The sequence below is a fragment of the Shinella sp. OV683 genome (genome assembly GCF_057787725.1).
On the sequence record NZ_JBYMED010000002.1, the window covers coordinates 57,672 to 171,446 of the forward strand.

Annotated in this window: 109 protein-coding genes and 7 pseudogenes (1 of these 116 cut by a window edge); 46 read left to right on the plus strand and 70 right to left on the minus strand. The window is 58.3% G+C overall.

The window, feature by feature from the left end; genetic code table 11:
* Positions 1-47: 47 nt before the first annotated feature.
* Positions 48-185: a hypothetical protein gene (locus tag ACXHRN_RS27190; RefSeq protein WP_488642216.1), complete on the plus strand. Its 138-nt coding sequence runs from the start codon at positions 48-50 to the stop codon at positions 183-185.
* Between the two features lie 88 nt (positions 186-273).
* Here ACXHRN_RS27190 and ACXHRN_RS27195 read toward each other — a convergent pair whose 3' ends face one another.
* Positions 274-516 (minus strand): hypothetical protein, encoded by a 243-nt coding sequence (locus ACXHRN_RS27195; RefSeq protein ID WP_488642217.1) that lies wholly within the window; start codon positions 514-516, stop codon positions 274-276.
* Positions 517-1,383: 867 nt separating this feature from the next.
* Here ACXHRN_RS27195 and ACXHRN_RS27200 point away from each other — a divergent pair.
* The 3 genes from ACXHRN_RS27200 (at position 1,384) to ACXHRN_RS27210 (ending at position 2,840) form a co-directional block, all read left to right on the plus strand.
* A complete protein-coding gene (locus tag ACXHRN_RS27200; protein WP_488642218.1) occupies positions 1,384-1,623 on the plus strand; it encodes a hypothetical protein in 240 nt (79 codons plus the stop codon).
* A gap of 66 nt (positions 1,624-1,689) precedes the next feature.
* Positions 1,690-1,884 (plus strand): hypothetical protein, encoded by a 195-nt coding sequence (locus tag ACXHRN_RS27205; RefSeq protein WP_488642219.1) that lies wholly within the window; start codon positions 1,690-1,692, stop codon positions 1,882-1,884.
* Positions 1,885-2,591: 707 nt separating this feature from the next.
* Positions 2,592-2,840, plus strand: coding sequence for a hypothetical protein (locus tag ACXHRN_RS27210; RefSeq protein ID WP_488642220.1), 249 nt, complete (start codon positions 2,592-2,594; stop codon positions 2,838-2,840).
* A 60-nt stretch (positions 2,841-2,900) separates the two neighbouring features.
* On the opposite strand, the gene ACXHRN_RS27215 is transcribed toward ACXHRN_RS27210, so the two are convergent.
* The 3 genes and pseudogenes from ACXHRN_RS27215 to ACXHRN_RS27225 all read right to left on the minus strand — a co-directional run bounded on the left by ACXHRN_RS27215 (position 2,901) and on the right by ACXHRN_RS27225 (position 5,305).
* Positions 2,901-3,131: a DUF982 domain-containing protein gene (locus ACXHRN_RS27215; RefSeq protein WP_488642221.1), complete on the minus strand. Its 231-nt coding sequence runs from the start codon at positions 3,129-3,131 to the stop codon at positions 2,901-2,903.
* A 454-nt stretch (positions 3,132-3,585) separates the two neighbouring features.
* Complete coding sequence (locus ACXHRN_RS27220; protein ID WP_488642222.1) at positions 3,586-4,020, minus strand: NUDIX hydrolase; 435 nt, start codon at positions 4,018-4,020, stop codon at positions 3,586-3,588.
* 383 nt (positions 4,021-4,403) lie between these two features.
* A pseudogene (locus ACXHRN_RS27225) lies at positions 4,404-5,305 on the minus strand (3'-5' exonuclease).
* A gap of 231 nt (positions 5,306-5,536) precedes the next feature.
* Here ACXHRN_RS27225 and ACXHRN_RS27230 point away from each other — a divergent pair.
* Entirely contained in the window at positions 5,537-5,674 is a 138-nt protein-coding gene (locus ACXHRN_RS27230) for a hypothetical protein (protein WP_488642223.1), read from the plus strand.
* Positions 5,675-6,067: 393 nt separating this feature from the next.
* Here the strand turns inward: ACXHRN_RS27230 and ACXHRN_RS27235 are convergent, their stop codons facing one another.
* Both ACXHRN_RS27235 and ACXHRN_RS27240 read right to left on the minus strand, forming a co-directional pair.
* The gene (locus ACXHRN_RS27235; protein WP_488642224.1) at positions 6,068-6,478 is read right to left on the minus strand and encodes a hypothetical protein; all 411 of its coding nucleotides are present in this window, start codon (positions 6,476-6,478) and stop codon (positions 6,068-6,070) included.
* 11 nt (positions 6,479-6,489) lie between these two features.
* Complete coding sequence (locus ACXHRN_RS27240) at positions 6,490-9,033, minus strand: alpha/beta hydrolase (RefSeq protein ID WP_488642225.1); 2,544 nt, start codon at positions 9,031-9,033, stop codon at positions 6,490-6,492.
* Between the two features lie 275 nt (positions 9,034-9,308).
* Between ACXHRN_RS27240 and ACXHRN_RS27245 the strand changes: the two genes are divergently transcribed.
* Entirely contained in the window at positions 9,309-9,752 is a 444-nt protein-coding gene (locus tag ACXHRN_RS27245) for a hypothetical protein (RefSeq protein ID WP_488642226.1), read from the plus strand.
* On the opposite strand, the gene ACXHRN_RS27250 is transcribed toward ACXHRN_RS27245, so the two are convergent.
* The gene (locus ACXHRN_RS27250) at positions 9,749-10,732 is read right to left on the minus strand and encodes an IS1595 family transposase (protein WP_488642227.1); all 984 of its coding nucleotides are present in this window, start codon (positions 10,730-10,732) and stop codon (positions 9,749-9,751) included. The two genes, ACXHRN_RS27245 and ACXHRN_RS27250, sit on opposite strands and share 4 nt — an antisense overlap.
* Positions 10,733-12,366: 1,634 nt before the next feature.
* Complete coding sequence (locus ACXHRN_RS27255) at positions 12,367-13,566, minus strand: IS256 family transposase (RefSeq protein ID WP_488638174.1); 1,200 nt, start codon at positions 13,564-13,566, stop codon at positions 12,367-12,369.
* Between the two features lie 54 nt (positions 13,567-13,620).
* Between ACXHRN_RS27255 and ACXHRN_RS27260 the strand changes: the two genes are divergently transcribed.
* From ACXHRN_RS27260 to ACXHRN_RS27285, 6 genes are all read left to right on the plus strand, one after another.
* Positions 13,621-14,574, plus strand: a complete 954-nt coding sequence (locus ACXHRN_RS27260; protein ID WP_488642228.1) for a helix-turn-helix transcriptional regulator — start codon at positions 13,621-13,623, stop codon at positions 14,572-14,574.
* A 341-nt stretch (positions 14,575-14,915) separates the two neighbouring features.
* Positions 14,916-15,944 carry a helix-turn-helix domain-containing protein gene (locus tag ACXHRN_RS27265; RefSeq protein ID WP_488642229.1) on the plus strand — a complete coding sequence of 343 codons (1,029 nt, stop codon included), beginning with the start codon at positions 14,916-14,918 and terminating at the stop codon, positions 15,942-15,944.
* Between the two features lie 57 nt (positions 15,945-16,001).
* Complete coding sequence (locus ACXHRN_RS27270; protein WP_488642230.1) at positions 16,002-17,141, plus strand: efflux RND transporter periplasmic adaptor subunit; 1,140 nt, start codon at positions 16,002-16,004, stop codon at positions 17,139-17,141.
* The gene (locus ACXHRN_RS27275; RefSeq protein WP_488642231.1) at positions 17,138-17,839 is read left to right on the plus strand and encodes an ABC transporter ATP-binding protein; all 702 of its coding nucleotides are present in this window, start codon (positions 17,138-17,140) and stop codon (positions 17,837-17,839) included. The genes ACXHRN_RS27270 and ACXHRN_RS27275 overlap by 4 nt, the downstream gene beginning before the upstream one ends.
* Positions 17,839-18,981, plus strand: coding sequence for an ABC transporter permease (locus tag ACXHRN_RS27280; protein WP_488642232.1), 1,143 nt, complete (start codon positions 17,839-17,841; stop codon positions 18,979-18,981). The genes ACXHRN_RS27275 and ACXHRN_RS27280 overlap by 1 nt, the downstream gene beginning before the upstream one ends.
* 5 nt (positions 18,982-18,986) lie before the next feature.
* Complete coding sequence (locus tag ACXHRN_RS27285) at positions 18,987-20,186, plus strand: ABC transporter permease (RefSeq protein WP_488642233.1); 1,200 nt, start codon at positions 18,987-18,989, stop codon at positions 20,184-20,186.
* Positions 20,187-20,198: 12 nt separating this feature from the next.
* On the opposite strand, the pseudogene ACXHRN_RS27290 reads toward ACXHRN_RS27285, so the two are convergent.
* A pseudogene (locus tag ACXHRN_RS27290) lies at positions 20,199-20,389 on the minus strand (recombinase family protein); the annotation flags it as partial.
* On the opposite strand from ACXHRN_RS27290, the gene ACXHRN_RS27295 reads away from it, so the two are divergent.
* Both ACXHRN_RS27295 and fic read left to right on the plus strand, forming a co-directional pair.
* Positions 20,342-20,506, plus strand: a complete 165-nt coding sequence (locus ACXHRN_RS27295) for an integrase (protein WP_488642234.1) — start codon at positions 20,342-20,344, stop codon at positions 20,504-20,506. The pseudogene ACXHRN_RS27290 and the gene ACXHRN_RS27295 sit on opposite strands and share 48 nt — an antisense overlap.
* A 691-nt stretch (positions 20,507-21,197) precedes the next feature.
* The gene (gene fic / locus ACXHRN_RS27300; RefSeq protein ID WP_488642301.1) at positions 21,198-22,283 is read left to right on the plus strand and encodes a protein adenylyltransferase Fic; all 1,086 of its coding nucleotides are present in this window, start codon (positions 21,198-21,200) and stop codon (positions 22,281-22,283) included.
* A gap of 407 nt (positions 22,284-22,690) precedes the next feature.
* Here fic and ACXHRN_RS27305 read toward each other — a convergent pair whose 3' ends face one another.
* Entirely contained in the window at positions 22,691-22,897 is a 207-nt protein-coding gene (locus ACXHRN_RS27305; RefSeq protein ID WP_488642235.1) for a cold-shock protein, read from the minus strand.
* Between the two features lie 283 nt (positions 22,898-23,180).
* Between ACXHRN_RS27305 and ACXHRN_RS27310 the strand changes: the two are divergent.
* Positions 23,181-23,645, plus strand: a pseudogene (locus ACXHRN_RS27310) (recombinase family protein); the annotation flags it as partial.
* Positions 23,646-23,801: 156 nt separating this feature from the next.
* Here the strand turns inward: ACXHRN_RS27310 and ACXHRN_RS27315 are convergent.
* From ACXHRN_RS27315 to ACXHRN_RS27380, 14 genes and pseudogenes are all read right to left on the minus strand, one after another.
* A complete protein-coding gene (locus ACXHRN_RS27315; RefSeq protein WP_488642236.1) occupies positions 23,802-24,479 on the minus strand; it encodes an HAD hydrolase-like protein in 678 nt (225 codons plus the stop codon).
* A gap of 318 nt (positions 24,480-24,797) precedes the next feature.
* Positions 24,798-25,787, minus strand: a complete 990-nt coding sequence (gene virB11 / locus ACXHRN_RS27320) for a P-type DNA transfer ATPase VirB11 (RefSeq protein ID WP_488642237.1) — start codon at positions 25,785-25,787, stop codon at positions 24,798-24,800.
* Positions 25,788-25,796: 9 nt separating this feature from the next.
* Positions 25,797-26,963 (minus strand): type IV secretion system protein VirB10, encoded by a 1,167-nt coding sequence (gene virB10 / locus ACXHRN_RS27325; RefSeq protein ID WP_488642238.1) that lies wholly within the window; start codon positions 26,961-26,963, stop codon positions 25,797-25,799.
* 10 nt (positions 26,964-26,973) lie between these two features.
* Complete coding sequence (gene virB9 / locus ACXHRN_RS27330; protein WP_488642239.1) at positions 26,974-27,822, minus strand: P-type conjugative transfer protein VirB9; 849 nt, start codon at positions 27,820-27,822, stop codon at positions 26,974-26,976.
* Positions 27,822-28,493 carry a VirB8 family type IV secretion system protein gene (locus tag ACXHRN_RS27335; RefSeq protein WP_488642240.1) on the minus strand — a complete coding sequence of 224 codons (672 nt, stop codon included), beginning with the start codon at positions 28,491-28,493 and terminating at the stop codon, positions 27,822-27,824. The genes virB9 and ACXHRN_RS27335 overlap by 1 nt, the downstream gene beginning before the upstream one ends.
* Before the next feature lie 4 nt (positions 28,494-28,497).
* Positions 28,498-28,773: a hypothetical protein gene (locus tag ACXHRN_RS27340; protein WP_488642241.1), complete on the minus strand. Its 276-nt coding sequence runs from the start codon at positions 28,771-28,773 to the stop codon at positions 28,498-28,500.
* A gap of 37 nt (positions 28,774-28,810) precedes the next feature.
* A complete protein-coding gene (locus tag ACXHRN_RS27345) occupies positions 28,811-29,746 on the minus strand; it encodes a TrbL/VirB6 family protein (RefSeq protein ID WP_488642242.1) in 936 nt (311 codons plus the stop codon).
* A 3-nt stretch (positions 29,747-29,749) separates the two neighbouring features.
* On the minus strand, positions 29,750-29,983 hold the full coding sequence (locus ACXHRN_RS27350; RefSeq protein ID WP_488642243.1) for an EexN family lipoprotein: 234 nt from the start codon (positions 29,981-29,983) through the stop codon (positions 29,750-29,752).
* Positions 29,980-30,678: a P-type DNA transfer protein VirB5 gene (gene virB5, locus ACXHRN_RS27355; protein WP_488642244.1), complete on the minus strand. Its 699-nt coding sequence runs from the start codon at positions 30,676-30,678 to the stop codon at positions 29,980-29,982. Before virB5 ends, ACXHRN_RS27350 begins: the two co-directional genes overlap by 4 nt.
* Positions 30,678-33,062: a VirB4 family type IV secretion/conjugal transfer ATPase gene (locus ACXHRN_RS27360; protein ID WP_488642245.1), complete on the minus strand. Its 2,385-nt coding sequence runs from the start codon at positions 33,060-33,062 to the stop codon at positions 30,678-30,680. Before ACXHRN_RS27360 ends, virB5 begins: the two co-directional genes overlap by 1 nt.
* Entirely contained in the window at positions 33,055-33,333 is a 279-nt protein-coding gene (locus ACXHRN_RS27365; RefSeq protein ID WP_488642302.1) for a VirB3 family type IV secretion system protein, read from the minus strand. The genes ACXHRN_RS27360 and ACXHRN_RS27365 overlap by 8 nt, the downstream gene beginning before the upstream one ends.
* Before the next feature lie 40 nt (positions 33,334-33,373).
* A pseudogene (locus ACXHRN_RS27370) lies at positions 33,374-33,658 on the minus strand (TrbC/VirB2 family protein); the annotation flags it as partial.
* Positions 33,655-34,314: a lysozyme family protein gene (locus tag ACXHRN_RS27375; RefSeq protein ID WP_488642246.1), complete on the minus strand. Its 660-nt coding sequence runs from the start codon at positions 34,312-34,314 to the stop codon at positions 33,655-33,657. The pseudogene ACXHRN_RS27370 and the gene ACXHRN_RS27375, both read right to left, overlap by 4 nt.
* Before the next feature lie 2 nt (positions 34,315-34,316).
* A complete protein-coding gene (locus ACXHRN_RS27380; protein WP_488642247.1) occupies positions 34,317-34,838 on the minus strand; it encodes a hypothetical protein in 522 nt (173 codons plus the stop codon).
* 94 nt (positions 34,839-34,932) lie between these two features.
* Here ACXHRN_RS27380 and ACXHRN_RS27385 point away from each other — a divergent pair, with 94 nt between their 5' ends.
* The 4 genes from ACXHRN_RS27385 (at position 34,933) to repC (ending at position 39,326) form a co-directional block, all read left to right on the plus strand.
* A complete protein-coding gene (locus tag ACXHRN_RS27385) occupies positions 34,933-35,277 on the plus strand; it encodes a MarR family transcriptional regulator (RefSeq protein WP_488642248.1) in 345 nt (114 codons plus the stop codon).
* A gap of 446 nt (positions 35,278-35,723) precedes the next feature.
* Positions 35,724-36,938: a plasmid partitioning protein RepA gene (repA, locus tag ACXHRN_RS27390; protein ID WP_488642303.1), complete on the plus strand. Its 1,215-nt coding sequence runs from the start codon at positions 35,724-35,726 to the stop codon at positions 36,936-36,938.
* Positions 36,935-37,957 carry a plasmid partitioning protein RepB gene (gene repB / locus ACXHRN_RS27395; RefSeq protein WP_488642249.1) on the plus strand — a complete coding sequence of 341 codons (1,023 nt, stop codon included), beginning with the start codon at positions 36,935-36,937 and terminating at the stop codon, positions 37,955-37,957. Before repA ends, repB begins: the two co-directional genes overlap by 4 nt.
* Before the next feature lie 154 nt (positions 37,958-38,111).
* On the plus strand, positions 38,112-39,326 hold the full coding sequence (gene repC, locus ACXHRN_RS27400; RefSeq protein ID WP_488642250.1) for a plasmid replication protein RepC: 1,215 nt from the start codon (positions 38,112-38,114) through the stop codon (positions 39,324-39,326).
* A 411-nt stretch (positions 39,327-39,737) separates the two neighbouring features.
* On the opposite strand, the pseudogene ACXHRN_RS27405 reads toward repC, so the two are convergent.
* A pseudogene (locus tag ACXHRN_RS27405) lies at positions 39,738-40,174 on the minus strand (VOC family protein).
* Between the two features lie 709 nt (positions 40,175-40,883).
* Between ACXHRN_RS27405 and ACXHRN_RS27410 the strand changes: the two are divergent.
* The 3 genes and pseudogenes from ACXHRN_RS27410 (at position 40,884) to ACXHRN_RS27420 (ending at position 42,233) form a co-directional block, all read left to right on the plus strand.
* Complete coding sequence (locus ACXHRN_RS27410) at positions 40,884-41,120, plus strand: hypothetical protein (protein WP_488642304.1); 237 nt, start codon at positions 40,884-40,886, stop codon at positions 41,118-41,120.
* A 251-nt stretch (positions 41,121-41,371) separates the two neighbouring features.
* Positions 41,372-41,683 (plus strand): annotated as a pseudogene (locus ACXHRN_RS27415) (XRE family transcriptional regulator); the annotation flags it as partial.
* A 142-nt stretch (positions 41,684-41,825) separates the two neighbouring features.
* Entirely contained in the window at positions 41,826-42,233 is a 408-nt protein-coding gene (locus tag ACXHRN_RS27420) for an RES domain-containing protein (protein WP_488642251.1), read from the plus strand.
* A 361-nt stretch (positions 42,234-42,594) separates the two neighbouring features.
* Here ACXHRN_RS27420 and ACXHRN_RS27425 read toward each other — a convergent pair whose 3' ends face one another.
* Complete coding sequence (locus tag ACXHRN_RS27425; RefSeq protein ID WP_488642252.1) at positions 42,595-43,746, minus strand: site-specific integrase; 1,152 nt, start codon at positions 43,744-43,746, stop codon at positions 42,595-42,597.
* A gap of 329 nt (positions 43,747-44,075) precedes the next feature.
* Positions 44,076-45,673 (minus strand): annotated as a pseudogene (locus tag ACXHRN_RS27430) (IS66 family transposase).
* Positions 45,674-46,052: 379 nt separating this feature from the next.
* Between ACXHRN_RS27430 and ACXHRN_RS27435 the strand changes: the two are divergent.
* The 4 genes from ACXHRN_RS27435 (at position 46,053) to ACXHRN_RS27450 (ending at position 49,451) form a co-directional block, all read left to right on the plus strand.
* Positions 46,053-46,988, plus strand: a complete 936-nt coding sequence (locus ACXHRN_RS27435; RefSeq protein WP_488642253.1) for a helix-turn-helix domain-containing protein — start codon at positions 46,053-46,055, stop codon at positions 46,986-46,988.
* Positions 46,985-47,761 (plus strand): AraC family transcriptional regulator, encoded by a 777-nt coding sequence (locus ACXHRN_RS27440; protein ID WP_488642254.1) that lies wholly within the window; start codon positions 46,985-46,987, stop codon positions 47,759-47,761. Before ACXHRN_RS27435 ends, ACXHRN_RS27440 begins: the two co-directional genes overlap by 4 nt.
* Before the next feature lie 103 nt (positions 47,762-47,864).
* On the plus strand, positions 47,865-48,851 hold the full coding sequence (locus tag ACXHRN_RS27445) for an NADP-dependent oxidoreductase (protein ID WP_488642255.1): 987 nt from the start codon (positions 47,865-47,867) through the stop codon (positions 48,849-48,851).
* 39 nt (positions 48,852-48,890) lie between these two features.
* Positions 48,891-49,451, plus strand: a complete 561-nt coding sequence (locus ACXHRN_RS27450) for an NADPH-dependent FMN reductase (protein WP_488642305.1) — start codon at positions 48,891-48,893, stop codon at positions 49,449-49,451.
* Positions 49,452-49,528: 77 nt separating this feature from the next.
* Here the strand turns inward: ACXHRN_RS27450 and ACXHRN_RS27455 are convergent, their stop codons facing one another.
* Positions 49,529-49,954 (minus strand): cupin domain-containing protein, encoded by a 426-nt coding sequence (locus ACXHRN_RS27455; protein ID WP_488642256.1) that lies wholly within the window; start codon positions 49,952-49,954, stop codon positions 49,529-49,531.
* Between the two features lie 55 nt (positions 49,955-50,009).
* Positions 50,010-50,936 (minus strand): alpha/beta fold hydrolase, encoded by a 927-nt coding sequence (locus ACXHRN_RS27460; protein WP_488642257.1) that lies wholly within the window; start codon positions 50,934-50,936, stop codon positions 50,010-50,012.
* A 279-nt stretch (positions 50,937-51,215) separates the two neighbouring features.
* On the opposite strand from ACXHRN_RS27460, the gene ACXHRN_RS27465 reads away from it, so the two are divergent.
* The 3 genes from ACXHRN_RS27465 to ACXHRN_RS27475 all read left to right on the plus strand — a co-directional run bounded on the left by ACXHRN_RS27465 (position 51,216) and on the right by ACXHRN_RS27475 (position 53,186).
* Positions 51,216-51,983 carry an alpha/beta fold hydrolase gene (locus ACXHRN_RS27465; RefSeq protein ID WP_488642258.1) on the plus strand — a complete coding sequence of 256 codons (768 nt, stop codon included), beginning with the start codon at positions 51,216-51,218 and terminating at the stop codon, positions 51,981-51,983.
* Positions 51,984-52,054: 71 nt separating this feature from the next.
* Entirely contained in the window at positions 52,055-52,657 is a 603-nt protein-coding gene (locus tag ACXHRN_RS27470; protein ID WP_488642259.1) for a hydrolase, read from the plus strand.
* 70 nt (positions 52,658-52,727) lie between these two features.
* Entirely contained in the window at positions 52,728-53,186 is a 459-nt protein-coding gene (locus ACXHRN_RS27475; protein WP_488642260.1) for an ester cyclase, read from the plus strand.
* A gap of 81 nt (positions 53,187-53,267) precedes the next feature.
* On the opposite strand, the gene ACXHRN_RS27480 is transcribed toward ACXHRN_RS27475, so the two are convergent.
* Both ACXHRN_RS27480 and ACXHRN_RS27485 read right to left on the minus strand, forming a co-directional pair.
* Positions 53,268-53,966, minus strand: coding sequence for a helix-turn-helix domain-containing protein (locus ACXHRN_RS27480; RefSeq protein ID WP_488642261.1), 699 nt, complete (start codon positions 53,964-53,966; stop codon positions 53,268-53,270).
* A 101-nt stretch (positions 53,967-54,067) separates the two neighbouring features.
* Positions 54,068-55,021 carry a helix-turn-helix domain-containing protein gene (locus tag ACXHRN_RS27485; RefSeq protein WP_488642262.1) on the minus strand — a complete coding sequence of 318 codons (954 nt, stop codon included), beginning with the start codon at positions 55,019-55,021 and terminating at the stop codon, positions 54,068-54,070.
* 319 nt (positions 55,022-55,340) lie between these two features.
* Here ACXHRN_RS27485 and ACXHRN_RS27490 point away from each other — a divergent pair, with 319 nt between their 5' ends.
* A complete protein-coding gene (locus tag ACXHRN_RS27490) occupies positions 55,341-56,465 on the plus strand; it encodes an MFS transporter (RefSeq protein ID WP_488642263.1) in 1,125 nt (374 codons plus the stop codon).
* Between the two features lie 123 nt (positions 56,466-56,588).
* On the plus strand, positions 56,589-57,503 hold the full coding sequence (locus ACXHRN_RS27495) for a helix-turn-helix transcriptional regulator (RefSeq protein WP_488642264.1): 915 nt from the start codon (positions 56,589-56,591) through the stop codon (positions 57,501-57,503).
* A gap of 31 nt (positions 57,504-57,534) precedes the next feature.
* Here ACXHRN_RS27495 and ACXHRN_RS27500 read toward each other — a convergent pair whose 3' ends face one another.
* Positions 57,535-58,275 (minus strand): sensor histidine kinase, encoded by a 741-nt coding sequence (locus ACXHRN_RS27500; protein WP_488642265.1) that lies wholly within the window; start codon positions 58,273-58,275, stop codon positions 57,535-57,537.
* A 135-nt stretch (positions 58,276-58,410) separates the two neighbouring features.
* On the minus strand, positions 58,411-59,031 hold the full coding sequence (locus ACXHRN_RS27505) for a TetR/AcrR family transcriptional regulator C-terminal domain-containing protein (protein ID WP_488642266.1): 621 nt from the start codon (positions 59,029-59,031) through the stop codon (positions 58,411-58,413).
* 149 nt (positions 59,032-59,180) lie between these two features.
* On the opposite strand from ACXHRN_RS27505, the gene ACXHRN_RS27510 reads away from it, so the two are divergent.
* The 3 genes from ACXHRN_RS27510 (at position 59,181) to ACXHRN_RS27520 (ending at position 63,178) form a co-directional block, all read left to right on the plus strand.
* Positions 59,181-60,176 (plus strand): HlyD family secretion protein, encoded by a 996-nt coding sequence (locus ACXHRN_RS27510; RefSeq protein ID WP_488642306.1) that lies wholly within the window; start codon positions 59,181-59,183, stop codon positions 60,174-60,176.
* Positions 60,176-61,783: an MFS transporter gene (locus ACXHRN_RS27515; RefSeq protein ID WP_488642267.1), complete on the plus strand. Its 1,608-nt coding sequence runs from the start codon at positions 60,176-60,178 to the stop codon at positions 61,781-61,783. The genes ACXHRN_RS27510 and ACXHRN_RS27515 overlap by 1 nt, the downstream gene beginning before the upstream one ends.
* Positions 61,784-62,119: 336 nt before the next feature.
* On the plus strand, positions 62,120-63,178 hold the full coding sequence (locus ACXHRN_RS27520; RefSeq protein WP_488642268.1) for a catalase family peroxidase: 1,059 nt from the start codon (positions 62,120-62,122) through the stop codon (positions 63,176-63,178).
* Between the two features lie 118 nt (positions 63,179-63,296).
* Here the strand turns inward: ACXHRN_RS27520 and ACXHRN_RS27525 are convergent, their stop codons facing one another.
* From ACXHRN_RS27525 to ACXHRN_RS27535, 3 genes are read right to left on the minus strand one after another with little or no spacing between them, the layout of a single operon-like run.
* Complete coding sequence (locus ACXHRN_RS27525) at positions 63,297-64,355, minus strand: site-specific integrase (protein ID WP_488642269.1); 1,059 nt, start codon at positions 64,353-64,355, stop codon at positions 63,297-63,299.
* 2 nt (positions 64,356-64,357) lie between these two features.
* The gene (locus ACXHRN_RS27530; protein WP_488642270.1) at positions 64,358-64,744 is read right to left on the minus strand and encodes a type II toxin-antitoxin system VapC family toxin; all 387 of its coding nucleotides are present in this window, start codon (positions 64,742-64,744) and stop codon (positions 64,358-64,360) included.
* Positions 64,741-64,989, minus strand: a complete 249-nt coding sequence (locus tag ACXHRN_RS27535) for a type II toxin-antitoxin system VapB family antitoxin (RefSeq protein ID WP_488642271.1) — start codon at positions 64,987-64,989, stop codon at positions 64,741-64,743. Before ACXHRN_RS27535 ends, ACXHRN_RS27530 begins: the two co-directional genes overlap by 4 nt.
* 188 nt (positions 64,990-65,177) lie before the next feature.
* On the opposite strand from ACXHRN_RS27535, the gene ACXHRN_RS27540 reads away from it, so the two are divergent.
* Positions 65,178-66,128: a DUF1403 family protein gene (locus ACXHRN_RS27540; RefSeq protein ID WP_488642272.1), complete on the plus strand. Its 951-nt coding sequence runs from the start codon at positions 65,178-65,180 to the stop codon at positions 66,126-66,128.
* Complete coding sequence (gene scpB / locus ACXHRN_RS27545; RefSeq protein WP_488642273.1) at positions 66,125-66,817, plus strand: SMC-Scp complex subunit ScpB; 693 nt, start codon at positions 66,125-66,127, stop codon at positions 66,815-66,817. Before ACXHRN_RS27540 ends, scpB begins: the two co-directional genes overlap by 4 nt.
* A 63-nt stretch (positions 66,818-66,880) precedes the next feature.
* Here scpB and ACXHRN_RS27550 read toward each other — a convergent pair whose 3' ends face one another.
* The 7 genes from ACXHRN_RS27550 to ACXHRN_RS27580 all read right to left on the minus strand — a co-directional run bounded on the left by ACXHRN_RS27550 (position 66,881) and on the right by ACXHRN_RS27580 (position 71,320).
* Entirely contained in the window at positions 66,881-67,033 is a 153-nt protein-coding gene (locus tag ACXHRN_RS27550; RefSeq protein WP_488642274.1) for a hypothetical protein, read from the minus strand.
* Between the two features lie 9 nt (positions 67,034-67,042).
* Positions 67,043-67,378 (minus strand): hypothetical protein, encoded by a 336-nt coding sequence (locus ACXHRN_RS27555; RefSeq protein WP_488642275.1) that lies wholly within the window; start codon positions 67,376-67,378, stop codon positions 67,043-67,045.
* Between the two features lie 118 nt (positions 67,379-67,496).
* Positions 67,497-68,411 carry a TIR domain-containing protein gene (locus tag ACXHRN_RS27560; RefSeq protein ID WP_488642276.1) on the minus strand — a complete coding sequence of 305 codons (915 nt, stop codon included), beginning with the start codon at positions 68,409-68,411 and terminating at the stop codon, positions 67,497-67,499.
* 103 nt (positions 68,412-68,514) lie between these two features.
* Positions 68,515-69,081, minus strand: coding sequence for a Pycsar system effector family protein (locus ACXHRN_RS27565; RefSeq protein WP_488642277.1), 567 nt, complete (start codon positions 69,079-69,081; stop codon positions 68,515-68,517).
* Positions 69,018-69,887, minus strand: a complete 870-nt coding sequence (locus tag ACXHRN_RS27570) for an E2 domain-associated cysteine-rich protein (RefSeq protein WP_488642278.1) — start codon at positions 69,885-69,887, stop codon at positions 69,018-69,020. Before ACXHRN_RS27570 ends, ACXHRN_RS27565 begins: the two co-directional genes overlap by 64 nt.
* Positions 69,884-70,648 carry an ABC transporter permease subunit gene (locus tag ACXHRN_RS27575; RefSeq protein ID WP_488642279.1) on the minus strand — a complete coding sequence of 255 codons (765 nt, stop codon included), beginning with the start codon at positions 70,646-70,648 and terminating at the stop codon, positions 69,884-69,886. Before ACXHRN_RS27575 ends, ACXHRN_RS27570 begins: the two co-directional genes overlap by 4 nt.
* A 12-nt stretch (positions 70,649-70,660) precedes the next feature.
* Entirely contained in the window at positions 70,661-71,320 is a 660-nt protein-coding gene (locus tag ACXHRN_RS27580) for an ABC transporter permease subunit (protein ID WP_488642280.1), read from the minus strand.
* A gap of 275 nt (positions 71,321-71,595) precedes the next feature.
* Here ACXHRN_RS27580 and ACXHRN_RS27585 point away from each other — a divergent pair, with 275 nt between their 5' ends.
* The gene (locus ACXHRN_RS27585; protein WP_488642281.1) at positions 71,596-72,513 is read left to right on the plus strand and encodes a LysR family transcriptional regulator; all 918 of its coding nucleotides are present in this window, start codon (positions 71,596-71,598) and stop codon (positions 72,511-72,513) included.
* Positions 72,514-72,772: 259 nt separating this feature from the next.
* On the opposite strand, the gene ACXHRN_RS27590 is transcribed toward ACXHRN_RS27585, so the two are convergent.
* Both ACXHRN_RS27590 and ACXHRN_RS27595 read right to left on the minus strand, forming a co-directional pair.
* Positions 72,773-73,453, minus strand: a complete 681-nt coding sequence (locus ACXHRN_RS27590) for a YoaK family protein (RefSeq protein ID WP_488642282.1) — start codon at positions 73,451-73,453, stop codon at positions 72,773-72,775.
* Positions 73,454-73,774: 321 nt separating this feature from the next.
* Positions 73,775-75,451, minus strand: a complete 1,677-nt coding sequence (locus tag ACXHRN_RS27595) for a GMC family oxidoreductase (protein ID WP_488642283.1) — start codon at positions 75,449-75,451, stop codon at positions 73,775-73,777.
* Positions 75,452-75,957: 506 nt separating this feature from the next.
* Between ACXHRN_RS27595 and ACXHRN_RS27600 the strand changes: the two genes are divergently transcribed.
* Positions 75,958-76,749 carry an SDR family NAD(P)-dependent oxidoreductase gene (locus ACXHRN_RS27600; protein ID WP_488642284.1) on the plus strand — a complete coding sequence of 264 codons (792 nt, stop codon included), beginning with the start codon at positions 75,958-75,960 and terminating at the stop codon, positions 76,747-76,749.
* Between the two features lie 118 nt (positions 76,750-76,867).
* Here ACXHRN_RS27600 and ACXHRN_RS27605 read toward each other — a convergent pair whose 3' ends face one another.
* From ACXHRN_RS27605 to ACXHRN_RS27620, 4 genes are all read right to left on the minus strand, one after another.
* Positions 76,868-78,763, minus strand: coding sequence for a sigma-54-dependent Fis family transcriptional regulator (locus tag ACXHRN_RS27605; RefSeq protein WP_488642285.1), 1,896 nt, complete (start codon positions 78,761-78,763; stop codon positions 76,868-76,870).
* 541 nt (positions 78,764-79,304) lie between these two features.
* Positions 79,305-79,907 (minus strand): 3,4-dihydroxy-2-butanone-4-phosphate synthase, encoded by a 603-nt coding sequence (ribB, locus tag ACXHRN_RS27610; RefSeq protein ID WP_488642286.1) that lies wholly within the window; start codon positions 79,905-79,907, stop codon positions 79,305-79,307.
* 102 nt (positions 79,908-80,009) lie between these two features.
* Complete coding sequence (locus ACXHRN_RS27615; RefSeq protein ID WP_488642287.1) at positions 80,010-81,098, minus strand: LLM class flavin-dependent oxidoreductase; 1,089 nt, start codon at positions 81,096-81,098, stop codon at positions 80,010-80,012.
* Positions 81,099-81,149: 51 nt separating this feature from the next.
* Positions 81,150-81,686: a flavin reductase family protein gene (locus ACXHRN_RS27620; RefSeq protein ID WP_488642288.1), complete on the minus strand. Its 537-nt coding sequence runs from the start codon at positions 81,684-81,686 to the stop codon at positions 81,150-81,152.
* Positions 81,687-81,973: 287 nt separating this feature from the next.
* Here ACXHRN_RS27620 and ACXHRN_RS27625 point away from each other — a divergent pair, with 287 nt between their 5' ends.
* The gene (locus ACXHRN_RS27625) at positions 81,974-83,047 is read left to right on the plus strand and encodes a zinc-binding dehydrogenase (protein ID WP_488642289.1); all 1,074 of its coding nucleotides are present in this window, start codon (positions 81,974-81,976) and stop codon (positions 83,045-83,047) included.
* A 65-nt stretch (positions 83,048-83,112) separates the two neighbouring features.
* On the opposite strand, the gene pcaF is transcribed toward ACXHRN_RS27625, so the two are convergent.
* From pcaF to ACXHRN_RS27640, 3 genes are read right to left on the minus strand one after another with little or no spacing between them, the layout of a single operon-like run.
* Positions 83,113-84,318 carry a 3-oxoadipyl-CoA thiolase gene (gene pcaF, locus ACXHRN_RS27630; protein ID WP_488642290.1) on the minus strand — a complete coding sequence of 402 codons (1,206 nt, stop codon included), beginning with the start codon at positions 84,316-84,318 and terminating at the stop codon, positions 83,113-83,115.
* Between the two features lies 1 nt (position 84,319).
* A complete protein-coding gene (locus ACXHRN_RS27635; protein ID WP_488642291.1) occupies positions 84,320-86,398 on the minus strand; it encodes an FAD-dependent oxidoreductase in 2,079 nt (692 codons plus the stop codon).
* An 8-nt stretch (positions 86,399-86,406) separates the two neighbouring features.
* Entirely contained in the window at positions 86,407-87,861 is a 1,455-nt protein-coding gene (locus ACXHRN_RS27640) for an NAD-dependent succinate-semialdehyde dehydrogenase (protein ID WP_488642292.1), read from the minus strand.
* A gap of 229 nt (positions 87,862-88,090) precedes the next feature.
* On the opposite strand from ACXHRN_RS27640, the gene ACXHRN_RS27645 reads away from it, so the two are divergent.
* Entirely contained in the window at positions 88,091-89,245 is a 1,155-nt protein-coding gene (locus ACXHRN_RS27645) for an acyl-CoA dehydrogenase family protein (RefSeq protein ID WP_488642293.1), read from the plus strand.
* Positions 89,246-89,483: 238 nt separating this feature from the next.
* Here ACXHRN_RS27645 and ACXHRN_RS27650 read toward each other — a convergent pair whose 3' ends face one another.
* The 7 genes from ACXHRN_RS27650 to ACXHRN_RS27680 form a co-directional block, all read right to left on the minus strand.
* Positions 89,484-89,840 carry a putative quinol monooxygenase gene (locus ACXHRN_RS27650; protein WP_488642294.1) on the minus strand — a complete coding sequence of 119 codons (357 nt, stop codon included), beginning with the start codon at positions 89,838-89,840 and terminating at the stop codon, positions 89,484-89,486.
* Positions 89,841-90,085: 245 nt separating this feature from the next.
* Complete coding sequence (locus tag ACXHRN_RS27655; protein ID WP_488642295.1) at positions 90,086-91,060, minus strand: ABC transporter permease; 975 nt, start codon at positions 91,058-91,060, stop codon at positions 90,086-90,088.
* A complete protein-coding gene (locus tag ACXHRN_RS27660; protein WP_488642296.1) occupies positions 91,060-92,022 on the minus strand; it encodes an ABC transporter permease in 963 nt (320 codons plus the stop codon). The genes ACXHRN_RS27655 and ACXHRN_RS27660 overlap by 1 nt, the downstream gene beginning before the upstream one ends.
* Positions 92,019-93,524 carry a sugar ABC transporter ATP-binding protein gene (locus ACXHRN_RS27665; protein WP_488642297.1) on the minus strand — a complete coding sequence of 502 codons (1,506 nt, stop codon included), beginning with the start codon at positions 93,522-93,524 and terminating at the stop codon, positions 92,019-92,021. The genes ACXHRN_RS27660 and ACXHRN_RS27665 overlap by 4 nt, the downstream gene beginning before the upstream one ends.
* 51 nt (positions 93,525-93,575) lie before the next feature.
* Positions 93,576-94,709, minus strand: a complete 1,134-nt coding sequence (locus ACXHRN_RS27670; RefSeq protein WP_488642298.1) for a substrate-binding domain-containing protein — start codon at positions 94,707-94,709, stop codon at positions 93,576-93,578.
* 839 nt (positions 94,710-95,548) lie between these two features.
* Positions 95,549-96,343 carry an IclR family transcriptional regulator gene (locus ACXHRN_RS27675; RefSeq protein ID WP_488642045.1) on the minus strand — a complete coding sequence of 265 codons (795 nt, stop codon included), beginning with the start codon at positions 96,341-96,343 and terminating at the stop codon, positions 95,549-95,551.
* Positions 96,330-96,740 (minus strand): acyl-CoA thioesterase, encoded by a 411-nt coding sequence (locus tag ACXHRN_RS27680; RefSeq protein ID WP_488642046.1) that lies wholly within the window; start codon positions 96,738-96,740, stop codon positions 96,330-96,332. The genes ACXHRN_RS27675 and ACXHRN_RS27680 overlap by 14 nt, the downstream gene beginning before the upstream one ends.
* A gap of 94 nt (positions 96,741-96,834) precedes the next feature.
* Between ACXHRN_RS27680 and ACXHRN_RS27685 the strand changes: the two genes are divergently transcribed.
* The 5 genes from ACXHRN_RS27685 (at position 96,835) to ACXHRN_RS27705 (ending at position 102,683) form a co-directional block, all read left to right on the plus strand.
* Positions 96,835-99,576, plus strand: a complete 2,742-nt coding sequence (locus ACXHRN_RS27685; protein WP_488642047.1) for a benzoate-CoA ligase family protein — start codon at positions 96,835-96,837, stop codon at positions 99,574-99,576.
* 68 nt (positions 99,577-99,644) lie between these two features.
* On the plus strand, positions 99,645-100,343 hold the full coding sequence (locus ACXHRN_RS27690; protein ID WP_488642048.1) for a fumarylacetoacetate hydrolase family protein: 699 nt from the start codon (positions 99,645-99,647) through the stop codon (positions 100,341-100,343).
* A 1-nt stretch (position 100,344) separates the two neighbouring features.
* A complete protein-coding gene (gene maiA / locus ACXHRN_RS27695; RefSeq protein ID WP_488642049.1) occupies positions 100,345-100,989 on the plus strand; it encodes a maleylacetoacetate isomerase in 645 nt (214 codons plus the stop codon).
* Between the two features lie 30 nt (positions 100,990-101,019).
* The gene (locus ACXHRN_RS27700) at positions 101,020-102,123 is read left to right on the plus strand and encodes a cupin domain-containing protein (RefSeq protein WP_488642050.1); all 1,104 of its coding nucleotides are present in this window, start codon (positions 101,020-101,022) and stop codon (positions 102,121-102,123) included.
* Complete coding sequence (locus ACXHRN_RS27705) at positions 102,120-102,683, plus strand: maleylpyruvate isomerase N-terminal domain-containing protein (RefSeq protein WP_488642051.1); 564 nt, start codon at positions 102,120-102,122, stop codon at positions 102,681-102,683. Before ACXHRN_RS27700 ends, ACXHRN_RS27705 begins: the two co-directional genes overlap by 4 nt.
* A 163-nt stretch (positions 102,684-102,846) precedes the next feature.
* Here ACXHRN_RS27705 and ACXHRN_RS27710 read toward each other — a convergent pair whose 3' ends face one another.
* From ACXHRN_RS27710 to ACXHRN_RS27745, 8 genes are all read right to left on the minus strand, one after another.
* Positions 102,847-102,993: a hypothetical protein gene (locus ACXHRN_RS27710; RefSeq protein ID WP_488642052.1), complete on the minus strand. Its 147-nt coding sequence runs from the start codon at positions 102,991-102,993 to the stop codon at positions 102,847-102,849.
* A gap of 158 nt (positions 102,994-103,151) precedes the next feature.
* On the minus strand, positions 103,152-104,870 hold the full coding sequence (locus ACXHRN_RS27715) for a GMC family oxidoreductase (RefSeq protein WP_488642053.1): 1,719 nt from the start codon (positions 104,868-104,870) through the stop codon (positions 103,152-103,154).
* A gap of 196 nt (positions 104,871-105,066) precedes the next feature.
* Positions 105,067-106,518 (minus strand): aldehyde dehydrogenase, encoded by a 1,452-nt coding sequence (locus ACXHRN_RS27720; RefSeq protein ID WP_488642054.1) that lies wholly within the window; start codon positions 106,516-106,518, stop codon positions 105,067-105,069.
* 585 nt (positions 106,519-107,103) lie between these two features.
* A complete protein-coding gene (locus tag ACXHRN_RS27725) occupies positions 107,104-107,727 on the minus strand; it encodes a MarR family winged helix-turn-helix transcriptional regulator (protein ID WP_488642055.1) in 624 nt (207 codons plus the stop codon).
* A 24-nt stretch (positions 107,728-107,751) separates the two neighbouring features.
* A complete protein-coding gene (locus ACXHRN_RS27730; RefSeq protein ID WP_488642056.1) occupies positions 107,752-108,498 on the minus strand; it encodes an ABC transporter permease in 747 nt (248 codons plus the stop codon).
* Complete coding sequence (locus ACXHRN_RS27735) at positions 108,495-109,148, minus strand: ABC transporter permease (RefSeq protein WP_488642057.1); 654 nt, start codon at positions 109,146-109,148, stop codon at positions 108,495-108,497. The genes ACXHRN_RS27730 and ACXHRN_RS27735 overlap by 4 nt, the downstream gene beginning before the upstream one ends.
* Before the next feature lie 101 nt (positions 109,149-109,249).
* Positions 109,250-110,056, minus strand: a complete 807-nt coding sequence (locus tag ACXHRN_RS27740; RefSeq protein WP_488642058.1) for an ABC transporter ATP-binding protein — start codon at positions 110,054-110,056, stop codon at positions 109,250-109,252.
* Positions 110,057-110,158: 102 nt separating this feature from the next.
* Entirely contained in the window at positions 110,159-111,481 is a 1,323-nt protein-coding gene (locus tag ACXHRN_RS27745; protein WP_488642059.1) for an NtaA/DmoA family FMN-dependent monooxygenase, read from the minus strand.
* A 285-nt stretch (positions 111,482-111,766) separates the two neighbouring features.
* Here ACXHRN_RS27745 and ACXHRN_RS27750 point away from each other — a divergent pair, with 285 nt between their 5' ends.
* Entirely contained in the window at positions 111,767-112,786 is a 1,020-nt protein-coding gene (locus ACXHRN_RS27750; protein ID WP_488642060.1) for an ABC transporter substrate-binding protein, read from the plus strand.
* Between the two features lie 60 nt (positions 112,787-112,846).
* Here ACXHRN_RS27750 and ACXHRN_RS27755 read toward each other — a convergent pair whose 3' ends face one another.
* From ACXHRN_RS27755 to ACXHRN_RS27765, 3 genes are all read right to left on the minus strand, one after another.
* Positions 112,847-113,053, minus strand: coding sequence for a hypothetical protein (locus tag ACXHRN_RS27755; RefSeq protein ID WP_488642061.1), 207 nt, complete (start codon positions 113,051-113,053; stop codon positions 112,847-112,849).
* Between the two features lie 64 nt (positions 113,054-113,117).
* A complete protein-coding gene (locus ACXHRN_RS27760; protein ID WP_488642062.1) occupies positions 113,118-113,429 on the minus strand; it encodes an ArsR/SmtB family transcription factor in 312 nt (103 codons plus the stop codon).
* Positions 113,430-113,587: 158 nt separating this feature from the next.
* Positions 113,588-113,775 carry the 3' end of a calcium-binding protein gene (locus tag ACXHRN_RS27765; RefSeq protein WP_488642063.1) on the minus strand. 493 nt of this gene lie beyond the right edge of the window, so only the last 188 of its 681 coding nucleotides appear in the window; its start codon lies off the right edge, out of view — the gene reads right to left on this strand; its stop codon occupies positions 113,588-113,590.

The following is a 113,775-nucleotide window of genomic DNA, read 5'->3' on the forward strand; positions in this document are numbered from 1 at the left end:
GAGACAACGGACGTCGCAACGCCGATGCGAAGAAAGGCCGGGAGACCATGATGTCTATCTTCAATTTCGATGCCACAGGCACGGCTTGGGAGATCGAGACGCCGCATGCGGATGCGCTATGGCACTCTGGCGCCAAGGCGCACGATCGCGGGCCACCGCCGACGAAGGTCCTCGAACAACCGTAACGGCACAATCCAAGTCCGCCACCATCCCACCGTGCGTTCTGCCAATGGTGTCAGCTTTTTTCAAGAACTGTGGCCGCGGTTCTCGTGATCAGGAAGATTCGCCGCCCCGGTGATGCCTTGCAGACGAGCCGAACCCATCGGAAGCCCCAGGCTGCAAGGGCGGCAGTTTGTGGCCATGCGCTCTTATCGCTTCGCACGCTTCGGCAGCTGACGAAAAGCGTCTGCCATCAAGCTCCATGACATTGTATTTCACCGCCATGAAGGCAAGGCAGCCGTCACGCGGTATGAGAACACCAACCGGGACACCCTGGTATTCGACAACCTGCTTCATCACCGAATTCTCCGATCAAGGCAGAATACTGTTTGGTAGAGATCCGAAGGGACGCGGTTTGCGTCACATTCGATCGCGACAACCGTGCACTTTGCGGATGGAAACGAGAGACAAGATACTTGTGAAAATAGTCAAAACCCTCTCCTCTTCATCTCGGTCTGACCGATCGGCTGACAGGGTTTGAAAGTACATTACATGTCGACCTTGTCAATTAGGTAACAAAAATTAGTAGAATTAAATTTCAATAGTATGACATTTTGTATGCGTTTTAGGAACCTTGTTCCCAAAATCGTTGCTGCATAGCAACATAATTCCGTGCGACGCAAAAAGCCTTTCAGGTAGATCAGTCTGTTGTCTGGTGTCAATGGTGCCGCCATTGGCGGTCATGTTCGCCGCTTCGGGATAAGCAAACGTCCGACATTCACGATCGATAAGCGACGGGGCGGCTGCAATGCTTGGCCGCCTTGAAAGCAGTCGGACCGACGATCCGCAATTAATAGCGGAACTCAATCGCTGAAGTCATGTCCCTGCGCTCCACCGCAAACGCCCTCCTCTTCGCTAGGCCCACCGCGCTCGGGCGGAGGTTGGTCCGTGCAAGTTTGAGATTTCGTTGTCTCAAGATGCGGCCGGGAAGACCATAGGCGCCGGCTTAATCTTTGGTGCCGCGGAAGTTATTAAGGCCGCCCACGATGGGACGCGCATTCGAATAAAGAGAGACGACACTGGCAAGGAGTTCACGGCGGTTACCATTGGGATTTGGGAGCTGGGGCAGACGAGGATATTCGTTACAACCGGTAGCGACATCATTGGGTGACTGGACTCCTGATTGTCAGTGTGTTTCCCTCCCCGGCTGGAGGGAGGGAAATTATGAACGAGCATATTGAGCAATTACAGAAGGTCCGTGAGTTTCTTGTATCGAAACGCAGGTCCCATGCGGCCAACGCTTTAAACAAGAGTTCCGGCATGGATAGCTTTGCGGGATTAGTTGACACGCAGGCAAGGATTGAGGCTGTAGATCGAGCCATACGGGACGAAAAGGCGCTTTACGTGCCGCCTGGCTCACCGGACGACCATTGGCCGAATGAGACCCCCAGCGAAGACGCCTAAACCGTAAGCGATGAAGTGCAAACCATTAACGGTTGCTCGCTTTCGCTCCAATGGATGAGGTCTACTATGCCAGACCGCACCGAAAACCGTTACATGCTTCGCCGCGAGGATGACGCAAGCTGGACGGTCTATGACATCTTCACCGGACTGCCCGTCGTTTACAAAGACCGCGTGATGATCAAGATGACGTTGGACGATGCTGACGACATGACGGATTTGCTCAACGCGCTCTACATCAGAACACGGAAGGATACGTCATAAGCGATGATAAGGAATGTCCCCGACAGCCCACGATAATGGAAAAGAGAACTGGGACGCGACTGAGGCGTGGACGGCGAGAGGAGATCGCGATGAGAATTTCGTGGGACGAGATCGGTGGGCCAAAAGCCGCAGGCACCTATCATTGCGACAGGCTTGATGTGCACATAGACGTTAACGCCACGGACATTGAGACGTGGATTGATCATCCTAGCGCACAGGCACACCTACCCGTGTAGCAGTTGCTGGTCACCTATCCCGAACAAAAGATCTCCGCATCGTCTGCCGCATCGATGAACGCCTGCTCCATCTGAGTTGTGCGAAATCAAACCAAACGATTTGTGCCCGTTGCAGTTTATTGACTCCCCCGGAAACCGGCGCATTCTAGTCTGTGCAGGAGGAGACTTACATGCGCGGACCAAACGGTGCTCAGTTCTATTCCGGACGCTATTTAGATTGCCAAAACGCAATCTTGCCCCTTGTTATCGCCGCCTTACGTTCATCACCATCTGGCGTTTGCGATGCAGAAACCGTTTTAAATGACATCCTTCCCAAGGCGCTGGAAGCTGGCTGGCTCAGGCGAGATTTGGTTTGGGCCCTCCGCCTAATCGGAAGAGCCACTGTCAAAACCCCAGGGTCGGAACCGGAGCCGGTCGGTATCCTCGCGCAACACGCGGATCGGTAACGTTCGCCCCGATTGAGGTTCCGGCGTGGTGCGCGTCGAGAATGAGATGCAGGGACCTGGCGAATCAGGAAATTACGTTGGTCGGCATGCCGACTGCCAAAAGGCAATTCTGCCTTTGGTAAGGGAAGCCTTGCGCCACTTCGAAGGCGGTATGGCCCACGCGGAGAGCGTATTAGAATACATTTTGCCGGAAGCGCTCCAAGCCGGCTGGCACCTATCCGATATCGAAACGGCACTGGGAATGATCGCGAAGGACTGGCGCCACCGGCCTTGACCAAGACAGAACTTTGAAAACCAGTACGGGCTCGCCAGCTAGCGCTAAGGGTGATTATCATTACTGATTCCGAACGAAGATCTCAGCTTCGTTGGCGGCGTCAATGAACGCCTGTCGGGCTTGCTCCGCCTTGATGCGGTTCGCGATATCGTCCAGCGCCGCCAGACAAGCCGCCTTGGCTCGTTCGAAGGCAGGACCCTCACTCCGGTACTTGCCGACGCCGTGAAGCTCAAAGATCGACGCCTTTTTCCCAAGGTTGATGGATTCCCATGGCGCAACACCTCCATACACTGCTGCTGCAAGTCGACGAGAGCCGTCGCGACTCGTTTCCTTTCGCAGGAGAAGAATCGTGCTCAGCGTCAGTTAATCGTCACTTACGTGTCTTAGTGAGTAGCGCTACCGGTCGGCACGGCGCATCATGGTTCATCGTCGGTCGTGAAAAAGGGAGGTACCCGGAACTCCATACATTGATCTAATGCTTTGTCTGTATAGCAATTTTATCAGCGTTTTGATAATATAAGCAGTATGCACCGCCAAAAACAAAAGCAACCCACTGTGTCGCAAGAGCTCGACGCGGGGCGGCCTTACGCTGTTCGTTACTTCAAGAGGAAGTATCACCTCACCACCGTCCAAGCGTTGCGCATCATTCGAGATGTGGGCGCGGATCGCAGGCTTGCGAATGCTTTGGCGCGAAGTCTGACGGAACCGACATCGAAACACTAGGAGTTCCCTCACGCGGCCACAGCTAAGCCGCCATGCGAGCAATCAGCCCTTTCAATTCTCGTTCCTCAACGCGACGAACGGCCTCGTTGACGGAAACCCATTCCAGTGTGCGGACATCCTTTTCGTCGAACCGTTTTGAGGCATGAGTCACCGCGAGTGCGTAGACCTCAACCATGCACGGCGACGAGTTTTCGCTTTTTAGGTAGGTATAAAACCCGACGGGTTTCTTCCCGACCTTGCCCTCCAGTCCGGCTTCCTCCTTCGCTTCACGAGCCGCCGCCTGTCTGGCGGTTTCCTGTTTGCCGATGTTTCCTTTTGGAATTACCCATCGCCCAGAATCGCGACTCGTAATCAACATGATTTGACGTTCACCGTTAGGGGTGTCACAATAGCAAATTGCGCCGCCCTGCTGCAGGAACCGGCCATTTTGCATATCGCTGACCTGTCCGGCATGCATGCTTAGTATGTTTCGTGGACTGCTCATTGCCTGTGTCGTCTTCCTGCTTATCAGAGATTAATCCGCTTCTTTGGCCGCGTCTACGTCGCCGCTGACGACGATTGCCCCCGGCCACGCCGGGCAAATGAAATCGGTACTTGCTCCCTAAGGCGATCCCCGCCTAGTCGGCGTCCTTGCCATCGCGAAAAAACCAGCGGGTCAACAAAACCTCGGCACCACGCGGGCCGAGATACGTCAGGCCAGCACATATCGCGTTGCGGGTTCAAGTCCGAGCCCAAGATACGACATGTTCACGGGGACGGTGCCTCCGCGGAACAAGCTGAACTCGTTTGTTGCCGCCGCGTCGACGTACCGGTCATGACGACACCAAGGGCGAAAGCTCGTCAGGCTTTAAACCGGTCGAATGCAGTGAGCCGCTTGATCGGTGGATCTGCTTCATCCCACCGATAGATTTCTGAGCGCAGATAGCGGAGTTCGTCGTCGAGGGCGTCCTCGACAAGCTCGGTCCACCATGATTTCGGTCGACCGTCACTTCCATCCGACCAGCGATAGCCGCGCGCCTTCAGATGATCTTTCATGTCGAATGGGCTGTTCTCCGCGAAGATGCGAACGCGTGATCGCTGGCTCGCGTCATAGATCTCGGCAAACGGCGTTGGTCCCGTTCCTGCCTTCTCCTGAGCGAGGACTTCGAGCAGGGCAAAGCAGTCGTCGACGGCCCGATGACCCTCATGGAAATAGCCCGCCTGCCCAATCAGGTAGCCGAGCTTGGTGCCTTCGAAGCCACGAGCCGACCAATCGATCTCGGAGGCCGAGCAGGCCCAGGCCTTTCCGGTGAAGATCGGCGAGAATGCCTCGCAGAACGGGCGGTCGAAGCCGGCGTTGTGCGCGATGACGAGATCGGTCGGCTCGACCACGGCGCGCAATTGTTGGAGATCAATCATCTGGCTGGCAACCATTTCGTCCGTGATGCCGGTGAGACGGGTGATTTCCGGTGGGATCGAACGCTCGGCTGCTGCAATCCACCATAGACGCCGATGACATCGCCAATATTGCCAGTCGCGTCGAATGTGAATGCGACCATGCCGATTTCGATAATCTCGTCTTTGCGGGGATTGAGGCCGGTGGTCTCCGTATCAAGGATTACGCCCTTGAGCGGGAATCCCGGTCGCGCGGATGTCGTGACAGAACGGGGCTCGAGCTTTTTCAGGATGCGGTAGCGGCCAGTCTCCTGGAGGTGCCGCACCATGTCGTCTTCACTCAACGCAGCCGGAGAATGGCGTTTCATCGCTGGCGATCCGGTCCCTTTCGCGGGTCCTGTCCCGCTTGCAACAAAAAGATCGAACTGCTGCGCCAGTCGCTATGTCCGGCTCATTCAAAACGACTCTCCGGACTGCATTGTCCGCCAAATCCGCTATAAGGCATTCGCTCGAACAAATCAGGAGAAATCATGGAAACCGTGGAAATCAGCCGCCGCAGCGACTTTGCCTTGTGAACGATCCAACGCGCACAGGAAATCGTGACGGTTGAAGGCGCTGCCTTTGCAATGGCCGCTCGTGACATGAATGAGGAAGCACTGGCGGAGACTGCGGCCGCGCTCGGCAAGGCCATTAGCGACGCCGTGCTCGAAGTCTTCGACGGGTTGATAGATGAATAGGCGAAACGATACGCTTCAGAAGTTGGCGTCGTTTTGACCAATGTTTTGATATAATTTTTGGTCAGTACTCAGCAATTGGAACCGCAAACCCTTGCGATTGCCGTACAGACAATGGCTTAGGGGAAGATAGAGCGAAAGGCGATCTAACCACACAGGACGATGGCAAGCTCCGGACGGGTGTTTCGTGCGACTGGAGGGGGCTTTGCTATGAGCGAAGCAGCGCTCATCATCGTTGGTGTTATGACGATTAGGCCGGGACAAGCGATCAAACGCACGATCTTCCAAGCACTAACATGCGGTGAAGGAAATTCCGATTCCCAAAAGACCGCGCATCAACAATCTTTGCTTCGACGGAAAGTGCCTAAGCGGAATGCGTGTCGATTGCAACGAATGTCACGGTCTGGCTCTGGAAGGTCTTCTGCCACCCTCCACCTTGTAGCGGAATTTGGTACGCTGGCGAGCCGTCTCCGGGTCCTTCATCCAACCCCAGCTTATAGGCGCACCCGTCTTTAGATGCTCAGGCTCGAACACCAGCCACCGCCACGTCGCTTTGCCTATTCGTTCGCTCTGATTGAGTTCAACATCACCGACAAATAGCGCCGGGCCGTAGGCCCGCACGGGAACCTCCCCATCGGTTTCGGCGATGATTTCGATTGCTTCCTTATAGCGCGAAAGTGACGACTCGAAGTATTCCAACCTCGGTGGCTCAAATGGGACTCGTCGAATCTGGAGCTTGCGGATGGTTGGCAGATCGAGCGAGAATGGGGCCCGTGGAGTGATCGGTGACCCAGCATCTGTGGACATGGTACTCTCTCCTAGCGAGCGACAAGCTGCAGATTGTCGAACGCCAATCCGCGTTCATCGCTACGATTGCAGCGAAGCTGGATAGTGGTTACGGACGTCAAGTCGAGCTTTTGGTTCTGACCAAAGCATCCGGACTTGAAGCGAAGCGTTTTCAACATAGTCTTCATCGTCGCAGGATTGCGTGGGAAGGGGCGTGGCAACCCACCCACATCGTCAGAATCTATCCAGCCCTCGGTACCATTGGCGTCGCGCAACCCCAGTTGAAATCCGGTTGGCGGCAGGTTGTTTTGGCCAACAAAGATCTCGGCCGCACAAATCCAGATCTCGTGCTTGGTAACGTCGCGTTTGCCGCCAAGGTCCTGCTCGAAGAGGCGGCCGTTTCCACCTGGCCGCGCCACCATGCCAATGCTCTCACCAAAAAATGAGCTATTGAACGCTCCGCCTCCTTGGTGAAACGCGAATTCGTCCGCACTCAAGCCGCCGAGTTGCAGGGTCGGCATGTTCAGAGAGTTCATGCCAATGCCGTTGCCGTCTTCGTGACTATCCACGGTAAGCACGCCACTCTGTTCAAATGACAGGTGTACATGCTTGCTGGGCACCCCGCCCGGCAACAACTCGCCCGCAAGATAAGGCGTCGTCGCGTGACCAAGAAGCGCCGCGCGGAAGAAGGCGCAGCCATAGGCGGTCAACACCCGCTCATGATCGTAGCGGGCAAGCACGGCTGGAGTTGGCGCGGCGTTGGGCCAGGTGCTATCATCGTCAAGCCATTGTCGGTTATAAAATTGGTGGTTGGTGAAATGTACGAACAATTGTGACTTGAACGGCGAGGGGATGGCTCGATCATAATATATGGCGCCATCATTGGGCCACACGTCGCCGTCCGCCGCCGGGAGAATAGTCAGGAAGGGATATCCATCAGGTGTTTTCTTCGTTGCGCCACCTTCGGTGGGCGCGAGCGCGATCACGCCACGAATACCCACGCCGGGTAGCGCGATAACCTCTGGAACCTTTACGACCGCCTCGCCGCCCTGAGAGTGGCCCATGAGGCCGGTGCGCGAAAAGTCCACATGCGAGAAGAACACCGACGTCGGATCTGCATCGAACTGCTGCATCACCGCGATTGCGCCGATAATGAGATCGGCGCGTCTTTCGATGATCGTGACACTGTAACCCATCCCATTCTGGGCATTACAGTCCACCGAGATCGCCACGAATCCCATTTTCGCGAGATCGGCTTGAAAAAACTCGTAACCCAAATAATTCGGGACATTAGGATCATGATTTCCGTGCGCCATCACGATCAGCGGAACTCGACCAAGCGCAGCGAGGCGAGTATTGAACGGCACCCCTGTACCATCGTCATCAGCCGGATAATAGATTCGGCCTTTATTCGGCCCATTCTTAAAGTCGATCACGCCGACTGGGAACAGATTTAGCGATGATGGATCGCCGACGACCGGAGGATCTACACATGGCACAGTGATCTTCAGTGCACGTTGGCCGCTACAGCCTGGAAGATCCTGCGCGACGATAACCGTGTCGCCGAAGCTAATGACAACGTTGAGTACGACGACCGGACCACCGCCTTTGCCTGCTGGCACACCGTTTACCCAAACGCTGAGAAGGGCACCGGCAGCGAATTGCGTGAAAACAACCTGGGCATCGCCGCCTTGAATCGGCCCGACTTGCGGCGCCGGAAGATTTGAACACGGTTCTATTGTCATCGTGCCGGTGCCGCTCGGCGGGTCGCCGGGGCACATCGTCTGAAATGCTTCCACCAATTCGGTATTGGAAAAGTTCGGCGCAAATCCGCCAAGTCGAATTGAGCCGCCCCAACATCCCCACGTGCCAACCGTGGCGCCTGCTCGCCTGACCGTGACCTTTGCACCATTTGCGATATTGGATATATCGAGCTGATTACCGCCCGCATATTGCTGTGTGATGACCGGCGCAGGCAACGGGCTTGGGGGCGCACCCGTCGTATGCTCTATCGATGGTGGACTCGGGTCGCCGCAAAGATCGAACCAACCTCGAACTTTTTGCCCCGGACCAAACGGCGGAGCGACGTTGACGCCTTGCGGATTGCCGCATCCGTTAACCCGACCCACTTCCACGCCATCCGCAGTCACCCAGACATTGCCGCCGACAAGAAGGTTACTGACACCAGTGCGTACACCGCACTTATACAAGGGCAGAGGGAAAATCTCTGGTCGTGGCGGCCCGGCCGGGTAGTCCTGCGTGTGGTCACGGACGATGACAGGGGGGGCCGACCAAGCGCTTTGCGCGCTTTGCGTCGTTTGGCGCGCTCGGACTTGGTCGTTCGCTTTCAGGCTCGGTACGCTGATCGTGATGCCAGATGGCAGTACGGTCTGAACAATTCCCCCACCGGCGACAGCGCCATTGACCTCGACCTCAATCTTGGCATCCTGTGGTCCACCAAGAATCTGGACGGCGGTGGCACATTGATAGAGCGGTTCGACTACGATCGGCGGCGAGAGCAGCTTCGGATCGTCATCGACTTTGGCTTCTCGGCGGTTGATCTCCTGCTGGCTCATGCGACCTCCGGGAATAACCGACTGGTCTGAACTAGGCGTAAGCCGCCCCAAAAGATGATGCACGTTATGAGAGTACCACAAGAAACCTTTGTGATCAACCGGCGCGTCAGACCAACCTCCTTGGATCATTCCAAGCGTGCATCCCCCACGCCGCGTCGAAAGCCATTTGTGCGCAATCGGAGCGGAGTGCAAATGTGCGGAGTTATGTAGGAACCCCCACCAGACGTGGGCCGCCCGCTCGGCTACCGTGAGCGCAGTGTTTTCGGGGTCTGCGAATGGATGTCGTAGGTGAGTTGAAGCTGAAGAGGGTCGAAATCGACGGGCGCGTCAAGGCGATCCGATGTGAGATCGAGATGTTGGAAAGGCAGATGGCCGCATTCGACCAGGTGATCCGGGTCTATGAGCCGGACTATTCGCCGGACGGCGCGGCCTCTGCACCTGCGCGTAGCAGGAAGGCGCATTCGATCACCGCGTTGCTAAAGGGCGTCGACAAACGGGTTTTCCTCCTACGGACGCTGCGCGACGCCACTGCGCCTGTGACGACTGGCGATTGCGCCAAGGCGATGGCGGTCGACATGGGCTTGGCCGACGACGACCCGCGCCTTGGCGCGATCGGCAACGTTCTGTCTCGTGAGCTTGAGAAGCTCGTGAAGGGCAACAGGGCGAGGCATGTCGGTGTCGCCGACGGCGGGCGGCGGCTTTGGGAAATCGCCGGCTAGAGTTCCGCGGCCTTGTCCGGCGACACTCCGCCGACCCAAACGAGATCGGGAGGCTTGTTGCCCTCCCAGTATCCGCAGAGATTGCGCGACGTCCGCCGCGAGAGCGCGCAATGAACCAGTCCCCACATCTGGGTGCCGTTGTCGACGCGGCGGTTGTCCTCGCGCCAGGCGATCTCGGCCGCGTACCAGTCGAAATACTTGACCGAGAAGCGGTGATGGATGCCGACATAGGCGCGCTGGATACGCGAGAAGAAGCTCTCGATATGGTTGGTGTTCACGCCTTCGCCTGACTGGTATTCCTTGCTGTGGTTTACCCGCTTGAGCGTTTGGAGGCCTTCCAGGTCATTGTAGCTGAAGTGCTCGTCGGCGTGGATCGTCGATCCTTTCCGGACATGGTCTCGGACCAATGCCCAAGCCTCGTCGCCGTCTTCGGTGCGGATGACGCGGGTCATGGTGCGTTCGATGCCGCGTCCGAAGGGCGTCTTCTCCCGCATCGCGAGAACCGTCAAACGCTTGAGGTTCTGATGTCTCGCCTCTCGCCGATCGATGCGGTCTTCCTTCTTGTTCTCGGGTTTGATGTGGCCGCCGGCATACTTGCCGTCGATGTGAATCTCTCCCTCAAGCTCCATTTCCTCGCGCCGCTGGGCGAGCGCTTCGCGCATTTTCATCAGGAACACCCAAGCCGTCTTGTATTGGCATCCGAGTTCGCGGGAAAGCTGGCAAGCTGCCTTGCCCTTGACGCTGTTCACCGACAGCCAGAGGCCCATGAGAATGTCACGGAAAGCCATCTTGCGGAAGGCGAAGACGGTGCCCGAAGTGACCGAGAATTCCCTGCGGCAGGCCTTGCATTTGAAGCATTGGCGGCGGACTTCGTAGCATCGCTCGTGTCCGCACCGGATGCAGGTCGGCCGCCCGTCGCTTTCTGGCCAGCGCACCCGGCAGAATGCTTGGTAGGCTCGCTCCTCGGTGACGTCCCGCAACTGCCTCAGCGTGACGGTGCGGCACTTGGGCGAAAGCAGGAAGTGCTGGTTACCCCAGTATTTCTACCCTCCGGAGGACCTCCAGGGCGTTGGTGGCAGCGTCTGGGCAAACGAGGTCGATGGTGGAGGAATTAGTGACTTCCATGTTCAGCTCCTGCAGGCGGACGATACGACAGCGACGGCCCCAAAAGGGGTGGCAAAAGGTCAGCGCTCTATTCGTATCAATCTGAACATGGCCACCTCATACCGGGGGCGCGACTGAGAGTCGATCAGCGATCGTCTCCTATGGTTAATGCTCCTGAACCTTGTACGTCTAGCTTCAGCGGTGCTACGAGAACGGTTTTCAGCAGAAGCTGAACTGCGTTCCGGGTTCTGCGCCTCATTGCCGCGACGATTTGATGGATAGTCTTAACAGTTCGATCGGTGGGATGTGCTAAATGCTAATAATTCAAACTCGCGGCGTCGATGGCTGGTGCCCTGTTCCCGTCATGACATAACATAAAGAACGGAGGAACAATGTTTGAGCATCCTTTCAGCACGATCGAATTTAGTCGCTCCGCCAATTGGCCCATGCGCCCCTTGTTTACGCACTATTTGAGCATAATCGGGTACATTTTCATTGGTTTGTATCTGGGTTCAGCTCTCCTGGCCACATGCCTTATGCCTTTCTTGATTCTCTTCATTGCGCTTTCCATACCGGACCTCCTGGTCTACGGCGGCAAGGTTCACGGGCCACCCTTGGTTCTCTGCATAGGGACGTTGTTCGTCGCCGCAGGTGTGGTCGTCAGAATAGCGCAGTCTCGCTTACATCCGAAGACTGTCAGCGATAGCAAGTAACTTTGTCATTTTTTGTCGTTGACCGACGCGGACGATACGTTGACGGAATTGACGCGCCATCGCGCCATCTCATGGCATTAGTAAGCTCAAGCTAATATCCAAAATTCGCCTGGTGGGGGTTCCTACATAACTCCGCAAATGTGTGCGATGAATGCGAGCTTGAGGAACGAGAAACAGGCTGCACCTTGGCGACCGAAGCGACAGCTCCCATGCAGTAAATACCCTATCAATAGGGGGCATGGATTGGCGAAACCTCGGTCAGGTGATATTTTAGAACTCGCTAGCTAGAGCTGTTTGGCTGGAGGGGAGATGGCACAAGTTTTTGCTGATACCGCTGAGCAAGTCACCAGGCTTGTTGATCCGCCGCCGCTCGTCCCCGATACTTTTTCCGGCGACACGCGGTTGACACCGAGGTGGTGCAACTCGCCTTTCGAAACGCACCTCCCACCCCTCAAGCATCATGGCCGGTTCGGGCGGTCTGCGGTAGCTCTCGGGCGTATGCCTCAATTACGAGGCATCGACTTTTGCATCGCCTTGAAGGGATACGAACCGGCGACCCCGCATTACACGATCTTTGCAGTTGAGCGGACTCGGACTAGCGATCCTGAAGAAACAAGTCGCTGCTCCCACGAAATCAATGAGTTGAAGCGACATCGACGCCGTCAGCAACGCCATCGAGATGCCCTGGAGCGACCGACAGGCCGAAGGCCAGATCAACCGCCTCAAGAGATCGTGTCCCGTAGCGTGGTGTAGCTTTTGACAACCACGGTGTCTTCCGGTCTGGGCCGGAGGGAATATCAACGTGCCACGGCAGGCAAGTTGATGAGTGGATCATCGCTCATTTGGGCGATGGTTTCCAGTGTCATGTATCTTGATCGCTGGACGGCCCATTCGTCGTTCTGCTCCAGCAATAGCGCACCGACGAGACGGACGATGGCGTCGTCGTTGGGGAAAATACCGACGACCTCGGTTCGTCGCTTGATTTCGCCATTGAGGCGCTCGATGGGATTGGTCGAATGCAGCTTGGCCCAATGCTGCTTTGGAAAGGTCATGTAGGCCAGCACATCGTTCTCGGCATCGTCCATGAGCGCGGCAAGCTTTGGCACTTTCGGCCTGATCTGGTCGGCGACGCTGCGCCATTGCGTGCTGGCGGCCTCCGGCGTCTCCTGAGCGAACGCCGTGGCGATGAAGGCGGATACGACGCGCCGCCCGCTCTTTCCGGCATGGGCCAGGGCATTGCGCATGAAGTGCACCCGGCAACGCTGCCAGGTCGCGTTGAGCACCTTGCCGACGGCGGTCTTGATGCTTTCATGGGCATCCGAGACGACCAGCTTCACACCCCTCAAACCCCGGCGGGTCAGCTTGCGCAGGAACTCTGTCCAGATCGGCTCGGCCTCGGATGTGCCGATCTCCAGCCCAAGCACTTCACGGCGTCCATCGGTGTTGACGCCGACGGCGATAATCACGGCGACAGAAACGATGCGACCGCCGCGCCGGACCTTGAGATAGGTGGCGTCGATCCAGATGTAGGGCCATTCGCCTTCGATGGGTCGATCGAGGAAAGCCTTGACCCTGACATCGATTTCCTCGCAAAGCCGTGACACCTGGCTTTTGGAGATGCCACCCATGCCCATGGCTTTGACCAAGTCATCGACCGAGCGCGTCGAGATACCCTGGATATAGGCTTCCTGGATAACCGCCGTCAGAGCTTTCTCGGCCATTCGGCGCGGCTCCAGGAAGCTCGGGAAATAGCTGCCCGTCCGCAGCTTGGGAATGCGAAGCTCCACCGTTCCAGCCCGTGTTTCCCAATCACGGTCGCGATAGCCATTGCGCTGGGCGAGCCTGAGTGGCGTCTTCTCTCCATGCGCAGCACCCGTCGTATGGCCGACCTCCAACTCCATCAGGCGTTGGGCCGTGAAGCCTATCATCTCGCGCAACAAATCGCTGTCGGCGCTCTTCTCAACAAGCAAACGCAGGTTCATCATCTCGTCGGTCATCGGTGGTGTCCTTCAGGTTGGCTCTAAGCAACCCGACCCTACCGGAATTCACCGATGGCTATGAAACCCAGCTACACCACGCGCGGGGACACGATCGCTGGCCGCTGTCCCAGGACGCTGGCCGCCCAGCAAAAGGGCCTTAGGAACGGCGTCTGGTGGGATGGCGATTTTCTCGACCAGGCAACACTGAACAATGATGCGATTTTCCATGAGTATGCCCGATCCACGGATTTGCTCTACGCGGCGACGCGGCTGACCACCGAGTTCGATCCCATCGTGCCTTATGTCCTAGCGACTCCGCGGTCGATGACCGCCGGCGCTCCGGTGCAGGATGAGATGCGTATCTTTGAAATGCTGACCGGACACCTTGTTCGCGCTCTGCAGATTTATCAGAAATCGAACCAGGGAAATCCGGTCGGCGACGGTGTCGCCGCGCTTCTGAACCAACAGGATTGTGGCGTTTCCGTCATCGACATGTCGGGCAACGTGATATTCGTCAACGATGCCCTGCGGTCGCTGTCGGGCGACGGCATTCGCGTCAGCGGCAAACGTTTCGTCACCGCATCACATGCAGACCAGAAGGCCTTTGACAGGCTGGTCGCCGCCGCGCTGAAACCCGGCCCCGATTTGGCCGATACGGCACCTATCGCTCTTTCCCGGCCCTCGGGGAAACATCCGCTGCTGATGCAGGCCATGCCTTTTCGCCGGCAGGGTTCAACGCCGTTGTCAGCGTTGTTTCGCAGTGATTCCGGCGCGATCATCCTGATCGCCGATCCGAACCGGACCAGAAGGCCGGTCGGCTCGGAGGCCTTGAAGCTGCTCGGATTGACCGAGGCAGAGGCCCGGATCGCGATCCGGCTTGGAACGGGCGACAGCCCGGAAAGCATCGCCGATGTCTTCGGCCTATCCGTCGGCACGGTCCGAAATCACATGAAGCGTATTTTTCAAAAGCTGGATATTTCGCGACAAAACCAGCTGGTCGCATTTCTGGGCCGATTGACACTTTGAATTGCTGGCTAGCGGCGCTGGTTGCTGATAGCGCTCTCGAAGGCGTTGAGTGACCATCTGGCGAAGGCTGCCGCGGCACCGGCTCCGCAGACAGTAGCTGCTACCCATTCTCCGGCCCAGGCGTTTCATCGAGGAGCGAACTCGAGGGCAGAGCGCTAGGTTCCCGCTGGACAACGCTAAGCACGAGGCAGTGTGAGAGGGCAGGCAATTAGCTGCTGCGAGGCAGTTTCCGGCTTCGACACTACAATTTTAGACCTGAAACACGATCAAGGTCGCGAAAAATTATCCCGCATGCATGATAACAGAGACAGTCGCTCTATCATTCCTGCTGCGGATATTTCATGCCGTTCGTCCCACTCCCCTTCGTCGTCGCCATCCTACTGATTGCTCTGTTCATCGCCGTTGTAAGACGAGACGACGAGAGGCCTGCGAATCGTCCGTTTCTGGCGCTCATCCTCGTCAGTGTATTCCAATCGGTGCTCTCCGGCCTACGCTGGGGATATGGTGTGCAAGAGGTGATGTATCTTGCGCCGCTAGGAGCCGCCACCGTGCCGCCGCTTGCCTATGCGGGGGTAGTGGCTCTGGTGCGGAAGAACCACCAGCCGCTCTTGCGGCGCGTTGCTCTTCATGCCGGCCCCGCCGTGGTCATCGTCGTCCTGCTGGCGACGTGGCGGGACGCCATCGACGTGGCGCTCGTTGCGATCTTCGTTGCCTATGCGGTTGCGATCCTGCTCCTGATGAGGTCGGGGACGGATGCCTTGCGTCTCGCACCCTTCGAAGGGGCCGCGCCCGCTTACCGCGCGATCGTGTTTGCAGCCTTTGCGCTACTCTTCTCGGCGGCGGTCGATACCTTCGTGTTTCTCGATCTAGCCTGGACGCAAGGGGAATACGCTCGCCCGGCAATCGCCATCGGCAATCTTGCATTGCTCGCGATGCTGTCGATCGCGGCCGCTTCCGCCAGCGCAAGCCATAGGCCTGTCGAGACGGTCGACGTCGGGGCAACGCCCGAGTTGGCGGACGATAAGGAGACTATTGCCGCGGTTCACGCCTTGATGGAAACAAAGCGCGTCTACCGCGACGTCGATCTCAATCTCGACCGGCTAGCCCGCAAACTGGGCATCCCCGCCCGTCAGATTTCTGCGGCGATCAACCGGGCGACGGGCAAGAATGTCTCGCAATATGTCAATGAACACCGGGTCGCGGAGGCCTGCTGGCTGCTGGCAGAGACGGGCAGGTCCGTGACCGAGATTATGTTCGAGGTGGGATTTCAGACCAAGTCCAATTTCAATCGCGAGTTCCGCCGCGTCACCGATATGACGCCGATCGAATGGCGCGAGCGCAACGCCAAGCCGTCCTCAATCGCGATTTAGCACGGTCCAGAACGCGTTTCAGGTCTCGTTCCCGGTCCAGCCGGCCATCATTGCGGCATGAACACACATCTCGACCTTGGCACCGAACACGACCAAAAACTCGCCCGGACGCTCAAGTCGCTGTCGCTTGAGACAGTCGCCCACGACATAACCCTCCCGAAGCTAAGCTTTCGACGGCTCACTCTTTCACTTGGCTTTTCCGCATTTGCTGTGGCCACCGTCGTCGCCGTTGTCCTCTATCAACCGGATGTGGTTCGCCGTATCAAAACAATATTCGCTGCCGGGCCAGGTCTTACGAGCGAGACGACTAGCGACGAACCTTCTGCTTCTTCCGAAGAGGCGGATATACCGCATGATGCGCGGAACGCGGAACGATCCACCGTCCGTAAACCTGTTCCCGCCGCACGCGAAATTAATGGCTCCGGCTTCGTGGTCGCGCCGCGCATGACGACGGTTTTCTCCAAATACGAAGGCCGGATCACACACATTGCCGTGGAGGCGGGGGATCCCGTCGAGGCTGGCGAGGTTCTGGTCGTCCTCGATGATGCCGGCGCCCGCTTTGCGCTTGAACGGGCCAAAGCGGCAAAGGCTATGGCAGAACTCCAACTGACCGCCCGAACCATCGACCTTGCACAGGCCCGCGCCTCGCTGGGCCGTATCGAAATCCTCGCCGCCCGCGACGCTGCCTCCCGACAGACGCTCGAAGAGGCACGAACCGCCACGGCACAGGCATCAAACGCGGTGGCGCAGACACGGCAGTCTGTTAGCAGTGCCGATCTCTCTATTCGCATCGCCGAGGAACAGCTGGCCGAACTGACCGTCCGCGCACCCTTCGCCGGCACAGTCACGCGTCTCGACGCCCATATCGGCGACACGGTGCTGGCGCGGATCGACAGTGTGCGCGAAAGCCAGGGCCTGCTGACCATCACCGATACGACCAGCTTGGTCATCGACGCCGATGTGGCGGAGACCAACATCGCATCCTTCAAGCCCGGCTTTCGCGGCGAAGCGGTACTCGACGGGTTCCCTGACCGGCCGTTCACTGTTGCGATCTTACGTCTCGCACCCGTTGCTTCTGCCGAAAAGGGCACCATTGCACTCCGTCTGTCCCTCACCGATCCGCCCGAAGGCATACGGCCGAACATGGCCGCGCGCATCCGCATCCACTTCAACGACGCTGGAGACACCCCACAATGACCGACACACGAGAACCCTACATCTCACTTAGCGGCGTCAAGAAGGGATACCGCATCGGCGGGGAGGAGATTTCGATCTTTTCGGACCTGGACCTCTCCATCCCGCGCGGCGATTTCGTCGCCGTCATGGGGCCGTCCGGTTCGGGAAAATCGACCCTGCTCAATATGCTCGCCGGTATCGACCGGCCGGATGCCGGAACCTTGCGCATCGGCACCAGCCGGCTCGACCAGATGGGCGAGACCGCGCGCTCATCCTGGCGGGCGCACCACATGGGCATCGCCTTTCAATTCTACAATCTTCTGCCCATGCTCACCGCCGCCGAGAATGTCGAGCTGCCGCTGCTGCTGAAACCGCTGTCCGCCAAGGAGCGGCGCATCAGGGTCGAAAAAGTCCTCGACCTCGTCGGGCTTGCCGGACGGGAAAAGCAGTATCCGGCGATGATGTCCGGCGGCCAGCAGCAGCGCGTCGGCATCGCCCGCGCCATTGTCTCCGACCCGGCCCTGCTGCTCTGCGACGAGCCCACCGGCGATCTCGACCGCAAGTCCGCCGACGAGGTACTGGAAATGCTGGGTTTCCTCAACCGCGAGCTGGGAAAGACGGTTCTCATGGTCACCCACGACCCGCAGGCAGCGCTTTATGCAAAGCGGACGTTGCATCTCGACAAGGGGAATTTCAATGAAGAGAAGAGGGTCGCCTGATGACCTTCTTCGATCTCGTCCGAAAGAATGTCTGGCGGAAGCCGTTGCGCACCGTGCTTCTCATAATCTGCATCGCGGTCGCCTTCCTGATCTATGGCCTGACAGCCAGCTTGCTTGCCGGCGCACAAGGCGCATCTGCGGCCAGCGACGATATTCTCGGCGTCATGAGCGCCGGCGGCCGCACACAACCCCTGCCGATGGCGCATATGTCCCGGCTCGCCGCCAATCCAGATATTGCGGCACTGGCCTACATGACGCGGCAGCGCGGCTTCGTCGAAGTTGAGAAGAATGTCGTCGCCGTCAGCGCCGCTGACCCCGAACTGCTGATGGCCGTCAACGGCAAGGGTCTCGGGCTGACGCCGGATCTGATCGATGCGATCGGTGAGGCCCGCGACAAGGTGCTGGTCGGCCGTGCGCTGGCCGAGGCACAAGGATGGACGGTCGGCCAGCAGATCACGGTCACCGCCTTCGACATGGCGAAACAGGACGGCAGCCGCGATTGGCGCTTCGAGATATCAGGCATCTTCGAGGGCGAGAATGCCTCCACCGACACCTACTTCATCATCGCCCGCTACGACTACGTGAACGCCGCGCGGGCGAGAGGCAAGGATACGGTGGATGCCTTCATCGTCCGCCCTCGCGCGGGCATTCCGCCGGGGGAGCTCGCCGCTCGGATCGACACCCTCTTCGCCAACTCCGCCGCGCCAACGCGCACCCAATCGGAAAAGCAGTTCCTCGAAGCCTTCCTGCGCCAATATGCCGATATCGGCCTGATCGTGAACCTCGTCGTGGGGGCAGCCTTCGTCACCCTGCTGATGATTGTCGTCAACACCATGGTGTTTGCAGTGCGCGAACGCACCTTCGAGATCGGCGTGCTGAAGACGCTCGGCTTCTCGCGGTCCAGGATCATGGTGCTGATCCTCGGTGAGACCCTGTTCGTCTTCGCGGTCGGCGGCGGCATCGGCCTTGCCCTGGCCAAACTTGCGACGGCGCTGGCCGGCCAGGACCTCGGCCTGGTCTTTTCCCCGCTGTTAGCAGCCAAGGCGCTGGCCATCATCGCCGCACTCGGCCTTGCAACCGGCGTGCTGCCGGCCGTCAACGCGATGCGAACCCCCATCATCAAAGCCTTCAGAGCGAGGTAACCGCTATGTCCACCCACACCAAGCAAACGCTCGTGATGATCCGGGCCAATCTCTCCAGCCTGCCGCGCCGTCTCGCCATCTCCGTGTCGATGGCGCTGTCGGTCGCGCTGGTCGTCTGCGTTCTCGCCGGATTCCTTGCCATGGCCAAAGGCTTCGAGACAGCGCTGGCCGGCGCCGGCTCGCCGATGGTCGCCGTCGTCCTCGGCGGTGGCACCAATCAGGAGGCGGGCTCCGACATTCCGGCAAGCATCATCCGCACTTTGGACGCGATGACCGGCGACATGGGCGTCGCTCGCATTGCAAACGGCGATCTCGTTTCTTCCCGCGAAATCGTCGTGCCTGTCGATATCAAGGCGGCGGCGGACGGCACTACAAGGACGCTGGCGCTGCGCGGCATGGACGAGGCCGGACCCGTGATCCGCGACGGCATCACGCTCTCGCAGGGGCGTCTCTTCACGGCAGGTGCCCGCGAGATCCTCGTCGGCGATCGTCTCGCCAACGAATTCGGCCTTAACGTCGGCGACACGGTGCGGCTCGGCGCGGTCGACTGGACGGTCGCGGGCCATTTCTCCGCCCATGGCAGCGCGTTTGAATCCGAAATTTGGGGACATCTCGATGCGGTGCGCGCCGCCTTCGACCGTCAGGGTCAAGTCCAGAGCTTTCGCTTGCACCTCACCGGCCCCGCCTCGCTCGAACGCCTGCAGGAAAAGCTGGCCACTATCACCGGGACACCGCTGGTCGCCGTCTCCGAAGCCGACCTCTACGCCGCGCAGTCCGGGCGCACAGCAAGCCTGATTCGCCTGTTCGGCTGGCCGGTCGCGCTGCTGATGGCCGTGGGGGCGACGGCGGGGGCGCTCAACACGATGATGAGTTCGGTTTCCGACAGGACCGTCGAGATCGCCACCGTCCGCGCGCTCGGCTTCGGCCGGCTCTCGGCCTTTCTCGGAACGTGGGTCGAAGCGGTGATCCTCGCGAGTGCCGGCGTTGTCCTCGGCCTCGTCGCCTCATGGTTCGCCTTCAATGGCTGGCAGGCGAGCACCATCGGTGCGAACAACGCCCGCATGGCCTTTCAGCTCACCGTCACACCGGATGTCATGCTCACCGCTGGCCTGCTGGGCCTCACCATCGGCATCCTCGGCGGCGCACTCCCTGCCATCGCCGCCACGAGACTGCCGCTAACAGCAGCGCTTCGGGCACGGGGTTAGCGAACAATGTCTCTATTGGGCGGGTCGGGAAATGCCCAGACGGCGCACGTCCCGATAGGTTGTGGAGCGCCCAAGTCCAAGCTGTCGGGCTGCTTCAGCAGGCGGCGTTCTTGCCACGATGAGTTTGATCACTCCGAGATGAGACGTCTTCCGAAATGAGCGATGGCGCCAAACACGTGGAAGATCAGTTCGCCGGCGGCCGAAACGCGCGCGTACCCGAAGCGATGCTGCAGTCACCGCACAAGTCCGTTGCCCAGGCAGCGAGCTATTGCAACGACAGCGAACAGAAAATGGGCCGCGCCGCGCGCTTGATCGTTTAGTTGCGGCTGCCCGCTCCATACTTCCGAGGCATCTGTGGATCGCTGTCGTGGATTGTCGCTTTCGGAAACGCGTTGGGCCAGAGATTCAGTGGCGCCAGAGATTGACTCCTCCGTCACGCTTTGCTTGATTAGAACCTCTGGAGGGACGGCTATGGTCTATGATTGGGACGGTCAGCGGAAGCGACGAATTCATCTTATGCGGCTTGCGACTGCCGTGTCCATCGGCCTCATCCTGCCACTCGCGATCACCGCGTGGTCCTATGTCACCTGAGCAAGCGATCGGGTTCGCAATCGAAAATTACTCCTCACCGATCTGAGGGTGGCGGCGTTGCACCGCTCTCTGAATCAAGAGCTATGCATTCGGCCGGATCGTCATACTTATCGGTCGCTCGATAGCGATAGCACCTTTTGCCCGAATCTCACGCAGGTCTCATCACCTCAGATAGAGCCAGGATCCGGTTTGCGAAACCAGCGAAGCTGCTCTTGCGATCACCGGAGGCACCAGGTGGGGCACAGGTTTCGTCGCCCATACGACCGGGTGAACCCCACCAAGGCGGCTGGATGCGGCTCTCCCGCTCTTGCATCTCACGCGACGTGTCGATAAAAACGTATTTCATCGACACGTTACAAAAATGTGTCGCTGCCATCGACATATCGGAAAAACATGTCGACAAATCAGGAAAATCTCGACATGTCATTCCGACCGGACCGCCCATATAACGATTTGCCTCCCCCCCCCGTGACTGACATAGAATCCAAGGCGATCTTGAAGGCCTGTATCGGAGCTCGCGCCGCGATTGCCGAGTTGAAGATCGCTGGCCAATTGATCCCGAACCAGGCCGTGCTGATCAATTCCATACCCCTTCTCGAGGCGCAGGCGAGCTCCGAGATCGAAAACATCGTCACCACCACAGACCGTTTGTTCCGCTTTGCCAATGAAGGGGGGCAGGCTGACCCGGCGACAAAGGAAGCCTTGCGGTACCGTACGGCCCTGAGCCGAGGTTTCCAGTCGCTTAAGGAGCGCCCGCTTTCCACCGCAACGGCGATCGATGTCTGCCGCACGATCAAGGGCGTAGAGCTCGACATCAGGGCAACGCCGGGAACTGCCTTGATGAATGATGCCACGGGCGCGATCATCTACACCCCACCCGAAGGTCAAGCGCTGTTACGGGACAAACTCGCCAACTGGGAACGCTTCATTCACGAGGCCGAGGAATTCGACCCCCTCATCCGGCTTGCTGTCATGCACTACCAGTTTGAAGCAATCCATCCCTTCATCGATGGCAATGGCCGTACTGGCCGTGTCCTGAACCTGCTATACCTCGTCGATAAAGGACTTCTGGAAATTCCGGTGCTCTATCTTAGCCGCCACATTATCCGCAACAAGCGGACCTACTATGATTTGCTGCTTGCGGTGACTTCACAGGCGTCCTGGGAGCCGTGGATTCTCTTCATGCTCGAGGCGGTGCGAGAAACCGCCGAATGGTCGACCGCCAAAATCCGTTCGATCCGCGATCTTCTCGACCAAACGGGAGATCGCCTTCGCAGAGACGCCCCCAGGATCTATTCGCGCGAACTGGCGGAGGTGATATTCGTCAATCCTTATTGCCGGATCGGTGACCTGGTGTCTGCCGGCATCGCCCAGCGCCAAGCTGCATCTACGTATCTAAAGACACTTGTGGGCCTTGAAGTGCTTGCCGAGGTGAAAGCGGGACGCGAGAATCTCTATATCAACCCAGCCCTGCTCGCACTTCTCTCGGATCGAAATATTGGCTGATGTCACCAGTCGTTCCGTTTTACTGCCCCTCGCCGGCGACCAAGATGGCGAAACCACGCGCGCAATACCAAATGCGTGGCCGCCGACAGCCAATCGGCAACTGATGAAGATCGGGTAAATCACAGGAACGAAAAAGCCCGGTGCGGGAGGAGGTGCACCGGGCTCTTGAATGTGACCGACAACTGGGAGGAGGAGTGCTGTCCGTCTGATCGTGGCGGTTCGGGAGGAGGTGAACCGCTTTGATATAACGAAGCTATTGCTGCATCGCACCGATGTCAATATTTCTATGTTGCGTTGCACCATTTATGGACGAGAAACGGCCTGAGTGCGCGCGGGTTCGCTCCACCGCCGAAACTGAAAAGGCCGGTTGCGACCGGCCCTCTCCTATCGACTTGCCAGAGAGCAAATTAGGCCTGCAGATTGTCCGCCGACATCTTGCCGGATTTGCGATCCTTCACCAGTTCATAGGTGATCTTCTGGCCGTCGTTCAGACCGCGCATACCGGCGCGCTCCACAGCCGAAATGTGGACGAAAACATCCGCATCACCATTATCCGGCTGAATGAATCCAAAACCCTTGGTCGCGTTGAACCATTTCACGGTACCGGTCGCCATAGTCTCTTCCTTATTGTAGCGTCCCGCCGAATCCATCCTCGGCAGACTGTCATTTCATTGCCATGACACAGATAGACGGTTCTGGCCGTCACGGAAAGCTGGAATTCTGGTTGCGTGACCTCGCCGGCGCAGGGTGCTCGTCGGCTGTGTCAAAGATGAGAAGCCGCAAATCGCGGACTTTAGACGTCCCCTCCCCTGCTCCGAGTGAAGCCGAAAGGTCAAATTCGCGCACCGAATGTTCAGCTTAAGGCTTCGATTGAAATTGGGAACTAAAAGCCACACCGGGAATCCCGGTCTTCGGGAGCGCCGGCTGGAGGCGATCAAGGCGGTGTCGAAAGCACGCGAGAAATTTTATCTCGACGAACTGATATCGTCGGCTCAGACGTGGCTACCCACGGTACCGCAGCTTCGTCCTGAACACAGTTGGGACGATGTCGTGCGCGTCCTCAATCGCCGCGGCCATGATTGGACCATCGAGCGCCTCCGCCGGGCCGTCCATCGGATGGCTCGCGAAAAGCTCGCCGAGCCAGGCTTGCTTGCCCGTTCGCCACGCCGCACCCCAGAAGATCACCTCATGAAGCTTGTCGCGGCGATCGCAATCGCGGATCCAGGTTTGTCGCTCCGCGATATTGCAGCGCAGCTAGACCAGATGGGCGAGCGACCGGTACGTGGTGGCCGAAAATGGCAGCCTTCCTCTGTCCGCCACCTCCTGGAGGAGGCCCATCGCTTCGGTCTCATCCGTCATTGAGGGGCACGGTGCATCAGTCGTCCGATAGCCATGCGCCTTGCTCCTCCCGACATTGGTCCCGATGCCGTAAAAGCTGATGTTGCCCTAACGATGTGTGGGAGAGTGCTTCATGTCGGCTGGATGGCAGAAAATCGTTCGGCACAGGCAAGGTCTCCATCACTTCGACGGTCCGGCCGCCGTCATGTCGAGCGCTGTCTCCGCCAGATCCGCAGTTTCTTCGATCAATCGATCCGCGCCGGCGGTTTCGAGTTCGTCTCGCGTCCCGTAGCCCCAGAGCACGCCGATTGCGCGCATGCCGTTCGCGTGTGCGCCGGTTATATCGTATCGTCGGTCGCCGACCATGACGCAGCGATCGGTGGCAAGCTCGTTCTCTTCGATGACATGGGCGATCAACTCCGGCTTATGGTCGATCTTTCCGGCCGGCGTCGATCCATAAATGCCGGCGAACAGGGAATCCAAGCCCTTGTTCTCAAGGATCCTGCGCGCGAAAGTCGCGCGTTTCGATGTCGCCAGGAACAACTGCGCGTCCTTCCGCATCGTGATGAGTGCCTCTGTTATTCCGTCATACAGTTCGCCGAGCAGAAGGCCGCTCGCCCCATAATCTTCCCGGTAGGCATCGACTGCTTCGGCGACACGATCGTCGCCGAACGGCTTCAGAAGATACTGCATGACATCTTCGATCGGCGGTCCGATGATCGATGCAATGTCCATCGCAGGATCCGTTTCGTGCCCGAGGGCGCGCAACGCCGCGCGGCAGCTCGACAGGATTCCGGGTTCGGATGCGATCAACGTGCCGTCGAGATCGAGCAAGATTGCGGGAAGTGCGGATGACATCGGGGCGGGCCTCATTTGACTGGCAGCATGCGCAATAGCCGATACGGCGCCGAAACACACGCAGGAATTTATTCTGGCGTCCCGCAAGCGGCGCCGGCCGCTGCCGAGATCGCAAGCGATCCGGCGATAGCTGCGGTCTTCGGCGATCAACAGAATACTCACCGGCCCGAGCCTGCCTGACTTGGGCCGCTCTCCAGATTGGCGGCCGAGTTTCTTGCCTCGGGTCTTTGGGTCGGGCGAACATCCTTTTGACCGGCGAATATCTCTGGCCCAAGGGTGCTGACAGACCCGCCCAGCCTGAGCGCCACGAGCGCGGTTTCAGGCTCGAAAATAAATTTCTGTTGCTCGAAACCGCCCGTCTATTCGCTTGCACTGAACAATGACGTCGATCGATATCCTCAGCAATCTGTCGATGTCATCACGATCCAAATTTCGCCCGCCGTCGGATTCTTTCACGAGAAGCGTCAACTGCTGGAAGGCGAACTCGGTGGAATCGGCGTGAACGGTGGTGATCGATCCTGGGTGACCGGAGTTGACATTGCGGACGTAATAGAAGGCCGTGCCATCGCGCAACTCCTGCAGCAGAATGCGGTCCGGCCTCATCCGAAGGCACGATTCCAGCAGGTCTTTGGGCCCCACAGCCGAAATTCCTTGTGCGCCTTTCGAATAGAACATCCGCACGTGGTTGGGCTGCGGAATATCCAGTTCAGGTGTGTCCTCGATCGAAATTATGCGCTCGTGCGCCGGAATGTGCTTTATCAGCGCTTTCGAGAGCGTCGTCTTGGCCGATCCGGTGGCACCTGAGATGATGATGTTCTTCCTTGCGATAACGGCTTCGCGCAGAAAATCCTTGTAACGGCCGGCGCGGTAGAGGGCTACTAATCCCTGATCAGGCGTCGAACTGCTTTCGTCGACTGCCCGGGTCTCGGAGAAAAACTCCTTCTCCTCGAGGTCCTCCAGCGTAAAGGTTACCGAGGGCGGCTTTCGGATGGTGATACTGACTGTGTTCCTGGTGATTGCTGGTGGAATAATGATCTGGATCCGTTCGTCGCCCGGGAGCGTGGCCGACAGGATTGGTCGCGTCTCATCAATGCGCTGATGGGAGAAACTGGCTATGGCCCGGGCAAGGCGCATCAGCTTTTCGAAGGAAAGCTCCGGCAGATCATGGGTCCGCCAACCACCGGCGCCTTCCGTCAGCACCTGCCCGGGCCGATTTACGATGACTTCATAGAGCGAAGCGTCCTTTAAAAACGGCGAAAACGGTGCGAGTAGCTCGCGGACGACTGCTGCGTCTGGGCCCTCCGTCATCTCCCTACTTTATTTCGTCACCAACGTCGACGGCGGGCTGAAATCACCCAGCACCGCCCGGTCGAGAATCCGGTTTCTCGGCTCGGTCACCCGGAGTCTGTAGACACCGGTAAAATCGAGATCGCGCGCCACGAAAATCGAGACGAGTTCGCCCTGGTGTTTCAGGAGCGTCGGAGGAATATTGATCGATTGCTCAACAGCGATTGCCGCTGCCTGCTGACCCGTACCTGTCGTGTTCTGAGCGTCGACGTTGCTGTCTTGAAGCTGGCTATTTGCATAGCTCGTCGCATCTCCGACGATAGAGAGGAGGAGCGCGCTTCCAAATCGTTCCCACCAGTGGGTGTCGACGTAGCCGTCGACGCCGGCGCGGCCGAGCGCGTCCGTGGCAGGCGACGCGAGCATAACGATGACACCTTTCGGCGTCTTTGCGCGGTTCCACAGAACAAAGAGACGCTTTTGTCCACGCTGAAGTCCACCACGATATTCCCCGACGACCTGGGTGCCCTTTTCCATCAGCACGACGCGGCCATTGTCCGAGAGAACATCGCGGTTGATCACGCAACTGGTGAAACCAGGTTGATCGGACGCCAGCGCGGTCTCCAGGACACAAGGAATCGATGTTCCCATCGCGACGATGAAGTCGCGGTTGCCGAGCGTGCCAGCACGTGAACCCTCAAGCTGCGTGGGCCTCAGTAGCCCATTGAACCTCTGCTCTTCGCTGTTGGTTTGGGAATTTTGAACATTGCTGTCGAGCGGCATGTATGTGGAATTCGGCGATGTCACAGTATCCTGATTCTCCCGATGCGCAGTTGCATTCTTCTGACCGCTGAAGGCCATAACCGGAGCACGACGCGCCGCGTCGAGCAAAGGATCCTCCTGCTTCTTGTCCTCGGCTACGACCGGGGTCGGCAGTTTTACCTCCGGTACCGCCTGAACCGGTTGCACCTTTTCCTTGGCGGGTTCGAAGTTTGTCGTCTGGCGAATGACCACGCGCTCGGCTTGAGCGTTCTCCGGCTGTTTCCGGTCACCGCTCATCGACCATAGAGCGAAGCCAACAAAAGCAACGACGGCGATTGCGACGGCGCCGCGCTTCAGGACGGGATTGTTGTCGATCCGCCTGCCGGTGACGACCTCGGCGCGTTCTCCCGGTATACGGTTCTCGTCTTCCTGTACCATGACAAGTCCCCTATTGTGTCGCGTCGGGCTTCACGACGCGCTCGACCGAGGGCGAGGTCGTGTTGGTGCTGGGATTGATGCCGACACGATCGTAAGCCTCGTTGAAGACGCAGAGCACATCCCCTTCCCTGCGCAGGATGAACTTCCGGCTGATCGCGTGGACGAGCACCAAATTGCCGTCGACCGATTTTGGAACGAGGCTCTCCGAGCCATCGGAGTTCTCGATGTAGATGGTCGGCATTTCCTGATTGCCGGTAAAGGCGAAGGTCGTGATCTTGCCGTTGTCGTAGACGCTTTGTGGTTCCAGCGCCTGCGCGCCTTGTGCGGAGTAGCGCCAGTTCCGAGGTCCATAGGCCTCGTGAATCGCCAGCACATTGTCAGCTTCCTTCGCTTGGGAAGCGAGCGCAAGAGCCGCGGCGGCCTGTCGGCGGCGCTCTGCCTCGTCGCCCGGGTATCGATATTTGACATAGAAATACGTGTTCTGGCCGACCTCCACGGTTCCGTCTCGCACGGTCAGCTCCATTTGATAGCTGCGGGGAGATCCGTCCCGGCGCGTTGTTACGACAGAGATGTTGGTGACCGGCTGGTGCTCGCGCGGTTTCAGGAAGAGGATATTGCCGGCGGGCGCTACTTCCCACGCGACGCTGTTGCCGAGCGCCACGTGGGCGATTTCCTCATCTGCCGCGAACTCGACCTGCACCGAAGAACGCAACGAACCGACGATACGGGTGATATTGAAGGGTTGATACTCGACAAAGCGTACGCGGCTGTCCTGCGATGCGCCGCGTGGGATTTCCAGGGCGAACGCCATCGATGCAGTTCCTGCAAGGAGCAGAGCGAGAATGATTATGTTTCGCATCAATTGATAGCCTCCGGATCGGCTCGGTACTCACTGATTGCAAAGCCGAGGGGGTTCACCAGCCTATCCGTCGAAGACATGGGAACGTTGGCATAGGAAAAGGTGAGCGTTGCGACCCAGTGGGTCGTGCGGACGTCATCGCCGCGTGTGATCGTGCGCATATAGCGAACCGAAACGACATTCTGGTTGATCAGGGAGATGGACGCGATGTTGATCCTGGCGGCGGCATCGCGACCGTAGATGTTTTGAGGAGATTCGGGATTGCTGCCGCGATAGATTGCCGCGAACCGGGTCTGTTCAGCTTGCGTCGACAACAGGGCGATCGTCCGGAAATTCTCTTCGGCCTCGCTCCAGACATAGCCCTCGCGGGCGCGAACGTATTTCGCGGCGAAGTATTTTGTGACTGCTTCGTCGTAGGTTCCGGCGCTCGACGTTAACGCCGAAACGACATCGACGATGCCGGTCGAATTGTCGACCCTCACGACAAACGGTTCCACGGTCTTCAGCGGCGTCAGTCCGGCAACTGCGAAGATCGAAGCGCCGGCGACGATGCTGGCGACAATGGCGATCGACCAGGCGATGCGGTTCGACCGCTCCACCTGGAGCATACGATCCTGATCGAAACGCCGCGCCTTTTCGAAGTAACTCTTGAGATCATCCGTCATTACCATGGCGCTACCCCTCGCAACGACGATAGGAAGAATCGATGTCGAGGTGGGCAAAGGCCGGCGGCTCCCATTCCTCTTGGGTATAGGCGGCAGCCACAGAAGAGGAGGTTGCCGGGCGCATATCTGCATGCTTCTGACCGATGTTATTCTTGTCCTCCCACTGCCACATCGAGCGATTGAGCGGCCGGCGCGAATAGCCGTCGCATTTCGGGAGCGGATAGGTCATCGACGCGCAACCGCTGAGAGCGGCTGCCGTGCACAGGAGCAGTATTGGTCTGATCATTGCGAGAAGGCCCTTCTTTTTGTTCGTGCGAAGGGCATCATGAGCCGGTGCCCTTCGATCTGAATGTCCGCCCGACCGCGCGAATACCGCGGCCGGAGGCACGGAAACTGTGCGAGGCTGCCCAGGCGAGTGTGCTTTCATGCGCGTCGCGTGCCGCGCCGTAGCCGTAGGTCAACGATGCGCCACCAGCGGCGAGCGCCGAGGCGATGTTAGGCAGTTGGTAGAAGACATAGAGGGCGGCAAGGCAGACGGCGGAGAGCGCGATCGGCCGCATCAGGACGTCGCTATATCCCTCGATCGCCGTGAATGTCGTATCGATCGAGGTGATCAACAGCGAGCCGACCGCGACGACGAGCACCTGCAGGATCACGAAGTTTGCAAGCTGCCCGATCCAGGCCTCTGTGAAGCGGCGGGTCGATTGGAACATGGCAAGTGCCACGAAGATAGGGCCGATGGCGAGCACGATTGCGAGCGCCAGCCTTGCATAGAGCGAGACGATGTAACCGATCGCCGCGACGACGAAGCTTGCGCCGATGACCATCATGCCGCCAACGCCGGTTACGATGTCTATTGGGAATGAGGCACGAGACCAAATTTCACTTGCGGACGCCTGACCCTTGTCGAGCAGGCCGTCAAAGGTCGAGGCACTCGGCGCCGATCCGGAGTTCAAAGCCTGGGCAATTTCCTGCGGCAAGACGTTGAAGAATATGTTGGTGACATAGGTCTGGTACTCGCCGGCGTTTTTGACCAGCATGACGATGATGGCGAGCTTGATCGCCCGGAAGGCAAAATCGAGGATCGGCTCCTGGACCGAGCCGCGGAGCACGAGGTAACCGTACAGGACGACGTAAAGCGTGACCGCTGCAGTCAACGGACCGGTGGCCCAGCCGGCGATGTTCGACGTGCCCGAGGAGATGAAGGTCTCCAGCGAATTCTTGAACTGCCCGTCGACGAAGCTAAAGACCTGATACACCGCTTAGCCTCCGACCGAGTGCTGCATCCGCAGGAAACGCTGCCTCGAGTTTGCGCCTTCCGCGTTCAAGCAATTGACGGTGTTTCCAAGTTCTCCAGGATTGTCGCGGCATTTCTGGATCAGCATGGACAGCCGCTTGTTGTCTGCCATGAGCTCATCAACAGTGTAGGACCGTTCGGCCTGCTCCGAGCAGGCGGCGAGCACTAGAAAGACGAGGGAGAAGCCAGGCTGCCTCATTGCAATGCGGCCTTCATCGCGTCCATGCGCCGGCGCCAGTCCTCGGCTTTGCGTTGGTCGTCGACCTGCGCCTGTGCCTGCTGCACCATTTTCAGCCCCTCCATTCGCAAGACATCGTTCTGCAGAAACGCCGCCTCGGCCTGCAGCCGTGCCTGCAGATCGGCGACGTCTTTGGCGTCGCTTGCGGTGGAGATCTGCTGCCTCAGTTGGTCTATGCCATCGATCCGTTTGGTCGCGGTGTCATAAATCTGCTGCCCGAGGCTCATCTGGCCGGCGTTCTGGTTCTGGATGCGGTTGAGCTCCTGGGCGTAAAAATCGTCGGCGCTGGTGCGATAGGTCGAATTTTGCTGCAGAAATTTTGAAGCGGAGTCGCCGAATGTGTCCGTGCTTCCGCCCTTGAGCAGGCTTTCAATCGCGGCAAAATCTGGCGGCAGCGCCTTGCGGATCTCCGGGTCGTTGAGTACGCTCGCCACATCTGCCATATCTGTCAATTTGTTCAGCGAACCGTAGAGCTGCTGCGCCTGTTCGATCTGCTGATTGAGCGCGTCGAGCTGCAACTTGAGTTGGGCGATGCTCTCGATCGCCTTGGCGATCGCCGTCTGGTCGATGACCGGGATCCCCTGCCCTGTCGCAGTGCCAGCCGAAAGCACTAGCGCTGCTGCAAGTGCTACACCGTGAAATCGATAGGAAGCCATTAGTTCGCACTCCTTCTTCTTTGCTGAAAAACGGGAAGCCAGCCCGTGACGTCATCGCCGACCTCTGCACGGACCGCATCGGCGAGCTCGACATTGGCGGTCCGGCCGGAGAGAATGGCGAGTTCGTCGTCGAAACCGTTCAGGTTCAGTTCGGCGACGACGCTGTTGTGGCCTTGCTTCAGGACGAACCTACGGCTCTCGACCGAGAGTTCGCGCGCGATAAGCTCATATTCGCGCTCCGTCAGCTTGAAACCGTCGACATAGTCGCCGCGATCGCCGCGCGAATTCGGCAGGAATATTTGCGTCGGGCATTGCTCGATGATCGTATGGGCGATTGGCGAGACGATTGCGTCGCGCGGGCTCTGCGTCGCAAACAGCATGAGCCCGTTCTGCTTTCGGATCGTCTTGAGCTTGTTCTGGGCGAGATCGCGAAACCCTTCGTCCTGCAGCGCTTTCCAGAACTCGTCGATGACAATGATGATGCGTCGGCCGTCGATCAGTTGCTCGACGCGATGGAAGAGGTAGGCCATCAGCGGCGTGCGGATCTCCTCGTTGTCGAGAAAATCGGTCATGTCGTAACCGACGAACTTGCCACTGAGGCCAAATTCACCGAGGCCGATGTCCTCGATGACGTTGTCGAAGACCCAGCCGAGCGGGCCTCCCCTCTCCCACCGCCGCAGCCTTGCGGCAATGCCTTCGGGATCGGTGTTGTTGAGGAAGGTCCTGAGTGCGCCGATCGTGCGGCCGTCCACCGGAAGGTCGGCGAGGCCGTCGATAGCGGCAGCGATATCGCGGAGCTCGGTAACGGTCAGTTCGCGAGACGACGATCGGACGAGCTTGCCAACCCAGCGGGCCAGGAACACCTTGTTCTCCGGCGTCAGATCGAGCGCCTTCAAGGGCGCACAGCCGGTTGGAACTCCGTTCTTGAGGGGTAGATAAGTGCCACCGGCTGCGCGCACGTAGAGATCGGCGCCTCTGTCCTTGTCGAAGAACACCACATGTGGGTCATGTTTTTCAAGCTGCGACAGCATGAAGTTGAGCAGCACGGTCTTGCCGGCGCCCGATGGTCCGCAGACAAACGTGTTGCCGAGATCGCCGTAGTGGAAATTGAAGTAGTATGGCGAGCCCGAAGCCGTCTTCAGAAGAGCGACGGCGGGACCCCATTCATTGCCGTCCTTCTGTCCGATCGGATAGGAGTGGAAGGGCGACAGAGCCGCGAAGTTCCGCGATGTAATCGCGCCGGAGCGGGCGCGGTAGCGGAAGTTGCCGGGCAATTGCGCCCACCAGGCCGCCTCTAGGCCGAGATCCTCGCGCGCGACGACTGCGCCGCCGTTGGTCAGGCTGGCACGCGCCTTGGCGAGATTGTCAGTCAGTTCCTTTACCGCCGAGGCAAAGACGCAAAGCGTCAAATGGTGTTCGCCGAGCACGAACCTGTTGGACTCGAGATCATCCATCGCGTCATCGAGTTCCTCAATCTGAGAAGCCGCCTTGTCGCCGCTGCTGACCATTTGGTTCTGCTTGCGGCCCATGATGGTGCGCGCGTCGGCCTTCGCGACGAAGGAGAAGGATTGCGACAGGATGAGCTCAAAAGGACTGGTGAGCACATCGTCGAGCATGCCGGTCCTGGTGCGAGCCGGATATTCCTTGAAGCTCAACATACCAGCATAGCGGCTCGTCGCCTCATGCCGGATTTCGATCGTTTCGCGGCCGACGATGACGCGGTCCGAGTAGATCGCCGAAGCGATGCTCCCCTCGGTCAGTGGAATTGGCTCCCTCCGACCGCCAACGAGCTGATGCAGCACCTCGCTCGGTTCCGAGAACAGGACGCCATCGCGTTCGTAGAGGGAAAGGACGCGTGGTTCGAAGCGGTTCAAAGCCGCGGTGACGTCTACGACCTTGTCGTGGAGCTGCTTGAGCGCTTCCTCGTCGACTTCGACATTCGCCCGACGAGCCCGTCGTAGCCGCGATAGGAGCTTGGCTGCTTTGTCGGCCGGGTCGCGAGCCGGGGACCAAAGGATCGTCAGATAGAGGTCATTGCGAAACAGATCCTCACGCACCATGCGCTCGCGGTATTTGTCGTTGAGGCCAGACGAGAAAGGCGTTGCGAAGGTTCCGTCGGGGTAATCGCTGTCCCGGCGACGGACGAGATGGGTCCACAAGGCAAGCCGCTCATCGGCAATGTTCCGGTAGAGCGTGTTGAGGTCGCGATGCAGCGCGTTGAGGTCGAGCTCGTCCGCAGTCTCAAACGAGACGCCTTCGAGTGCGATCATCGCCATCAGGGTGCGCGAGTTCATCGCGATCGTCGACGGGTCGACGTGGCGCACATAAGGGATGAAGGTCTCAGGTCCGAGCTCTCGAGCTTTCAATGTCGCAATGCTAGGCAATGGCGAGATCCCTTTCATTGAATCGACGACCCAGCCTGAGTGGTGACACGGTTGCCCCGCCCCAATAGAAGCTGTTGCGTGACCGGCCGCGTGTTTCCACCCAGGCCAAAAGGATGCGGAACATGTTGTGATCGTGCTTGACGAGGGCACGAAAAATGAGATGGAAGACGACCCCAACCAGGGCGTAGGCGATTGAGCCAGCGACGATGTACAAAATGGTCGTGAGCATGATGTTCATGCCCATGGCTTCCATCGTCACCCCCGCGATCATCGCCGGCCGGGTGCAGGCGATGAAAAGGGTATCTTCCTCCAGTGTTGACGAGCTCGGTCGCGCCGAAGATGCCGCCGATGCCGATGATCCAGAACCCGGCTCTCCTCAGATCCATGTAGCCGAACATCCAGGCGATGCAGATTACGATCACCGCGATGACAGCCAAGAGCTTGGCGATATTGCCGGTCAGCATCGTCACGATGTTTTGCAACACGGATTCGATGCCGGCCGCCTGCGCGAAAGCCGGCTCGACCAGGATGGCCACGATGGCGGCGGCCATCAGGCTGGAGGCGGCGATCGCGCGGATGCGGGAACTGAAAGTCATTCAATCTGCTCCATTTGACTGTTGTGAAATACGAGGACGGAGGACTGCCGCCGCGAACTGAAGACATCCCAGGCCGGCGCGGACGCCGTCTGATCGACGGGCGGATCGTCGCCCTCGGCGTCTACAGCCGTTGCTTCGTTTGGCCCCCTCCCCTGCTCGCCGTCGTCGATCGTCAGGCTTGCAAGGGTTTTGCCCAGCCGCTTGATTTCCTGGCGAACCTGCTCGTCGTATTTGACCATCGCACCAATAGAGGGATCGTCCCGGCCGTAGTAGGATTGCAGCATCACTTGCTCTGCCCGCTTCGGATCGGCGCCAGCCTTGATCGCGAGCCGATAGTATCCATCGAGCAGTGTCGCGGTTGCTTGAAGGTTCATGCACGGGTCGAATGCATCGGAGATCGACAGCTTCAGCTTCCGAAGCTCATCTATCCCCACACCGCCGAGGCCAAGCTGAATGTCACGGCGCTCCGCTGCGAGCGTCGTCGCAATCTCGATCGCCTCGGCCTTCGACTTCGGCTGCCTGGCGAGCGGCGCACCGCTGTTGATGCGAATGTTGTAGAGGGCGAAGCGGCTATCGAGGCTCACCACGGCTGCCAACGTCTCGGCGGCAACCAGGGGCGCGCAGGTCTGTGCGATATCGACAAAGACGATTGGCATGCTCAGTACCACACCCGCTGGCGGCCGATCCCGTCGATCGTTACATCGACGTAGCGCGGTTGGGAGCGGACATGCGGCTGCACGGTCACATAACGCTGGCATTGACGGTCTTTGCCGTTCCAGCTCCATCCGGAAGAAGATCCCGAATTGCGTGCGTCAGAGTAGCATTCGCTGTCTGAGACAGTCTGCGGGGTTGTCGAGACGCAGCTCGCCTCCTGTCCATGGTCGCCGTAACGAATCGTCAGCCGATAGCCTTCATCGCAATAGTAGGGTTCATATCCAGGCCGAGACATCTGGAATCCGGCGCCGCTGCAGCTCGGGAAAGAATGTCCTTTTGCCAATTCGCTCCACAGCTTTTCGATCGGAGGACGGCATTCGGCAAACTGCGTGGGTCCACCTGGATTGGAAAGGCATAGGATAACCTGGCATCCCCAGTCGTCAGCGCGCGCTTTGCTATCGAAAACTAAAGAGAACGACGTTATACTGGCTGCAGCGACGAATGCCCTTGCGAGAGATTTGTTCATGATCACCACCCTTCACAGCTGCGACGCGGCTCGGAGCCTAGCGGGGCTCGAAACCGCGACTCGTTATACTATCAAATATCTGATAGTTTGACCGATGGCAAGCACGCACAAACCAGAACTGCAGAACCAACGGGTTTCGGTCCTCGCCCTGGAGGAGGTTCTCGACAAACCCGTCGAAGGAGAGACGCCGCAGTCGCGGCTGAAGCAGGTCGGCATGATGACGGTGCTCTACATGATGCACCAACGGGGCGAGAAGCTAACCCTCGCAAATATCAAGGAGGTAACGGGGATGACGCGCAACACAGCGAAGGAATCGATTGATCCGCTCGTTGCACGCGGCATTCTGCAGGAAACGATCGTGAAGAATTCGGTAGGGCGTGGAACGGCCTGGCAGTACGAGTTCTGTCCGGAAGTCTTCGAGAGATTGGGGCTCAGCTAACGTGAGCCCGTGAATTGCAAGCAGGCGGCTATGCTGCTGAAACTGGGGACTACTACAGCAATGCTGGTCGCACGGTCTTGGTCGGCCAAAGTCAGCGCAGAACGGAATCGGGCGATAGTTGTCGGATCTTGCAACGTCGGTTGGGGTGAGTCGCGCTCCGCAATCGTCCGCCTTTCTTCCGAGGAGAGTCTTAATTCCGCAACAATGCGGTCAGTACACACGTAGATTCACTAAAACAGACCAGGAACACGCTGCAACGAGACGCTTGCTAACTTAGTGAATTTAAACGTAAAACCGGATTGGCTTGAAGCTTTGCCCTCTCAGTTGTTAACCTTTCGTTAACCAAAAAGCCCTTGCTCAAAAAACAGAATCGACGCCTATTGCCAATGGCGAAACTTTTCCGGTTTCGCGAAAAATATCGCCACTGGCAAGAAATGGGTTTTGAGATGGCGAAGATCGCCGCGAAAACAGCGTCTGTAGTTGAAGGGTTGACCGCATTGATGGAGCGTCACGCCGACGCCCTGTCTAGCCAACTTCAAGCACATCATCTCAAAGTCTTCCCACCAACTTCCGAAAAGGGCATTCGAACATTCGCGCCGTCCGAGGCGTCGAAGCTACTTGGCGTCGGTGAGTCTTATCTACGACAGACCGCGTCGGAAATGCCAGAGTTGAACTTAAGCATGAGCCCGGGCGGCAGGCGAATGTTCTCAATTGAAGATATCCATGCAATTCGAAAGCACATGGATCAGGTCGGCCGCGGGAACCGGCGCTACCTGCCGCATCGTCGAGATAGCGAGCAGCTTCAGGTTATCTCGGTTATGAATTTCAAAGGAGGGTCGGGCAAGACGACCACCGCAGCGCATCTGGCACAGTACCTAGCGATGCGCGGGTACCGGATCCTGGCAATCGATCTCGATCCTCAGGCAAGTCTTTCGGCTCTCTTCGGAAGTCAACCGGAGACTGACGTTGGTCCGAACGAAACGCTTTATGGTGCGATTAGGTACGATGATGAGCAGGTACCGATCGAGCAAGTTGTCCGAGGAACTTACATTCCCGACCTTCACCTAATCCCTGGTAACCTCGAGCTGATGGAGTTTGAGCACGATACGCCGCGAGCGCTGATGAACCGCAAAGAGGGCGACACGCTCTTTTATGGTCGCATCAGCCAAGTGATTGAAGATATTGCGGATAACTATGACGTCGTCGTCATCGACTGCCCTCCCCAGTTGGGGTATCTCACGCTGTCCGCTTTGACGGCGGCGACGTCCATCCTTGTCACTGTCCACCCGCAGATGCTGGATGTGATGTCGATGAACCAGTTTCTGGCAATGACATCGAGTCTTTTGCGGGAAATCGAGAACGCGGGAGCCAAATTCAAGTTCAATTGGATGCGGTACCTGATAACGCGCTTCGAACCGAGCGATGGCCCGCAAAACCAGATGGTCGGCTATTTGCGATCGATCTTTGGCGAAAATGTCCTCAACTTCCCAATGCTTAAAACCACTGCGGTTTCGGACGCCGGCCTAACAAATCAAACGCTTTTCGAGGTCGAGCGTGGCCAGTTTACGCGGTCGACCTATGATCGGGCATTGGAAGCGATGAACGCCGTCAACGACGAGATCGAAACTCTGATCAAAAGAGCATGGGGTCGACCCACATGAGCCGGAAACACCTCCTTGACGTTTCAACTGACACCCCCGACATATCAGCAGCCGACAACAGAGCGGCAAAGAACCGCGCAATGCCGCTTCTCGGCGTAGCAAGGAAGGATCGCGATCCGGCGACGAAACTGACGGCGAACATTGGTAACGCTCTGCGCGAGCAAAATGATCGTCTCGGCCGTGCCGAGGAGATCGAACGGCGTCTCGCTGAAGGTCAGGCGGTTGTAGAGCTGGACGCCACGTCGATTGAGCCATCTTTCGTCCAGGATCGCATGCAGGGAGACATCGATGGGCTCCTTGCTTCGATTCGTGAGCAAGGACAGCAGGTCCCGATCCTTGTGAGGCCTCATCCGGATAGGCCCGGTCGATACCAGGTCGCCTTCGGCCATCGTCGGCTGCGCGCCGTTTCAGAACTGGGTCTGCCCGTTAAGGCGGTCGTTCGTCAATTGACAGACGAGCAACTGGTTGTAGCGCAGGGGCAGGAAAACAACGAGCGCGAAGACCTGACCTTCATCGAAAAGGCGCGATTCGCACATCAGCTCAATAAGCAGTTCCCGCGAGAGATCGTCATCGCTGCCATGTCGGTCGACAAGAGCAATTTGTCGAAGATGCTTCTTCTTGTCGACGCCCTACCCTCAGAACTGATCGATGCTATTGGCGCCGCTCCGGGAGTTGGGCGCCCAAGCTGGCAACAACTCGCAGAACTTTTCGAGAAAGGAGCTTCTCCGTCGGACACAACAAGATTTGCTTCGGCGGAAGAGGTGCAGGTGCTGCCATCGGCGGATCGGTTCAAGGCAGTGATCGGCCACCTGAAGCCTCGTCGGATTGAACGCGGACTGCCGGACGTCATGTCGACCCCCGACGGAGACAGACTTGCGCAGGTGACGCAGAGCAAAACCAAACTGGAAATCACAATCGACAGGAAGGCGACGCCTGATTTTGCGGCCTTCGTGCTCGAGCATTTGCCAGCGCTCTATCAAGCGCATCGTGCAAAGCATCAACGTAACCAGGGAGAGTAACCCGCAAAAGAAAGAGCCCCCTCAACGTTGCCGTCGCGGAAGCCCTTCTGTCTCTTTAGCACGAACAGAATCGCATTTCCTCGAATCCTCGTCAAGAGTTTTTAGCGCCGTTTTGGTGAGTTGTTTTCCTTTGCCTGCTAAAAGGTGAAAGACAATGCAGACGGGAAGTGTGACGACGCCATTCGGGCGGCGGCCGATGACGCTTGCGCTCGTGCGGCGCCAGAAGGCGTTAGCCGATATTAAGCAAGGCAAGACTGTAGACAAGTGGAAGGTGTTCAGAGATGCGTCCGCCGCCATGGAACTGCTTGGAATCCAGTCCAACAGTCTCGCGGTTCTCGACGCACTGCTCAGCTTTCACCCGAACAATGAGTTGCGTCAGGACGCACAGCTAATCGTCTTTCCGTCGAATGCTCAGCTTGCGCTTCGAGCGCATGGAATGGCTGGCGCGACTTTGCGCAGGCACCTGGCCATTCTCGTGGAGTCAGGATTAATCTTCCGGAAGGATAGCGCCAACGGAAAGCGTTACGCTCGCAAGGATGTCGCCGGTCAGATCGAGAGCGCATTTGGCTTCGACTTGTCGCCGCTCCTCGCGCGGTCCGAAGAGCTGGCGATTATGGCACAACAGGTAATGGCCAATCGAGCCGCATTCAGGAAGGCCAAAGAGAGCCTGACGATTTGCAGACGCGACGTTCGGAAGCTAATCACTGCAGCTATGGAAGAAGGCCTGGAGGGCGACTGGCAAGAGGTCGAGGACGTTTACGTGGCACTTGTGGGCAGAATCCCGCGTGTGCCGACGCTTGCCGGCGTCACTTCGATTCTCGAAGAAATGCAGATGCTACACGAAGAGGTAGTTAATCGGCTGGAAATGCAGGAAAATTCGGGAAATAGTAGCACCAATCATGCTCATAGCGAGCAGCACATACAGAATTCAAATACCAAATCCTCTAATGAACTTGAACCAGGCTCCGAAAAGGAGCAGGGCGCGATGCCGAGTAAGATACGCCCACCGAAGAGCGAGCCGATGAAGGCGTTTCCGCTAGGAATGGTCCTGAGGGCATGCCCGAGCATCGGCGACTACGGGCCTGGCGGCGTGATATCCGGCTGGCGAGATTTGATGTCCGCCGCAGTGGTGGTTCGATCAATGCTGGGGGTAAGCCCGTCGGCCTATCAGGACGCATGCGATGCGATGGGGCCGGAAATGGCGGCGGCGGCAATCGCTTGCATTTTGGAAAGAGCAAATTTCATCAACTCCGCTGGAGGTTATTTGAGAGATCTTACGCGGCGTAGCGAGCGTGGGGAGTTCTCACTTGGCCCGATGATAATGGCGTTGCTGAAGGCCAACGGGCAGGGGGGATTGAAGGTTGGATAGGGTTTTGACCACAGAGATCCAATCAAGGATCGCAGAGGTCAAAAACTTGAAGGCGGCGGTTTATCGGCCTTGGGAGGTCTGTGGTCAGCTGACCACAGACCTAATGAACTGAAAACATATGCTTTTTTTATATCGCCCTTGGGACGGCCGAACTAGATTTCCTAAAATCTGGCGCGAGTGTGGTTTCCTCGTCGAACTTCAGGACCCTGCTCGGTAGAGGCAGGAAGTCCGCGAGCTCTTTAGGTTGCTGACGGTGGCTTTCGGGGCGACCGGCGCGGGGTTGACGACCTAATCGCGCTTGGCGAGAACGCGGCGGCAGACCGTTGAGGGCTGGGCCTCGAACAGGCGGGCCGGCCTAGGATGCGCTCGCCGACATTGATCACTCCCACCCCATTTGTCTTTGCATTGCGCTCAGCTGAGTTCTTGGGCCAGTCCGATCAGAAGCCCTTCAGGGCCACGGATGTAGCAGAGCCGATACACGTCTTTATACTCGACGACTTCGCCGACGAGCTGCGCGCCGCGCGCACGCAGCCTTTCAAGCGTCTCGTCGATGTTGTCAACGGTGAACATGACGCGGAGGTAACCGAGCGCGTTGACCGGGGCGTTCCGGTGCTCTGCGACGACAGGAGGTCTAAGGAAGCGCGAGAGCTCGAGCCGGCTGTGGCCATCAGGTGTGCGCATCATGGCAATCTCGACATGCTGATCGCCCAGTCCAGTGACACGTCCGGCCCATTCTCCTTCGATCGTGGCCGCCCTTCGAACTCGAGGCCGAGTTCACGAAAGAAATCAATCGCCTCTCCGAGGTCTTCGACGACGATTCCTACGTTGTCCATCCGCTTGAGCGCCATGTTTCCAATCTCCAAGGTGTCGCTGCAATCTACAAGATGTCGCCTAGTCGAACAACGGCCGGTTGGGTGCCCCAAGCGGTCTCTTAGCGCTCTCAAATGAAAGGAGAGCTATGGGCGATCCGGTGCCCAGGGCTTGCCATCGGATGGAACGACCCTCGCCTTTTCCTCTCGCGGATATTTCTGCGTGGCTCGCGAGCAATGCGCTTCGGCGAAGGCAACGGCGTCATCAAGAAAATTGTTGCGCCTTATGGTTCTGTCCGGCGCGATGCTGCAGCTTGGCATGCGCCACCAGCGCGCTGACGCGACGCCCTTTGTCCGCGTGGTCATCGACAAGCGCGAGACTGCGGTCGCGCAGAAACGTGCGGCTTCACGACCGGACGCGAAGACATCGTCCTCCGAACAAGCATACGAAGACGGCCCGCTGTTTGCGGGCTTCCTTCATCGATATTGCATGTCCGCTGCTCATAGCGGGAATGAATGCCCTAGCGAACGTAATGGGTCAGTCCTTGTTTTGTCTGCGATTGGCGCGTAGTTGCTGTGACGGGTCGACCGCAAGGGTGGTGCCAGCTGGGCTGCTTCTGGTGCCGCATCTTCGAGAGCGGGCGCAATGTTCCAAGCCACCGTCACCCATTGACGTGCATAGTTTTCACCACAATAGGGTCAAGCCGAAAAATGTGGCAAGCGCCAGCCAGACAACAACAGGAGTGTAATAGTGAGTGAACCGACCGTAGCAGATGCAACAAATCGCATTTATGAATCGCTCCAGGCAGACAATGCCGACATCGACGTGCAAATCGCGACTCTCAAGGCAGCGTTGACGCGCGCGGGTTTGAAAGAGGCCACATTCGACCCGGCCAGGCTCGTGCAGAACAACCGCTCTGGTAGGAAGCTAATGCAGGCATACTTTCGGCAGCGCGGCGTAACGGTGAAATTCACGGCTTCGTAAAGCCCTCCTGTGACGTCAAACAGGCCGCAGCATGACGGCTGACCAACTCACCCTCGAGGAGGCCTGACACCAAGCTTTGGCCTTCGGGCGCGACGCTGAAGCAATTTAGCTCCCCTTGGACCATCGCAGGCATTGCGAAGAGTGCAGCGTGCTCTTGCTTTCCGAGGACGTGGCGACTTGAATGCGTGAGCTTCGATCTCGAGAGAAGGACCAGTACATTCATGTTGCAGTACCGGCGGGCGCTCGCTTCTGACATGCTGGGCGGAGCGCAGACAATTTCAGCCGTTGAATAAGAGCCGCTGCCTCATCAAGATGCGTTTCCGGTGGAAGACGCGTCAGAGCCGGATGACGAGCTTCAGGCAGCGTTGGCCGCCGCACGGGATCGCGGCCGGCGGCTTCCGAAGCTGCACCAAATCTTGGGCGGTGCGTGGGCGGTTTACCGTTTCCTGGTCACGCCGGACGGCGCTCCGGATGGTCGGACCGGGCTCGATGCGCTGAAACGCGGCCAGGACGAGGAAGTGATTGCAGCGGCCGAGGGTGTCGCCCGCGGTGATTTTCGCTGAGTGACCGGAAGCAACCCGCCCCTGGGTTTCGAGAGTTGCCAGCTCGATATCGAGATCATTCCTGTCGGTCGTCGATTCGGACGCATCTATGCGAGCGCCTTTTCCGATCCCTTGGGATATGGAAAGACGTCGAGCCGGTTCAGTGATCCCTGCCGCGGTCCTGCGTCATCGGCGAGACGGTCTCGTCGGCGATCTGCCTATTGAGGAAAAAGAGATCTTTGCGCGGCGCTATGCGGAGATTGGGACGATCGCTGATCTCCGCCTTGTTGATCTTCGCGAGGACCACGCGATCAGGATGGGTGTGCCGACGGATGTCGCCAAATCCTCCCGCCAAACGCTCGCTCGGGCATGGTCGCTTGCTTTCCATGAGCACCAGTCCGCGCCGGACGGAATCACCTATCCATCCTGCCTGAACGGACATACGAATTTCGCGGTCTTTGACCGCGCCATCTCGAAATTGTCGGCAATACGTGTTGTGCCGTTGATTGGAGCGCCGGGCCTTGCCACCGTGATCGACGATCTTCGCGTGAGCCTCGTCGACATCATCTGAACCAACCCCAAGAACCGGCGACCGCGCTCTCTGCTTGATCTCTCGGCCGCGCTCTCAGTGTTGGATTCGCGAAGCAAGATGGTCGATTGCGTCATGGCGGGGAGCATCAACGGTCCGGCTCCTTGCGGTTTTCTCCGAGCGTTGGGCGGGGCGATATGTGACCGTGTCGCTCAGAGAAGCTCGCGCAACTCCTGAATTTGCATGCGCTGGTGGTGCCAGCGGTGTCTCCACTTCGCGGCAGCTACGGAGGAATGGTGTCTTCCACTTCGCGCGAAAACTGTAAGTGCGAGGAGGAGATATTCGCCGGGAGTTTGGGAGTTGAAAAAACCGGCGAGCGATCGAGGCGGCAGAAGCTCGGCCTTCACGACAGCAATCGTGCGGCCCGACCGCTCCTCCTCGTGGCGTTGTTGTAATAGCTGGAAGCCTGTTGCACGGAGCGATGCCGAGACTGCTCCATCGCTTCCGGAAGAGGGATGCCGCGGTTCGCCGCCTCGGTCAGATAGCCGGACCGCAGCCCGTGCGCCGAAAACTCCACCGGCTCCAACCCGGCCATCGCCACCCGCTGCTTAATAATCGCATTGACCGACTGCGGATCGATTGCGCGGCGCGAGACGGTTCCCCAGCGTCCGATCGCCCGAAACACGCTCCCGCTCTCGATTTTCGCCGCCGTCATCCAGGCGTTGAGCGCCTCCACCGGTCGGCCGGTGAGATAAACAACGTCGTCCTGTTCGCCATTGCTGGTTTTGGTGCGACCGAGATGAATGGCCAGCGAGGGGAGGGGGGCGCCATTCTCGACCGGGATCGGTGGCTCGACGGTCAGCTGTTCGCGGCGCAGTCCGGCGATCTCGCTGCGCCGGCGGCCGCCGGATGCGAAGGCGACCATCAGAATGGCGCGGTCCCGGAGATCGCACAGAGCGTCGGTTGCGCAGGTCGCCAGCAGTTTTGCCAGCACGTCACCGGTGACCGCCTTGGCGCTCTTGCGAAGACGTTGTCTTGGCGCGGCTCGGATCGCCAGCCGAATGGCTGATTTGAGGGCAGGGGAGGCGAAGACACCTTCCACGCCGCGCCATTTGGTCAGCGTCGACCAGTTCGCCAGCCGACGGCGCACCGTCGCTGGCGCGTGCGGACCGACTGATTTCAGAAAACCCTGGCTTCGAAGGTTTTCGTCGACGTCGGCCGGCATACCGTGATCGGGATCGCTCTCCCGGCGCTGCGGATCCCAGAGGTGATGGGCGACGAATTTCAGCAGCAGTGCTTCGGGTGCCGGCCATGGCAGCGATTTTTTGGTGGCAGCCAGCGCCCAGGCTTCGAGATAGGCGAGATCCGAGGTCAGCGCCCGCAAGGTGTTGTCGCCCATGCCCTGGTTGACGAGATGGCGTAGCGTCTCGACATCCCGGTCGGTCAATAGCTCGGCGAGTTCGTCGCGCCGTTCGAGCGGCAGGACGGCGGCAATCGTGTCGAGCTCTTCGGCGCGTCGCTCGACGGCGGTCAGTAATTTTTTGGGTTTGACCACGGGCGCTCCAAAATCGCGGGTTTCGGCGGCCTCTGAGACCGGGATTTGCCCCGATTCTTTCTGATTTGCCCCTCAAAATCAATCTACCATCGATAAGCGATAGTTATCGATGGTCAGCCATCAATTTATCAAAAGCGGCCGGTAATGAACTCTAACTATGAGATAGCGTTCGTTTAGCAAATCATTTACCATGATTTCAATGTCTTACGATTTGTCGAAATTGCCCATCTCTAGCCTGCTGCGTAAGCGGGGCTAATTTGTTGGCCGTGCCGACACAATCAGCAGATCTCACGGGGAAAAGCATGGTGGTGAGACCATGGCCAAACGCCTTAGGCGCGTGCCGCAACCAGGGAGGGGAGTGGTGGAATAGGATGACCGCCATCGCCGATGCCCAACCTATCGCCGAGATAATGCCAGAACGACAGGTCGAGCTTTTGGCAGGTCTTCATCAGGCCGAGCATGCTGTCGCGCGCTTGGCGACCGTTGCGACTGACCGTGCCGCCGGAAATCTTTCGCTTGATGACAAATCCGCGCAGATCTCTTTCCGACGCATTGGTATGGAGCGGGGTTTCAGGCCGCTCGAGAACCCGCAGCAGTTCTGCCTTGCGGCGGCTCAGTCGAAACAGCAGTTTGTCGAGGTCGCCATAACCGGTGCGCAGCGAGAAAATCCGATCGAACCGGGCCTGAATGCCCCGGGCTGCACGCGGATCGGGTCTTCGCTGATAGGCTTTCAGGGCCTTGTAAAAGCGCCAGATGAGATCCCGCAGGGTTTCGACATGCCGTACTTGGCCGGGTGTCGCCGGCATCAGTTTGTGCAACAACCGTTCGGCGTGGACCCAGCACAGCGCATGGGTGCCGACGCGGAACTGTCCGGCATCGTCGGAGACAATCACCGCATTGCCGACCAGACCATGATGGCGGATGGCGCCCCAGATGCCGGCCTCGGCAAACGGGCGGATTATTTCTTTGTCGAAGATGTCGACACCATTGGCGGCCAGATACTCGAGAAACGGAACCTGATTGGCAAACCGCCGCGGTTGGCGTGTCTTCAACCGCGTCAGAAGGGCAGGGTCGACCTGACGGTCTTCCAGAAAGGTGAAGGCGGCATCGTTGAGAACATAGTCCTGATAGTTGCCGCGCAGCAGGGCCAGAAAGTTCAGCCGCGATTTCGAGGGTGCCGTGCGAAAGGCGCAAAAATGTTCGCCCCCGATCTGCGTCGTATGAAAATTGCGGTTGCCATGACGGGCGCCGGTGTCGTCGACCGTGACAAAGGGCGCCGAGACCAGGCCAGCATGCAGCACAGCGGCATCCTCGGCATGAAAGCCATCCAGCCCTTGCGTCAGAAACCGGATGACCTGGCGTTTGGAAATCTCGACACCGACATCGTTGAGCAGGGTCGTCAAACGCTGTGTCGTGACCTGCCCATGGCTGTGGAGCATCAGGCAGAAGCGCCGCAGGTTGGCACCGTAGCCGCCCTTTACACCTGCTGGCAGCGGCGCAATGATCGTATGTCCGTCCGGCGTCACCCAGCATTCGCGACGATAGCGCACAACATCGGGCCGCACGATCAGATCCCGCACCACGCAATCCCTATAGCCCTTGAAGCGCGATCCGGGTGGGGCGATGGCAGGCAGTACCTCTGTGCGCATGACGCGCTTGGTGTCGCCCTTCGGCCCGCGACGCCGCGCAGGCTTCTCCTTGCCGGCAACCATCTTGTCGCTGGTCGCCTGTTCCATGCCCGATGGCTTGAACGGCGGGCGCGGCGGCAGGTTCTTCAGCCGCGCAATCTCGTCGCGCAGAAGCTGGTTGTCGACCTTCAGCCGGGTGTTCTCGATCCTGAGCTGGTCGTTCTCGTCACGAGCTCCCGCAGCGCCTTCAGCGACAGCGTGTCGGCATGCTCGGCCATGGGCAGGCGGCGCTTCGTCATGAAGGGAGTGAATCATGATTTACAAAAAACGGGAATCCCTCGTGCCACCGGATTTGCTCCAGTTACTGCAGCGGCCGATCTCGGGCGCCTGCTGCGAATTTAACGTAACCGCTTCACACCCGGCGGGGCGGCATTCACAGGCTAGGCGTCTTACTGAGGTTGCTCCAAATCCGTTCGTGGCAGCTAGGACATGTGGACAAAGGATTTGATCCATTTGTTGACCCGAAATTGAATATCAAAAAACCGGCATTTTTTTCTCATACTGCCAAAATTGACGTTTAGTCTGGGCTTATTGGCCGGTTTGGGTTTGGCGTGGGCCGAATTCTCGTTTAATTTCCGTGCCGAAACCTTCAATGAACGCTGACAGAAGGCGCCGTCGATGCAGGAGAATGGTGCGTATGGGCAGAAACTTGGTTCGCGCTTCAACCTCGAAGCGGTTCCAACCATCATTTCCCGGAATTTCAAGAAAGCCGACTTGGCGATCACCGAAATCCGCTCCGACGAAAGCGGGTACTTCCTGTCGAAGAATATTCCCGCTGAGGATGCATTTCTTGTCACGCTCCAGCTCAGGGACTTCCCGAACCACCAATATTGGGAGGATGGTCGCGCAGCACCAGTCAGCAACCTTAGAGCCGGGGACACGACCCTTTACGACCTCAAGCGCGATCCGGTCGTCCTCCTCGACAAGCCGTTCCACTCGATGCACTTCTATCTGCCGCGCGTCGTCCTGAATGCCATTGCCGACGATACCGACGTCACGCGCATCGGCGATCTTGCCTATCAACCCGGAGCCGGCGTCGTCGATGACACGATGCGCGGCCTGATCGGCGCTCTTGCGGCGGCGTTCGTGCGGCCGGAAGAGGTCGGCCAGGTGTTCACCGACTATATGACGCTGGCAATCGCAGCGCACGTCGCTCAGGCCTATGGCGGCATGGGCGTTGAAAAGGTGGTAATCAAGGGTGGGCTCTCGCCTTGGCAGGAGCGAAGGTCGACGGAGCTGCTGGCTTCCCGCTTGGCGGGCGAATTGGCGATCGTCGACCTGGCGCGGGAATGCGGCTTGTCGCAGCGGCATTTCTGCCGCGCATTCCGTCGCTCGACGGGCCTGTCACCGCATGCCTGGCTGCAGTTGCATCGCATTGAGCAGGCCAAGAGCCTGCTTGCCCAGAGCAGGCTGTCGCTTGCAGAAGTCGGCGCGGCCTGCGGTTTTGCCAGCCAAAGCCATTTCACCCGGATCTTCACTCAACTCACCAGGGCCAGTCCCGGCGCGTGGCGGCGCGCCAATGGCTCGACCGTCTCCTATTCCAGGAGCGCATGATGGCAAGTCAGGGCGCTTTCGGCCAGCGGCTGGGCGACAGTTTCCATCTCAAGCGGGCGCCGGTCTTCGTCACCAAGGCACTGGGATCTTCCGATATCGCCGCCACGCTGATCCAATGCGACGTGGCCAACAATGGCCTGACAAAACCAATTTCGCGCGAGGATGCCCTGCTGGTTACGCTGCAGCTGAGGACCTGCCCAGAACATGGGATGCAGATCGATGACAAATGGGTCGACACCGAGCCGCTGATTGCCGGAACCACCTGCATCTACGATCTCCAATCCAATCCGATTGCCAACAGTGTCAGCCCGTTCCGGTCGCTGCATTTCTATCTGCCCCGACGGGTGCTCGATTCGATCGCCGACATGGAAGGCCATCGGACGGTTGGAGCGATCGGCCAGAACCCCGGCGTGGGCATTGACGATCCGGTGATCCGCGGCCTGGGTTCATCATTGCTGCCCTGCTTTGACAGGGTCACCGGCGGGAATGCCTTTTTCATCGACCATGTGACAGTTGCCGTCGCGTCGCACGTCGTCCGAGCCTATGGCCGGCAGAAAAGATTGCCGGATGGTGGCTACCGGCTCGCACAATGGCAAGAAGTGCGGGCAAAGGAGCTGTTGAGAGCCAATCCGGACGGCGCCATTACCATCACAGCTGTGGCGCGGGAATGCGGGCTTCCAGTCAGCATTTTTCGTAAGGCCTTCAAGGCGGCAACCGGCCTCGAGCCACATGAGTGGCTGGCAAACCACGCCGCTCCCGACAGCGCCCATTGAGCCATACGGAAGTTTCCCAGCGGAAACGGGCAATTCTACGCGCAAACACACAAGAATCTCTCCACTCCTCGGGCCAGAAAAGGCAATCACTAAGGAGGGTTGGATGGACATGACCGAAAAACCGCGCGGCGAATCCGCCGGGACCAGCAAACAGACGATGACGGCCTGCCGGGTCAACGAATTCGGCCCGCCGGCCGTGATCAGTATGGTGCAGGTTGAACGGCCCAAACCCACAGCCGGAGAAGTGCTCGTCAAGGTCAAAGCGGCCGGCGTCGGACCCTGGGATGGCTGGATCCGCTCGGGCCGTAGCGCCCTGCCACAGCCGCTGCCGTTGACGCTCGGCTCCGATATATCTGGCGTTGTCGAGGCCGTTGGACCGGATGTGACGCATGTCCGGCCAGGCGATGCGGTCTATGGCGTCACCAATCCGCGCTTTACCGGCGCCTATGCCGACTATGCGGTTGCCGTTGCCGGCATGATCGCCAAAAAGCCGGTGACCATCAGCGATGTCGAAGCGGCATCGATCCCGGTGATTGCGGTCACCGCGCGGCAGGCGCTGTTCGAGCACGCAAAGCTGACGCCCGGACAAAGCGTCCTGATCCAGGGAGGTGCGGGCAATGTGGGTGCCTATGCCGTGCAGTTTGCCCGCAAGGCAGGGCTGAAGGTCATTGCTACGGCTGCGACCGCCGATCTTGCGGCGATCAAGGCGCTCGGCGCCGATGTCTGCATCGATTTCACCAGCCAGCGTTTCGAAGATGTCGCCCATGATATCGATGCCGTGATCGACCTCGTCGGCGGCGATACGCAGCGGCGTTCGTTCGCCGTGCTCAGGCGAGGCGGCAGGCTGGTTTCCGCAGTTTCCCAACCGGATGAGCAACTGGCGATCGCCCATGGCATCGAGGCGCGGTTTTTCCTCGTCAATGTCACCACGGCGCAGCTGGTCGATATCGCAGCCTCAGTCGACATCGGCGACCTCGTCACAAATGTCGGCGATGTCCTGCCGCTTGCCGACGCGGCCATAGCCCACGAGATGCTCGAAGGTCAGCGTCCGCGTCGCAAGGGCAAGATCGTGCTGACGGTCGCTGATTGAAGCTCGCACATTCCAAAACCAGGTCAGGAGAAAATGACCATGCCGGAAACGTCAAAAGTCGCCGTGCTGATCGGCAGCCTTCGCAAGCAATCCTTCAATTGCCGTGCCGCTGGGGCATTGATTGCCATGGCGCCTGACACGCTCGCACTATCGATCGTCGAGATCGGCACGCTGCCACTCTATAACCAGGATCTCGACGACGAAGGCCGGCCACCGCAGGCCTGGACGGAATTCCGGCAAGTGGTCATTGGCTGCGATGCCGTGCTGTTCGTCACGCCGGAATACAACCGGTCCGTGCCCGGGGTGCTGAAGAATGCCATCGACACCGGCTCGCGACCCTATGGCAGAAGTGTCTGGGACAGGAAGCCGGCGGCTGTGATGAGCGTGTCACCGGGAGCGATGGGGGCTTTTGGCGCCAATCATCACTTGCGGCAATCGCTGGTCTTTCTCAATATGCCGACCATGCAGCAGCCGGAAGCCTATGTCGGCAATGTCGCCACCCTGTTCGGTGAAGATGGTGGACTGGCTGACAAATCGAAGGAGTTCTTCGGCAATTTCATCAACAGCTTCGCCGCCTGGATCGCCATCTGTAGGGTTTGAGATGAAACCCTCGATAAGGAAGCCGGCCGATGATCCGTCGGCCGGCCTTTATTTATTCTATCCGGGATTGGGTGGTTTTATTCGTCGCTTGGCACCGTCAGCTTCTCGTCATCGCTGTCGACCACGAACACTGCCAATAGGCTGGCCGGCTCCGTCTTGCTGGCGTTTTCGCTGGTATGATGCGCTTCCTCTGGGTTCTCGTAGAAATTCTCGCCGGCGTGATAGATCTTGACGGGTGCATCGCCCACCTTACTGCGGATCGAGCCGGTCAGGACCTGGGCATAGACGAAGGCTGATTTGGCGTGGTGATGGGCATGCGATGTGCCGCCGGGCGCATAGCTGACCACGAAGGCCACCAGGCTCTTGCCCTCGACGTTGGGCAGTTTGTGCTTGAATACCGGCTGCACACTCTCACCGGAAGAATCCGCCTGCGCGACGGCGAGTCCTGACAGCGTCAAGACGCTGGCGAGCGCGAGCGTCTGGAATGTGGTTGAAAGTCTCATCTGGGTCTCCTCTTGTGTTGGCGCAGGCCGCAGGATGCAGACCAGCGTTTGATGCTCACTTGCTGTTCAGAAATTCAGTGACGAGGCTGATGGTCGCCTGGGGGTTTTCCTCCATGATCCAATGGCCGGAATCGGGCACGATCCCCTCGCGGACATCGCTCGCCGCAAAGCGCATGATCACGGCCATCTGCGGTCCGAAGGATTTCTCGCCGCCGATGGCCAGTACCGGCATTGCCAGCTTGCCTTTGGCGAGGAAGGCCCGATTGTCGATCGCATCCTGATCGAAGGCGGCGAACTGGGCGAAACCGGAATGCATGGCGCCCGGAAGCGCATAGAGTCTCGCGTAGTGGCGGCGTGACTTTTCATCGAAATGGGCAGGTGCCGCCGAGAAATCGTTCCAGAAACGATCGAGATAGATGCGCTCGCGGCCCTTCACCAGCCGTTCCATGTCAGGGCCGCCAAAGCGGAAGTGCCAGAGCAGCGGGTTCTTCAGAATCTCCTCCCAAGGCCCTACACCCGGTACCGGAGCATCGATCAGCGCGAATTTCGACACCTTTTCAGGATATTGAGCGGCGAAGGCAAAACCGACCATGTTGCCGATGTCGTGGGTGACGAGTGATGCCTTGTCGATCTTCAGCGCCGCCAGCACGCCAGCGACGTCTTTTGCCTGGTTCTTCTTGTCGAAGCCGCCGGCGGGTTTCGACGACAGGCCGAGGCCGCGCAGATCCGGCACGATCACGGTATGATTCTTTTCCAGCACCCGTGCCAGCGGCGCCCACATGTCGCCCGTCTCGCCATAACCGTGCAGCAGCACGACGGCAGGGCCGTGGCCGCCGGTGCGGACGTAGATTTCGGTGCCATTGGTGGAGATTTTCTGTTCCTTGAAATCCTTCGGGAAGTCGAAATCAGCAGCGCCGACGGGGGAGGCAAGGGGAAGTGTGGCCGCGCAGGCAATGGCGAGCGCGGCGAGAAATCTGCGCATGATCTGATCTCCTTATGTCCAACAATGTCCGGAAGCCTGGCTTGCGGTCACTCTTGGTTAGAGCCCAGGACGGACCGCATCTCTTTCCTGTTTGGCCGCAGAATTGCATGTTCCGATCACGCTTTTCGGAGGCGAGCCGCGGCCTTGGCCATCTCGCGCAGCTTTGGACAATTGCGAACCGTTCCTGCAATCGCCTCGACCGCTTGCACATTAAAGCGTGGGAAGGTTGACCGCAGTCGTGCGGCCGCCTGTCGAGTCCTCGCTTTTAGGAGAACGCCCATGTCGCTGATAAAAATTGCTACCTTTGCAGCCGCGACGCTGATCGCCGCTGCTTTGTCACACCCCATGGCCAGTGCGGCCGAGACGCCAAAGACCGTCGTGCTGGTGCATGGCGCATTTGCCGACGGTTCCAGCTGGCGCAAGGTGATCCCACTGCTCGAAGCCAAGGGATTGAACGTCGTGGCGGTGCAGAACCCACTGAGTTCGCTCGCCGCCGATGTCGATGCCGCAAAGCGCGTTATCGACGCCCAGCCCGGCCCGGTCATCCTGGTCGGCCATTCCTGGGCCGGCCTGGTGATCAGCCAGGCGGGCATGGACGACAAGGTCAAGGCCCTGGTCTATGTCGCCGCCTTCGCGCCGCCCAAGGGCGTGTCGATCAACGATCTTGGCAAGGGCCAGCCGCCCGCGCCCTGGCTTGCGATGCTGCGACCCGACAGCGGCGGCTACCTCAGGCTCAGCAACGAGGGGGTGGCGAAATATTTCGCCCAGGATCTGTCCCGGGAAGATATCAAGGTAGCCGCCGCCACCCAGGGACCGGCCTTCGCCGGCATTTTCGACGAGAAGCTGACCGAGGCCGCCTACGAGAAGAAGCCGAGCTGGTACATCGTCGCCAAGTATGACGGCATGATCCCGCCCGCCGCCGAAGCGGCCATGGCAAAGGCCATCGGCGCCAAAATCACCAAATTGCCGGCAAGCCACGTCGTCATGCTGTCGCGGCCCAAGGATGTCGCCAACGTCATTCTCGACGCCGTCGCTGCGGTCAAATAGCGCCAGCTTGCCAAGGCAGGCCTCAACGCGCGTTTGCGTCGCGCAATAAGCTCATCACAAGGAACCAGAAAATGAACAATTCCGCGAATCATGCAGGCGACCACCTGCTGTCACCACAGAATGCCGCCCTACTGATCATAGACTACCAGCCAATCCAGGTGTCGTCGATCGCGTCCATGGATCGCCGCGCCTTGGTCGAGAACATCGTCTCCGTGGCCAAAGCGGCAAAACTCTATCGATTGCCGATCGTTCTGTCGACCGTCAATGTCAAAACTGGCCTCAATCAGCCGATGATCCATCATCTGCGTGAGGTTTTCCCGAGCCAAGAGCCGATCGACCGCACGACGCTGAATGCCTGGGAAGATCCGGCCTTCGCTGATGCAGTGCGGGCAACCGGCCGCCGCAAGCTGATCGTCACAGGTCTGTGGACCGAGGTCTGCCTGGCCTTTCCGGTGTTGAGTGCTCTCGCAGAGGGCTACGAAGTCTATCCGGTTGTCGACACCGTCGGCTCCACGTCAATTGAAGCACATCGCGCCGGGCTCGACCGCATGTTGCAGGCAGGTGCCCAACCGGCCAGCTGGACGCAGCTGCTCTGCGAATTACAGCGCGATTGGGCGAGGAAGGAGACCGCCGGGGAGTTCTCCAAAATCCTGTTCGCCGTCGAAGGTGTCTGAACCGCCGCTCCGCTGGGCGGGCCAACTTGGCCGGCCCCTCTCCTTTCATACAGCCCTTGAGGAGGCTATCATGACCACAACGGTCGGCCAGACCGCAGCCAACGCCATCGCCACCCGTCAGTGGTTCACTGAAGGATGGCGCGGCAACATCGCCCTTGCCGACACGCTGTTTGCCGGGTGCTTCGCCACCAACGGCGCGGAGGTCGGACCGGCCGGCCCGAAACGCAATATCGTTGCACGGCTGGACGGGTTCCCGGACCTGACGACGGAAGTGGAGGATATCATCGCCACGGGCGACATGGTGGTGATCCGCGTGCTCTGGCGCGGCACGCATACCGGTTTCTATGCCGGAGTTCCCGCCACCGGCAAGCCGGTGCAAGTGCGTGTCATATCGATGTGGCGCTTTGAGCAGGACAGGGTGGTCGAGAACTGGACGCTGCAGGATCAGTTCTCGCTGCTGCTGCAGATCGGCTTTCTTCCTCCCGAACTGACTGCCGCACAGGTGCGCGACATCCCGCACGCGCCATGATAGGCGTTGGCCAGCGCGTAAGTGTACGTCGAAATCGCGCGTCCAGACGCATGGTTCTGGACGCCGCCGGCCGCGGCGAACTTATTCCGCGGCCAGCAGATCTTCTGCCGGCTCACCAAGCCACCGCTCGCGCTGCCAGCGGCGCGGAGATTGCCCGGTGAGGACGTGGAAGACGCGGGTGAAATGGGCTTGGTCGCAGAAGCCGCAATTCAACGCGACTTCGCTCAGCGGCGCTCTGCTTTTCAGCAACATCACCTGCGCCGCCTTGATCCGCGCTGCCACCAGATATTTCTTCGGCGAGCGTCCGCATGTGGCGCGAAAGGCACGGCTGAAATGGCTTTCGCTCAGATGGGTGACCGCGGCCAGGTCGGCAACCGAAAGCGAGGCATCGAGCTGCTCGCGGATGACGGTGTTGACCGCTCTCACTTGCCATCCGGCAAGGCCGCCACGGGCGATGCCCGGTTGGCGCCCGTCATACGCAAGTGCTTGCGCGTCGTTGGCGGAGGTAGCGCCGACCATGGTCAGCGCCTCGCGGATGAGTTCATTGGTCCTGACCAGGTCATCGACGAGAATAGGGGCGCCAATCTTGAGATGAGCATAGAGAGATTTGAGACCTTCGACGACACAGCGCGCCAGATCCTCGGCAATCATGCCATCCTGAAAGTCTATAATTGTTTTCGATATTTTACGTGAACTTGAGGCGTGATTGTTCATGACCATTTCCATCCATTGAATACCCAAAAGCGGCGACGATAGTTTTTTGATGCTTTTGATATTCACTGAAATATTGGAATTCGTCTTGGCGATTTCCGTCGTGTTTGCCTGTCCGGGACGTATTGAAGGAATTATAGCAGAGATACAGCGAGATTTGAGCAGATCGCCTACTGACGAGGCGTGTCTGTCACAGCGTGGATGGTGCGATGTTGCCGCCGCCATGCGCCGGGGCTCATGCCGTTGGTTTTGCTGAAGGCATGGGTAAAATGGCTCTGGTCCGAAAAACCGCAGGAAAGCGCGATATCGGACAGCGGCAGATCGTCATCTCCCAGCATCAGCTTAGCGGCATCCAAGCGCTGGCCGAGCAGCCACTGATGTGGCGACGTGCCTGCCGTCTCCTTGAAGGCGCGCGAGAAGCGGCTGTTCGACAGGCCGCAATCCTTGGCAATGTCGTCGATCGAGACGTCCTTGTTGAGGTTGGCGAGCAGTAGTTCCCTGGCGCGACGCTCCTGCCATGGGGCAAGCCCGCCCTTAGCGGCGGCGCGCCGGCCATCGGCCTGGCCATGGACCGTCAGCACATGGGCGCCGATCGCCAGAATCAGGCTGTCTGTGAACAACCGATTGGACTGTTGTGGAACCTGGAAGGCTGGCAGCAGCAGACTGGCCATATTGAGTACCACTTTGTCGATCACGGCGTCGCCCGGGCGCAGCCGAAAACCGATAATGCCGGAGAGGCCGGCTTCATCGGCAAGAATATCGACTGCATCCTTGGGGAAATAGAAACCGATGAGATGCAGCGCGGATTTGCTGCCGAATGCCAGATGGTGGCGGAGGTCATGGATGGCCAGCGAGCCGGCGGTTACCGGGGCGGCTTCGACTTCTCTGTCGCCCAGCCAGAGCCGCCGTTCGCCGACATCGCGGAAATGAATGGAAAAGTAATAGGCGTCGTCAGCTGGCAGCGGCTTAGTCCGGCCGTTGATCGGGCTGTCGTATTTCAGTTCCGTTGCTGCGATTACTGCGTGGCGAAACGAACTCGCCTGTAGCACCGGCGCGCGAGCAAGGCCGAGCGGCTCACGAATGGCCTCGCCGAATGCGCCGCCCTGTGCCGTCGAATGCTGCATGCTGAAATCACGCGCCACGTTCAGGGTGCCTTGATCTGGTGAATTCCGTTCAGCTGATACTTGATCCAGGAACTGTCTTTGGTCAATCGAGCGGCTTTGTAAAATCCCTTTCGATTTGGCGGATTTGGTCACAATCGCGACCGCGCGGGTCGATCGCGCGTGCCACCCTCGATATTAGCGGTTAGCTATTAGTTCCCTTCTTTCCGTCGATCCAGCCAGGAGCCGTACACTGAGCGTTGACCCCCCCGGAAATCACCGAACTCGCGGCTGGCCGACGATCCTGGCAAGCATTCTGGGACATGGCATAGGGCTTCATACCTTGCCGCCCTATACGATCGGCCTCTTCATCGTTCCGTTGCAGGAGGCCTTTGGCTGGAGCCGCACGGCGATCTCGTTCGGTGTCTTCCTGATCACGGTCGGAACGGCGCTGACCGCCTTGGTCGCCGGTCATCTGGTGCGCCGCCTGGGCGAACTGCGGATGATCGCATTCAGCCTTGCCGGGCTGGCTATCGGATATTGGCTGCTCAGCTGGATGGGCGAAAGCCTGCATTATTTCTGGGCAATCCTGGTGGGCATGGCGATGGTCGGTGCCGGCTGCACGCCGGTGACACTGTCGCGCCTCGTCGTTCACAGGTTCGACCACCATCGTGGCATCATGCTCGGCGTGTCATTGATCGGCACTGGCCTGCCCGGTACGCTCGGCCCGCTTGTGCTCGGACCGGTGCTCGCCCGGGAAGGTTGGAGAAGTGGCTTCCTGCTGTTGGCAACGGTTACCGCCGTGCTTCTGCCTGTGATTGCCGGCCTCCTCATCGTTGATCGCAGCGGTTCGCCGGATAAGACCGCGTCCTCGTCGCCCCCGGCGACTGAACCGGCATTGCCCGTAGCGCCGTTCCGTCGCCTCTCGGCAGTGTTTTTCCTGATTGCCGTCGGCGTTGGTGGCGTTGTCGTTCATTTCGTGCCGATGCTGATCGATGCACAATTCGGTGCGCAACGGGCCGTGGGACTGGCGAGCTTGCTCGGCATTTCGCTCGTCATCGGTCGGCTGGTGACCGGCCTCTTGCTCGACCGATTGCCGGCTGCCAGGGTGGGTATCGGCATGATCGGCCTGAGTGCCCTGGGATTCCTGATCATCTCGGTTCTGGGTCCATCGGCTGTGCCGTTTGCCGCCCTGCTGGTCGGCCTGTCGCTGGGCGCCGAGGTCGATTTGTTGTCATTTATGACATCGCGCTATGTGTCTTATGAACACTATGGCCGCGTCATCGGCCTTCTCTACGCCACATTCCTGTTCGGCGTCGCCACGTCACCGCTCATCTATGCAGGCATCAGGCAGTTTTCGGGTAGCTATGCTTGGGCATTCCTATGGTCGGCAGCGGCCCTGATTGCCGCCTGCGTCGGGCTGACGGCGCTGCCACCTTTGCCGAAACAGCAATCGGCAGGAGGCTGATTGTGACTGGATTCGGCATGAACGGCAGGAATACACAATCTGCCGCGCTTCCCGCTCCCTATTCTTTTGAGGGGCGTGGAAACGCGCTCTGCGCAACGGCCGCGATGCCGATGGAAGCACGCAATGACGCATGAAGGTGCATTCGGCAGCAGCCTGGCCAAGGCATTCCATGTCGGTTCGGCACCGGCGTTCATCACTCGCAACGCACTGCATCAGGCCGAGATCGGCGTGACCGAACTGCGTTGCGATATAGCCGACAACCAGATGACGTCGCCGGTCGCCAACGAGGACGCGTTCCTGATTTCGCTGCAGCTCCGCGACTGGAGGAAGCGCGTGCTCTGGGTCGATGGCAAGCCGATGGATGCGGATCCGCTTCAAGCCGGCACGGTTTCGATCTTCGACCTGCGCCGCACATGGATCGGCTATCGCGTTTGTCCGTTCCATCAGATCTCGTTTTATCTGCCGCGCACTGCGCTCGACCGGATGGCGGAGATGGAAGGCTATCCGCGCATCGATCACTTCGCCAACGACCCCGGCAGGGGGATGGACGATCCGATCCTGACCACGATCGCCAAGACGCTGCGGCCGGCGTTCGAGCGCCCACAGGAAGCCAACCGGTTTTTCGTCGATTCGCTGACTACCGCCGCCGCCGCGCACGTCATGTCGACCTATTCTACCTGCAGGCGACCCGTCTCCGACACGGCCGGCCGCCTGTCGAAAACCCACATGAACCGCTCGACCGAGATGATCGCCTCTTCTCTCAGCGGCGATCTGTCGCTGACTGGCATTGCGCAGCAGTGTGGCATGTCGCTATCGGCTTTTCGCCGCGCCTTTGCCGAGAGCTTTGGCATGACGCCCTACCGCTGGCTGACGGAGCGCCGGGTCGAGAAAGCCATGACCCTGCTCAAAACCTCGACCGCACCGCTCGAAACGATCGCGCGCGAATGCGGCTTTGCCAATGCCCCGCATTTGGCGCGGGTTTTCCTGAACGTCACCGGTGTCGTGCCCGAGAGTTGGCGAAATGTACTCCGCCATTGATCCGGCGTTTCGGCTGTCGCTTGTGACGGCGTCAATTGGGGCAACAGGGCGAGGCCAGCGGCAGCCGGAGCTCCACGGTTGTGCCTTTGCCGGGCGAGCTTTCGATCCTGAGATCGCCGCCTTGGCGTTCAACCACATTGCGCACCATCTGCAGGCCGAGCCCGGTGCCGTTGGGCTTGGTCGAAAAGCGCGCTTGCGATACTTGCCGAACCAGATGTTCCGGCATCCCCTGGCCATTGTCGGTGACGCAAAGGCGTAACATCGGAAGCGCCTTTTCAATCGGCTCGCACAGGCTGGCAGAAATCGAGAACTGGCCACCGGATGGCATCGCGTCGCGGGCGTTGATCGCCAGATTGATCAGCACCCGCTCCATCAGCCTACGATCGATGAGGACAGCCGGCAGGTCGTCCGGCAAGTCGAATGTGCAGTGAGTCGAAGCCGGCATCATGCCAGCCAGCGCGGCTTCCAGCGGCGCGACAAGGCAAGTCACCGTGATCGCCTGGCGTTCGAAACGTCCGAATTCGGCAACATCGAGCAACTGGCGAGCCAGCGCGGTCGCCTTGAAGGCGCAGAATAGTGCGCCATCGATCCGTGCCAGTTGCCGCGGCGTGCCGACGCGCTGGCGCTGTAGCTCGGTCATGATGCTGACAATCGGGGTCAGCAGGTTATTGAAGTCATGAACGATCGTGGCGCAAACCAGTTTTGCGTCCACCGTCGGCGACGCATCGTCGTGAAAAACCGGCTCGACGGCCGTCAGCGATTGTCTGGGCATGGCGTGTTCCCTCTCTGGCCTCCAACGTGTGCGCCGGTGTTTAAGCATCCCCGCGCTCTGGGCTCTGTCATCAAGCCGTTACGCTTTTGATGTTTCGCGCATCTTTTCGAGCCTTCCACCGAATGATGGAACCACTCAGCGTTTGCACACGCCATTCCAGAAGACCTCGACAGCGGCGGCAACTGAGATTTGGGCTTCGGCTTCGGAGAGAGGCTGGCGCAATCCCAGCAGCACTTCGAGGTGGACGTTGTCGCGCAGCATTGACACGAAATGGTTGGCGGCGTTCCGACAATCGCCGATATACGCTTCACCTTGCGCATGCGCGTCCTCAAAAACTTGCGTCAGCCGCGAGATCGCTCGACCCGGGCCTTTGCTGTAGAATTCCCGCGCCAGATCCGGAAATCGCTGCCCTTCGCTGACAATCACGCGATAGGTACCGATCTGCGTACGCGACATATAGACCATGGACAGCCGCAGCCCGAATTGCATCAGAATCTCCTTCAACGTCCGACCTTCGACTTCTCCCAGTTCGAGCGCCGACACCGCGCGGTCGGAATTGGCGAGGACCAGTGCGGTGAACAGGCCCTCCTTGCTGCCAAACTCATTGTAGATATTGCGCTTCGAGCCGCCGATCCGGGCAATCACCTGGTCGATGCTCGAGGCCGCATAGCCCGTTTCAAAGAAGACATCGGCGGCCGCGTCGAGGATCAACTGACGCCGCTCTTTGGGCGTCGGTCTTTTGGATACTGCGTTCACCAATTTTCGATCCTTTCGTTCAATCTTTCTCTTGACTGGTACGGTACGGTACCATATTTGTCAAATGGTAATGATCGGTACCACGAAAGGATGAGATCGTGCGACGGCTTCTGAAGATTGGAATTCTCAGCGGACTGGCCTTACTGTTGATGGGCTTTGCGAGCACCTGGGGAGTGCGGTACTGGACGACCGGCCGCTTCGAAGAGGCGACCGACAATGCCTATCTGCGCGGCGACATCACGTCGCTCGCGCCCCGCGTCTCCGGCTATGTCATCGCGGTGTCGATCGACGACAACGTCGTGGTGAAGGCGGGCGACTTGCTCTTTCGGATCGATGACAAGGACTATCGCGCCAAGCTTGCGCAAGCCGAAGCCAATATCGCTGCCGCCCATGCTGCGCTGGCCAACAATCGGGCCGAGGCCAGCCTGCAGCAGGCAACGATTGCGCAAGCCGACGCCCAGCGGCAGGCGGCGCTCGTCTCCCAGCACTTGGCCGATCAGAACCTCGATCGCATCCAGCATCTGGTGGAAACCAAGGCTACCAGCCAGGCACAGCTTGACCAGGTGCAGGCGGCGCGCGACCAGGCGAATGCCGCTGTCGTGGCAGCCAATGCAGCGCTTGAGGCGCAGCGCCGCAAGCTCGACGTTGTCGCCGCCCAGAAGCAGGCCGCCGAAGCGTCGCTGGCCCAGACCACTGCGGCGCGGGATCTCGCTCGCATCGATCTCGCCAATACCGTGGTTCGCGCGCCGATCGACGGCGTCGTCGGCAATCGCCAGGTCCGGGTCGGTCGCTATGTCACGCCGGGCCAATCGCTGGTCGACATCGTGCCTGTGAACAATGTCTGGGTTATCGCCAATTTCAAGGAAACGCAGCTTGAGCAAGTGCGCGTCGGCCAGCCGGTGCGGGTTAGCGTCGACGGCTATGAGGATGTCAAGATCAGCGGCACCGTCGACAGCCTGGCGCCGGGTAGCGGCGCTGCTTTCAGCCTGCTGCCGGCCGACAATGCCACCGGCAACTTCGTCCGCGTCGTCCAGCGGGTGCCGGTCAAGATCCGGCTGACGGAGAATCCGCTGCCTGGCAGGCTGGTGCCCGGCCTGTCGGCCCGGGTCGCGGTGCGCGTCGCTTTGCCCGAAGGAGAGAAGTGATGGACACGGCCGGGGACATCGAGATTGACTCGCCGAATGTACCGACGGACGCGGTGACCCCGGTAACTGCTGGTGGGTGGCTGCTGATCCTCGGCGTCATGCTTGCCGCCCTTACCGAAGCCATCGCCGGCACGGTGCTATCGACGGGCCGGCTGGATATGATCGGCGATACTCATGCGACGCCGGATGAATTTGCCTGGCTCGATGTCGGTTATACGGCGGCGAAGTTTGCTGCCTTCCTGATCGCGCCATCGCTGATGAACCGGCTCTCCGGCACGGTCACCGTCCGGGCCGCGACTGGTTTGATGACGCTCGCTTGCGGTGTTGCGGCGCTGACGGCAGACACCAGCCTGCTGGTGGCGCTGCGCGTGCTGCAGGGTGCTGCCGGCGGCGTCCTGCTGGTCGGCGCCCAGACGGCACTGTTTCAGCTGTTTCCCAAGGCGCGGCAGCCGTTGCTGCAGGCTCTGTTTGCGGTCGGCGCTGTTGTGGCGCCGGCTGCCTTCATACCGCTGACATCAGGATGGACCATCGACAGCTTGTCCTGGATCTGGATCTTCATGAGTGCCTTCGGTATTGGTCTGGTCGCGCTGGCTCTGGTGATCGCCGCCGGACCAATCGAGACCGAGGTCGCGAGCAATGGCCTCGACTGGCCGGGGTTTGTGCTCGCAGCAATTGCAGCGATATGCCTGAGCTACGTGCTCAATCAAGGCAGCCGCTGGAACTGGCTGGATGACAGCCGGATCGTCATCCTGACCCTGATCGGCCTGCCCGCGCTGGCGCTCTTCATCCTGTCGCAATTAGGCTCAAAGACGGAACGGTTGCTTGATCTCTCGATATTCCGCCACCAGGGTTTTGCCTTCGCGTTTCTGGTGACCTTCGTCGCCGGCTTCGCCCTCAGCGGCAGCTCCTATCTCATCCCGGCCTTTGCCGTCTCGGTATTGGGAATGACGCCGACCGAAGCCGGCTTGCTGTTGCTGCCGAGCGGTTTCGTGTTTGTCGCTGCGCTGCTTCTCGCGGCTGCGCTGTTTCGCTGGGGTGGTGTTCCACCGATCGCAACCGTGCCCTTCGGCATCATAATCTTCATGACGTCGATGTGGTGGCTCTCCGGCACCAATGCGGAAAGCGGCACCCCGGACATGATGCCGGCCATATTGCTGCGTGGCCTTGGGTTGGGATTGCTGTTCCTGTCGCTGACGCTGGTCGCGCTCAGCGGCCTGCCGCGTGCCAGTCTCGCCTATGGCGTGGCGCTCTTCAATTTCGGCCGTCTCGCCGGCGGCCAGATCGGCACCGCGATGCTGCAGACGCAGATCGACCATCAGACAGCGCAGAACCTGACCGTTCTGGTGGCCAGCATCACCAACGGCCGTCTCGCCATCGGCGAGCGGCTGTCGCAGACCGCCGGCTTGCTGGCCAACCGAGGCCTCGATGCTGGTTCGGCGGCCAAGGCGGCGATCGGCCTGCTGGCCAGGCAGGTGACGACGCAGGCGACGGTGATCTCCTTCGACGGTGCCTTCTTCACTGTCGCGCTGTTGTTCGTCGCCGCAACGCCGGTGCTGATTGTCTACAAGGTTGCGCTCGGCAAGATTGCCGGGCGTCACCCCGACTGAGAGGATGGAGGCTAGAGAAGGGGAGGGACGTTAGCGATAGCCGATGCCGGCAATATATTGCATCAGCAGCGATCCATCATGCTCTTCCTGCACGAACAGCGCGTGCAACGCGCCTAGATATCGACAACACCGATCGGCTTACGGCTAGTTGCCGACATCATACCGTCGGCCAGATGGTCGAGGAGTTCGTCAACATCGTCGGCGTGCATCCGGCGCTCTGGCGGGACGTGCAATAACATCCATTTCTGCAAATGCCGCCCGCTTCGAGCAATATCGATATCCGGTTCCGATCCAGATTCACCCTCGTCAAATCCCGTCCATAGAGGAATTCCCCTGATGAACAGAACCCGTCCTCGCCTCGCCCAGCTTATGCTGATGGCGCTATCGTTTGCCACGCTCTCCGCGACGGCTCGCGCCGACTCCAGTCTGCCGGCCGGCGTCCAACTGGTCACGCCTACGGAGAGCAAGTCGATCACCGATCCGTCCCAGCTTGCCGAGCGAACACCCGGCCATCTCGTCGAGGATCTTCATGCCGCTTTCGGCGCCCACCACATGCGGGCGGTGCACACCAAGGGCTTCATCCTGACGGGTTCATTCCAGCCCGATGCCGGCGCCATCGCTTTCACCCGAGCTGATCTGTTCAACGCCAGCGTGCCGATGGTCGTGCGCTTCTCCGACTTCACCGGCCTGCCGGCAATCCCTGACACCAACCCGAACGGCCAGCCGCGCGGGTTGGGGGTCAAGTTCCTGATGCCTGACGGCAGCAATTTCGACCTGGTGACCCATAGCTATAATGGCTTTCCGACAAAGACCGCTGCCGACTTCGGCGATCTGCTCGAAGCGATCGCCGCCAGTGGCCCGGGCGCAGCAAAGCCGACCCCGATCGAGATCTATCTGGCCGGCCATCCTGCTGCCAGACATTTCCTGACAACCCAGACGCCACCACCCGAAAGCTGGGCGACCACCACCTATTTCGGGGTGAATGCCTTCGAATTTTCGAATGCAGCACACAGCAGCACCTATGTTCGCTTCCGCCTCGTCCCCGGCGCCGGCGAACACTATCTCGACGCCGCAACCCTAACTGGCAAATCGCCGGATTACCTACGCGAGGAAATCAGCGCACGGGTCGCCAGGCAGCCGATCACGTTTACCTGGTATGCCCAGCTGGCTCAAAAAGGCGACGACCTCGCCGATCCGTCGACGCCGTGGCCGGAGAGCCGCAAGCTGGTGAAGCTCGGCGTGCTGACGATCGACAAGGTTGGTCCGAACACGGCGCTGGCCGACAGGTCGCTGTCATTCATGCCGGGCACTATGTTGCCGGGCGTCGGCATTGCCGATCCAATGCTCGCCATCCGCAACGCCGCCTACCCGTTGTCTTTCTCGGAACGGCAGTAGCTTGTCGCCTGCAGCACACCTGTGGCTTTTACTTCCCGATTTTAATTGAAGCCATGAGCTGAAATCTCGGCCTTCGTTTTGACCCCAACTGTTTCACGCGGGCCAGGGGAGGGGCAGCTCAAAGCCCGGATGCTTTGGTAAGGTTGACGCGGAAGCGATCGCGGCGGCGTTGATATTTTCGGGTCATTTCGGCGCTGGCATGGCCGAGCTGCTTCTGGACATAGCGTTCGTCGACCTCGGCCGAGGAGGCGAGGCCGGCGCGCAACGAATGGCCCGAGAACTTGAGCGCGCGCTCACCCTCGCTGAGATCGCCCCTGACGCCGGCAGCAAGGGCTGCTTTCTTGACGAGACGAGCCACTTCGCGGTCATTCAATCGGTCCGGTCCGACATCCTTGCCCTGGCCCCGGACGCGGCGGAACAGGGGGCCTTTGGCCAGCTTGGCGAACTTAACCCAGGTTTCGACGGCGACGACCGGGCAGGTAGCGTCGGAGGAGCCGCGGCCGACCTCCACCTCGCGCCAGCCGGTCTTGCCGCGCAGCGTCACCAACATGCCCTTGTCGAGGTTTTCGATCCAGCCACGCCCGTCCTCTGTTTGGTCCCGGCCAAGATCGAGCCCGGTGATTTCGGAACGGCGCAGGCCGCCGGCAAAGCCGATCAGCAGCATGGCCCGATCGCGCAAGCCGCGAAGGGTTCCCCTGTCCAGCGTCTCCAGCATGGCGATGATATCCTCCGGCATCACGGCTTCCTTCTGCCGGGGAGGGGACGCGTGGGTATTGCGAATGCCAGCCATCACGGTGGCGATGGCGCGATCCTTGCGATCAAGCGGCATGCCGCGCTGGGCGCAATTCCAGCCGATGGCGGAGAGGCGGCGCTCGATCGTCGATACGGTGTTCGGCTTCGTGCCGCGTTCGGCGATTCCGGAGGCACAGGCAGTGACGTAGAGGCCGACGACCTGCGGATCCGGAGGCAGGGGGGAAACATTCTGGCGCCGGCACCAGGTGGCAAAATGCTTCCAGTCGCTGGCATAGGCCTTGCGGGTGTTGATGGAACTGGCCGCCTCGACATACCTACGGGCACGATTGGTCAGGGCCTGCAGATGCACCGGCAGGGGAGGGGGCTCATTCGGAGCAGCAAGGATCTGGGAGTTGTCTTCGATCGACTGCGAATCATCGGGCATGATCAAGCCGCCTGGACGTCGGTTTGCGAGAAGTCGTTACCTTTGAATAGCAACGGTTCGCCAGAGGCTTTGGCAAGGGCATAGGCAAAGCAATCGCCAAAATTGAGGCTGGCTTTGTGGCGCCCTTTGCCGAAATCGAGAAAAGCCTGCCGGGCCAGTTCTCCATGCTCAACTGTGACAGGCTCGATGATGATGCCGGCACGGCGGAAAAATGCTTCGGCCTGCCGCATACCATCAGGTCCGATCTGGCTTTCCACCACCATGGACAACTCGACATAATTCGCCACGCTAATCCGGGCTGTTTCAGCCTCATGGATACGTTCTACAAAACTTTCCGCTTCGGCCTCACGGTAAAGGATTGCGACCAGCGCCGAGGTATCGACAATCATTTCGGAATGCCATTCTCGTCATAGAGGAAGTCGGCGTGATCGATATAGGGGCGTTTGACGTGCGCGGCGGCGCGGTCGGCGATCGCCAGCAGTTCCTCGACACTGGCCCGGCCCTTTCGGCGTTCTATCTTGGCAAATCGCTCGCGCAACGCCTCAGTGACGACGCGGGTCATGCTTTCTCCGGTGGCATGGGAGATCGCCTGGGCCAGGCGATGGGCTTCCGGATCCTTGATGCTGAGGCTCACTTGTGGTAACTTTCATCTAGAAAAACATCGGTCTTTCTAGATTTCTACACAAAAATTTCGCCCCTTTCAAGCATGCAAAATAATGTCCGATAATGCAAGATTATCGGACGTTTCTTGTTTTCGACAGGCTGTGCGGTTTGACGTTATATGTCTGGTGAAAACTGCACGTATAATCTATGCTCTGCCGCATGGATTCGTTTGCCGCCGCACCTCCGACGACACCGATACAGCCAGCCAAGCTGCCCGGCTGGGCCTTGTCGCGCGGGCGCGAACCCAGCGAGGTCGACGCGGCCTTCGCCGCCGGCATTGCCTTGAAATGCCTGGATGATCTCGTCCGCGCCGAACCCGCTTGGGCTGGCTGCTGGCGCGCCCGCCAAGCGCTGACATGCGCGCAATCCGCCGTACGCTTGCTCGGCCGCAACGAGGATGAAAGGGCCCTCCGCGATGCCGTTCTGCACACCGCGCCCGGTGATGATCCCGGACCGGCCGGAAGCATGGTTTTGGCCTTCAGAAGGCTGGCTGCAAAAAGACGGTCGATCCACAGCAAGGCGCTCGAAGACCTGGCCGATCTTTTGGCACTGCGTCGGGAAAATCTGGGTGACGTCGCCGATCTCTTCGACGACGGACTGCAGTCGGCGCGCGCCGTCCCGTTCGTCCTCGCCGATCTGGTCAGCAAGATCTGCGCAACGCGCCCGGATGCCGAAATCCTGGCATGGTGGCTGGCGGACCGGCTGCTGGCGGAAAGACTGGGCTGGGAGTTTTGCGTGCCGCTGACGTTGGCCGAACGCTACGGCGCGGCCTTCAAGACGATCGGCGGCCGGGGACGGGTGCGGCCCGGCGACGAAGGTTTTGATCGGGCGGTGTGCTTGGCTTTGATCGAATGCGCTGGCTCGGCGCTGCGATCAGCCGGTGAGATCGGCCGCCGCGCCGACCAGTTGGTCGCGATTGCGCCGAAAGTCAGGACCAAGGGAGGCGACGCGGTCATCCGCAAACTGCTCGACGAAGACGCCGTGTCATCTTCGGCGCCCGGCACCGACCTATCGCGCTGGGCCAGCCGAAGACTGTTCGAACGGCTGGAAGCGTTGGGCGCCGTTCGAGAGCTGTCGGGCCGGGCATCGTTCCGGATTTATGGGTTATGACCATGGCGGAGGCAGCCGCAGCAAAAGCCAGGCGCCGCCAATCGGACAGAAGTCCGCAACACGACGTGTTGATCGACCGGGAACTCGAGGACTTGCCTCCGGATTTGCGCTGGCGCGAGTGGATGCTCAGAGTTGAAGCGGTAATTTTTTCATCGGCTGAGCCGGTCGCACGCGAGATATTGGCGCGCGTGGTGGGCAAGGACTGCAGCATCGATCTCTTGATCGACGACCTGCGCGAGGAACTCCGTTGCCGCCCCTATGATATCGTCGCGGTCGCCGGCGGCTGGCAGCATCGAAGCCGTTCGGCTTACGCATCCGCGATCCGCGCCTCGCAGGTACCGACACGGTCGTCCTCGGCGTCTCTCTCAGAGCACGAGGCGGCGGTATTGACGGCGATCGCCTATTTGCAGCCGCTGACGCGCGGCGAGTTGTCGAAAATGTTTGGCAAGGAGGTCAGCCGCGACACGATCGCCAGCCTCCGCGATGCAGGCTTCCTTGGCTCCGGACCGCGAAGTCCGACCCCGGGTGCGCCGTATACCTATGTCACGACCAAGCATTTCCTCTCAAGCTTCGGACTGGAGACGCTGCGGGATCTGCCTGACATCGAGCGGCTGGAAGATGCCGGGTTGCTCAGCCGGCCGGCGCTTGCGCGGGAAGAGTTCGCGGAAGAAGGCGACGAGCAGGACTAGCTGTGAGCCCATGTGGTCGCCATGACGGGCTGCCAGGGGCCGCTCCACCCTAAGCTGCGCTCGCTACTCGATCACATAGCCCAGCGCCCGATAACCCACGCGTCGCTTCGCTGCCATCCGAGCCAGAACCGGAACGGCGTTATCGACATAGTCGACGACCATCACATCTCTCTTACCATCATGTTGACGATGCAGACGACCGACATACTGCGCCAAGGTTCCTTTCTAGGCGATCGGCATCGTCAGGAATAACGTGTCGAGCCGAGCATCGTCGAAGCCTTCACCAACATAGCGACCGATCGCAAGGATCAGTCGCTCGTGATCATCCGGCACATGCAATGCGGCGGCGGATAGTCTGCGCTCGCCCGCAGACATGCCGCCCCGCAGCACCACGAGATTTTTCACGAATGGCGAGAACCGCTGCTGAAGATAATCGAGGTGGTCCTTTCGCTCCGTAAGGACGATGGGCGAACGCTTGGCCTCAAGCGATTTCAGCGCGTCGTCAAAGATCAGGTCATTCCGGCTACCGTCCTGCGCCAGGGCCGCATAGATCGCCGGCATCGACGGGCGTTCGGCCGACGCCAGGGACTCTGGTAGCTCAAATTTCGTCGAGCGGTCACGAACGCGATGGCGAATACCACGCTCGGCAGCTTGAACCCTTGCATCGACCCGCTACAACTCACCCATTGAATGCTCCCAGGTCCTGGATGTGCTTGCAAAGCCGGTCGCACGCAGGCGCAATCAGCGCCGCTGCATCCTTGCCGCTTTCGAACCGATATGGGATTGCGGTAATGCCGCTCAGGTCACTGGGAAGCTTGACCTTCTTCTCACGAGGTTCCATCAGAATCGCACGCTGGCGACCGAGCTTCCCCATGAAAAGCCCGAGTTCGAAGACGACGTTGTCGCGGGGGCTGGGCCAATCCTTACCGCGGCTCTCAGTGAAGTCGTCGGCATGTGCGATAGCAATCGCGAAGTCGGAATCGTCCACCTCGGCCTCAAGATCCTGGAGGGTGTAATTCGCTACCCGGAAAACGCCATCGGTCCAGATCGTGGTGATGAAGGGATCATGCTCGAACGCGTTGCGGACTAGGCGAGCCACGGGCAGCGCCTCTGCTGACGAAATGATGAAGACACGGATCTTCTCAGGGTAGATGCCAACGTACTTGTTACGCTCGAGAAGGCGCCGGGAGAGGGACCGGGCGATTTGCCGATACATGTCCGGATATTTCTTCGCCAACGCCGTAAACTGCTGTGAGGTCAACTTGGCTACGAGAGAAGCTTCCTCGGCGATCACGGTAGCAGAGCGACGCTGTGTCGGTTCGATCGCTGCCATCTCACCGACGTGATCGCCACGTCCACGTATCCCAAGGCGGCGACTGTTGACGTGTAAGCTGAATGACCCGGATATGATGAAAAAGATGTTATCGTCCTCCTCATTCTGCTCGATGAGAATTTCCCCCGCCCCGAGTTCCCGCAGTTCGATAATTTCAGCGAGTTCTTCGGCGAGTGCGGCGTCGTGGCCGACGATTGATTGGGAGACGAAGGCCTCGAGCCTAAGTTGCTTTCCGTCCGCTCCCTGGAAGCGATCAAACATTTTACTCACTACTTAGTTCGCCAATATGTCATGGACCAAATCCCGTCGTTGCCATGTTGCGGCTACTGCCATTGTCGTCAGCGAGCGTCATCTGGCGGCACCGTCAGCAAGAAAATTGGGCAATCAACCAGTGAGCGACGAACACGATCGGCGGGACAAGCATGCAGGCGAAGGCAAACAGAACCACCGTCCCGGCCCAGGAAAACATCCTGAATTTCCTGTGCGCGATCGACGCCTGGATCGCTGTCTGCACTCCAAGATCGCGGAGGTAGGTTGCTGTGGCGGTTTCCCCCTCTTGGGGCATGTATTCCCTCTGCACCATTTCGGGATAGTCCTTCACGCCACCTCGCACGATGTCACCGAAGTAGAGCAGATTCACCAGATCATCATCGCGTTTGTAGACTTGGTCCAGCAAGCGCGGAAGTAGCGACTTCAAACACAGGGTAGCAGCCAGAACGAGCAGGGGGAGAGCGATCTCGAACGCGTACTTGTAGCCGAAGGGGAGATTGTCCGGAGACCTGAGAAGGTTGATGATGGCTCCGATCCACACGGAAGAGAATGTCAGCAGGGCAGCATTTTTCGTTTCAGCAAATTTGACGAAATCGATCATTCTGCCGTGGTTGGCAGACATGAGCTTCTCAAAGGATTCCTGCTGGTCATTCTTTGCCATCGGTCAGTTGCTTCCGGTTGTTGTATCGCGAGCGGGCAATCATCCATCGTCCCGCAGCAAGTCTGATTGCTCAATCGTAGGTAGTCGTAGAACACTTTCTCGGCCCTTTTCCATCCTTCTAGATTGAGCACAAGGTCGGCAAGCTGGCGCCCGTGATCACCACAATCGGCAATAGGAAGGCGAAGGAATTCACCTCTGTCGCACTTGCAGCGTTGGCGAAGTGTCATCACCCGTCGCTCCTCCTGCTGAACGGTCAGCAGCCGTCGTCCGTCTTGGACAAGGGCAATCCGGTTCCGTCCTCGCCGTTTCACTCGAAGGCGGCCATCCTGCATAGCGGCTAGGAACTGGGGGCCCAGCGCTACAGCGTTCCCTTCTGCCAATGCCTGAAACCATGCAGCAGTCGGCCCGTGCGCGCGGGCATCGGATTTGCCGGGCCAGCTCCGGAGCGCTGCCGCCGAGCGCTGACGAAGAAGGAAGGTCAGGACCTTGCCCCACCAAGCCTCGGCATCCTCGCTGTTCTTGATCGCGGAGGGTTCAACCTCGCCCCAATAGAGGCAAAATGAACCGTCGATATTGATGTGCCTTTCGGCGCAGAACGAGGGTAGAAGGTTCGTAGTCTGCTCCTTGACGCTGACGGTGTCGTGCATCCGACTGATCTCGAGAATGAACTCGGGTACCGGAGCGCCGGATGGGCTTGGCGGATGGACGCCATAGATCGCTACCCCGCCCGCGGACGAAATCAGGCGGGCGTGGTGTTCTTTCGCGACGCTACTAATGTGGTCGATCGGGGACAACGAGGTGCTCAATCGAGCCTCGCGTAAGGGCGGAACGGCACTTCAGCCGCCTTGACGATGGCGGGACTGCTGGCCGCGTAGAGCGTTGCCCGTGCTGTCTTCGCAACGGAATTGTTCTCGGCCGCGAGGGCTTCGAGCGCAATATCATAAGTTAGGTTGGATACGCGGCGGGTCGATCCGAACAGCTTCCGGACCGAGGCGGGGCCATCGTCGTAAGCCGTCTGGCCGATTGCCGTCTGGACCCCATTGCAGCGCTTCTGTTCGTTTTCTGAAGCGAGCACTGACCGTCCCGTCGAGCAACGAACGCGACTTCCTTGCATGCCGAGACGCGTGATCGCTCCCGGGCCAAATTCGAAACCGATGGCGAGCCCGAGATCGTCGGTGTCGACGCCATTGTCTTCGAGGCGCTCGATGGCAAGAATGCCGCCACAGAACAGCTCTGTCGTGTAAGCGGCGCTGTTCAATGAAAAAGTGAGCAGCGCGCACCAAAATGGTTCGCGCAACAGCGGCCAGGCGATACTGTTTCGGACGATCTCAAGCTGACCGAGCCCGTAATAAACCAGGAACAACTGGACAAGCAGCGGCGTGCCGCGAAAAGCATAGGTGTATGAGAGGGCGGCTCCGGAGAGAACGCGGTTCGAGGACGCCCTGACGAAGCCTAATGGAACCGACACCGTAAAGCCGATTGCCAGAGAGAGCAGGGTCAAGCCGAGCGTTAGCAGCACGCCGCCGGCGAGAACGCCTATGCTTTCGAATATCAGATGAAAATCCACGTCCTGATCCCTTCAGTGACCGGGTATTGCAAGCCGCTGCTGGACCAGCCGAAACGACAAAAGCGACACGCTGGTGAGCAGGAGATAGAGGGCCGAAGCCGCGAGATAAAAAACAAGCGGTGCGCGCATCGAGCCGGCACCGACAAATGCAACCCGCATGATGTCGGTAAGGCCGACGACGGAAATCAGCGATGTGTCCTTCAGGAGCGAGACCCAGAGATTGCAGAAGCCGGGGAGGGCGACACGTATCATCTGCGGCACGATCACCAGAAGCCACGCCTGCCACGACGAAAGGCCAAGAGTCGCGGCAGCTTCGCGTTGGCCAGATGGTATGCTGGCGATCGCGCCGCGGAATATCTCGGCGGAGTAGGCGCCGAAGACGGTCGTCAGTGCAACCACGCCCGCCGCGAACGGGCTGATCTCGACGTAACGGCCAAACACCACGGTAATCGCGGCGGTCCCGCCGAAATAGATCACAAGGATGACCAGCAGCTCCGGCAGCCCGCGGACAATTGTCGTGAAGCCTCGTGCGATAAGTGAAGCCAGCCGGAAGCGGGAAAGCTTGATCGTAGCAACAATCAGACCAAGTGCTGTCCCCAGCATACCACTCGCCAGTGAGACGGCAATGGTCACCTGCAGACCGAGCAGAAATTGTAAGAAAAATCCAGACACGTGGTCATTCTTTCAGTTTTGTGTTTGGGTCGAGCAGATCAATACTCAAGAAAATCGGATTTCAGCGAGCGTTGTACTGGCGTACTACCGATAGTGGCATGTTAGGAAAGCGGATAATCTGCGGTAATTCTTTTCTTTTTCTTAAAATATACTTTGACTTTGCGACGTCAATTTATAAGCTGCAAATATTGCTGATAAGCGCTGCTTATAGGCTCTAAGTAGTCGAGACTGGGTGGCCGACGTCGATCCACCGATGAATATGGCCGGGGTGATAAATGGTCCGCAAAACTGCAAGCGGCGGTAGACTTCGTCAGCTACAAGTCTTTCGTGAGGTTCTTCGAGCCGGCTCCGAGCGATCCGCCGCGAAAATTCTGCAAATCAGTCAGCCGGCCGTCAGCCAGCACATCAAACAGCTTGAGACAGAAATCGGGTTCACGCTCTTTAGCCGCAGCAACCATCAATTCGCTCCGACGGAGCGTGCATGGGACGTGTTGCGCAGCGTCGACGGTGCTCTCCAGAGTGTAGACAAGATCGAAGATTTGCTGACCTCATTGCAGGGACACGAGGCCAAAACGATTGGCTTGGCGGCGCCGAGCGTCTTCAGTCTTCGCGCCATTCCAAACGCGATAAAGGCCGTTCGCCAGAGTGGAAATCTCTGTGCGTTCCAGGTGAAGTCCGGGACCTATCGGGAAATCGGAGAGCATGTTCTCAACGGTCGTGCCGACATCGGAGTTTCCCGTTTGCCCCTTGAGGAAAAGGCGTTCGATTGGGTTCCGGCGTCCACGGCAAGAAACGTTTGCCTGTTCAAAAGAGGTCATGAGCTCGGCAGCAAGAACGTGGTGACGCCCCAAGACATCGCCGCCGAGGCTATTATCGATATCGAGCCACAGTATTCTGCGCATCAGATGAATATCAACGCTCTGCGGTATATGGGTGTCGCGCCTGACCTGGCTGTTGAGTTCGATGCGAACGGTCACGACGCCGGATACGTCGCCGCCGGCATTGGAATATCCATAACCAACAATGTGATCGCGGCGGAATACGAGGCATTTGGGTTGGACCACCGGCCGTTCGAGCCGTCTGCGGTTTACCACTATGTGGTTTTCTGGCGCAAAGGGCGCCAGCTTAGTCCGCCTATGCAGCTGATTGTCGAGGCGTTGGTGAACTCTTTCCGTGTGGTTTGTCCAACCTGAGATTTTCGGATGGCGGGTAGCAGCAGCACCGCCGGAACCGTTCTCCCCAAAGCGCCTCGAACGGCATCAACGATCATCGCTAAGTCACTGATAAAACACAAGAAAATCGCATAATCTATCTTATGGAACTGAAAACTTAATTGAAACAACTCCGCGGGTGCATCATCGATCCGCACCTTCTGTCCGGTCTTGGATCACCAACCAGGATGCCAAATTTCCCGTGTGTCAGCTATGGACCCTAGTCGATGTGCCTGGCTTCCTACCCTGCGTCACGCAGGAATGGCGCCTGGAGCCAAATTCCGATCAGAGCAAGAATAGGCGGGAAAACGAAGCACCACATTCCAAGTTGGATATAGGCGAGTGCTGCTAATGCACAGCCCAATGCAAATGTGACAACCGCAACGATGAGCCTAACTACGCCAGGCTTGATCGCGGCGGCGTCATCTTCTCCTCTTGGATAAAGCAAAGCCGCAACGTCCAACATGATTTGGGTTATCATGCCCGTCATCAGTGTCGTGGGTGGAGCGCCCTTGAGGCGAACACGGTGGAAACCGTTCTGGATGGCCATGGCTGAGACCAGGAACAAACCAGTAGCGATCAACGGGAGGCCATCCGGATCGTCGAACTTGCCATAGTGAATAGCGAGTACCGCTGCCGCTGAGAGGAGTAGGAACTGGACAATAATCATTGTCACCATTGCTCTCCGTTCTAACATAGAAATCCGAAGAGAAACGGAGCGCACAATCAGGATTGTCAGACAGAATAGTGGCAGTGCCAGCAACTTGCTCAGAATGCCGGTACTCCCATGAGCTAGCGCCGCGCCGATCATGACGAAATTTCCAGTCACGTGGGCAGTGAACAGGCCATTCAGCGCGAGAAATCCTGCTGTGTCGACAAATCCACCAATAAAACTCAGAAGTACAGAGAGCGAATTTTTCATGTGACCACGTCAGTTATTCAAAATTTGTCGCAAAGTGGGCGCTCACTATATTAGATAAGTTCAGTTGTTTTCGCGCCTGCGCGTCGCACGAACATTATTTGCCTGCCTTATTACTGCAGGTTATTATTGGAATCTCGACGCGACATCAGAACTTTTAAATCGGCGCAGATGGCGTAGAAAAATCAACTGGTAACATTCCGCCGAAGAACCATCACAGCGCGCAAAGCCTGGCGATCGCACATCCTGCAAACACTGATCGTTCGTTAATAACGTATTCGGTGCCTAGTCCCCTTGTCCCAGGCACCGCTGCCTCTTGGTACCCTAGCTGCCTCGAGCGATCAGATCGGCTGCACGATATCCGATGAACGCAGTCGGCGCCATGGTATGACCCCGAATAAGGCTGGGCATCACTGATGCGTCCGCGACGCGTAGGCCAACGATCCCTTTGACCTTGAGATTCTCGTCTACTACAGCGTGAGGGTCGTCAAACGCGCCCATCCGCACGGTGCCCACAGGGTGAAAGACCGTTCCAGTGTCCGCGCGTACATGAGCCTCGAGCTCAGCGTCACTCGCATCTGCCGGGGGAAAGACAAACTCAGCCCATGGTGCGAGCAGGGGTGCGGTTGCGATCTTGTGCGCTATTCGCAAACCCTCGATCAGCGTCGCCATATCCGCTTGGTCGCCTATATAGTTCGGGTCGATGACAGGCTTGCTAAATGGGTCGGCAGACGAGAGGCGCACGGTTCCCCGACTGCGCGGCTGAAGCATCACAGCTCCAATCGTTGTACCCGAACGGCTCTGGCTATCAGAGACATCACCGAAATAAGCACCCGATGTGTTGTAGGACATGAGCAATTCGATATCAGGTGTATTGCCGCCTTCCAGGGGCGCCCAACCAACGCCGTTTTCTGGGAAATAGCTTGATGGACCTTGATGGTTCGACGTCCACGCTGCCGTGTCTGCGTCGCTAAGGCCCAATGGGGCGGAACCAGCAACACCCGCCTCGGCAAGCGTATAAACATGCGCATAAATATGATCTTGCAGATTGCTCCCAACCGCAGGCGCATCCACATGCACTTCAATGTTCAGCGCTTCCAGATGCTCGCGCGGTCCTATCCCCGAAAGCATCAGTAGCTGTGGAGTGTTGAATGCCCCTGCGCACAGGATTACTTCGCGCCCTGACGAGACAGTTTTCAGGTCGTTGCCATCACGAAATTCAACCCCCGCGGCCCGTCCGTCCTTTACAATTACCCGTGTGACATGGGCACCAGTAACGATCGTCAGGTTGTTGCGCGAGCGTACTTCATCCGTCAAAAAGTCGTCTGCAATCGTGCGGCGGACACCATCCACAAATAGCGTCTGATAACGATCCACAACGAACGGATCGGGACCGGCGGAATCTCCGCGCTCACCCAACCCTGCCTGAACAAATGCGTCGCGCAACCGTTCGGATAAGTCGCTCGGCGACGCAATGTCCTGCATCTTGATGGAGCCGTCATGACCGCGCAGGGTGTCTGGCCCACGCTCGGTATGCTCAAGCTTCAAAAAGGCCTCCAACGCAGCCGCGCTATCCCATCCGGCCGCGCCAGCCTCGGCCCAAGCATCGTAGTCCTCCGGACGGCCGCGCAACCACGCGCCAACGTTCAGCACGTTTGAACCACCGACGGCTCTACCACGTGGATGTTCGATGGACCTTCCACCCAGGCTTGGCTGAGGAGTTGTCTCGTATGACCAATTCTTGGCGGATCCCCAAGTTAGAAAAAACGCGCCCTGGCTTCTGCCAATGTCGTACGGGTTCTCCTCCCCGGCCTCGATTAGCGCGACGCTGGCGTTCGAATCCTCACTTAAGCGGGCAGCGAGGATCGATCCTGCGACACCTGCACCAACGACGATGTAGTCGAACTTAGTTATGGGGTTCTCTGTCATGTGGCGTCCTTTTGGGATTTCAGTGAATTCCGGCCATCCGACCGCAAAATAAGGCGATAGAGAGAAGCTCATGGCCTCGACCCGGAGATTTGTTCCGCACCTTATTGTTCACATGCAAGTCAGGCGGTCGGCAAGTAGCCGACGATTTACACTGAGTAGCCGAAAATTCTACAATTCACTCCCGTAAGGACTTTTCGGCGATGTTGCACTGCTCGACTGGCGCTTGAAGAAGGTTGTTGCCTGCTGGCTGGCCGCCGACGATATTTGGTGGCCAAGTCCCGCCTCAATGCTGTCCTGCGCCTCTACACCTATGGCAGCAAGTATGCCAGCGGCGCGCTGGGACTCGCTAGGAAGAATTACGGGGCCCCGAGACAATCGTGCTCCGTTCAGAATTCTCAGGCGAGACAGCCATCTACCGGCACCCTGGCACATCTTAGGCAATTGCCGTTAGACGAGACCCTATGATCAGGTGCCCCTATGGATAGCCGCCACCAGTGTGCTGCGACAGCTGAGGCTGACAACGCAATGCGACTTCGGGCGGCAATGCCGACCTTGTCCAAGCAGCGGAGGAGTAATGCATGGAAAAGTCACAGTTTTCACTTGAAGGCAGGGTCGCACTTGTGACAGGCGGCGGTCGAGGAATTGGTGCTGGAATTGCAGTAAGCCTCGCCCAAGCCGGCGCCGATGTCATCGTCGCCGATTACACCCTGGAGCTGGCAGAAGCAGGCGCGGCCGCAGTCACTGCGCTCGGTCGCAGCAGCGCGGCAATCCAGGTCGACGTGCGCAAGGCCGAAAGCGTAGGTTCGATGATCGACACGATCGAAGCGCAGTTCGGCCGTCTCGACATTGCAATGAACAATGCCGGGGTCGTCAGCCTAGGAGGGATCGAGGAACTGACGCCCCAACAGTGGGACGATGTCATCGACATCAATCTCAAAGGTGTGTTTCTATGCTGTCAGGCTGAGATCAAGCTCATGCGCAAGGCAGGCTATGGCCGCATCATCAATACGTCATCCATCGCCGGCAAAGTCGGCTTCCCGAACCTGTCGCATTACAGCGCATCCAAGTTCGCCGTCATCGGCTTCACAAATGCGATCGCAAAAGAGGTGGCGAAGGACGGCATCACGGTGAACGCCCTTTGCCCCGGCATTGTCGGCACCGGCATGTGGCGCGGCGACAGCGGCCTTTCAAAGCTGTGGGCATCTCCCGGCGAAACCGAGGAGCAATCCTGGGAACGTCATCAGCAACTCTTCCTGCCACAGGGTGTCGCGCAGACCCCTGAAGACATGGGACAGATGGTGGTTTACATGGCGTCGGCGCCACACCTGACTGGTCAGGCGCTCGCCGTTGATGGCGGCTTCTCGCTATAGTCTTTTCGATGACATAACGGCTGCCTCAGTGAATGAGGCGGCCGCATTGCTTTTGAACTTGTATGATCCAGAACAGCGACAGCACCACGAGTTTTGAAGTCAGCTAATCGCGTCGATATCAAGACCTTGCTCGCGTCTTCTGAATTTGTATCTTTCGATAGAGCGTCGCACGCGAAACGCCGAGATAGCGCGCGGTCAATGATACATTACCGCCATTGTGGCGCAATGCGGCCTCTATTCGCGACGTCTGCGACTGGGACCTAGCTGTCAGATCCTTGCGCGCGATCTCCGACACGAGGTCTTCGGGAAGGTGCTCAAGCCCGATGCTATCGTTTTCCGCGAGTACCACCGCGTGCCGTATTGCCTGACGGAGTTCACGGATATTGCCGGGCCAATGGTAGTTCAACATCACCAATCTGGCATCGTCACTGAGGCGCAGCTCCGGCCTTCCAAATTCGCGGCTCTCCATTGTCACCAGGTCGCCGATAACACTGGCCAGATCCGGATGGTTCCTGAGCGGCGGAATGTAGACAGTGCCCCCCTTCAGCCGGTGCAGAAGGCTGAACCGGACTTTGCCGCTCTTGGCCATGCTTTCGAAGTCGGAGGTGGTTATGGCGATGATGCCCACATTCTCCAGTGCCCGCCTGCCGCGGTTTTCCAAGAGGGTTTGCAGGGCAATTTGACCCGCCTCGTTAAGTTCCTCGAAACGGTCCAGAATGATACAAAGCCGATCACGCTGCATAAGTTCAGGATGAAAAACAGTCGCTTCAGCGTTTTGGCTGGTCACGGCTGCGCAGTCGATGAACAGCGTTTCCCTGTTCTCACCAAGGCATCGGCGCGCGATGATCTCGGCAAAGCAGGTTTTGCCGCTTCCGGTCTCTCCACTGACTATCAGCGGCATTCCCGCCATATAAAGCCTTTGGGCCTTCTCCAATGCATGCGACATCATTGGGTCGATCCGGAACTCTTTGTCAGATAGATCCGAACCCAGCATGGGCGTGGCGAACATTTCCGAAAGAGTATTGCGTTTGGCTAATCCAACCGAGTCCACCGAGAACAGCCGCGACCTTTTACCCTCATGCGGATTGAAAACGGCCTGCATCACTTTGCCATCGAAATGTAGGGGCACGGATGTGCCGGGTCGCACACCCGACAGTGGCACACCCATGTGCAGGATTTCTTCTGCTGAAAGCCCTACGATATCCTCGACCGCCAGTCCGGTGAGCGCGGAAACATAAGAACTGGCACCAATGATTAATCCGTTGTCGTCAAGTGCGATGCGACCCTCTTCGGCAAGATCGTTGCTTTCAAGATCGCTGAAAAGGCGGAGCAAGTTGCTTTCCCTGAACACTTTACCAAAATAACGATTCTCGATCCGTCGTGCAGACCGTTCAACGATGTCGAGTACTACGCGATTTGTACGATCATCGCTGACACGTGCCGTCGTGACATTGATGACGCCTTGAAGCGCCCGCCCCCGTCCGAGGACCGGCGCAGTTATGCACGAGAGGTTCTGAGTAGCGATACCATAGTGCTGTTTTCCGGCAATCACGACCGATTGTCCCGAACGCAAACATGTTCCGACACCATTGGTGCCCTGTCTTTCTTCCGCCCACACAGAGCCGGGCAAGACACCAATCTTAGACATGTCGCCAAGGAACTGGTGATCGCAACGAAAAAGCATCATCACGCCTTGGGGTGACGCAAGTGAAACGAGATACTCACTGTCCACCAGGCGCAGGAACAGCTTCTCGACTTCGGGCTCGGCAACAGCGAGCAGTTCTTCATAAGACCCCGCGAGGTTTCGCATCTCAGAGTAGTCCAGTACGTCCGCGCGTGGGACGTGATCAGGAGTCAGATTGTAGTCATCCAGGCATCGTTTCCAGGAGTCGGCGACGACACCGGGAAGCGGCGCGGTCGAATCATGTCCACGAGCGTGTCGCAGACGAGTTATCTCATCAATCACCGGGTCCCGCGAAGAAACTTCATCTCCCCAGAAATCTAAATCCAACATCTTGCTCCTCCCAAAGCAATGAACGAAAAACATACTTCCAGTCCGCCGCTCTATCGGAATTCAAGAACAGGCCCGATTGGCAACAGATCTGAATAGTCCAAACGATGGAGCTCCCTTACGGAAATTAGAGGATTTTCATATCACAGAATTCTTCCTTGAGGGAGCAATTCTAACGTCCAATGGCATGCTTTGTGGTCTCGATTGCGGGAAACACCACCTCAGCGAAATAAAATAGCACTCGGCACATTCAAATCCGTCTGCCAATGCAAGATTAGAACTACCTCCATTATAGTTGCTAGTTAGGCGGTGGTCCACGGCACAGATGAGAAGCTCTGGTGATCGACGACTGTCTCAAATGTGACAGTCGTAATTTTTCGTATCAAATTCAGCACGTTGATTGAAACATGAACAGTAAAAGTGTCTCACGGACTCATAGAAGCGTAAAAAAGCGCGGTGCCGGGATGAATACATCCGACATACGAAACAGCCATAGTGAGGCAAAGTCGCATTTCCCGCTTGGGTGAGCCGGCCGACGACCGACCTAGAGGTCGGCGTTTGAATCGCGCCAGGAAATGAGTTCTTCCACCGAGATTTTCATCAAACCAAACCGGCTCGCGAAGCGTTCGATTTCGTCTCCGCGCATCATGCTACCGTCGGGATTGACCATTTCGCACAGAACACCAACGGGAATGTGACCTGCTAGGCGAACGAGATCGTAGGCAGCTTCCGTGTGTCCTTGTCTGACCATTACCCCTCCATGACGCGCGCGCAAAGGAAAGATGTGGCCTGGCCGACGCAGGGCGGTAGCATCCGGGTTGTTCGCTGCAAGGACGTGAAAGGACAGTGCGCGATCTTTGGCGGATACGCCTGTGCCGCATGCTTTTGCATCGCAGGTGACTGTAAAGGCCGTCGCGTTCGGATCATCATTCTTCGACACCATAGGTGGAAGTGCAAGAGCATCGGCCCGCGCGTCATCCATGGCAGCGCAAAGGATGCCCGTTGTATGATTGACCATGAAGGCAATCATTTCGGCGGTGATCGTTGCCGCTGAAGCAATCAGGTCACCTTCATTCTCTCGACTGTCATCATCGACGACGATGACCATGCCGCCTGCCGCAATCACCTCGATGGCCTCATCGACCATGGACGTCTCCGCTCGAACGAGCGAAGACGTTGATTGGATCGAGGGAGCTATGTCCCAATCAAGTTGCATTGGATTACTCCCTGTTTTCTAGTTCCCTCAGCCTCAGGCTGCGTTCACGATCGGCAAAACTTCCTTGGCGAGTCTCCGCATGGAGAGGCGCTCGCGCTCGAGGTTGTCGCCGCTGCCGTCCAGGCCGGCCATCAGGAGCGTGCCGAAAGGTCCGGAACGTTCGCGCAAGCTGACGAGCTTGTCGGCAACAGTCTTCGACGAGCCAAAAATGACGCTGGCCTTCACGATCGCTTCGACCGTGACATCCTCGTCTTTCATGTTGATGTCGGGCTTAGCGACGATGGTATAGTTGGCACGCTTGAGCACTTCCCACAGATAGTCGAAGTAGAACATATTCGAACCTTTCGGGTCGAGCAGCCAGTCCTCTGCCTGTGCGTCGCTCTCGGCGATCAGTATGTTGCGAGCGACTGTCCAGTCCTTGCCGGTTGGCTCGCGCCCGGCCGCTTCGCAGCCCTCCACATACTTTTGCCAGTGGCTGATTACGGTGCTTTCAGGCGCGAAGTTTGCGGTCACCGGGATCCAGCCCTTCTTGGCTGCATAGGCGACGCTGCCGCTGGCAGGCGACATCGAGGACAGCGCGATCGGCGGATGCGGTAGCTGATAGGGCTTGGCCATCGATCCCACACCGAGCTCCGGAATGATCATTTCAGTCAGCTTGATCGGCCAATGCTTGCCTGGAATGTCGTACGGAGGGTCTTGCGACCAGATCTTCAAGATGGTCGAGATCGATTCGGCCATCTTTTCGTTGCGAACATCCCCGTCCAGAACTCCGAAAAGCTCCATATCCGAAGCCAGCCCGCCGGGACCGACGCCGAAAATGAACCGGCCCTTGGACATATGGTCGAACAGAGCGGCCTCAGCAGCAACGATCGCCGGATGATGGTTCGGAAGCGCGATAACGCCAGTCGCGAACTTGATGTTCTTAGTCTGCGAGATCAGCGATGCCAGAAACATCATCGGCGCAGAGATAGGCTCTGTCACACACGAGAAATGTTCTCCGATCCAGGCTTCATCGAAACCCAGCTGGTCGGCAAGGATGATCTTATCGGTGTTTTCCTTGATCACATCGACCAGCGGACGGCTGGCCGGGTGAAGCGGCATGGCAAAAGTTCCTAGTTTCAAGGTATCCTCCCTCGGGGTTGACGAAGCCCATTTGGGCATTCGAAGTGAAATTCAGGATTTCGTCGAGTAGCCGGTTGCAAGCGACTTTCGCGTACCGTTCATCCAGATGAGTGGGGCGGCGGCTTGCTCGCCCGGCGTTGGCAGCAGCACATGACTGACGCGCCCAACAAAAATTGTGTGTGTGCTGTAGTCATGCGCTGCTTCGACGGTGCACACTTGCGATGAAAGGGCCCCGCGCAGGATAGGAAGGCCTTCAGGCCCCTCCTGCCAATGTTCCTCGGTAAACCGAGTGTCGCGCAAATCGCTGCGCGAAAACCGTTCCAGTATCTCGTGGTGCACTTCTCCCATGAGATTGATGCAGAACATGCCGGTTAGGTGAATAACTGGGTGAATAGAGGCGGACCTATTGATCGCGACTATCATCGATGGCGGGCTCATCGAGAGCGAGATAGCGCTGGTCACTGCCATACCATGGTGACCACCCTCCCCGTCTCGAGCCGTCACAAGGGAGACGCTTGCAGCCGCAATTCTCATGCTCGCTCTGAAAAGTTCAGCTAGAGATTCCTGGCTAGTAGTAGCTATCATCATGGGGCTCCTCCTCCAGCGATACATGACGCCTGAAAGGGGATATGCTTTTCCCCGTGTTCGACATGCTCAAAGATATCAGAAGCTTAGACCCTGAACACTGGCCCAAATGAACCAGCGCCGTGCCGCATGGCTGTCTCACAAGAGACAGTAGTGGCATAGAGTGCGAACGCCTTATCACTATAGTGCGATGGCGCCGGACAAACGTGCGGAATGGAGGAATTTCTCTCGCCCCGATAGCGATCGCGCCATTGAGTTTTTGAGAATTTTAGTTTGGAGGAGGAATTGAAATGAAGGCACTTCGCTTTTACGCAGCCAAAAATCTGCTTGTAGAAGATATCGCAGATCCGACGGAGCCTGCGGCCGACGAGGTCGTCATCCAGAACCGGTTTACTGGCATCTGCGGTACAGACCTGCATGAATATGCCTATGGTCCGATCTTCGTACCCAAGGAACCTCATCCGCTCACGGGATCATCGGGGCCGCAGGTCCTGGGCCATGAATTCGGTGGAGTCGTGACGAAGGTCGGCAAGGATGTGACGCACGTCGAGGTCGGCGATCGGGTGTCTGTGCAGCCGTTCATCACGCCACGCAATGGCGACTACTACACGGACCGCGCAGCATTCCAGCTTTCAGACATGATGGCGCTTGCCGGCCTAAGCTGGATCGGCGGGGGCATGGCCGAACAGGCTCTCCTGAAGGGTTACAACGTCTACAAGGTGCCCGATGAACTGACCGATGAGGATGCAGCCCTCGTCGAACCCACCGCGGTGGCCGTGTATGCCTGCGACCGCGGCGGCGTGAAACAGGGTAACTCCGTGCTAGTCACGGGTGCTGGGCCAATCGGCCTGCTCACGCTTCTTGCCGCGCGAGCAGCCGGCGCCGTGCAGCTGTTTCTCTCGGACATCAATCCAACGCGCCTTGCGATTGCAAAGAAGATCATTCCGGATGTGGTTACGATCAACCCGAAAAACGAGTCCGTCGGCGACGTCGTGCGCGCGGCAACCGAAGGCAATGTAGGCTGCGACGTGGCGCTCGAATGCGTCGGCAACACTCTTGCATTGCAGGCCTGCGTCGACGCGGTCCGCAAGCAGGGCGTCGTCGTTCAAGTTGGCTTGCATCAAGGAGAGGCCCCGATAAACTGGTTCAATGTCGTCTATAAGGATATCGATATTCGCGGATCATGGGCTTATCCGGGCCAACTGTGGCCACGCGTAATGCGACTGATCGCATCCGGTCAGATACCCGCGCGCAAGGTCGTGACTAAGACCGTATCGCTTGACAACGTGGTCAAGGAAGGATTCGATCTTCTGCTGGATCCGGCCGGTACTCAGCTGAAGATATTGATCGATCTCAAGCAATAAGATTATGGAACAGAAAAGACCGGGAGCGCTTCGCTTCCGGTCCCTTCTGCATCTAGCCGGCTCCGCTACGGACGCTCGAGAAGCATGGCAACACCCTGCCCGACACCCACGCACATGGACACGACAGCGCGTCGCCCATTCAACAGTCCGAGATCGAGTGCTGCGCTGCCGGCAATGCGCGCGCCCGACATTCCTAAAGGATGCCCAAGCGCAATTGCGCCGCCGTTGGGGTTGAGACCCGGATGTTGCTCGTCGATTTCCAAGCCACGCAGGCAGGCAAGGACCTGCGAGGCGAAGGCTTCGTTGACCTCGAAGAGTTCAATGTCGCCCACACTCAGTCCGTTGTGCGCCATGAGCTTCTTGACGGCAGGTACAGGGCCGTAACCCATTATGCGCGGAGCGACACCGGCCGAGGCGGCGCCGACGATACGGGCCAGGGGTTTCAGGCCGTGTCTCTTCACAGCGCTTTCCGATGCCAGCAGCAGCGCTGCGGCGCCGTCATTCACACCTGAAGAATTGCCTGCCGTCACTGATCCCTGCACTGAAACGATGGGGCGTAGTCGGGCAAGATCTTGCGCGGACGTGTCTGGGCGCGGATGTTCGTCCATCGTCACTTCCACGGTGCGATTGCGTCCTGCGGGTGCTGTCACCGGCACAATTTCGCGAGCGAACCTTCCATTTGTCGCAGCTACGGATGCCAGCGTTTGTGAACGGAGTGCAAACCGGTCCTGATCTTCCCGACTGATCCCAAAATCCACGGCGACGTTCTCCGCTGTCTCCGGCATGGAATCGACGCCATATGCCGCCTTCATCCTGGGATTTATGAAACGCCAGCCTATCGTCGTATCCTCCATGGCTACCGTGCGCGAAAACGGACTTTCCGACTTGAGCATGACGAAGGGTGCGCGGCTCATGCTCTCGACACCACCTGCAATCGCCATATCAATTTCGCCACAGCGAATTGTCCGCGCGGCAGTGATGACCGCCTCTAGTCCCGAGGCACAAAGGCGATTGAGCGTGATGCCGGGCACCCGCTCAGGCATTCCCGCCAGCAGCGACGCCATGCGCGCGACATTGCGGTTGTCTTCGCCGCCCTGGTTGGCGCAACCAAGCCATATTTCCTCCACGGCAGCCGGATCCACCTTTGGGTTGCGGCCCAGAAGGGCGGCGATTGGAACGGCGGCAAGGTCGTCTGGCCTGACCATTGACAGGGCACCACCGTGACGCCCGATCGGCGTACGCACATAGTCACAGATAAAAACCTCAGACACTTTATTTCACCGTCACGGTTTGGTTGAGGGAATCGAAGGAACGGCCCTCACGAACGAGCGTTTCCAACAAAGGAGACACCTTCCATGACAGCGGATCGACGGCGGCAAGGCGCTGGATGTCTGCAAGAATCTTTACTGGCGTGAGATTATCGGCATAGTGCATCAACCCGCCCCGCCAGCGGGGGAAGCCGTAGCCGTGGACAAGCACCAGATCGATATCACTGGGCCGCTGAGCGATCTTTTCTTCGAGAATGGTGATCGCCTCTGCGATCATAGCCAGCAGCACGCGCTCGACTATGTCCTGTTCGCACAGAGCACGCCGAGTGATGCCTGCCTCTTCGGAGGCGCGAAGGAGTTCGGCTTCGACGACCGGGGACGGCGATGCCTTGTCGCCGGCATAGTCGTGCCACCCCGCCCCTGTCTTGCGTCCCAACCGCCCGTGGTCGTCTACAAGCCGGTCGACAATTGGCACATAGCGGATGTCATTCCTGTTGCGGAGATTCTGGCGTTTGCGATTTGCATAGGCGATATCGAGCCCGGACATGTCCTGGGCGGTATATGGTCCCATTGCCATTCCGAAGTCGCTCATGACAGCATCTATCTGAGACGGGCTGGCTCCTTCCAGCAGGAGAAGGTCCGCCGCGTGGCGATATCGCGTCAGGATGCGGTTTCCGATGAATCCGTCGCAAACACCCGACAGGACAGGCATCTTCTTGAGTTGCTTCGCCAGTTGGAATGCGGCGCCGAGAGTCTCCGGAGAGGTCATATCGCCGCGTACGATCTCCAACAGCTTCATGATATGCGCCGGGCTGAAAAAATGAAGCCCTAGAAACCGGCCGGGCATGGGAACGCGTTCAGCAAGCTGGTTTACATCGAGATAGGAAGTATTGGTCGCAAGAATCGTTCTTTCCGGCAGCGCCCCAGCTAAAGCATCGAAGATCGCCTGTTTGACCTTCATGTCTTCGAAAACCGCCTCGATCGCGAGATCGACAGGCTCTAGGTTATCGTAGCCGATCTTGTACGCAATCCTGGATTTCAGGTTGGTTGCGGCGTCGGCCGAAAGCAAACCTCGTGACGTGCCCTGCTCGACGATGCGACCGACATTTGCTTCTCCTCTATCGAGCCCGGCCTTGTCCATTTCGATGACCGTGACATCAATGCCGCTTGTCGCCAGGGCATAGGCAATCGCTGCCCCCATATTGCCCCCGCCGACAACAAGCGCATTCGCGATGTCCTTTCCCATTTTGGGAAACTGTTTGCCCTGGGAAAGCGCCGCACGCTCCGAAAAGAAGACATGCCTGAGCGCGCGCGCCTGCTTTGACGCGCGGAGTTCGAGAAATATTTTCCGCTCGCGTGCAAGCCCCTCCGTCAACGGCAGCGTGCTCGACGCGGCGACGAGGTCGATAGCTCTTGCGCGCGCATCCTGGCCGGGAAAGCGCCGAGTTGCCTGCAGCTTAGCTTTTGTGACGGAGGCGTCGTCGCTTGCCGGCGCCGGCCGGAGATCCGTTGGGACAGCCAGTTGCAAGCAAGCCCCGCTTATCGAGCGGGCCGCCTCCACTGGGACCGTGCTTACTTGATCCACGAGACCAATGGACTTAGCGCTTTCAGCGCCGACATTGTTGCCGAAGCCGATCATGTCGACCGCCCTCGCAATACCGATTAGACGTGGAAGTCGCTGCGTTCCTCCAGCACCGGGCACGACGCCGAGCGTTACCTCAGGTAGTCCCATGGTCACAACGGGCGCGGCGATACGATAGTGACTGGCGAGCGCGATCTCAAGACCGCCGCCAAGCGCAGTGCCATTGATGGCGCTGATGACACGGATGGGAAATGTGGCCAGTCGATTGAGGACGTCGTTCAGGTGCGGAGCCTGAGGTGGGGTATCGAATTCCTTCGCGTCAGCGCCGGCCGCGAAAATCGACCCTCGGCCAGTGATGATCATCCGTTCGGCCCCGGCAGCAAGCGCCTTGTTCATGGCATCGTCAAGCCCTCGGCGCTCCACCAGACCGATGGCATTTACTGGGGGGTTGTCGATCGTCACCATCGCAACGCCGTCGAGAAGCTCGAAATGTACGGTCATGGCGCACCTCAGACGATAATTGTAGAGCGTCGGGTGACGAATTTCGTATTCAGGTAACCGTCAAATCCTTCACTGCCACCCTCGCTGCCATAGCCGCTGTCCTTGATCCCTCCAAAAGGCGTTTCAGGCAAAGCGAGACCAAAATGGTTGATACTGACCATGCCAGCCTGAAGCTCGATTGCCGCGCGATCGGCACGCTCCAGAGAATTGGTGAACACATATGACGCCAAACCGAAAGGCAGGGCATTTGCGCGCGACAGCCCCTCGTCTATGCCTTTAAACCGCGAGACGACGGCAACGGGGCCGAACGGCTCGTCCCGCATCAACGCGATCTTGTCGTCGGGCGTCTCGACGATCGTCGGCGCGTAGAAGTAGCCCTTATTGCCAATTCTCTTACCACCGGTCACCACATTGGCATCGCCGCGCCGCGCGTCAGCGACGAGTTCCTCCATCGCGGCTATGCGTCCGGGATGGCAGAGCGGTCCCATCCTGGATTGTTCGTCCAGACCATCGCCCACTGTCACGGCCTCGAACGACGTGGCAAGAGCGGACAGGAAGCGGTCATAAGCACCGTCCTGGATAAAGAACCGCGTCGGGGCGATGCAGACCTGGCCGGCGTTACGCAGCTTGTTGCCCGCAAGGGCCTGCGCTGCAGCCTCGGGTTCGGCATCGTCGAACACCAATACCGGCGCGTGACCGCCGAGTTCCATTGTGCTGCGCTTCATGTAGCGTCCGCAGAGCTCCGCCAGATGCTTGCCGACGGGCACGGACCCCGTGAAGCTCAGTTTTCGGACCTCAGGGCGCGCCAGCAATGTTGCCGAAATCAATGCAGAGTCACCCCAAACGAGATTGAGGCAACCGTCGGGAAGTCCCGCCTCCTGCAGGTATCGGCCGATCGCCATGATGCCCGATGGGGTCTCGGCGGGTCCCTTCAGAATGACTGTGCACCCGGCAGCAAGTGCGTTAGCGACCTTCCGGATAGCCTGGCTCATAGGGAAGTTCCAAGGCGTGATGGCGAGGCAGACGCCCACGGGCTCGCGCATGACCTGCTGTTGCACGCCAGGGACCCGTGACGGGATGATCCGACCATAAACCCGACGACCCTCTTCAGCCAGCCAATCGACGTGATCCGCTGCTGACCGCACCTCCGCCCGGGATTCCGCCAAAGGCTTGCCCATGTCAATCGTAATCCCACGGGCAATCGCGACTTCATTGACGCGAAGCAGCTCGGCAAATCTCCGAAGAATGACGCTGCGATCCAAGGGAGATCTGAGCTTCCAGGACATGAAAGCGCTCTGTGCGGTCGTGGCGGCTAGATCCAGGTCGTCTGCCGTGACGGTCGGCATCCGACCCACCTCCTCTTCGGTGGCGGGATTGATGACAGGCCGTGACTCGCGCTCATCCGGTCCGATCCAGCGACCACCTATGAATATCTCGACGCTCGGATACGTGGTCGCGTTCATTGAGTTCTCTCCTACCCATTCATCCGGTTTTACGGACTTTTGGAATGCATCTTGTGTCTCGGGCAACTGTCTATTTTGCGACAGAGCGCTTTGGGCCCCATGATGCACCTAGCGCAGTACGCAACTGGGTAATGTCTTGATAGATCTTGTAGGACATCGATCCATGCCGGTGAAATATGCCGGAGCGAGAAGATCGGCGGACGACTGAAAACAAGGAAACACTTCAGCGATGAGTCTCGATCCAGAAACCCTCCAGCAATTTCTCGACACACTCGACCGGTTCGTGCGGGAAAGGCTTGTTCCCCATGAGGCTCAGGTGGCGGATGACGATGCAATTCCGCCGTCGCTGATCCAGGAAATTCGCGATATGGGCTTGTTCGGGATGTCGATTCCGGAGGAGTATGGCGGTCTCGGTCTCACCATGGTCGAGGAGGTCGCCGCCGCCTTCGTTCTTGGACAAACGTCGCCGGTGTTCCGGTCGCTTGTGGGAACCAATAATGGCATTGGCTCGCAGGGTATTATCATCGACGGCACCCCCGAACAGAAGGATGCCTATCTTCCCAAGCTCGCGACAGGGGAAATGATCGCATCCTTCGCGCTGACGGAGCCTGACGCAGGCTCGGATGCAGGCTCGCTGAAGACCTCTGCCCGCCGCGACGGAGATCATTACATTCTCAACGGCACCAAGCGCTTCATCACAAATGCACCCCACGCGGGCCTCTTTACCATCTTTGCGCGCACCGACCCAGCATCGAAGTCATCATCTGGTGTCACGGCATTTCTAGTGGAAGCTGGGACGCCTGGTCTCTCGCTGGGCCCGATCGACAAGAAGATGGGACAGAAGGGATCGCATACCAGCGACGTCATTCTGGATGATTGCAGGGTGCCAGTATCCGCCATCCTGGGCGGTCAGGAAGGTCGGGGTTTCAAGACCGCTATGAAAGTTCTGGATCGCGGTCGGCTGCACATCTCCGCCGTTTGCGTCGGCGCCGCTGATCGGCTAATCCGCGATAGCCTGGCCTATGCCATGGATCGCAAACAGTTCGGTGGCCCGATCGCCGAAAAGCAGTTGATCCAGGCCATGCTCGCCGACAGCAAGGCCGAAGCTTATGCTGCCCGATGCATGATAGAGGAAACCGCGCGGCGCAAGGATGCCGGCCAAAATGTCAGCACGGAGGCTGCCTGCTGCAAGATGTTTGCAAGTGAGATGGTCGGCCGGGTCGCCGACCGTGCCGTGCAGATCCATGGCGGCGCCGGCTACATCGCCGACTACGGTATCGAGCGTTTCTATCGCGACGTACGCCTTTTCCGCATTTACGAAGGCACCACCCAGATCCAGCAGATCGTGATCGCACGCAACATGATCGCCGATGCTGCGGCTTGAACCCATGGAAGAGCAACGATCACAGAGAAGAAGACAGCTCCTCCCCATGGCGTTCGCATCATCGATCTCAGTCGTGTACTGGGCTTCCATGTGCAAGCAGGCGAAGGGCTGAGGCAATCCCTGCTTTGAATCCGTCGATCTCGACGCGTCTCTCAATTGGCTCCGCCTATTATCAAGGCGGAGCCAATTGATGCCCAGGATTGATCGCGTCAGTCGATAGATATGACACCAGCCCCGGCTATTTTGTGAATCCATCGAAATTACTGAGATACACAGCACCGAAGCCGTCGAGAATTTTGCGGGCCTCGGCGTTCGGCGTACCATAGACAATGAAGCTGGAAACCGTCGCCAGCGCGGTAAATCGCTCGGCGAATTGGGAGAAAGTGTTCTGAACGTGATGAACGACGGCGCCTGAGCTTCGATAATGCTCGATGATGTGAATCTCCGTATGGTCCTCACTGACATGGTATTCGTAGGCCATGGAGCCTTCTTCTTTTCTCGTCATCTCGACGAGGGGCCGAACGACCGCTTTGAAATCGCCGAGCGTCGGAGCCTGAATCTTGAAGATGCAAACCCAGTAGATGTCTTCGCGCATTTCTTCCTCCCAAATGTACGTGGTGCATGAGCAGGGGACCATGACCGGCAGCGTCATTCAATTGCCCCTTGTAAGACACTGTTGTCTCATCTTGTTGGCTTGATTGAGAAATTCACGATGCCTCGATTTCAAATGCACTGCGGGACAAAAAAAGGCTGCCGCCGATATTCTGGCGACAGCCAATGCCCTGGGAGGACAAAGTCAAATTGGATGCGGTACGGATCTTCCGGTATCTCGATGAGAATTCACCGGGCCGGTTGACGGACATAGAATGCCGCGGCTACGACGATGACGATTCCCTTGATCAGAATTTGAAACTCGATGGGCATGCCAAGCAACAGCGCCGCATTGAAAACCACGGTCAATATCGCAGCCCCAACAAGCGCGCCGACGACTGTGCCGCGCCCCCCTGAAAGCGCGACGCCGCCCATCACCGCCGCGACGATCGAATCGAGCTCCGTTCCTTGACCAACCCAATTGTCGACAATTCCTACGAATCCCGACAGGATCAAGCCTGCCAATGCTGCAAGAACACCAGAGATCACGTAGCACATAATGGTCACGCGGTCCGCGTTGATGCCAACCAACCTTGCAGTGACGGGATTGCCACCTGTTATGTAAACTCGACGACCGAATATGCTTCTGCTGAGCAGAACACTGAAGAACGCGGCGAGACCGAGCATGACGATGAGGTTGAAAGGCACGCCATGGAGGGACTGCGAGCCAAGCGTGCGAAAGAACGGCGGAACATTGCCGGAGGGCGCACCCTGCGTGTAAGCAAACCTCATGCCCTGCAGCACAATCATCGTGGAGAGCGTCGCGAGGAACGGAGAGACATTTCGTTTAGTGATCAGCAGTCCGTTGATGAGCCCGGTGATGAGGCCCACACCAATTGCCACAGTCGCAACCAGCAAAGCGTCGCTATCCTGGCCGTTGAAGCTTGTCGCGACGACCGCACATGTAGCCATCACCGATGCCACTGAAAGATCGAGTCCCCGAACCAGAATGACTAGCGTCTGGCCGATGACGACGATACCGAGCGGTGCGATTTGCAGGAGCATGTTGGAAACATTGCCGGGACTCAGAAAGGCCGGCGAGAGTACCGCCGAGACGGCGATCAGTATGAGGAGCGCCAGATGGATCCCGTATGCACGCCCGAATGCGCGCGCATCAAACCCCTTTCCATTGGCCAGAGGCGCGGTTTCAGTAACCTGAGACATCAAATCTTCCTCTTGTTTTCGACGTAGATCGAGACAGCAAGCATAACGATCAGACCTTGCACGATCAGCTGGAAGTGAGATGAAATATCCATGAAATTCATCACGTTGTTAAGCAGCGACACTAGATAGACCCCCATCAACGTTCCCACTGCTCCGCCGCGCCCGCCCCGAAGCATGGTCCCACCGACGACAACGGGTGTGATGGATGTCAGAGTGAAATTCTGTCCCGTATATGGCTGTCCTACTCCGAAGCGGGCAACCAGGAAGATAGCGGCAAGGGCCGCCATGAAACCTGAAAACGCATAGACGAACAGAATGACGTGCTTGCGAGGAAGTCCCATGAGTTCCGCCGCGGTGGGATCATCTCCAACCGCATAGATGTGACGCCCGAAGACCGTGTGTCGCAGAAATGCTGCCGCTCCAAGGAACAGCACGAGGGTGATCAGTGCTCCGACAGGCAGTCCGAAGAGTCGACCGTATGCTAGAAAGTCAAATCCCAGTGGCATCTTGCCAGCAGGACCTTTGGTATAGAGCAACGTAGCGCCCTGAAGGACTGCTCCCATCCCAAGCGTGACGATCAGCGGATGGACTCCGAGCCAGATGATAGTCGTTCCGTTGATCAGTCCGACCACGATACCGAGTACGATCACGACACCGATCGCAACCGCCGCCATGGTGGGATCTCCGTTGGAAATGCCGGACACCAGCACGCCCGCAAAGCTGACCATCGACCCTACGGAGAGATCTATGCCGCCAGTCAAAATTGTTAGCGTCTGCCCAAGGCTTACGAGCGCAAGCGCCGTCGATTGCTCAAGGACATTTGTCAGGTTGGCGTAGGTTCTAAATCGATCGGAAATCACTGCGCCGACCAGCAGGAGCACAATAATCAGACCGACGACAATGAACAATCCCGCCTGTCGCTTGGTCAGATAGACATAGGTTGATTTTGCAATGGCCGTCATGACGCCATCTCCTCAATCGCAGCTTCCTGCGTGGCGAGTTGCATGATTTTCTCTTCGTTGATGTCATCGCCAGTGAGCTCGCCGCTTACGAAGCCTTCGCGCATCACCAAGACACGATCTGACATCCCGACAACCTCGGGAAGTTCCGAACTGATCATGAGCACCGCTAGGCCATCATTGGCCAGCGCTCGGATGATGCGATAGATCTCTGCTTTGGCGCCAACATCGACGCCACGCGTCGGCTCGTCGAGAATGAGTACTTTCCTGCACGTGCGCGCCCACCTAGAAACCAGAACCTTTTGCTGGTTGCCGCCGGACATATTGAGCACTGGATTGTGCGGGCCCCGGCATGCGATCTGATAGGCGGATATTTCAAGGTTGGCGATCCGGTCTTCGGTTCGCGGATCTATCATTCCCCGGCGGCTGACCGAGCCCAAGTTTGCCGCCGAGATATTGGCAGCCACGTCCAGCAGCATCGCAAGGCCCTGTCCTTTTCGGTCCTCGGTGAGTAGGCCGATACCCTCTTCAATCGCCCGGCCCGGCGACATGCTGGCGAAGGTCTTGCCGTTCACGGTGATCTGCCCGTTTTCGAGTGGCAGTCCTCCAAAAATTCCGAGCGCCAGCTCGCTTCTGCCAGCGCCGACCATGCCGGCCAAAGTGACAATTTCCCCGGCTCTGAGCGTTATGGATGCCTTCTTGACGCGTCCCGATACCGAGATTTCCTTCGCTTCAAGTACGACTGGTCGGTCAGAACTTCTTTGAGCTTTGAGCGGATACAGTTCGGTCATGTCCCGTCCCACCATCAACGAAACCAGAGACCTGCGATCCACATCAACAATATCCCGACAGGTGACGAACTGCCCGTCCTTCAAAACCGTCACGCGATCGCAAATCTCGAATATTTCTTCGAGGCGATGAGATATGTAGATAACTGCAACACCTTCATCTTTTAGGGCTCGAAGGCGCTGAAAAAGCAGAGAAACCTCCCTGCCCGATATGACGGCGGTCGGCTCGTCAAGGATCAGCAACTTGACCTTGTGAACCAAAGCCTTGGCAATCTCGACCATTTGCTGGTCGGCAACACTCAGTTCCGATGCACGTGCGTCGGGGTCGATCTCGACGCCCAGGCGGCGCAATAGCTCGACAGCATCGAGACGTGTCCGGCGATGATCTACAAGCCCCATGGCTCTTCTGCGTTCATGACCGAGGAAAATATTCTCGGCCACCGTCATCTGCGGAAAGAGCACGAATTCCTGGTAGATGACGTGGATTCCGGCGGCCTTCGCGTTGCCTGGTGAGGCCCAGTGCGCGATCTCTCCGTCGAACTCCATCTGCCCCTCATCAGGCTGATGAACGCCGGCAATGATCTTGGTCAGGGTCGATTTCCCTGCACCATTCTCCCCAATCAGCGCATGTATTTCACCGGCTCGCACGTTGAGTTGAACACTCGACAATGCTTTAACGCCCGGGAACGACTTCGAAACGTTGGATATCGTAAGCATACATTCCTCCTGAACCGGGGTCCCGAAGGGCCCCGGCCATCAACCTGATGCTTACTTCGGGTAATCGACGGAAAACGTTTTGGGATCGTAGTCTTGTCCCATGCCGCCCGTGACGAGAAGATCCGGAGGACCGTTCGGAACCACCATATCCTTGATACCAAGTCGGGTATCGATAGAAGGCGTGTTGTCGCCCTCCGTCACCGCAATCTGGCTGTTGATTTCCGTGATGCACGGCACCTGCGCACCAGCCAGCACTTGCAACGCCGACTTGATTGCTTCACCTGCCATGGCCGGCGGATAGCCGACTTCGAGCAGTGGCACCTTATGCTTGAGGGCCAACTGCATGGGTCCGTTCACATCCGCGGTAGTGTGCGGCGGAATGGTACCGTCTGCCCAACCCGCATCAACGAATGCTTCGATCGACCCCGGCGTCATGAGACCATGTGCAGACCACACCGCGTTGATCTCTTTGCCGTATTTTTGGATCATCGACTGCATAACCTGCTTCGATTTGACAGGGCTCCAGTCGCCATACACGGTTTCCAGAATCTTGATGTCTGGGTACTGGTTGAAGACCTGCATTGCCGTTTTCATGCGGATTTCCGATGGGCTTGACCCTGCCTGCCCACCCAGCATGATTACGTTGCCTTTGCCGTGCAGTTTCTCGACGATCCACTGGGCAAACAAACGGCCGGAGATGGCATCCGACGCAGTGACGAAGGTAACGAAATTGTCGGATGCGATGCGGCGATCAACCATCACGACCGGAATGCCCTGTTCCATCACCCGCGTTACGGCCGGGTCCAATGCCTGAGCAGTGTTTGCTGAGACGATGAGAAGATCGACGCCTCGCGAAACCAGGTCCTGAATATCTGCGACCTGCTTTGAATCATCGTGTCCTGCGTCGGTGATCAACAGATGGGCGATCTTGTCCTTGTGTTCGGCCGCAGCCTTCATCATGGAATGCAAAGCCACGACACGCCAGCTGTCGCCAAGGCCGGCATTCGAGAAGCCGATCGTATAGGGACCGTCCTTCTTGTATTGGGCGGCGTCACGAAAACAAACGTCCTGAGCCGGGTTGAAAAGGAATGTGCGCGGTGCGCCCTTGTAGAGATTGTCAGCATGTGCGGCGCCGGCAGTAGTGCACAGCAAAATTGACGCAACAACGTTAAGCCAGTACTTCATAGCTCCTCCGATCTTTTTGATATTTCGCGCCAAGGCCTCCCCCTTGAAGTGCGCGAGTGCAACTGGTGGCCAGCCTGCGGGTAAACCCTGCCAGCCTTGCCATCCCATTTGATGCGCTTGGTCGCAGTGTCCGTAAACTGTCTCTTGTGCAACATCACTGTCGCGTCAGGACGTACCATTGAAGCAGTTCACATCAGGGTGCGAACTGGGTGAGAGCAGGTCCATGAAGGCACTTGTCATCGGACCGCTACCCGGAAACAGCCGGTGCAAGCGGGCCTAACAACCAGTGGCAAGGTAGTTTGGAAATTGTGGACAGTCGCTGCGTACCGGGAAAACCGCCCGCGGCGCCTGCTAGGACATGCTACATGCCAATCCTCAGTGAGCAAAAGGCAGTGGCGGGCTACATGGTGCAGTTTCCAAACGCAAGATGGGTGAAGTCATGGAATCCGGGGAGCACTCCGTCCGCCCACAAAACAATCCTTGGAGAATCTGAGCGGCCAAAACGGATCGGCCCGGTCAGCGTGATCCGGCGACCATATGCGCGCAGACGCGTGATCAAGCACAACGGCACCTGATCGAGCAAATTACCCTTGCCGCTCGCGACCATCTTCCCACGCAGCGGGATATCGGAATGGTCGCCGTGGTCGACGATGATAAGTATCGGCCCGCCATCCTACCGGTCCTCTGTGCGAAAACAGCTAGCGGTCCTGTCGGCGGGGCGACGACGCCAATCTTGATAGTCCCGTCCGGGAATCGCCGCCCGCATCCACCACTCAATCTCGTCCAAGCCAGTGCACCACAATCAATCACGCCAGACCAAGGCCTTGCTCAAGAACCTGCTAGACGGGCGGCAGCACTGATTTGATCCTGCAGAAGGAAATCAAGCTAGCGACTTGGGGGGAATCGGGTTTCAGCGACTCTGGATCTGTTCCTATGAGGGTCACTACGGCTTGGGCTTCATTTTGCCAATCGAGAACTGGCGCTGCGATGGCAACAAGGCCCGGGATGAACTTACCTTCCACCGACGCGTAGCCACGCTCTTTTGTCCGTTTGATAAGGTCCTCAAGTCCTGATGCAGTCGGTTCCAGATCCGGTGCAATGGAAGGACTTTTCTTCACGCGTCGAATTTCCGTATCGCGTGCTGCCTTAGTAGTAGCAGGTGGTGCCCACGTCAAAAAAGCACGTCCGGTAGCGGAGTTCAGGAGGGGCAGCGTTGTGCCAAGTCCCATTGATGTCACTGTCGGCGAAGCGGCACGTTCCCAGCGGATGACAGTGGCACCGCCATTACCCCAGACCGAAAGAAGCGCCGTCATACCTGTTTCCGAGCAGAGATCAACCATTCCGTCCGCGGCAAAATTCACGAAATCATGACGGCCGATCGCAGCGAGACCCAGGTGAAGAGCGCCTTGTCCGAGCAAATACTTGCCAGATCTGCCGGTCTGCGCGATCAGCCCTGCCTTCAAGAAAGATGACAAATAGCGATGGACCTTACTCGGCGGCATCCGGCAGGTGCGTGCAAGCTCAGAGAGTGTCACAGGCTCATGGAACTCCACGACGGTGTTCAAAACCCTCAATGCCGCGTCCAGGGATTGAATACCCCCGTTTTGCCTTGTCCCCTCCTCATTCTTTGTCAATAGCTTTCAGACGCTCCCTAAGTCCTGACATGTCGGCGGCGAACATATCACCCCCGTTGCGCTTGAACAGCCCCCTGATCTCCTGAGCCCGAAAAGCTGAGATGTCGCCGACCTTGCCTTCATAGCTGATTGTGACAGTCTTGCGGCCCCACTCAATTATAGAGAGGTTAATTTCGACGCAATCGCCGTCGCGTATCGGCTTGAGGAACTGCGTCCTGGCCTCCATCAATCCAATGCCCAGGGCGCCAAGGTTCTCACAAATCTGCGCATGCCCACCAAATGGCCGTAGATAATTGTGAAGTGCCCTGTCTAACCATCGGAATACATTCGGATAAAAAACAATCCCGGCTGGATCGCAGTCTCCAAATGTAACCTCGATTCTGCTTTTTGCACTCATCTCAATTTTTCCGCGATAAAAAACTAATTGCGCATCTTGGAAAATATCGTAGAGTGAACGACATCAATTGTCGAGCGATCCTGGAGGAGGAGAGATGGCACGGCTTTCAAGTGTCGAAATTTTGGGTGGCGGTCCAGCAGGCCTCTATACGGCGATCCTGATTCGCCGGCTGATGCCGCATGTGAAGCTGCGCGTTACGGAACAGAATCCGGTCGGCGCCACGTTTGGTTTCGGGGTCGTTTTTTCGGATCAGGCGCTGGACTTCCTGAAGGCATCCGACCCCGTGATCTATGATCTTGTGACACCGCAGATGGAGCGGTGGAGGAACATGACCCTAAAGCTGCCGCAGGGCAGTGTGACGCTGGATGGCGTGGGTTTCTCTGCGATTGGCCGACTTGAACTGATCGAAATCCTGAGGATGCAAGCAGAGGCCATGGGAATCGATATTCGGTTTTCTCATCAGGTGACCGGTCTCGATGAGCTCGACGCGGATCTCGTGATCGGCGCGGACGGTCTGAATTCTGTCGTTCGGCGCGCATTTGAGCAGGACTTCAAAGCTAAAATAGACCATTTCACCAACCATTTCGCTTGGTTCGGAACGAACAAGACCTTCGACACTCTGACGCAAACGTTCATCAAAACGCCTCTTGGCCCGCTTAACGCGCATCACTACCGTTTCTCGCCGGGCCGCAGCACCTTCATCGTCGAATGCGATTCCGAGGCATTCCAGCGCTATGGCTTCGCGACCAAGACGGAAAGTGAGAGTGCAGCGATCTGCTCGGCGCTGTTTTCCGAGACTCTGGACGACGATACCCTCATCACCAACAAGTCGCTGTGGCGGCAGTTTCCAAGACTGTGGTGCGATACCTGGGTGAAAGGACGATATGTTCTGCTAGGCGACTCGGCACACACGGCCCACTTTTCGATCGGCTCGGGGACGCGCCTTGCACTGGAAGATGCAATTTCGCTTGTGGGCAAACTTTCCACGATTGCAGATGTTGATGATGCGCTTGCCGCCTATCAGTCCGAAAGACCGCCCATTGCGAAGAAGATCGTCGATGCCGCCAATACGTCAGCGCGCTGGTACGAGCATTTTGCCGAGAAGATGGAACTGCCACCACTCGATTTTGCATTCGACTATCTGTCCCGTTCGGGCCGCATGGATATGGACCGTTTGCGTAGGACAGCGCCCGAATTCATGGCTCGCTACGAAAACGCAAAGAATGACAGGCTGGTCGAAATCGCAGACCCGGTTGGCGAGGACACGCTAGGAGCGGCAGAAATCGGCTTCAATAAGGCGGATCACCCGAATTGCTCGATTGTTCTTTGGGATAATTTGGTTCGCAATCCCGATAAGCTCGCCGTTATCGGGCCAGCTGGATCTGTCACCTACGCCGAACTCATTCGTCAGGCGTCGAGATGGGGCAACGCATTCTTGGCTGCCGGCATCAGGCGCGGGGAGAGAATTGCATTTTTTCTCGATGACACGCCGGCATTTCCCGCCGCGTTCTTCGGAGCAGTGCGGGCAGGCTTCGTACCGGTTCTCATCAACATCCAGACAAAGGCCGACGTGCTCAATTACTTCCTGCAGGATTCCGGTGCCCGACTCGCCATATGCGACGCATCGTTTGCCTCGAGTTTCGACAGCTCGGTTCTCAACGGAACCAACATGGAGAAAGCCATTGTCGTCAATGGCCCAGTGCATCTGAGCAACCAGGTATCGGCCGATGAATTTTTGGGAACATACAGCGATAAGTTGGATTGCGCGGATACCAGCCCGGACGATATGGCGTTCTGGATGTACTCGTCCGGCTCGACCGGCAGGCCGAAAGGCATCGTGCACCTGCACCATGACATGGCATATAGCGAGGCCGCCTTCGGGCGGAAATTGCTGCAGCTTCAACCTGATGACATTGGCTTTTCGGTGCCGAAGGCGTACTTCGCCTACGGCTTCGGAAATTCGTTTCTCTTTCCTTTCTCGGTGGGAGCGACAAGCGTGCTGCTGCCGGGGCAGCCTCGTCCGGACGCCGTACTAGAAGCGATAGAGAAATACCGCCCGACGGTCATTTTTGGCCTGCCGACGTTGTACACTGCACTGATCCACAGTCCGAACATCGAGAACCGGGATCTGTCATCACTGCGTTCTTCCATGTCCGCCGCCGAGGTCCTCTCGCATGAGGTTTACAGCGCCTGGGAACGGCTGACAGGGCACGGGCCGACGGAAGGCCTGGGTTCGACGGAAATGCTGCATATTTATCTGTCGAACAGCAAGGACGACCAACGCATCGGCTCCGCGGGAGCGCGTGTTCCGGGCTACGAGATTCGCCTTGAAACGCCGGATGGAACGCCGGCTGCCCCCGGCGAAGAAGGTGTCATGTTCGTACGCGGGCATTCGTCCGCTCCCTGTTACTGGAACAAACCGGACAAAACGCGGGAGACTATGCGCGGAGACTGGCTCTATACGGGCGACCGATTCATCGAACGCGACGGCCACTACTATTTTCAGGGACGAGCCGACGATCTGATCAAAGTGTCGGGACAGTGGGTTTGGCCGTTGGAGGTGGAGCGTTGTCTCAACGAGCATCCCGATGTTCAAGAATGCGCCGTCATGGCGCATAAATTGCCCGATCAGCGAATGACGCTCCGCGCGGTCGTACGACTGCGATCCGGTGCGGAAGGCGATGAAACGAGATCTAGAATGCTGTCCGACTATGTCAAAACGCAGCTGCAGCCGCATAAGTATCCCCGCATCATCGAATATGTTTCGGAGTTGCCTAAGACGGGGACCGGCAAGATCGACAGGCAGGCACTTCTTGCACCAGCGCTTGCAAACTGACTGCAGTGCCAGTCAGAAAATCTTCGGCGCGGCGATTAGGCCTGCCAGCTTGAAATGAGGAATTTTCCATGACGTTTGCTTTCCCGCCCCCGCCGCAGCCAACGGTCGCAATCCACGGTTCCGATACGCGCTTCCCTGTCCGTCGGATCTTCTGCGTGGGCCGCAACTACGCCGCCCATGCCCGTGAGATGGGCAAAGACCCTGACCGAGAGGCGCCTTTCTTCTTCACCAAGCCTGCTGACGCCGTCGTGGCAGATGGAGAGACCGTCTCATATCCGCCAAAGACAGAAAATCTCCACTATGAGGCCGAGCTGGTCGTCGCCATCGGGAGAGAGGCGACCTGTGTGACAACCGACTCTGCACTCGAACATGTCTGGGGTTACGCGATCGGCAACGATCTGACGCGCCGGGATGTCCAGTTTGAAGCGCGCGACAAGGGCAGACCATGGGACGAAGGAAAGGCGTTTGACCGCTCTGCCGTTGTTGGGCCGGTTCATGCCGTCGCAACAACCGGGCATCTACTGACCGGGGCGATCACACTTTCGGTCAACGGGCAGATCAAACAGGATGCAGATCTGAAGGAACTCATTTGGTCGGTCCCGGAAATCATTTCCATCCTCTCGCATTCGTTCACGCTCAAGCCGGGGGACCTTATCATGACAGGTACGCCGGCGGGCGTTGGCCCATTATTGCCGGGCGACATCTGCGTCGTCACCATCGAGGGGCTCGGCGAAATCAAAACCTTCATCGGGCCGCGAGCTGCGTGACATGTTGAAACTGCACAACTTCTTCCGATCATCGACCTCAACGCGGCTACGCATCGCCCTCAACCTCAAGGGACTACCTTTTGAGTACATTCCTTATGTGCTTCGACGGGGGGATACGCGCCAGCCTGACTATCTCCAGATGAACCCGGCCGGACTTGTGCCGGTGCTCGAGCGGGAGGACGGCTCTTTCATGACCCAGTCGCTCTCGATCATCGAATGGCTCAACGAGGTTCATCCTGCCCCGCCGCTGCTCCCTTCAGATCCAGATGACCGCGCTCGCGTCCGTTCGCTGGCATACATGATTTCCTGCGAAGTGCATCCGCTCAACAATCTTCGCGTTCTCCAGTATATTGCAGATCACTTTGGTGCCGATGAAGCGCGGCAGAAGCAATGGTTCGTACATTGGGTGGCAGCTACTTTCGACGCACTGGAGATCCAGCTTGCAAGGGACCGTGCGACGGGCCGGTACTGCCAGGGAGAGCTGCCGGGGCTTGCGGACATATGCCTGTATTCCCAGGTCTGGAACAACCGCCGGTTCGATATTGACCTGTCGTCATGGCCCACGATCAAGCGTATTTTTAATGAGCTTGATGCGATCGCTGCATTTCATACCGCCGCCCCCCCATTTCAACCCGATTCCATCTGACGCCGACTGAACGGATACAGGAGAAATCCAATGGAGAACGCAGCACCACAGCCAAAGGCACATGCGATGGAGCCTGACGACACTTCTGAACTGCGCGAACTGTACGCGGGCTTCGAGCGAGAGCACATTAAGCCATTGTGGACGCAGATCGGCAATCTTATGCCGCGTCATCCGGCGCCCAACGCTGTTCCCTACGTCTGGAAATGGGCTAATCTTTTGCCACTGGCAAAGAGATCGGGCGATCTGGTACCCGTCGGCCGGGGTGGCGAGCGCCGCGCGCTGGGCCTCGCAAATCCGGGTCTCGATGGAAACGCCTACATTAGCCCGACCCTGTGGTGTGCAATCCAATATCTCGGGCCACGCGAAACGGCGCCGGAGCATCGTCACGCCCAGAACGCATTTCGCTTCGTCGTAGAGGGTGAAGGAGTCTGGACTGTTGTCAACGGCGATCCGGTGCGGATGAGCCGAGGCGATCTCCTTCTTACACCGGGCTGGTTCTTCCACGGCCATCATAATGACACCGACCACCCTATGGCCTGGATCGACGGTCTCGACATTCCGTTCTCATACCAGAATGACGTGGGCTTTTTCGAATTCGGAGCCGACCGAGTCACGGATTACGCGACACCTCGCTTTTCCCGCTCCGAAAGGCTCTGGGGCCACCCGGGGCTGCGCCCGTTGTCGGGTCTTCAGAACACCGCAAGCTCCCCTATTGGGGCCTATCGCTGGGAACACACGGACCAGGCGCTAAAGGAACAGCTTCTGCTCGAAGAAGAAGGCCAGCCTGCGACTATGGAACAGGGTCACGCCGCTGTTCGGTACGTAAATCCGACTACCGGAGGTGACGTCATGTCCACTATCCGTTGCGAATTTCACCGGCTTCGTGGTGGGACCGAGACCCCTGCCCGACGCGAGGTCGGCTCCTCGGTTTTTCAGGTGTTCGAAGGTCGCGGCAGTGTGGTGATCGATGAAAGGGAACATGCGCTCGACATCGGCGATATCTTCGTCATCCCATCCTGGGTGAAGTGGTCGCTGCGCGCAGAAAACCAGTTCGATCTCTTCCGCTTCTCCGATGCACCCATCATGGAGCGTCTCAATTTCGCCCGCACCCTTGTGGAGGGAGACGATCGGTGAGTAATAGCGACAGCGATGCGCGTGCTGCGCTTCGTTCGCGACAAGGCCCGGGCGCGCGCTATGACGCCCCGGCAGCTCCCGCAGTCGCGCTTGACCTAGCGCGGCGAGGGACGGCTTATTTTGCGCGCCTGCTGGCCAATCTCGACGATGCAGCACTCAATGAACCATCGGCGGTCAATGGATTCAACCGCCGGTGGTTTATAGCCTCGATCAGCCTACAAGCGAGATTGCTGGCACAAAGTATTGCAGTTTGCCGCGCTGGACTTGAGACAATGTTGCCACCAGATTTCAAGTTGGTGGTTGACGAAGATGACATAGTGTTGGCCGCGACGCTGCCGCCGCAGGCGCTGAGAAACCTTTTTGCGCATACCGAAGTCCATCTGAATGTCGAATGGCGCGACCTCTTGGATGATGGTTGGGCCGTCACTTTGCGAGACACCCGTGGTTCCGAACTGCGTATCGAGGACAGCCCTCTGGTGAGGGCACAGGCCCTCTGGCGTGCGTCGATCGAACTGAATGCCGGAGGTAGGAAATCAGATGTGCCAGACGTGTTTAAATAGTGCAGGCGGAGCACCAGCAATCGTTTCTCCATCGCAAAATCGTAAGTCCCAAGATCGGCGGCTATAGCTAGCCAAATAAGTGATTTGCCTGGTGGATCTTTGTAACTCCAGGAGTCAATCATTCTTGAAAATGTCGTGGTTCAGAGTAACCAGAGCCCGTTGGTCATTTTTCACCGCTCTTGATCTGTGGAGAGAGAAAATGGATTTTGCTTGGATTTGGATTGGAATGTTGTCCGGCATACTCGCAGCGCTTTTCTGGGTCTGGGCGGAACGATCCAAACAGAAGTAACTTGGTTGTGATGACTTTCATTTGAACTTCATGAAGCGCTCTTCGAAATTGACCATACAAACCGTCGCTAACTTGTTCTGTGGTCGATAAATCTAGGACCGTCCATCGGGACTATTTGCGGCAGCCATAAAAATGAATGAGCCGCACCGCCATCGGACGACGGTGCGGCCCAACTCTCTTCAACTCGCGAGGATTTCAGCCATTCGCTGCCCGATATGAACACATGCCGGCATGGTCGGAACGGCAACAATTCGGGGCATAATGGTGCTGTCGGCAATGCGCAGGTTGCGGACGCCGTTGACCCGAAGGTTAGCGTCAACCACGGCCTTGTCGTCTTTCCCCATGCGGCAGGCGCCGGAGGCGTGGAAGTAGGTCGTGGCCCCGTCTCGTACGAAGTTCACGAGTTCATCGCCTTCAAGCTTCTTGCCTGGAGCGACTTCGCGAACCACGAACTCTTTCATCGCGGCCGAGTTTCCAATCGAGCGGGCAAGCTCGATACTGTGAGAAAGAGCCTTGACATCGTCCGGATGGCTGAGAAATTGCATGTCGACGATCGGGCGATCATCGGGATTGCTTGACTTCAGCTTCATCGAGCCACGGCTCTTTGGCGCGACAAGGCCTGCACACAACGCCCAGCTTGTCGGTGGTGGTGCGTATTTTTTGCCTACGACATCGCTGGCATAGGGGATTTCGATCTGCACAATGCTGACATCGGGCAGTTCGAGCGAAGAGTCGGTCTTGAAGTAGCCGGAAACATTGGCCGCACTGTTCTTATACTCAAAGGCCGCCGGTGCCTCGAACAGACATCCGCCATGCAAGATGTGATCCTGCAGGTTCTTGCCGACCTCCGTCACGTTGACCAATGTTTTGATGTCAACCGCCCTGAGATCACTCTCGTCGCCGATACCGCTGAGCATCAGAAGCTTCGGCGTGTTAAATCCCCCGCTCGACAGAATGATCTCACGTTCGGCGCCAATTGTCAGCGTCTCGCCATTGTGAAGGCATTCGACTGCCACAGCGCGATCACCCTCAAGCACAATGCGGTTCACTTGTGTGTTGACCAGCAGAGTGACGTTGTCCCGGCCCAGAACGGGATACAGGAATGCGTGGGCCATATTGTAGCGTCGCCCATCCTTGATGATCTGGTTCATGTAACCGAACCCATTGCCGGTCTCTTCACGCTCTCCGTTCAGATCTTCCACGACCGGCAGGCCGACCTCGCGGCAGGCATCGAGCACCTTGGTCGCAAGCGGCAGTGGATCTGCCGCTGGCTGAACCCAGACGGGACCATTGGTCCCACGATATTTGGCATTCGGCTTGCCCTGCCAGTTCTCTACGCTTTTGAAGATCTCGAGACCGTGTTCATAGCCCCATTGCCCGTCGCCGCTCTCGGCAGCCCAGTGATCGAGGTCCGCCTTGAAGGGCCGCGCCCATATCGCCGCATTGATGCTGCTGCCGCCACCGACAACACGACCGGTATGTTCGGGAATGGCGCGGTTGTTGACCCCGGCACTGGGGATGGAAACGTCGCCCCAGTCCCGTTCCGTTCCCAGATTGGTGAACCATACGCGGGGATCCTGCACCGATGGAGCCGTATCCCAATCGCCAGCCTCGATGATGAGGACCCGAGCCGAGCCATTCTTGGCCAGCGCATTGACAAGAGAACATCCGCTGCTGCCAGCACCCACGACAATATAATCATAAGCCTTGGCAAGAGATGATCTCCGCTTGTCCTGATTTTGCCGGATGACGTCCAGTTCGTCCGCGAGAGCCTGGATTGACGTCAGGGCAAGCGCCCCCGTTGCAAGCGCTCCCCGAATGAAAGTCCGCCGATTGATCTGGCCGGTGATGAATGAATGCTCAAGCCTATTAAGCTTCCTATCCGTATTCATAGCCATTGATTTCCTCCCATTTGGCCACCCAAGTTCTGTCGCCGGCTTTCGGCAAAACAGGCATGGAATTTAGATCGGCGTGACGCGAGGCGCGCACGGACACGATCGCCGGCGTGGTGCATTTTGCGCCGCGTCACGACAAATCTGCAATTTTTGACAAAAAAATTGGCCCGCGGAACAGTCTCACGCGGGCCAATTTCGGTTAGAAAGGATACCCCTGCCCGCTGTTTTCGATGGTCAACCACTTCAATTCGGTGAACTCATCAATGACCGCGCGACCGTCGAACCGTCCGAAGCCACTGGATTTGGTACCGCCATAGGGAGCCTGCGCCTCGTTTTGCACCGTAGAGCCGTTGATATGCACCGACCCGGTATCAATCCTGCGCGCGACGTCGATTGCCCGTGTAATATCGCGACCAAAGACTCCGGCGGAAAGACCGAACTCCGTATCATTGGCGATGCGCACGGCATCCTCGGTATCTTTGGCCCTTATGATCGAAAGGATCGGACCAAAAGTTTCCTCGCCGTAGATCCGCATGGAGGACGTGACACCGTCAAGCACGGTGGCAGGCATCATTGTGCCGGAAACTCTCCCGCCGGCGACGACGGAGGCGCCTTTCGCAACCGCATCGTCGAGAAGACCGGTGAGACGTGCCGCTGCACCTTTACTGATTACCGGGCCCAGGACGCAGGCCGCCTGCGCGGTCGGATCTCCAGTGGGCAGGGTCTTGGCGCGCGCAGCAAACTTGGCGACGTATTCGTCGGCGATCTTCTCATCGACGATAATCCGTTCTGTACTCATGCAGATCTGGCCCTGGTATAGAAATGCGCCGAAGATTCCGGCTGCGACGGCATCATCGACATTTGCATCATCGAGCACAACAAGCGGAGACTTGTCACCAAGCTCAAGAATGCAGCGCTTGAGCTGACGTGCCGATTTTTCGGCGATGATGCGCCCGACGCTTGTCGAACCAGTAAAGTTGATACGGCGAACGGCCGGATGTGCAATAAGCGCATCGACCACGTCCGCAGCATCCTGAGGATCGTTGGTGATGAAGTTGAGCGTCCCAGGCGGGAAACCGGCAGCATGGACGGCTTGCACCATGACTTCGTGTGTGCGCGGGCTCGTTTCAGAAGCGCGGAAAACCACGGTGTTTCCGCAAACCAGTGGGTATGCGATCGCGCGCGCGGCCAGCACGACCGGCCCGTTCCAAGGCACGATGCTGAGAATCACCCCAACGGGCTGCCTGATGGTCATCGAAAGAGTGCCAGGCTTGTCGGTCGGAATTGTTTCTCCCTGAAGCTGCGTTGCCAGACCTGCGGCTTCACGGAAGAGATTTGCAGCAAGCATCACATTGAAGCGCGCCCACAATTCGTTAGCTCCGACCTCCTGCTTCATGGCGTTCACGAAATCGTCAGCGCGCGCTTCGATTTCATCGGCGGCCTTGAGCAGAAGCATGCGTCTTTGGCTAGGACCGCTCTTGGACCATTCCGTGAACGCCTGTTGGGCGGATTCGGCAGCGGCGACAGCGTCGGCGACACTGGCAGCAGCGCCGCGCGTAACAACGGCGTCAGATGCTGGGCTACGCCGCTCGAACGTTGCACCGGTATCAGAGGCGCGTTCTTCATTATCGATATAGAGATGTGTGTCCAATTTTTCCTCCCAGAATCAAATTTGGCAATCCGCACCGAGTACCTTTGCCTGAAGAATCGTTCAGCCCATTTACGAACCCTTGGTCGCATTTATTGAGGTGCCCGCATCCTCCAAACAGACACCGGTAAGCTACATGTTTTTTTGTTTTGTGCAATCCTTTTTGCACAGTGCAAAACTTGGAGCTTTTTTGGTAGGCGTTCAAGTGCCTGTATGGCTGCCTGGACAGCCAGCATTTTCAGGGTTTAGCGCAGTGTGATACAACTGAGATTGCGTTACTTCATTTGCTTGGATCACGGCACTCAGCATTGAATATGAAATTGATTTACATCAGCGGCCAATGCCTCAGAAAAAGCTGCAGCAACACACGATCTCTATCTGGGCGACGACCATGTCGTGCAGGAGAAGGGGCAGATTGTCGAGAAAGGCGCGACAGAGGATATTTTCGGCTCGCCACAGCAGCCTGTGCGCGCAAGCTTCTTTCGTCTGTGCCTGGCATGAACGTCGAGCACACCTGAGACGAGACTACATCCAAGTGCGCCTGTCGACTGAAAGCAGCAGATTCATGCAATACTGGATCGAGCACTTCTATTCGGAGACATCTGATGCGACCGCTTTTGCAAGCCGCCCCAGCAGGTTCAGCATGACGTGAATTTCGTCCTCGGAGAAGCCTTCGAGCATGGCCTTGCCGCGCTCTCCTATCTTGAGCCAGGTGTCTTCGAATGTCCGAGTACCAAGCGGAGTCAACGTCAGCAGTGACGAGCGACCATCATGCGCCGACGGTATCTTCGCCAGGAGCCCTTCTTTTTCCAAGGTATTGGAAACACCTGATACATTGGCGCGACTGGCACCCATCAGGGTTGCAACGAAAGAGCCTTCGATCGGCCCTGTGAGCCACACAACCCACAGCAGATGAAAGCCTGCATGGCTTAGTCCGGCGGGGCGCTGGACCTTCGATTCATGATCATAGGTGATCAAACCGCCAACTCTGAATATCATCAGGGCGAGGCGATTGGAGAGATCATCGAGGCCGTCCAGACGCTGATGCGCCTCTATCATGGCGCGGTCGATATAGCCGACGACGTCATGTGTTTCGACAAGATGCTTGAGTTCTTCCCGGACGCGCAGGTTCGCAGATCGCTTTTTTGCCAAATAGATATCCCCGATGCCCCATTCGCTGAGGTTGTTATGCCGCCGCTCCAGCGCGGTCAACTGGATGCGACGACGATATGGCCGTTACTTCCATCGTTGCAGAACCCTTGTTTGTAGCTTCTGCGTCAATCCGAATGTCGCAATGGAAATCGCAGTGGCGACAAGGCTGGCACCAAATGCCCTGTCGGTATCAAAAGTGGTCGCCGCCTGCCTGAACATGAATCCAAACCCGCTCTTGCCGATCAGATACTCGGCCACCATTGCGGACAGAAACGCCGAAGGCGCCGTCAGCCTTAGCGCAATCATCCAATTCGGCACCGCTGCCGGCAGATAGAGGTGTCGCAGGCGCGTTAGATACGAGGCGCCCAGGACACTGAAGAGCTCGTCGTGGCCGCGCGAACATGCGCGAAGACCTGAACTCGTGAAGACCAGAGCCGGAAAGAACGAGATGACCGCAACGATGACAAGCACCGTCTTCAGGTCGTAGCCGAATATGCGCGCGAGAAGAGGAATGATCGTCACCACCGGAATCGATGCGAAGATCACGCTGACCGGGGTCAGCAATCCGCTCAGGACACGAGAATGGCTGATCACAATGGCCAAGCAAGTTCCGATCGCCATGCCGAGAAAGAGGCCCGATACCGCGACCATTAGAGTGAAGGCGCCGTTTTCAAGATAGACCGACGGATTTAGGACCACGTCCATCACGACACTAGCCGGCCGTGGCAGGATCATAGCATTCAGGCCGAACAACGAGACGCCAAGCTTCCATAAGAGCAGGACCAGCAGGATTGGCCAGTAGTAGCTGAGAAGATGTTTGATCGACGTCATCGAAAGCGCCCCTGCAAGAACCGCTCGATCTGCGTCATCAAACCATAAGCGACCAGAGACACAAGGGACGTGATCACGACTGTTGACCAAAGCAGAGTAATCTGGAAGTTTTGCATCGCAGTCACCATGAGCAGCCCGATGCCGCGAGACGCACCGAACCATTCACCAAGTATTTCACCGATGAATGCCATCGGTACGGCATGGGTCAAGCCTGAGGCGAGCGCCGGCAAGGCGCTTGGCAGTTCGAGATGGATGAAGCGTGTTCCCAACGGCGCACCGAAGACCTGAAATAGGTCGCGGCCCGTCCTGGAGGTTTCCGCCAGCCCGGAGGCCATAGCGACATAGGTGATGAAGAAGACACTCATGCCCGCCAGTGCGACGCCGGTATAATCCCGGCTGGCCAGCACGATGAAAATCGGCGCAAGCGCAATCGTCGGCATACTGTGAACGAGACTTGCAAAACGATCCAGACCAGGCTTCAGCTTTTGAAAGAAATGAACGAGAAGCGCTGTTCCGATGCCTGCCGCCGCGCCAATGAAGTAGCCCAGGGCGACCATCAGCGCCGTGGCTCCGATTGCCCGTGACAACATCGCCGTTCGTTGTGGCCCGCAAATGAAGACGATAATGGCGGAGAAAGGCGGCAGCGTCATGCCAAGCCATCGCAACCGCCCTGCGACCTCCCAGAGCCCGACGAATATCAGGATACCGAGAGCGCCGAGGACGAAATTCTGAACTCGCTCCTGCTTCGACATTAGATGCTCTCAGGTTCGAGCGCGGCGGTGAGCGCGTCGGCCAGCCGGTGAAATTCTGCGCTACGCTGGATCTCCGGCAGTCGCGGGCGCGCAAAAGGCACGTCGATGATCTCTGCGATCTTTCCGGGCCTCCCCCCCATGACGATGACGCGGTCAGCAAGCAGAAGCGCTTCTTCGACACCATGCGTGACCAGCATCGTGGTGATCTTTTCCTCGCTCCATATTCGCTGGAGCTCCATGTTCATCTGCCGGCGCGTGACAGCATCCAGGGCACCGAAGGGTTCATCGAGCAATAGGACGGCTGGCTGGAGCACCAAGGCGCGTGCGATCGACACGCGCTGCCGCATGCCGCCCGACAACTGGCTGGGGCGTGCATCGGAGAACTGGCTCAATCCAACCAGCGACAGTAACGCCTGCACCCGATCGACATCGACGGACCGACCGGCCGCCTTGAACGGAACGGCCATGTTCCTGCTGACAGTGAGCCACGGCAGCAGGGCATGATCCTGGAACGCGACACCGAGCCTGTGCGACTTCGACATCTCCAACGGATCGCGACCATTGACCGCCACCCGACCGAGCGTCGGCGATTGCAGGGACGCCACCATACGCAGCAGGGTGCTTTTGCCGCAGCCGGATGGACCGATGATTGCCACGAATTCGCCGTCGGCGACCTTGAACGTTACGTCGTCGACAGCCTTGACGACGGCACCATTGTCGAGTGCGAATTCAACGGACACGTGATCCACATCGATCACATGGGCGCAGGATGCGCCTGTTGCAGGCATGTCGATTTTCAGTTCCATGATTATCCTTTGCCTAACCAACCCAGCGCGTTAGTAGAGCAGGTACCCCGGGCACTACTGGAGGCGCGGCGAGTACACTTCAACGTCGCGCGCCATTTGTTCCTATCGTGCATATCTGTTGTTCGGAACGCCAAGCCCCATGCGCTGGCGCAGCGTGCCCTCAGGATATGCCGTGTTCATCAGCCCTCTTTTCTGAAGGATGGGCACCACTTCGTTGACGAAGTCATCAAGGCTGCCCGGAAGGGAATGAAGAAAAAGATTGAAGCCATCCGCTCCGCCTTCCAGGAACCATCGCTCCATTTCGTCGGCAACCATTTCCGGTGTGCCGATGACGGATAGATGTCCGTAGGCGCTGGCAAGCCAGTGGAACGCCTCGCGGATCGACATCCGCCGGCCGTTGCGGGTGAGTTCCACCTGCTCACCATGCACGAACGCATTGATCGCCGGCACGTCCGCAAGCGGCGCGTCAAGATCATGGCCGCTGAGATCGATATCCCAGAAGCCACGGATGAGGCCAAGCCCGGCCTCGTCGTCCAGATACTGGCCGATCTCCATATATTTTCGTCTGGCTTCTTCTTCCGTTCCTCCGATGATCGGAAAGAAGCCTGGAAGAATGGCAAGCTCTTCAGGCCGACGGCCGTGAACCGCCAGAGCCGAATTCATCATCGATCGGAACGAACGACCGCCTTCCAACGTGCTGTATTTGGCATACATTACATCAGCAGTGCGCGCCGCCATCTCGTGTCCGGCCTTCGATGTTCCTGCCTGCGAAATGAGTGGGCGCCCCTGCGGCGGCCGCGGCATGTTAAGCGGCCCCTTGACTCGGAAAAATTCTCCATCGTGGTCGGGCGCATGCATCTTGCCATAATCGACATAGCGCTTGCTGGCCTTGTCACGCACAAATGCATCGTCTTCAAAACTGTCCCACAGGGCAAACACGACATCGACGGCTTCGTTCGCCCGGCGATAGCGGGCGGGCGCATCCACCTGTTCGCGATAGCCGAAATTCAGCGCCTCCTCCAGCGATCCCGATGTCACGACATTCCATCCCGCGCGCCCCTGCGTGAGAAAGTCGAGTGACCCAATCTGACGCGCAATATGGTAAGGATGCGAATAGGTGGTGGAAATCGTACTGACGAGTCCGATCTGACTGGAGACCTGGCTCAACGCGCCGAGAAGCGTCGTGGGCTCGAAATAGACGCCATTGCCCATCATTTCCTGGTCGCTTTCGTTGAGGCCAAGTGTCTTGAGACCCACGCCATCAGCCAGGAACAGAATATCGAGAACACCACGCTCGGCGGTCTCCGCCAGGCGTCGATAAAGCCCGAAGTCAAGATCGCCCTCCCCAACGCCGTCCGATTTCAACCAGCCATGTGGTCCGGTGTTGCACAGCACCGCAATCTTCATCTTGGATGGATTATCCATTCTAGTCCCGCCCAATCATATTGAATTGGAATCCAGCGCCCAGATTCGGGAAAAGCCGCTCATCGAGTGCTGGAGTCCTCGTAAGTGCACCAAACTGTCATCGTTTGAAAAATAATCAAGCACCGAATTTCTTTTTCCATTTTTGTAATTCAACTATTTGATATAGTTTATCTATTTATTTAATATATAATTTTATAATTAATTAATTGACAAAATTTTGCGATCTGCGATGGTCGTATTTAGGCATTTTTCTATTTGCACTTATTTTAGGCAAGGAACCACGAAATGGGGAATTATCGCATTCACCGACGCACATTCATGGGACTCGGCGCGGCAACGATTGCCTTTCTCTCAAACTCGAAATTAACCCGCGCGCAGCAAGCGAGGCACATACAGGTCGCGTTCGACTGGATACCGAGCAGCCAGTATGCCGGCTTTTTCTCGGGCGTGCGGACAGGCGCGTTTACCGCCAAGCAATTGGCGGTTGATTTCACACCGGGCGGTCCGAACGCGCCCGTACCTCTCGTGCTGCTCTCCGCCGGCAAGGCCGATATCGCAGCAGCCACCTGGCTGTCGACGCTAGACGCAATCGCCAAGAGCAACGACTTTGTCATCATCGGCGCGGAGTTCCCGCAGAGTCCGGGCGGCATTCTATCGCTGCCCTCCAAGCCGATCCGAAAAGCGGCGGATATCAACGGCAAGACCATGATGATTCAGGACCCCAGCCTCAGCGTCATTTTCGATGGCATGCTTGCGTTCGCGGGGCTCAAACCCGATTACAAGGTCATCCCGACCGGCTTCTCTGCTGATCCGCTTTTCGCCGGCGACGGCGACGGATATCTCTGCTTCGTCACCAACCAGCCTCTCGAGCTCGAAGGGATGGGAATGACCCCGGAAAAGGACTTCATTCTCGCAACCTTCGAAGATCTGGGATACAACATTCCTGAAACGCTCATGGTGGTGCAACGCTCTTACCTTACCAGCAAGCGCGAACAGATCGTCGACTATCTGGAAGTACTGCTTCGCAGCTGGAAGGCACACGATGCCAACCCGGATTTCGACATCAAGTACATCGTCGACACTTTCGGCCAGGACTTTGGGCTTCGATTCGATCTGGAAAAGAAAAAAGATCGTCTGCAATCAAAGCTGACCTTCGCGCCAGGCGGACAGGAGCGGTTCCAGATCGCGGATGCTCAGTTCGAAAAGATGTATGAACTGGCCAAGCTGACCGGTCGCGTCGCACCGAAACGAGAACAGATCATTGACATGTCTCTTCTCAGCGACGCTGCTGCCCGATTGAAGTAAGCATAGCGGAACAGGCTTGGCGCAAGTTGCAGACTGGCGCCAAGCGATTGGCTGAGTCGGCTAGAAAAGCACGTTTAACTCATTCGGAATGCAGCAACGCAAGCGTCCAGGCCCATTGATCTGCGTGGCCCAGCCAAGGCCATGAAGCCTTGCCGCGATCTCGCCCATCGGCGCCCTGACCCGGCTTGGCAGATGCCGGGACGGATAGACGAAATTGATGGGCTGCTTCAACGTTTCCCGGCCCGACATCACGGCAAGCAAACCCATCGATGATATCCCGATGCAGGCTGTGAACAGGAAGATATGCGATGCCCGCCACAACGCTCTGTGCTTAGGGGTGGAGGTCCATCACATCCTGAACCAGCTTGAGCAACGAGGACGCCAACGGCTCATTGAGCGAGTAGTAGATCGTCTGAGCGTCACGTCGTCTCCTGACGATTTGCGCAGTGCGAAGAACGGCAAGATGCTGTGACAATGCAGATTGGCTCATTCCGATTGTCGCCGCCAGTGCATTGACATGCAGTTCCCGTCCGAGGAGTGCTTGAAGCGTCGCCCGGCGCCGGGCATTTGCGAGAGCCTTCAGCCATCCCGCGGCAATATCTACATACTGCGGATCCGCAGCAAATTTTGAGATGTCATTCAACTGATATTTCTCTCATGTGTGGAACTGAGGAGCGGAGTCGACAGGAGAGCGGACAATAGTTTGGTCTTCTGAGAGCTGATGATAAGAATTGTGCCGCCTGACTTTGTAGCCGCCCGATTTACCCGGGCGACTGCCAGCCGACGCCGCAAACCCCGCGATCAAAACGAGAAATCGCCAGCGTCAATCGAAGCGACCTTCACGTCGTTCAATATTATCCTGTCCGCCCCCAGATCAAGAACGACATCCCCGGCTGCTTTGTGCACGGAGAGATCGGAAAAGTCGTCTATGCCTTGATAGACGCTGAGATCGATCAGATCATGCGACGCGGAGGAATTGTTCGCGTTGA

Excerpts from the sequence above, each read along its gene's own strand:
- ACXHRN_RS27190 (WP_488642216.1), top strand. The coding sequence starts at position 48 with ATGATGTCTATCTTCAATTTCGATGCCACAGGCACGGCTTGGGAGATC.
- ACXHRN_RS27195 (WP_488642217.1), bottom strand. The coding sequence starts at position 516 with ATGAAGCAGGTTGTCGAATACCAGGGTGTCCCGGTTGGTGTTCTCATA.
- ACXHRN_RS27200 (WP_488642218.1), top strand. The coding sequence starts at position 1,384 with ATGAACGAGCATATTGAGCAATTACAGAAGGTCCGTGAGTTTCTTGTA.
- ACXHRN_RS27205 (WP_488642219.1), top strand. The coding sequence starts at position 1,690 with ATGCCAGACCGCACCGAAAACCGTTACATGCTTCGCCGCGAGGATGAC.
- ACXHRN_RS27220 (WP_488642222.1), bottom strand. The coding sequence starts at position 4,020 with ATGCATGCCGGACAGGTCAGCGATATGCAAAATGGCCGGTTCCTGCAG.
- ACXHRN_RS27235 (WP_488642224.1), bottom strand. The coding sequence starts at position 6,478 with ATGTCCACAGATGCTGGGTCACCGATCACTCCACGGGCCCCATTCTCG.
- ACXHRN_RS27240 (WP_488642225.1), bottom strand. The coding sequence starts at position 9,033 with ATGAGCCAGCAGGAGATCAACCGCCGAGAAGCCAAAGTCGATGACGAT.
- ACXHRN_RS27245 (WP_488642226.1), top strand. The coding sequence starts at position 9,309 with ATGGATGTCGTAGGTGAGTTGAAGCTGAAGAGGGTCGAAATCGACGGG.
- ACXHRN_RS27255 (WP_488638174.1), bottom strand. The coding sequence starts at position 13,566 with ATGACCGACGAGATGATGAACCTGCGTTTGCTTGTTGAGAAGAGCGCC.
- ACXHRN_RS27260 (WP_488642228.1), top strand. The coding sequence starts at position 13,621 with ATGGCTATGAAACCCAGCTACACCACGCGCGGGGACACGATCGCTGGC.
- ACXHRN_RS27265 (WP_488642229.1), top strand. The coding sequence starts at position 14,916 with ATGCCGTTCGTCCCACTCCCCTTCGTCGTCGCCATCCTACTGATTGCT.
- ACXHRN_RS27270 (WP_488642230.1), top strand. The coding sequence starts at position 16,002 with ATGAACACACATCTCGACCTTGGCACCGAACACGACCAAAAACTCGCC.
- ACXHRN_RS27275 (WP_488642231.1), top strand. The coding sequence starts at position 17,138 with ATGACCGACACACGAGAACCCTACATCTCACTTAGCGGCGTCAAGAAG.
- ACXHRN_RS27280 (WP_488642232.1), top strand. The coding sequence starts at position 17,839 with ATGACCTTCTTCGATCTCGTCCGAAAGAATGTCTGGCGGAAGCCGTTG.
- ACXHRN_RS27285 (WP_488642233.1), top strand. The coding sequence starts at position 18,987 with ATGTCCACCCACACCAAGCAAACGCTCGTGATGATCCGGGCCAATCTC.
- ACXHRN_RS27295 (WP_488642234.1), top strand. The coding sequence starts at position 20,342 with ATGAGCGATGGCGCCAAACACGTGGAAGATCAGTTCGCCGGCGGCCGA.
- fic (WP_488642301.1), top strand. The coding sequence starts at position 21,198 with ATGTCATTCCGACCGGACCGCCCATATAACGATTTGCCTCCCCCCCCC.
- ACXHRN_RS27305 (WP_488642235.1), bottom strand. The coding sequence starts at position 22,897 with ATGGCGACCGGTACCGTGAAATGGTTCAACGCGACCAAGGGTTTTGGA.
- ACXHRN_RS27315 (WP_488642236.1), bottom strand. The coding sequence starts at position 24,479 with ATGTCATCCGCACTTCCCGCAATCTTGCTCGATCTCGACGGCACGTTG.
- virB11 (WP_488642237.1), bottom strand. The coding sequence starts at position 25,787 with ATGACGGAGGGCCCAGACGCAGCAGTCGTCCGCGAGCTACTCGCACCG.
- virB10 (WP_488642238.1), bottom strand. The coding sequence starts at position 26,963 with ATGGTACAGGAAGACGAGAACCGTATACCGGGAGAACGCGCCGAGGTC.
- virB9 (WP_488642239.1), bottom strand. The coding sequence starts at position 27,822 with ATGCGAAACATAATCATTCTCGCTCTGCTCCTTGCAGGAACTGCATCG.
- ACXHRN_RS27335 (WP_488642240.1), bottom strand. The coding sequence starts at position 28,493 with ATGGTAATGACGGATGATCTCAAGAGTTACTTCGAAAAGGCGCGGCGT.
- ACXHRN_RS27340 (WP_488642241.1), bottom strand. The coding sequence starts at position 28,773 with ATGATCAGACCAATACTGCTCCTGTGCACGGCAGCCGCTCTCAGCGGT.
- ACXHRN_RS27350 (WP_488642243.1), bottom strand. The coding sequence starts at position 29,983 with ATGAGGCAGCCTGGCTTCTCCCTCGTCTTTCTAGTGCTCGCCGCCTGC.
- virB5 (WP_488642244.1), bottom strand. The coding sequence starts at position 30,678 with ATGGCTTCCTATCGATTTCACGGTGTAGCACTTGCAGCAGCGCTAGTG.
- ACXHRN_RS27365 (WP_488642302.1), bottom strand. The coding sequence starts at position 33,333 with ATGATCGCGGGGGTGACGATGGAAGCCATGGGCATGAACATCATGCTC.
- ACXHRN_RS27375 (WP_488642246.1), bottom strand. The coding sequence starts at position 34,314 with ATGCCAATCGTCTTTGTCGATATCGCACAGACCTGCGCGCCCCTGGTT.
- ACXHRN_RS27380 (WP_488642247.1), bottom strand. The coding sequence starts at position 34,838 with ATGAACAAATCTCTCGCAAGGGCATTCGTCGCTGCAGCCAGTATAACG.
- ACXHRN_RS27385 (WP_488642248.1), top strand. The coding sequence starts at position 34,933 with ATGGCAAGCACGCACAAACCAGAACTGCAGAACCAACGGGTTTCGGTC.
- repA (WP_488642303.1), top strand. The coding sequence starts at position 35,724 with ATGGCGAAGATCGCCGCGAAAACAGCGTCTGTAGTTGAAGGGTTGACC.
- repB (WP_488642249.1), top strand. The coding sequence starts at position 36,935 with ATGAGCCGGAAACACCTCCTTGACGTTTCAACTGACACCCCCGACATA.
- repC (WP_488642250.1), top strand. The coding sequence starts at position 38,112 with ATGCAGACGGGAAGTGTGACGACGCCATTCGGGCGGCGGCCGATGACG.
- ACXHRN_RS27435 (WP_488642253.1), top strand. The coding sequence starts at position 46,053 with ATGCAGGAGAATGGTGCGTATGGGCAGAAACTTGGTTCGCGCTTCAAC.
- ACXHRN_RS27440 (WP_488642254.1), top strand. The coding sequence starts at position 46,985 with ATGATGGCAAGTCAGGGCGCTTTCGGCCAGCGGCTGGGCGACAGTTTC.
- ACXHRN_RS27445 (WP_488642255.1), top strand. The coding sequence starts at position 47,865 with ATGGACATGACCGAAAAACCGCGCGGCGAATCCGCCGGGACCAGCAAA.
- ACXHRN_RS27450 (WP_488642305.1), top strand. The coding sequence starts at position 48,891 with ATGCCGGAAACGTCAAAAGTCGCCGTGCTGATCGGCAGCCTTCGCAAG.
- ACXHRN_RS27455 (WP_488642256.1), bottom strand. The coding sequence starts at position 49,954 with ATGAGACTTTCAACCACATTCCAGACGCTCGCGCTCGCCAGCGTCTTG.
- ACXHRN_RS27460 (WP_488642257.1), bottom strand. The coding sequence starts at position 50,936 with ATGCGCAGATTTCTCGCCGCGCTCGCCATTGCCTGCGCGGCCACACTT.
- ACXHRN_RS27465 (WP_488642258.1), top strand. The coding sequence starts at position 51,216 with ATGTCGCTGATAAAAATTGCTACCTTTGCAGCCGCGACGCTGATCGCC.
- ACXHRN_RS27470 (WP_488642259.1), top strand. The coding sequence starts at position 52,055 with ATGAACAATTCCGCGAATCATGCAGGCGACCACCTGCTGTCACCACAG.
- ACXHRN_RS27475 (WP_488642260.1), top strand. The coding sequence starts at position 52,728 with ATGACCACAACGGTCGGCCAGACCGCAGCCAACGCCATCGCCACCCGT.
- ACXHRN_RS27485 (WP_488642262.1), bottom strand. The coding sequence starts at position 55,021 with ATGCAGCATTCGACGGCACAGGGCGGCGCATTCGGCGAGGCCATTCGT.
- ACXHRN_RS27495 (WP_488642264.1), top strand. The coding sequence starts at position 56,589 with ATGACGCATGAAGGTGCATTCGGCAGCAGCCTGGCCAAGGCATTCCAT.
- ACXHRN_RS27500 (WP_488642265.1), bottom strand. The coding sequence starts at position 58,275 with ATGCCCAGACAATCGCTGACGGCCGTCGAGCCGGTTTTTCACGACGAT.
- ACXHRN_RS27510 (WP_488642306.1), top strand. The coding sequence starts at position 59,181 with ATGGGCTTTGCGAGCACCTGGGGAGTGCGGTACTGGACGACCGGCCGC.
- ACXHRN_RS27515 (WP_488642267.1), top strand. The coding sequence starts at position 60,176 with ATGGACACGGCCGGGGACATCGAGATTGACTCGCCGAATGTACCGACG.
- ACXHRN_RS27520 (WP_488642268.1), top strand. The coding sequence starts at position 62,120 with ATGAACAGAACCCGTCCTCGCCTCGCCCAGCTTATGCTGATGGCGCTA.
- ACXHRN_RS27525 (WP_488642269.1), bottom strand. The coding sequence starts at position 64,355 with ATGCCCGATGATTCGCAGTCGATCGAAGACAACTCCCAGATCCTTGCT.
- ACXHRN_RS27530 (WP_488642270.1), bottom strand. The coding sequence starts at position 64,744 with ATGATTGTCGATACCTCGGCGCTGGTCGCAATCCTTTACCGTGAGGCC.
- ACXHRN_RS27540 (WP_488642272.1), top strand. The coding sequence starts at position 65,178 with ATGGATTCGTTTGCCGCCGCACCTCCGACGACACCGATACAGCCAGCC.
- scpB (WP_488642273.1), top strand. The coding sequence starts at position 66,125 with ATGACCATGGCGGAGGCAGCCGCAGCAAAAGCCAGGCGCCGCCAATCG.
- ACXHRN_RS27555 (WP_488642275.1), bottom strand. The coding sequence starts at position 67,378 with ATGCCGGCGATCTATGCGGCCCTGGCGCAGGACGGTAGCCGGAATGAC.
- ACXHRN_RS27560 (WP_488642276.1), bottom strand. The coding sequence starts at position 68,411 with ATGTTTGATCGCTTCCAGGGAGCGGACGGAAAGCAACTTAGGCTCGAG.
- ACXHRN_RS27565 (WP_488642277.1), bottom strand. The coding sequence starts at position 69,081 with ATGGCAAAGAATGACCAGCAGGAATCCTTTGAGAAGCTCATGTCTGCC.
- ACXHRN_RS27585 (WP_488642281.1), top strand. The coding sequence starts at position 71,596 with ATGGTCCGCAAAACTGCAAGCGGCGGTAGACTTCGTCAGCTACAAGTC.
- ACXHRN_RS27590 (WP_488642282.1), bottom strand. The coding sequence starts at position 73,453 with ATGAAAAATTCGCTCTCTGTACTTCTGAGTTTTATTGGTGGATTTGTC.
- ACXHRN_RS27595 (WP_488642283.1), bottom strand. The coding sequence starts at position 75,451 with ATGAGCTTCTCTCTATCGCCTTATTTTGCGGTCGGATGGCCGGAATTC.
- ACXHRN_RS27600 (WP_488642284.1), top strand. The coding sequence starts at position 75,958 with ATGGAAAAGTCACAGTTTTCACTTGAAGGCAGGGTCGCACTTGTGACA.
- ACXHRN_RS27605 (WP_488642285.1), bottom strand. The coding sequence starts at position 78,763 with ATGTTGGATTTAGATTTCTGGGGAGATGAAGTTTCTTCGCGGGACCCG.
- ribB (WP_488642286.1), bottom strand. The coding sequence starts at position 79,907 with ATGGTCGATGAGGCCATCGAGGTGATTGCGGCAGGCGGCATGGTCATC.
- ACXHRN_RS27620 (WP_488642288.1), bottom strand. The coding sequence starts at position 81,686 with ATGATGATAGCTACTACTAGCCAGGAATCTCTAGCTGAACTTTTCAGA.
- ACXHRN_RS27625 (WP_488642289.1), top strand. The coding sequence starts at position 81,974 with ATGAAGGCACTTCGCTTTTACGCAGCCAAAAATCTGCTTGTAGAAGAT.
- ACXHRN_RS27635 (WP_488642291.1), bottom strand. The coding sequence starts at position 86,398 with ATGACCGTACATTTCGAGCTTCTCGACGGCGTTGCGATGGTGACGATC.
- ACXHRN_RS27640 (WP_488642292.1), bottom strand. The coding sequence starts at position 87,861 with ATGAACGCGACCACGTATCCGAGCGTCGAGATATTCATAGGTGGTCGC.
- ACXHRN_RS27645 (WP_488642293.1), top strand. The coding sequence starts at position 88,091 with ATGAGTCTCGATCCAGAAACCCTCCAGCAATTTCTCGACACACTCGAC.
- ACXHRN_RS27650 (WP_488642294.1), bottom strand. The coding sequence starts at position 89,840 with ATGCGCGAAGACATCTACTGGGTTTGCATCTTCAAGATTCAGGCTCCG.
- ACXHRN_RS27655 (WP_488642295.1), bottom strand. The coding sequence starts at position 91,060 with ATGTCTCAGGTTACTGAAACCGCGCCTCTGGCCAATGGAAAGGGGTTT.
- ACXHRN_RS27660 (WP_488642296.1), bottom strand. The coding sequence starts at position 92,022 with ATGACGGCCATTGCAAAATCAACCTATGTCTATCTGACCAAGCGACAG.
- ACXHRN_RS27665 (WP_488642297.1), bottom strand. The coding sequence starts at position 93,524 with ATGCTTACGATATCCAACGTTTCGAAGTCGTTCCCGGGCGTTAAAGCA.
- ACXHRN_RS27670 (WP_488642298.1), bottom strand. The coding sequence starts at position 94,709 with ATGAAGTACTGGCTTAACGTTGTTGCGTCAATTTTGCTGTGCACTACT.
- ACXHRN_RS27680 (WP_488642046.1), bottom strand. The coding sequence starts at position 96,740 with ATGAGTGCAAAAAGCAGAATCGAGGTTACATTTGGAGACTGCGATCCA.
- ACXHRN_RS27685 (WP_488642047.1), top strand. The coding sequence starts at position 96,835 with ATGGCACGGCTTTCAAGTGTCGAAATTTTGGGTGGCGGTCCAGCAGGC.
- ACXHRN_RS27690 (WP_488642048.1), top strand. The coding sequence starts at position 99,645 with ATGACGTTTGCTTTCCCGCCCCCGCCGCAGCCAACGGTCGCAATCCAC.
- maiA (WP_488642049.1), top strand. The coding sequence starts at position 100,345 with ATGTTGAAACTGCACAACTTCTTCCGATCATCGACCTCAACGCGGCTA.
- ACXHRN_RS27700 (WP_488642050.1), top strand. The coding sequence starts at position 101,020 with ATGGAGAACGCAGCACCACAGCCAAAGGCACATGCGATGGAGCCTGAC.
- ACXHRN_RS27710 (WP_488642052.1), bottom strand. The coding sequence starts at position 102,993 with ATGAAAGTCATCACAACCAAGTTACTTCTGTTTGGATCGTTCCGCCCA.
- ACXHRN_RS27715 (WP_488642053.1), bottom strand. The coding sequence starts at position 104,870 with ATGGCTATGAATACGGATAGGAAGCTTAATAGGCTTGAGCATTCATTC.
- ACXHRN_RS27730 (WP_488642056.1), bottom strand. The coding sequence starts at position 108,498 with ATGACGTCGATCAAACATCTTCTCAGCTACTACTGGCCAATCCTGCTG.
- ACXHRN_RS27735 (WP_488642057.1), bottom strand. The coding sequence starts at position 109,148 with ATGACGCTGCCGCCTTTCTCCGCCATTATCGTCTTCATTTGCGGGCCA.
- ACXHRN_RS27740 (WP_488642058.1), bottom strand. The coding sequence starts at position 110,056 with ATGGAACTGAAAATCGACATGCCTGCAACAGGCGCATCCTGCGCCCAT.
- ACXHRN_RS27745 (WP_488642059.1), bottom strand. The coding sequence starts at position 111,481 with ATGGATAATCCATCCAAGATGAAGATTGCGGTGCTGTGCAACACCGGA.
- ACXHRN_RS27750 (WP_488642060.1), top strand. The coding sequence starts at position 111,767 with ATGGGGAATTATCGCATTCACCGACGCACATTCATGGGACTCGGCGCG.
- ACXHRN_RS27755 (WP_488642061.1), bottom strand. The coding sequence starts at position 113,053 with ATGGGTTTGCTTGCCGTGATGTCGGGCCGGGAAACGTTGAAGCAGCCC.